Raw genomic sequence first — 113,903 nt, 5'->3', positions numbered from 1 at the left:
AACGCCTCCACCGACCGCCCCGACAACACCCACGGCACCACACCCACGACGGACCCCGCCGCCGCGTCACCCGACACCACACCCGACACCGACTCCCCATCCGGCGGCGCCTGCTCGACGATCACATGCGCGTTCGTCCCGGAAATCCCGAACGACGACACCCCCGCCCGCCGCGGCAAACCACCCACCGTCGACCACGACCGAGCCTCCGCCAACAACCGCACCCCACCCGACGACCAATCCACCTCGGGGGTCGGCTCGTCCACATACAACGTCCGAGGCAACACACCGGCCCGCATCGCCAGGACCATCTTGATCACGCTTGCCATGCCGGCGGCGGCCTGGGCGTGGCCGATATTGGATTTCACCGACCCCAGCCACAATGGCCGATCGGCCGGCCGCCCCTGCCCGTAGGTCGCCAACAGCGCCTCGGCCTCGATCGGATCGCCCAGCGCCGTCCCGGTCCCGTGCGCCTCCACCACGTCCACATCCGACGGGGCAAGCCGCGCGTTCGCCAACGCCGCTCGGATCACCCGCTGTTGCGACGGACCGTGCGGTGCCGTCAACCCGTTCGACGCGCCGTCCTGATTCAGCGCCGAACCCCGCACCACGGCCAGCACCTCGTGGCCGTTTCGCCGAGCGTCCGACAACCGCTCCAGCACCAACACACCGACGCCCTCGCCGAAACCCATGCCGTCGGCCGAGGCCGAGAACGCCTTGGATCGCCCGTCCGGCGCCACGCCCCGCTGCCGGGAGAAGGCGACCGGCAGTTGCGGCGTCGACATCACCGTGACGGCGCCGGCCAGGGCCAGTTCGCACTCCCCCGCCCGCAACGCCCGCGCGGCCAGATGAATCGCCACCAACGACGACGAACACGCGGTGTTGACGCTGATCGCGGGCCCTTCCAGGCCCAGTGCGTAGGACACCCGGCCGGACAACACGCTGCCGGAGGCACCGGTGGCGAGGTAACTCTGCGACCGTTCGTCGGCTCGCAGCAGCAGGGTGTTGTAGTCCTGCCAGTTGGTGCCCGCGAACACGCCGGTCCGGCTGCCCTGCAACGACCGGGGGTCGATCCGGGCCCGCTCGATCGCCTCCCACGAACACTCCAGCAACAACCGCTGCTGCGGATCCATCGCCAACGCCTCACGCGGCGAGATCCCGAAGAAGCCCGCGTCGAACTCCCCCGCGTCGTAGAGGAATCCGCCCTCGCGGACATACGACTTGCCGGGGGCGTCCGGGTCCGCGTCGAACAGGTTCGGCAGGTCCCAGCCTCGATCGGTGGGAAATTCCGACACCGCGTCCACGCCCGCGTCGAGCAGTTCCCAGAACTCCTCCGGCGAGCGCACGCCGCCGGGCAGCCGGCAGCCCATGCCCACGATCGCGATCGGCTCGCGATCGCCGTCCTCCAATTCACGCACCCGCTGCCGTGTCTCGTCCAACTCGGCACTGACACGTTTGAGGAAGTATCGAAGCTTGTCTTCGTGTGCCATGGGAAACCCACCTTCGGTGTCTGCATGACCGGGGAAAGCTCAGGAAATGCCGAAGCGTTCGCCGATGAGGGCGAACATCTCCTCATCGCCCGCCGATGCGAAACGGTCGGCGACCGTGTCCCCGGCATCGCCGCGATTCGCCCGCCTCAGCCGCTCCAGCAGGGCTTCCACACGTTGCTCGATCTGCTTCGTGGCAGCACCGGCGGCCAGCAGCGGCGCCAATGCCGCATCGGCCTGCTCGATGGCGGCGAGTACTCCGACGTCCGGGCCGGCATCGGATCCGAACAGCACGCCGTACAGATGACGGGCCAGCGCGGCCGGCGTGGGGTGGTCGAAGGCGACCGCGGCGGGCAGGTACCGGCCCGTGACCTCGTTGAGCCGATTGCGCAACCGAACGGCCGCCAACGAACCGAGGCCGACATCCTTGAACGCCACCTCGGCCTGGATCGCGTCCGCCGAGCCTTGTTCGAGCGCCTCGGCGGCCGTGCCGCACACCAGGTCCACCAGGGCGTCCATCCGCTCGGTGGCCGAGCGCGTCGCGATCTCGTCCGCCCAGGATCGTTCGGCGTCGTCGGTGAAGTCCACGAATTTCGGGAGATCGACGTGCTGGGCGCGCGTTCCGGCGAAGGCCGGCGACCAGTCGACGTCGACGCCTCGGACAAACGCCTCGGCCACCGATGTCAGCACCCGGCGGGTACCGCCCTGCTCCCGTCGCAGCGTGCCCAGTACGGCCACGTCCCGGATGCCCAGCTCGGCCGCGGTGTCCTCGATGGACATCGCGAGCAGCGGATGCGGGCTCACCTCGACGAACGCCCGGTGCCCGGCTTCGAGCAGGGAACGAATGGCTTGATGGAACCGCACCGGGCTGCGGGTGTTGAGGTACCAGTAGTCGGTGTCCAGTGTCGCGGTGTCCCGCTGTTCGCCGTCCACGGTGGAGTGGAACGGGATGGCGGAGGTCACCGGCGAGACCGGACGCAGCGCCTGGAGCAGGTCTTCGCGCAGCACGTCGACCTGGGAACAGTGGCCGACGGTGTCCACACCGGGAATGCGCTTGGCGTACACGTCCTGGGCGGTGAGCTCGGCGACCAGTTCGTCCAACACGTCCTGCGGACCGGACAACGCCACCGAACGCGGCCCGTTGACCGCGGCCAGTTCCACCGTGTCCGGCCACGACGCCAGTCGGCGCCCGATCTCCTCGGCGGAGGTGCCGACCGAGATCACCGTGCCCTTGCCGACCAGGCGTAGCCAGGCCCGGCTGCGGCGGGCCAACAACCGCGCGGCGTCGCGCAGGCTCAGCCCGCCGGCGACCTGAGCGGCGGCGATCTCGCCGTAGCAGTGCCCCACCACGGCGGCCGGCTGCACACCGTAGGAGCGCCAGACCTCAGCGAGCGAGACCATCGTCGCCCACAGCGTGGGTTGCAGCACGTCGACGCGGCGCAGCGGTGGTGCGCCGGGCGCCTCGCGCAGCACGTCGAGCAGCGACCAGTCGACGAACTCGGCGAGCGCGTCCGCGCAGGCGTCGACGCTGTCGCGGAACACCGGTGAGGTGTCCAGCAGTTCGGCGGCCATTCCGCTCCACTGGGAGCCCTGTCCGGGGAAGACGAACACCGGGCGCCGGGCCGTCGTGGCCGTGCCCCGCACCAGGTTGGGCGCGCTGCCACCGGCGGCGAGGGCCGCCAGTCCGCGCTGCAACTCGGCCCGGTCGCCGCCCAGGACGACTGCGCGCCGACCGGCGGACGGTGTGCCGAGCAGGGTGTGGCCGACGTCGGCGGGTGAGCCGGCGCCGGTGTCCGGGTAGGCGGCCAGAGCGATCGCCTTCGCCCGTAGGGCCTGCGAGCTCTGGGCGGTCACCACCCAGGGCAGTTCGGCCCGGGTACTCGCGCCCGTCGGGTCTTCCAGCACGACGTGCACGGTGGTCCCGTCGGCGCCGGACTCGGTCACGCCTGTGGCCTGCGCCGGCCCGGTCCGCTCGGCGAGCACCGCGGCGAGCACGCCGGCGATACCCGTCGTCGGCTGGGCGGCGACGTCGTCGGACGTCCGGCCCGCGGTCGCCCGCGCCGCGCCGATCACCTGCTCCCGGTGGTCGGGCGAACCGCCGTGGCCGACGGCCGAGCCGCGCACGATGGCGAGCACCGGGCCGCTGCCGGGCGGTACCGCGCTCTCCCGTGCGATCAGCAACGCGCTTACATCGTCGTCGAGTTGGGCGCCGACCAGGGCGAATGTGCAGTCCCCCGCCCGCAGTGCCTGGGCGGCGAGGTGCAGCGCGAGCAGCGCGGGTGAACCGGCGCTCAGCGATATCGATGGTCCGGTCAGACCGAGATGGTTCGCGACCTGTCCGGCGGCCCCTGCTCCGTCGGCCATGCCCGTGACCACACCGGTCCGGCTTTCCCGCAGCGCCGCCGGGTCGATTCCCGCCTGTTCGACGGCTGCCCGGGCGGCTTCCCGGAGGTGCCCCGTCGCATCTTCCGCATCTTTCGCGGGAGCGCGGGCACCGTCGGTAGATCGGCTTCCGATGCCCAGAATGACAATCGGTTCGGAATTGTTCCACGCGCGGAATATCGGTAACTCACTATTTCCAGAGAAGGCTAACGAGCCTTCCGAGGCTAAATCGTCCGCGACCCGCGTCTCGAACCCGGCCGCCGTCAACTCGACCCACAAATACGACAGTGAAGGCACATCCCCCGTGATCCCCTTCTTCAGATCGAGCCGGGATTAAAAGTTGACATCCCCATGCACGACCGAGCAAGTTTCCGACCGATTCAGGCTTGACCCGCAGCGGCCTCGGTCAAACAGGGCCGGCAGTGTGACGTGGGTCATATGCTCACCGCCGGAGCGATCAATGCCCTTACCAGCAAGGGAAGTCCGGCATCGTGTCCGGAGCGTGAAGAACACGGAAACCTAAAATTAACGTAAGCATTGACAGCGACAAGATCTTGTGGGAGTCGCGCGTACGAGCCGTCGTCAAACTCCACCATTGGCTTCCCCGGGCCCCGGTGATACGGTCGCCGGGAGGTGCCACCGGATATCGATATCGGGTCGGGAAAACCGTTCGCGGATGTTCCCTCGACCGTCGAGCAGAATCCGGTGATTCGATATCCCGCGAAGGTTGATTCGGCGCCCGTGATCATGACCCGGGCACGCGTTGCAGGGGGGACCTTGAGTGAATGGCGCGGGGCCGCTGGCCGGCATCACCGTGGTTACGGCGGGCCATGCCGGCGCGGCCGCACTGCTGGGCAGGCTGCTCGCCGATCTCGGGGCCCGAACCATGCCGGTCGGCGAACTCCCGGCGCCGGTGGGCGGGTTCGAGCGGTGGCTGCGTGTCGGTGCCGGGCCCGCCGCGGGCTGGGTCGATACGGGCCGGCTGCTGGATCGGGCCGACATCCTGGTCTGCGACCGACCCGGTGGTGAACAACTCACCGCACTCGGCCTGGGCCCGCACGAGCTGCTCGCGGCCTATCCGGAGCTGATCACGGTACGGCTCAGCGAGTTCGGGCTCACCGGGCCGTTGCGCGACACCCCGGCCACCGAACTGACCCTGCAGGCGCTGGCCGGTGTGACCGCGGCGACCGGTTCGAGCCAGGACCCGCCGATCACCACCACCGTGGGACTCGCCGCCCGCACCGCCGCGTTGTCCGGGCTGATCGCCGTCACGGCGGGCCTGATCGGTCGGGCCCGCGGCGCCGGGGGCGACTACCTGGACATCGCCGAGTTCGACAGCCTGCTCACCCACGTCGGCACCCTCCTGCCGAGCGTCGCGCTCACCGGCCGACCGCCGCAGCGCGCCGGCAACCGACACGGGATGGTCGCCCCGTGGAATTGCTACCCGTGCCGCGACGCGCCCATCGTCATCTGCACCATGACCGAGGCGATGTGGCGACGGCTCGCGACGGCGATCGACCGCACGGAACTGATCGCCGACCCACGCTTCGCCGACACCACCGCCCGGGTCCGGCACGCCGACGAACTCGACCGCGTCATCGCCGCCTGGACCGGTCGGCACGATGCGGACGACGTGGTGGCCCGGCTGCGTTCCCAGGGCATTCCGGCCGCCCCGGTGGCCACACCCGAGGACGTCCGCAACGGCCCGGCCGCTCGGCGCCGAGGCTTGGTGACCGGACCGGATCGCGCACCGCAGAGCCCGCTGCGCTCACTGGTGCCCACCGCGCGCACCACCGGCTCGTTACCCCGGCAGGGCCGCCTGTGGGAACCGATTCCGCGCGGCAGCCCTCCCCTGCACGGGATCCGGTTATTGGAGTGCGGCTCGTACACGGCCGGGCCGCACGCGACCAGGCTGCTGGCGCAACTGGGCGCCGACGTACTGAAAGTCGAACCGCCGCACGGTGAGGGCTCCCGGCGCCTGGCCCGGCGCGTCGGCTCGGTCGGCTACCTGTACTTCGTCAACAACGCGGGGAAGCGCTCCTGTCGGCTCGACCTGAACGACCCCGCGGACCGGACGAGATTCGACGAACTGCTCGGCACCGCCGACATCGTGCTCACCAACCTGGCGGCCGACACCCTCGCCGCCGCCGGCATCGCCCCCGAACAGGTGCTGGACCGGTACAACATCGTGCACTGCGCGGTGACCGGCCACGGCCTGGCCGCCGCCGATCGCAGCATGGACACGGTGATCCAGGCCGAGTCCGGGACCATGCACCTGGTCGGCGGCGGCACCGGCACCCCGCTGCGTACACCGGTGTCCAGTGCCGACGTGCTGGGGGCGTTCCTGGCCGCCGCGGCCGCCACGGTGTCGACCTACGTCCGGCTGCGCACCGGCGCCGGCGTCGGCGCCGACGTGGCGTTGTTCGACGCGGCGGTGTGGGCGACCCAGGACAGTTGGTTCGTCGACGGCCCCGTACCCACCCCACGACTGGTCGAGGCCCGGGACGGGTCGGTGCTCGTCGATACCGCGCAACCGCTGCCCGAGGTCGGGGGCCCGGTGGCCGCGATCCTGGCAGCCGCGACCGCTGCGGGCCTGCCCGCCGCCCCGCTGCACGACCTGACGCAGGTGGTGCGGCATCCCCAGGTCCTGGCCCGGCGGATGATCCTCGCGCAGTCGTACGCGGACACCCCGGTGCTGATCACCGGCAACCACCTGCGCTCGCTGTCGCGGGGCGCACCGGCACCGGACCTCGCGCCGGTGGACCGGAACGACCCCGCCTGGCTCACACCCACCACGACGAAAGGGCAACGATGAAGGTCTACCAGGCGCTGGCGGACGCGCTGGCCCGGCACGGCGTGGACACCGTCTTCGGTCTCATGGGCAACGCGAACCTGCTCTACCTGCCCGCGTTCGCCGACGCGGGAGGGCGGTTCGTGGCGGTGACCCACGAGGCGGGTGCGGTCGCCATGGCCGACGGCCACGCGCGGATGTCCGGCGGCATCGGCGTGGCCTCGGTGACGCACGGTCCGGCGTTCACCAACACGCTCACCTCGCTGGTCGAGGCCGCCCGCAGCCGCAGTCGGGTCCTGTTGATCACCGGCGATCCGCCGCCGGTGCCCAGCCACTTCCACCACTTCGACATCGCGACGGTCACCGCCGCGGCGGGCGCGGGCTACGAGCGGGTCTACGAACCGGCGTCGCTGGTCCGGGATCTCAACCGCGCACTCCAGCGGATCGTCGCCGAGCGGCGGCCGGTCGTACTGAACATCCCGATCGCCTTCATGCAGGCCGAGGCGGGTGAACAGGCGCCGGTGGTGCCCCCGGTGGCCCCGCCGACCGCGGCCGCACCGCAGCCGGACACGCTCGATCGGGCGCTGGGGCTGCTCACCTCGGCGAAACGGCCACTGGTGCTCGCCGGGCATGGCGCGGCCACCTCCGGAGCCCGCGAGAGCCTGATCGCCCTCGCCGACCGCATCGGTGCGGCGCTGGCCACCACCGTGCTGGCCAAGGAGATGTTCGCCGGCCATCCGCGCGACATCGGCATCTTCGGCAGCCTGTCGCACGGCGTCGCGAGCGAGGTCATCGCCGACTGCGACTGCGTGATCGCCTTCGGCGCCGGCCTGAACATGTGGACCGCGCTCAACGGCGACCTGCTGCGCGGCAAGCGCATCGTGCACGTGGACATCGACCCGGCCAGGTTCGGCTCGTACACACCCGTCGACGAGGCGGTGGCCGGGGACGCCCGCCTGACCGCGGCGGCGATGGACTCGCTGCTCCGGGAGGCGGATCACGCCGGAAATCGGCGCTGGGCCGAGAAGATCGAGCAGGCGATGGCCCGCCACATCCCGCAGGCCGACTTCGTGGACCGTTCCGGGACGGACACCGTGGACATCCGGTCGGCGATGATCCGGCTGGACCGGATCCTTCCCGCGCGGCGCACGGTGGTCAGTGACATCGGCCGGTTCAATGTGGGCGTCTGGCCCTATCTGCGCGTCGCCGACCCGCTGCACTTCACCACCATGGGCGGGTTCGGCTCGATCGGACTCGGCCTGGCCGGCGCGATCGGCGCGGCACTCGCGGGCAACGACCGGCCGGTGATCGCCACCGTCGGCGACGGCGGCTTCATGATGCACCTGTCCGAATTCACCACCGCGGTGCGCGAGAAGTTGCCGATCGTCGTGCTGGTGCTCAACGACGGGGCCTACGGCGCCGAGCACTACAAGCTGAGGAACCACGGCTACGACCCCGCCCACTCGGCCTACGCCTGGCCGGACCTGGCCGCCCTGGCCACGACCATGGGCGCGCGGGCGCTGACCGTCCGCAAGATCGAGGAACTCGACGCGGTCGGCGAGTTCGTGCCGACCCTCGACGGCCCGCTCCTGGTGGACGTCCGGCTCGACCCGGACGTCAACATCGTCCGGTACTGAGGAGGGGACATGGCCGGCACCGGCACCCTGATCGCCGACGACGGACTCGCGCTCGCGTTGCACCGGTGGACGACGCCCGACTCCGTCGCGGCGCTGTTCTACATCCACGGCATCCAGAGCCACGCGGGGTGGTTGTACGAGACCGGACCCGAGTTGACCGCACGCGGCATCGACGTCTACGCGCTCGATCGCCGAGGTTCCGGTCGCAGCCCGGGAGAACGCGGGCATCTCCCCTCGGCCGAACAGGTCTTGGACGACTACACGCGGGCCGTCGACGCGGTGGCCGACGAGGTGGGTGATCGGCCGCTGGTCGCCCTGGGTCAGAGCCTGGGCGGCAGCGTGCTGGCGGCGCTGTGGTGCAGCCGGGCGTTGCCGGTGCGCAAGCTGGTCCTGTGCGCGCCCGCGCTGGGACAACAGCGCTCACGCCACGATCCGGCGGCGCTGGCGGAGCGCCGCGACCGGTCCGGATCCGCGCCGCAGGAGGTCGGGCTGGCCGACCACGCCTACACGGACCTGCCCGAGTACCTGGCCTTCCTGGCCGCCGATCCGCTGATGTTGCGGCGGATCACCGCCGCCACGCAGGCGACGCTCGTGCACCTGGAGGATCGCTACGTCCACGGATCCCCCCACGGCGAGATACCGGTCGAGGTGGCGATGCCCGCCGAGGATCCGATCATCGATCTGAGCGCCGCGCGGGCGCAGTTGCGGCGGCTGGCGCCCGCGGCCGAGGAGCGGGTCTTCGATACCGGTGTGCACTACCTGGAGTTCAGCCGGGCCAGGACCGCGTATTGGGACTGGCTGGCCGACCGAATCCGGGAGGGTCGGTGATCAGCCGGGTACGCCTGCATGTCGCCACCGTGCCGATGGCCACCACGTTCGACCACGCGGGTGCCTCGCGCCGCCGATCGGAGTCCGTGCTGGTCGAGTTGCACCTGGGCGACGTGTGCGGCTGGGGGGAGGGAGCCCCGCGCGACTATGTCACCGGCGAGACGACGGCCGGCGCGATCGAGGCCGTGCAGCGTTGTGACCCGGCGGCGCTCGCCGAACGCATCGACTGGCATTCGTTCGACGCCACCATCGCCTCGATCGCCGCCCTCGACCTGCCGAGCCTCGTCGCGGGTCCGTCGGCCGCCGCCGCGGTGGAGATCGCGCTGCTCGACGCGGCGTGCAGACACTTCGAACGGCCGCTGGCCGAGGTGTTGGACATCGCGGCCGCCTGGGACGGGGCGAACCTGCCCGCCGGGCTGCGCCGCAGCGGTCCGGCGGCGGTCAGCCTGGTCATCCCGCTCTCTCGTGACGTCGCCTCGACGTTGGACGACCTGACGCCGCAGGCCAGGGCGTCGCTGCGGCATGTCAAGATCAAGGTGGCGGACCCGGGCGCCGCCGTGCAGCGCCTGTCCCGGGCCCGCGACCGGCTGGGCGCGGACACCGGGATCTCGTTGGACGTCAACGGCGGTTGGTCACCGGAGCAGGCCGAGCGGATCGCGCCGGAACTCACCGACGTGGCCTGGGTCGAAGAACCCCTGCGGGCCCGGTCGTGGCCGAAGTTGGCCCGGCTTCGACGGCGCACCGGCCTGCCGATCATGCTCGACGAGTCGTGCACCGACCTGGCGGACCTGCGCACCGCCGCCGAAGCCGACGCGGCCACCCACATCAACGTGCGGCTGTCCAAGTGCGGCGGGTTGTTCGCCTCGGCCCGCCTGGCGTTGCGGGCCCGACAGCTCGGCTTGGGCTGCCAGTTGGGCGTGCATGTCGCGGAGGTCGGCCCGTTGTGGGCGGCGAGCCGGGTGCTGGCCACCGGTTGGGGGCTGTGGCAGACGGTGGAGGCGGGTCGAGGCGACGAGTGGTTCCCCGAGCCGCTGACCGAACCCGCGTTCACGGTCGACCGGACCGCGCATCGCGTGGCGGCGTTGGCCGGGCCCGGCACCGGCATCGAGCCCACCGAGAACCTGCTGCGGCACACCCGGTGTCCGGCGACGTGGCAACCCGACAGCGGCTGGCGGAGGACATGATGGTGGCGGCACAACGGCGAGTGGCGCTGGTCGCGGGAGCAGGCAACGGCATCTGCGCCGAGGTCGCGCGTGGCCTGGCCGCCCGGGACATGCGACTGGTGCTGTTGGACCGGGACGCGGAGGCCGTGCACCGCGTCGCGGCGGAGCTCGGTGGGCGATTGGCCTGCGATCCGCTGGTGGTCGACGTGACCGACGCGCGGGCGCTGGAATCCGCGGTGGCCGCGCTCCCGAAGGATTGCCGGCCCGGTGTCCTGGTCAACGGCGTCGGCGGTGACACCCGACCGCGACCGCTCACCGAGTTGACCGAAGCCGATCTCGAATACGCCGTCGCGCACAACCTGACCGGCGTGTTCACCCTGACCAGGCTGTGCGCCCCGGCGATGATCGCCGCCGGTTGGGGGCGCATCGTCAACCTCGCGTCGGTGGCGGGCCGCACCTACACGCGGTTCAGCAACGCCGCGTACGTCGCGGCCAAGGCGGGCGTCATCGGGTTCACCAAGCAGTGCGCCTTCGAGCTGGCCCCGCACGGCATCACGGTGAACGCCGTCGCGCACGGGGTCATCGGCACCGATCGTATTCGCCGGGCCTGGCAGGACAAGCCCGCGCAGTGGACCGCCGACCGGGTCAGCCATATCCCGGCCGGTCGATTCGGCACCGTGGCCGAGGCCGCGAGCATGGTCTGCCATCTGTGCGGTGAACACTCCGGCTACACCACCGGCACGGTCATCGACGTCAACGGCGGACTGCACATCTGATGATCATCGAACGGAGTGGCCAACCGATGAGCCTGGAACTGAACGACCGCGTAGTGCTGATCACCGGGGCGGGCAGCGGGATCGGCCGGGCGGCGGCCCGGCTGTTCGCCCGGCTCGGCGCGCGGGTCGTACTGGTCGGACGCAATGCGGACGCGCTGCACGAGACCGCCGACGGCCTGCCCGCCGCCGATCACCTGGTGGCCGAGTGTGACGTCGCCAACGAGAGCGGCATGGATGCGTGTGTGGCCGAGACGATCGCCCGATTCGGCCGACTGGACGGGGCGTTCAACAACGCGGGCACCTTCGGCGCGTTCGGCCCGCTGCACCTGGACACCGTCGACAACTTCGACAGCGTGGTGGCGACCAACCTGCGCGGGGTGTGGGCCTGCATGCGCAGCCAGATCGGGGCCATGCTGCCCAACGGTGGCGGCGCGATCGTCAACTGCGCGTCGGTGGCCGCGCACATCGGCCATGGACAGAGTCCGATCTACTCGGCGACCAAGCACGCGGTGATCGGGCTGAGCAAGTCCGCGGCGCTGCAGTACGCGGGGGACGGGATCCGGATCAACGTGGTCAGCCCCGGCTCCACCGACACGCCGTTGTTGCGCGACCTCTACCCCGAGGCCGACGCCCTCGCCCAGCGTGCCCGCCGAGCCCCGCTGGGCCGGCTCGGCTCCTGCGACGACGCGGCCAACGCCGCGGCCTGGCTGCTCAGTCCGTTGTCCGGCTACGTCACCGGGCAGACCGTCGTGGTCGACGGCGGTGTCACCGCGGGCGCGGCCGTGGTCCGTGACGAACACGCGAATCGCGGATGACCGCGCCCGAAGGGCCGGGTTCCGACATGGCCGACTACGTGATCGTGATCACCACCGTGGACGAGGAGGCGACCGCCGCCCGGTTGTCGCGGTCCGCCGTCGAGGCCGGTCTGGCCGCTTCCGGCCAGGTGACCGGCCCCGTGGCCACCACGTACCGCCACCTCGGGGCGGTCTGCGACGGGGTCGAGTGGCAGGTGATGTTCCGTACCACCGCGCGGAGAGCGACCGAATTGGCCGCCCACCTCATCGAGGAACACCCGTACGCCGGGCCCGAAGTGATCGCGTTGCCCATCGAGTTCGGGCCGCGACCGTACCTGGACTGGATCACCCGGGCGACCCGGCCCGCCGGTTAGCGGCGTCTCACGCCCGGGCGGTCGGCCGGAGTGCGGAGGCGAAGTCGCGCAGTTGCCGGCTCGACGCGGGCAATCCGACGCCGTCCAGGAAGCGGGCCTGTTCCCGCGCGGCGAAGTCATAGATGTCGACCAGGTGTTCGTCGATCAGCGCCCGCGCCCGGTCCGCCGACTCGATGCCTTGTTCGCGCCAATCGACGCACGCTGCGACCAGTTCGGCTCCGGGGTGTCGGGCCGCCGTGTAGTACCGGGCGGCGGCCCGGTTTCCGGAGAGCACTCCCCGCTCCAGTGTGTACAGGATCCGGACCGGGAACATCACCGCCTTGGTGACCGCGCGTCGACCCGAGTCGACCAGTCGTTCCCCGTCGAGCAGCGTCTCGATGTAGGCGCGCCGGTGGAACTTGGCGACGAAGAACGTGGCTCCGCAGGCGACCAGATCGAGCGTGGACGGCGGTGTGCACACCGATCGACGGTCCGTGCCGAAGAGCAGTCGACCCGATTCGATCAGGTCGGCCCGGTCGATCGCCGGGAACCGGCCCGATTCCTGATTCCGCTCCAGACACTCCCAGGTGTCCCAGAACAGCGAGAGTCGGTCGGCCAGGGCTTCGAGTTCGGTTCCCGAGCACCGGTCCCGGACGTCCTCCTTGACCTGCGCCATGACCGAGGTCGCATCGTGCGCGTCGTCCCGCAGGACGAAGGCGACGTCCACGTCGCTGACCGCCGCCACGAATCCCCCGTGCGCCAGGCTGCCGATCGCGAAGCCCGACTCCACCGCGGAGACCAGGCGTTGCCGGGCGGCGTTCACGGCCAGTATCGCGACTCTTTCGCCGAGGTCGGCTTCGGCACGTTCAAGCATCCTGGCTCTCCCTGGTCTGTGCACCCGACGGGACGACTCCACAACCACCGGCGGCCGATAGCGCGCTGCCCGGCACCATGATCAGCACAAGATCGTTCCGGCCGCGGCGGCAGGTGGGCGGTATTGACCGCCCCCGACGGCCGGGCTAGCTTGTTTGGGATCAAATGATGAGCCGCGGCGCGTGTCGCCTCCGCCCCGCCGTCTTCATCGGCCCGTCACCGCCCCGGCACCGCCCCGGCACCACTCCGGCACGAAACAGAAGGAGAGGATCATGGATCTGCGCCACTGGCTCGAGGCCGCCGTGACATCGAACGAGCACTGGTCCGAAGGATTCGGCCCCTACCCGGGCCATCCCGCATTGGCCGTGGACGACGCGCGGTTCGCCGCCGCCTTCGCGACGTTCACCGAACGCCTGGCGGACAACTACCCCTTCTTTCACCCGCGTTACGCCGGACAGATGCTCAAGCCACCCCATCCGGCCGCGATCGTGGGCTACCTGACCGCGATGCTGATCAACCCCAACAACCACGCCCTGGACGGGGGGCCCGCCACCGCCGAGATGGAACGTGAGGTCGTCGCGCAGCTCGCCGGCATGTTCGGCTACGACACCCACCTCGGGCACCTCACCACCAGCGGCACCATCGCCAACCTCGAAGCCCTCTTCGTGGCCCGCGAACTGCACCCCGGAAAGGGCATCGCCTACAGCACCGAGGCCCACTACACGCACGGACGCATGTGTGGCGTCCTGGGCGTGGACGGCCACCCCGTCGCGGTCGACGATCGCGGGCGCATGGACGTCGACGCGCTGGAGCGGTTGTTGCGGACGGGGCGGGTCGGCACCGTGGTCCTCACCGCGGGCACCACCGCGCTCGGCGCCGTCGAACCGATCGACCGGGTGCAGGCGTTGCGCGAGCGATACGACGTGCGGATCCACGTCGACGCCGCCTATGGCGGGTTCTTCACCCTGCTGGCGGGCGCCGACGGCCCCGAGGGGCTGCCCGCGGCCCCGTGGCACGCCATCGCCCGGTGCGACTCGATCGTGATAGATCCGCACAAGCACGGCCTACAGCCCTACGGGTGCGGCGCCGTCATGTTTCGCGACCCCTCGGTCGGCCGTTTCTACCTGCACGACTCGCCCTACACCTACTTCACCTCCGAGGAACTGCACCTGGGCGAGATCAGCCTGGAGTGTTCGCGCGCCGGCGCCGCGGCCGCCGGCCTGTGGCTCACCTTCCAGGTATTGCCGCCCACCCGCGAAGGACTCGGGCAGGCCCTGGCGGCCGGCCGCCGCGCGGCACTGCGGTGGGCCGACCTGATCGAGCAGTCGGACTGCCTGGAGCTCTACCAGCCCCCGGAGTTGGACATCGTCGGCTACTTCCCGGTCACCTCCCCCAACACCCTCACCCGGATCGACACGGCCGCCGCCCGCATCCTGCACGAGGGCATGACCGACACCGAGGACCCGGTCTTCCTGAGCACCCTGCGCATCGACGCCGAGCGGCTGATCGCCCGCCACCCCAAGATCACCGCCGACGCCGACGGTGCCCGCATCCTGCGCAGCGTGCTGATGAAGCCCGAATCCGAGGACTACGTGCACCACCTCCACCACCGCCTGGAACGCCTCGCCCGTTCGTGAGCGCCCCCACCCACCCGAACCGGCTCCCGGTATCGACGTGCCCGGCATCCCACTCGGCATCCCACTCGACATCGAAGTAGTTATGCGCATAACGTTATCCGCATAACCTTTCCATCGAGGAGAGCCCGTGGACTTCGAGTACGCCGACACCCTCAACCAGGCCATCCGCCTGCTCAGCCTGCGCCATCGAGCCAGGGCCTCGGCCCTGCTGGCCCCCCTGGGCCTGCACCCCGGCCAGGAGGCGCTCCTGCTCGAACTCGCCCGCACCGGCCCGATGATCCAGGCCCAGCTCGGCGAGGCGCTCGGTTGCGAACCACCCAGCATCACGCTCATGGCTCGCAAGCTGGAGGCGGCCGGCTACATCCGGCGCACGCCCGACCCCGCCGACAAGCGCGCCGGCATCGTCGAACTCACGGACGCCGGCCGGGCCTTGGCCGAAGAGGTCAAGCAACTGTGGTGCACACTCGCGGCGGAGTCCGTGGCCGGCCTGCCCGCTCGGACCGTGGCGGAACTGCCCGACATCCTCGCGGCGGTGACCGCCAACGTGGACACCAGGCGCCCCCGTCACCCGCACGGCCGCCACGCCGGCGCGACCGCGGAATCGGGGCCGGCCGGCCGGGTCGCGCAGAGCGTGGCGTCGGCCGGTGACTACGAGCCGAGCGGGTCGGCGTGGGTCCGCGAGCACGTCGAGCAGATCGTCCGCACCGGCACCACCGACGGGGTCACCATCAAGGGCCTGCCCACCGTGCTGCTCACCTATCGCGGCGCCAAGACCGGCAAGGTCCGCAAGACGCCCGTGATGCGCGTCGAGCACGACGGGCACTACGCGGCCGTCGCGTCCAAGGGCGGCGAGCCGACCAACCCCCAGTGGTACGCCGGCCTGGTCGCCGAACCGGCCGTCGAACTCCAGGACGGCACGACGATCCGTGCGTACCGGGCGCGCGAGGTGTTCGAGGCCGAAAAGGACCTGTGGTGGCGCCGGGCGGTGCAGGCGTACCCGGACTTCGACACCTACCAGCGCGGCACCGACCGCCGCATCCCGGTCTTCGTCCTCGAACCGACGGACGCGGACGTACCGGCCGACGACGGCATCGAAGCCTAGCCGCGCCGCCACCGCCGAAACGCAATTCGCCGGAAAATCCGCCGACTCATCGGTTGTTGACTTGTTCCGGGTCGGGCGAAACGATGCGGGGTCGACTCGGACGACGAAAGGTGAGTGCACATGCGATCCCACGTGTATCGCGTGATCGGCAGTGTCGGACTTGCGCTGGGTTTAATCCTCGGCGCCACCGGGCCCGTATCGGCGGATCCGCTCGCGGCGCCGGACGGCTTCATGCAGATTGCCGCCCATCCCGATGACGACCTGTTCTTCATGAACCCCGAGCTGGTGGAGGGCATCCGGGCGGGCGCGCCGTCCACGACGATCTACCTCACCGACGGCTACCAGCAGGACAGCCCGCATGTCCGGCAGCGGGGCGCCATGGCCGCCTATGCGGCGATGGCCGAGAAATGGGGCTCGACGTGGACCGGTTCCTCGATCGCCGTGGCGGATGCGCTGGCCGAGGTGTACACCCTGGACGAGCGCGACGATATTCGGCTGATTTTCCTCAACCTACGTGATGGCGAATGTCTCCTCCCACTGCAAAACGGTGATGTCTCGGATTGTGTCACCAGCAATCCGGCATCACCCGAAACCGGCGTCGACGACCGTTTCACCTATCACCGTGACGATATCGCCACCGCTGTCTACCAGTTGATCCGCGAATACCGGCCGGCATCCCTGCGGACGATGGACGCCTTGCCGGACAATCGTTATCGGACCGGCGACGCCCTGCACGATCATCCCGACCACGTCGCCTCCGCACGCTATGCGAACGAAGCGGTGGCCCGTTACAGCGCGTCCGAGAGCGCCCGGCTGTTCGTCACGTCCTATCGGGGCTACAACGTCGAGGCGGGTCCGAACAACCTCGCCGCCGACGACCTGTACAACAAGCGGGCGGCCATCACCGCCTACACGGACATCGCGACCGGGGCACGAGGCAACGATGACTGGCGCGATCCCGCCCACGAACGATGGTCCAGGGGCTCGGATTGGGTCGGTCGCAACGCGGACGGCACGCTTCAGGCATTCGCCGTGATCGGCGAGAAGGTCGTCACCTGGCGACAGTCCACCAACGGCTCGTGGGGCTCCGCACAGGAGTTGCCGTGGCCCGGTGGTCCGCTCGCCCCGGGCCTTTCGGTCGCCCCCAATTACGACGGGCGGCTGCAACTACTCGGCCGGCGGCTCAACGATCACCACATCGTGACGATCCATCAGACCTCGGTCAACGGGAACTTCGCGGCGTCGTGGAGCGACTTCGGCAACCCGAACGACTACCTGGGCGTGGTCAATCGGCCTCAGGTCGGCACCCCGATCATGGTCCGCAACGCGGACGGCCTACTGCAAATCTTCGTCAAGAACGGCGGGGGTGGCGTCAGCACCGTCTACCAGACCGACCCGACGAACGGGTGGTGGGATCTCGATTGGAAGGACATCGGCGGGACCGGGGTGCAGGACGGGCTCAGCGCGGTCCTGAACGACGTCGGCCACATCGAACTCTTCGCCGCCACCCTCGGCGCCGGGAGCAGCCGGGAAGGGCGGCTGGCCACGTGGTACCAGACCGACTCCAAGGGCACGTTCGCCCACAACCCGTACCTGGTGGCCGACAACGTGGCAAGCGCTCCCAGCGCGATCGTCGGCGGCAGCGGCCAGATCCGGGTCTTCTACCGGGCGGCCGACACCGGTGACGTCGGGGTGGTGACCCAGCTCAATGTCGCCGGCGCCTGGCAGCAGACGACGGGCAACCTGGGCAACACCGGCGGAACCCGCAAGCCACTCGTCGCGTCGGGCTCGGACCGCCGGATCCTGCTGTACACGCGCAACGACGAGTCGGGCATCACCGTGAACTGGCAGACCGGTTCCGCGTCCGGATCCGGTTTCGGCGGTTGGCAGCGGATCCCCGCCACGGTCATCGACTCGCCCGCAGTGGTGGCCCGCGCCGACGGACGTCCGGCCATGTTCCACATCGGCACCGACGGCATGTTGTACTTCGCCCACCAGGACGCCGGATCCCCCGACGCGCCCTTCTCCGCGTGGAGCCTGATCGGCTGAACGAGCGCCGCGACCGACGAGGGAACTCGGCGCGGCCGGCCGAAACTTCGCGCACCGCCGTCGAGAAATGCCAAGCTGGGCACACACGGTCCGAACCCGGTGACCGATGGTGCGGCAAGGGGAGTGCGATGAGCGCGGATACGGACGACTGGCTCGATCTGGCGGACGCCATCGAGCTGTTGCGGGTCCAGGTCGCCGAGGCCCAGCGCCGCAGCGCCGGGGCCGACGTGCGATTTCGTCTCGGCGAGATCACCGTCGAGTTCGGGATGGAGTTGACCCGGACCAAGGGTGCCGGGGGCGGCCTGCGGTTCGGGGTGGCGAGCCTGGAGGGGCGCGGCGAACGGGCGGCGAAGGCGACACATCACGTGACGGTTCGGCTGGATCCGCGACGCGCGGACGGCTCGCCGGTGGACACCGGCGCCGGCGAGTCGGCGGGGTATCCGGACTCCGCCGATTTCTGACCGCCGGTGATCGCGGATCCGGGCATCGGTTCGTTCCGAGGGTGGAGGCCGAGTGTTCGGCGATGACGACGAACGGCTGATCGCGGCTCGGCTCGACGATGCGATCGTCGGCGAACTGGTGCGCATCCGTATCCGGGACACCTATCTCGGGACCGGGTTCCTGATCGCCGGGGACACCGTGCTCACGTGTGCGCACGTGGTGCACGGGCACTCGACGGGGCTGTCCGTCGCGCTCGCGGGCACCTGGATCGAGGTCGACGTGGTGCGCTCGATCCCGCCCGAAACCCCGGGCGGGATCCACCCGTTCCCCGACCTCGCCGAGCTGCGGCTGCGTACCCCCGTCGAGAGCATCGGGGTGTGGCTCGGTGAGCGGCCACCGTTGCGCGGCGACGAGGTGGCCGCCTACGGGTACAGCCGGGAGAGCCTGGAGGGTTTGAGCCTGCCGGAGACCCTCGATCTGGAGGTCGCGGGTCCCAGCGGCCGCTTCACCCGGGTCAAGAGCGATCAGGTGCTGCGCGGGTTGAGCGGCTCCCCGGTGCTCGATCCGCGCACCGGCCGGGTCTGCGGCGTGCTCAAGTCGTCCCGGGACGTCGACGACGAGCGCGGCGGCTGGTTGATCCCGATCGGCGCCGTGGCCGCGCACCTGCCCGAGTCGGTCCGCCGCAACGCGGACGCGCACCGGCCGGGCACCCGGTGGCGCGACATCGCGGTGCTGCTCGACGCCCGGCAACAACGACTGTTCCGGCGCCCCCGGGAACGACGTAGGACGGGCGAACGGCCCGCGACCCCGGCCCGGTTGCTGGCCGGCGACGTGATGCCCTTCGTGCCTCGGCCGGAGGTCGACGCGCTGTACGCGTGGTGCACGGGCGAACCGGAGCTGGCTCTGCGGTTGTTGCACGCGCCCGGCGGCGCCGGCAAGACCAGACTCGCGGCGCAGCTCGGTCTCCGGCTTCGGAACGAGGGCTGGAACGCCGGGTTCGTGGCGCCGGGTGCGCCCGCCGATCCGGCCTGGCAGGCCGAACTCGTCGCCGCGTTGGCGGTGCGGATTCCGGTGCTGGTCGTGCTCGACTACGCCGAGGGCCAGGTGCCCGACATCGCCGCGTTCCTGGCCTACCTGGACGACCACCTCCCGGAGGGTTCGCGGCTGCGGATCCTGTTGCTGGCCCGATCCGTCGAACCGCTGTGGCAGGCACTGAGCACGTCGACCGGGATGCCCGCCGACGCGGACGAGAAGGCGCTCACCGGCCGACTCGACCCGGGCGGGTCCACCTCGCTGGCGACGTTGGCCTTCGACACGTTCGCCGCGCACCTGGATTGCCCGTGGTTGCGGGCACCGCGCACCCTGGACGCCCGGGCCGCCGCGGCGGATTCGCCGTTGAGCGTGCTGGCGCTCGCGCTGGACGCGGTGTTGACCATGCGGCAGGGCGACACCTGGATCGAGACCGACGATCCGCTGACCCGCATCTGCACGCACGAGTTGCACGCGTGGTCGAGTGTGCTCAAGGGCCAACTCCCCGTGGGCTCGGTGCTCACCGGGACGCTCGGCACGCTGGTCTCGGAGGGGCTGTTGCTGGTGCCCACCCTGGCTCCGGGGCGGGACCCGGACGCCTTGACCGAGTTGTTGCTCCGGGTGTGCCGGGCGGCGTTCGCGCGCACCCCGGAGCCGGACGTCGCCGCGGTGTACACGTGTCTGCGGACGCTCTATCCCGGCGAGGACGAGGGTGTCGCCCCGATGGAGCCGGATCGCATCGGCGAGATCCTGATGCGTCGGGTGTTCACCTCGACGGTCAGTTCCGGCAATGTCGTCGGGTATCTGGCCGCGATCCTGGAGACCCCCGATGCGGCGCCGATCGGCGCTCGGGTGGCCACCGCCGCGCGCACGATCGAGGTGTTCGCGCGGGCCCGGGGTTGTACCGGGACCGGGCGGATCGAGGCGCACGACGCCTACCGTCGAATGGACGCCGCCCTCGGCGCCGCCGCGGCCGACAACCCGGCCGTGGTGTTGCCCGCGCTCGTGGTCGCCGGCGAGGCGTTGCCGCACGTGGAGCCGCTGGTCGCGCTGATGACCCCGCTGCTGGAAACCTGCGACCCGGCGGTCCTGGGCGCGGTCGAGGAGCGGCTGCCGGAGTATCCGTCGGGCCTGTCCGCCGCCGCCGCGGTGACGTTTCGCCGCCTGCTGGGTCCCGGGAGCGCGACGCTCACCGTGCCCGCCCAGGCGGAACGGCTGCGGCTGCTCTCGCGATTCGCCCTTCGGCTGGGCGATCTGGACACCCCGGGCAGCGGCGAGGACGCGTTGGACGCGGCCCGTGAGGCCGCGGCGCTGGCCGACGACCTGTATCGGCGCACCGGGCGATACGCCGGCGAATACGCGGCGGTGCTCAACAACCTGGCGCTGCTGCTGCATCGCGGCGGCGACCTCGGCACCGCCTTGGCGCACGCCGCGGACGCGGTCGAACGGTATCGAGGACTGCTCGCCGAAGCGGAGGCGACCGGCGACGACGTGCTGTGCTCCCGGCGCCGACTGGACGAGGCCGCGGCGTTGAGCACCCTCGTGTCGTTGCGGCTCGCGGACGGTCAGGTCGCCGCCGCGGTCGAGGAGGCGTCGCGTGCGGTGACACTGTGCATGCGGGCGCGGCCCGGGGCCCGGCACGACGACACGTTCGTGACGTGTCTGGAGGTGCTGATCGAGGCCAGATTCGCGACCGGGGAGGGCGCGGTCACCGCGGCGACCCGGCTCGTCGAGGTCCTGCGGATCCTGGCCGAACGGCAGCCCGGTCGGTATGCGGCCCGGCTGCCCGAGGGGTTGCACACCCTGGCCCGCGCCCTGGTCCGGGCGGACCGGGAGCGCGATGCCTACCCGGTCATGCGGGAGGCCGTCGCGTTGCGTACCGCGTTGCCGACGGAGGCGTCGCAGCGGGTGATGACCCAGCGCGCCGACCGACAGTACGCGCTGCTGCGAGCGTTGGCCCAATTGGCGGGTCGCCACCGGGAGTTCGAATCCGAGCAACGGATCTGGTTGGCACGGCTGCCCGCGGAGCACGATCATGACGCGTGATACGTGATGCGTGGCTCGTGAACCGAGTACCCGCGGACCTCGGATGGGAAGGGTGAGGGCGACATGCCGATCGACCAGGAGACTCCGGGGTCCCCGGCCCCGATCCGAAGGCAACGGGCGGTCGAGGTGTTCGGCAACCGCTACGGTCGGCTCTACAACGACGACGTGTTGTCGCCGGGCGGCCGGGCGGGCAAGTACCTGCGCTGGCAGTGGTCGCATACCGGCGTGGTGGTGGTCGCGCGGGGCCCGGCCGGTATCGCGCTCGTTCCCACTTACCGATATCCGCTCGGCGCGGCCTCGTTGGAGTTCCCGCGGGGCGGTTGCGAGGCGGGTGAAAGCCCTGCGGACGCCGGCGCGCGCGAACTGCGCGAGGAGGCCGGGCTGATCGCGGCGACGACCCGCGACATCGGCCTCCTGCACGCGGAGACGGGGCTGATCGAGAGTGCCGTGCATGTCGTGTCGGCGACCGTGCTCGGCGGGCCGGCCGAGGTGGCCCGGCCCGAGACGATGGAGTCGGTGGCCGAACCGGTGTGGGTGTCCCACGAGGGCATGTTGGACCTGTTGGGGCAGGGCAGAGTCACGTGCGGGGTCACGCTCGCGGCGTTCGCGCTCGTGTTGGCCGCCGACCGGTCGCCGAGCGATCCGTCATGACTCCGCCCCCTCCTCCCGTTACACCTGTTGCGCCTCGTCCGCCCTGATTCAGACCATCACGCGTTCTCGCGGGTCGAGCTGCGACACCGGCAGCCGAGCCGGCTGTTCGGGCTGTTCCTCGTCGGTGCCGGTGACCACGGTCATCGACAGGTTCGGGGAGCCTTCCGCCGCCGGCATCGGCTCCGGTGTGCTCCGGACGGACAACTCCGCGCCGAAGCGGGCGCTTTCCCGGTCCTCGTGCAGGTGCAGTTCCATCTCCCGGCGTTCGGCGCGCAGCCGGGCACCGGCGAGGTCGTCGGAATGGGCGAACAACCGGGTGAATGCCGACGACATCCAGGCCGCGAACTCGCCGGCGGCATCACCCAGCAGCGCGGTGTCGGGCGCGAGGCCACGACGCAGCGCGCCCAACTCGCCGACCAGGGCGGTGCGCGCGGGCTGGTCGAGAGCTTCCAGGAGCACGTCCACCGGGAGCCGGGCGAGCAGGGTCTCGTCCAACATGGCCGAGGGCAGGCCGCTCAGCCGCAACACGCGGTGGCTGCGCGACTGCGGCAGCAGGTCCGGCAGATCGCGCGGACTGGCCAGGCCGGCGTCGAGCACTTCGGGCAGGGCGTGTCGATAGGACTCCCCCGCCCACTTGTCGACCTGGGTCAGTGCCGACACCACGTCCGCGCTCGCCTCGGGGAACCCCGCGCGGACCGTGGCCAGTCGGTCCCTGAGCGCCTTGTAGTCCAGGGGCCGCTGCTCCTGGGCCCACGCCCGCAGGTCGCCCAGGACCGCCCGTGCGTCCCCCGTCCGCGCCTCCGCGCCGGCCTCGACCCGCAGCAGCACCCCGGCCTTGAACGCGGCCGAGACCATGACGCCGTCGTAGTCGACGGCGTGCTCCCGGGTGAGATCGTCGAGGAAGGCGGCATAGCCCGGTTCGGCCGCGTTCTCGACCCCCTTCGCGGCCAGTACGTCGCGTAGTTCGCGCAACGTGCTGCCCAGCCGCCGGGCGACCCGGATGTGCCCCCGGTCGAGCAGCGGGGTCAGGTCGGACAGCGGCGCGGACGCGGCCGGCGGGAGCGGGTCGGCCAGCGGGGCCACGTCCCGGAACGGGCGTTCCCCTCGGACCCGTTCGGCCTCCTCGGCCGAGAGCAGGGAGCGAAAGTACTTGTTGTTCAGGCTCTGCGAGTCGCCGATCAGGAGCGTGTCGGCGAACAGGACGTGCAGGACCACTCGTGCGCGCAGATCATCGATCTTCTCGACGGGTGAGGACGCGTGCGGATCGACATCGGACAGGTAGATCCGGTCGTCGAGCGTGGAATCGTCCGGCATGGTTGCCACCTCCGCGTGATACGGGATGTGCAGAGAGCAAACGTAGCAACGATTTTCGGCCGCCACAGTGAATTCCCGTGCGATGACACACCGTTGCCGAGGGCTGCGGCGGCACCCGCCGGAAGGGCGGGACGATCGGCCCGGACGTGCCGGCGGCCGGGGTGCGGGACGGTACCACGTCCTGCACCCCGGCCGCGGCACGTGCTGCGACGGATCAGCGTTTCATGCCGCGCTCGATGGCTTCGATGATCCTCGGGCGCAGTTCGGCGGCGCCGATGATGGCATCCACCGAACCGACCTCGACCGCGCGGCGGATGTCGTGGGCGCCGTCGAACTCGGCGGCCACCTCGCCGAGCTTCTCGGTGCGGACCGCGGACTGTACCTCGGCGAGGCGGGCGCTCAACGCGGCGCGCTCGGCGCCCACGGTGGTGGAGATCTGCGTCTGCAGGTCGGTCACCCTGGGGTCGGTGGCGGTGCGGTTGTTGACCTCGCCGGAGAAGACGACGGCCGCCGCCGGGGCGCCGCCCAGGACCGAGGCGAAGGAGCCTTCCAGGGCCAGCACGGTCATGTTCGGGTTGAGCGCCTTGGAGAAGACCACGAACGCGCCGCCGTGGTAGCGGGAGATGACGCAGAAGACGATCGGGCCGTCGAAGTTGACGACGGCTCGGCCGATTTCGGCGCCGTACTCCAGTTGCAGCTTGCGCATCGACTCGGGCGAGCCGTCGAACCCGGACAGGTTGGCCAGCACCACCAGCGGCCGGTTGCCCGAGGCCGCGTTGATCGCCCGCGCGGTCTTCTTCGACGACTGCGGGAACAGGGTGCCGGCGGTGTAGGTGTCCGGGCCGTCGGTGGGCGGGAAGCCGCGCCGCGGTACCGCGCGGGATTCGATGCCGATCAGGCAGACCGGCCAACCGCCGATGTGCACGTCCTGGACCGCGGAGGTGTCCGCGTCGGCCATCCCCGCCCAGCGCTCCAGCACCGGGTGGTCCTGGTCGGACAGCGCGCGCATCACGGTGCGGATGTCGAACGGCTTCTTGCGATCCGGGTTGTGCTCCGCCGAGAAGATCCGACCCACGGTGGTGAAGTCGCTGTCGACGGCCGCGTGCGGGAAGTCGCAGACGTCACGGTCGATCGGGTCGCTCGTGTCCGCCTTGCGCGGCGCGTCCTCGCCGGGTGCGACGTAGGTGTGGTCGTAGTGCGCCATCAACACGTCGCGCGCGGCCGGGAGGTCGGGCGCCCAGTACTGGGCCTGGCCGTTGGGCCCCATCACCCGGTCGTAGCCGCCGATGCCGAAGTTGTCCTCGGCCGAGACACCCCCGGAGAAGTCCAGGGCCTGCTTGCCGGTGAGCACCATCGCCGAGTCCGGCGTCATCACCAGGATGCCCTTGGTGTGCATCAGCATGGTCGCCTCGGCGTTCCAGTACGGCTGGGCGCCCACGGTGATCCCGGCGACCACGATGTTGATCTCGCCGCCGTCCTGGGTGAACGTGACGATGCGCTTGAGCGCCGCCGCCACCCAGTCCATGTTCTCGGTGCCCGAGGTCATCGAGATCCGCGCGCCGGAGGACAGCGCGAACCACTCCACCGGCACCCGCAGGCGCTCGGCCAGGTCGAGCGCGGCGATCACCCGGCGGCACTCCGGCTCGGACAACGCGCCGAGCGACTTGGTCGGGTCGCCGAGCAGCAGGACGCGGGTGACGCCCTCGGGGTGGCGCTCGGTGGGGGTGGCGACGACACCGGTCACGATCGCCGCGGTGTTGCGCCCCTTGGCCCGGTCCACCGGTACCAGCGCGCCGGCCTCGTCGAGGTCGTGCTCGACGAAGGTGCCGTGCCCGCCGGTGAGCATGCCGGTCAGTTCGTACGGGTAGACGTTGCCGCGGCGGGCCGCGCGCAGCACCTTCTGCCGGTAGCCGTCCAGCGGGCGTACCAATTCGGTCGACGGTTCGCCGACGTGCAGGCTCGCGCCGTGGCCCGGGTCCAGGGTGATGGTCGCGGCGATCTCGGTCAGTTCGCCGCTGCCGGTGCGCCGGCGGGCCACGAACTGGACCTCTTCGAGTCCGGCGCCGGCGGTGGTCGGCAGGATGCGCTGGACCAGCGCGTTGAGTTCGTCGGCGGTCAGTTCGGTCGACGGCCAGACGTACATCATGATGCGGTTGGTGTCGAAGCGCTTGTTCTGCGGCCGTTGCGCCTGGATGTTGCGAATCGCGTCCAGGCCCGCGGTGATCGCGTCCTCGACCGCCGGCAGCGCGACCAGTCGGCCGTCGGTCTCGCGCAGCGGCGTCAGGTCGCGGACCTGCCCCATCGCGATCAGCCGCTCGTCCGCCGGGTTGCTCTTGGCAACGGCCTTGAACAGGTAGATCTCCTCGTCGGCCGAGGGCAGCCGGGTGAGGTCGAACTCGCGCAGCCGCTGGAGTTGCAGCCGCCGGGCGATCTGCGGGTGCAGCCCGCGGATCAGCCGGTCCTCGGCGAGGCCGGACCCGTCCGGGCGGAAGGTGAAGTGGTGGTGCATCACCGCGCCGCTGGTGCCGGCCACGGTGGTGGTGATCCGGCGCACGCCCGCCGGCAGCGGTTGCTCGGCCAGCAGTCGGCCCAGCCGCACCGCCATCTCCTCGGCGTCCGGCTGGTCCTCCCAGGTGAGGTAGAGGTCGGCCACCAGGGCGTGTTCGGCCACGTCGGCGGCGAACGCGTTGACCGCGCCGATCGCGTCGGGCAGGGCGGCGATGTCGACGGCGGTGGTGACCACCAGGGTCGGGCCGGCCGCGCCGCTGTGCTGGGCGGTGACGAACCGGCAACCCGCCTGCTCGCGCACGGTGACCTCGGCGAGCCCGCGATTGCCGTAGTAGCGGCGGGTCAACACCTCCAGGAGCGGCGCGTGGTCGCGGCCGGGCCGGCCGATCCGCTGGCCGATCAGCCGGACCAGTGGCTCGGAACCGGCCACCATGGTCTGGATGCGCTCCGCCCGGTCCGGCGCGTCCGGGTGCTGGTCCAGGTGCCGCAGTTCGTTGCGGACGCCGGCGTAGACCTTGGCCCGGTTGCGGCGCAGCAGCGGCTGGGCGAACCAGCGGAAGACCACGCCGCGGGCCAGGTCCGACACCGCGGGGAAGCGCACCTGGGTGGCCTCGATCAGGTGTTCCAGGGTGAGTCCGGCGCGTTCGCTGAGCGATTCCACCGGGGGTGCGCCGGCCAGCCACTGGCGCAGCAGTTCGGACACCAGCGCGACGTCGGTCGACATCCGCTGCTGGGCCAGGAAGATCCGGAAGATCGCGGCTTCCAGCTCGGGCGTGCGGTCCAGGTCGGTGATCCCGTAGTGGCCCAGCGCCCGCTCCAGCTTGATCCGGAACGCCTCGGTGAGACCGGCGCGTTCGGGGTCCAGGCAGCGCAGGTAGCTGTGGAAGTACTCGCGGGGGCTGTGCACCGGGCTGTCCGGTTCGACGTCGAGTTCGCCGCCCGGCTTGTTGCGGCTCAGCTCCGACAGGTCGGCGAAGACCTTGAGCAGGTCCACCTCGCCCGGCAGCGGCCGGCCGCCGAGGTCGGCCCGGGCGGCCAGGTACTCGGACAACACCCGCTTGTGGTCCTGCGGGTCGACGTCGAAGCCCAGGAGCAGGCTGCGCAGGTCCTGCAGGCCGCGGTCGACCCGCTCGGCGGCGGAGGCGGGGATCGCCTCGGTGGGCAGGTCGACCTCGATGCTCTCGCCGGCGCCCGGGCCTTCCTCGGCGGCGCCCTCGCTGCCTTCCTCGGCGAGCGGCTCAAGCCGCATCAGCGGTGCGCCGGTCTCGACCTGGCTGCCCACCGACACCGGGCATTCGCGGACCCGGGCGCGGAACGGCGCGCGCAGCACCGTCTCCATCTTCATGCTCTCCAGCACCAGGATCGGCGCGCCCGAGGCGACCTCGTCGCCGACCGAGATCGGCGTCGCGACCACCAGCGCGGGTGCGGGAGAGCGGACGACGCCGCCCTCGTCGCGGCTGATCCGGTGGGTGACCCCGTCGACCTCGACCAGGTGGGTCGGGCCGTGCGTGGCCGAGACCAGCCGGAAGCGGTGTCCGTTGACCACGATCCGGCCGCTGTGCGTGTCGAACCGCTCGACCTCGACGTCGGCCGGGTGCGCGGCACCGCCGCCGCCGAAGATCGCGACGCGGAATCGCCGGTCGCCCACCCGGGCCACGCTCACCCGGTAGCCGACCCCGCGGAGCTTGAGATCCAGCGGCCGGCCGCTCTCGTGCTGCACCTGCGGGCGGCCGCCGTGCGCGGTGGAGATCAACCGCTGCCGGCTGATCTCCTCCTCGTCCTGGTATGCCTCGATCGCGGCCGCGGCCAGCGCGATCGCGGAGTGCCGGTGGGTGACCAGCCGGCCCTCGGCGCGGACCCGGTCGATCCAGCCGGTGTCGGCGCTCGCGTCGATCACCTCGGGCTGGTCGAGCAGGTCGAGCACGAAGCTCTTGTTGGTCGCGCCGCCCTCGATGATCACGGTGGTCTCGGCCATCGCCCGGCGCAGCCGGGCCAGGGCCTGGTCGCGGTCGCGGCCGTAGGCGATGATCTTGGCGATCATCGAGTCGAAGTCGGCCGGGATCCGGTCGCCCTCGCTGACCCCGGTGTCCACCCGGATGCCGGGGCCGGCGGGCAGCGCCAGGCGCGTGATGCGGCCGGGCGAGGGGGCGAAGTCGCGGTCCGGGTCCTCGGCGTTGAGCCGGGCCTCGACGGCGTGGCCGAGTTCGGCCGGCTGCGGGCCGGTCAGCCTGCCGCCGCCGGCCACGTGCAGTTGCAGGCGGACCAGGTCGGTGCCGGTGGTGATCTCGGTGATCGGGTGCTCGACCTGGAGTCGGGTGTTGACCTCCAGGAAGGCGAACAACTTCTCGCCGGGGTGGTAGAGGAACTCGACGGTGGCCGCGCCGCGGTAGTCGACGGCGACGGCGAGCCGCTCGGCGGACGCCTTGAGCTGTGCGGTCTGTTCCGGGTCCAGGACCGGCGAGGCGGACTCCTCGATGATCTTCTGGTTGCGCCGCTGTACCGAGCAGTCGCGGACGCCCAGTGCCCACGCGGTGCCCTGGCCGTCGGCGATCACCTGGACCTCGACGTGTCGGGCGCCGGTGACCAGGCGCTCCAGGAAGAGCACGCCGGAGCCGAACGCGCGTAGCGCCTCCTGGCTGGTGCGCAGGTAGGCGTCGGTCAGGTCCGCGGCCGAGGCGACCATCCGGATTCCGCGCCCGCCGCCGCCCGCGGTGGCCTTGAGCATCAGCGGGTAGCCGATCTCGTCGCCGGCGCGCAGCGCGTCCTCCAGGGTGGCGACCGCACCGCGGCTCCACGGCGCGACCGGGACGCCGACCTCCTCGGCGAGCAGCTTGGCGCCGATCTTGTCGCCGAGCCTGCGCATCGCCTCGGCGCTGGGCCCGACGAAGGTGACGCCGATGCGCTCGCACAGTTCGGCGAACGCCGGGTCCTCGGCGACGAAGCCCCAACCGACCCAGGCGGCGTCGGCGCCGGTCTCCAGGAGCGCGCGCTCCAGGACGGCGTGGTCGAGGTAGGGGCGGGCCGAGGCGGGGCCGAGCGGGTAGGCGAGGTCGGCCTCCCGGACGAAGGTCGCGTCGCGGTCGGAGTCGGTGAAGAGGGCGACCGTCTCCACTCTCGTCCCGGTTTCCGCCGAAAGATCCCGGACGGCGTGGATGAGCCGCATTGCGGCCTCTCCACGGTTGACGATCGCGACACGACTGAACACCGGCTGAGCCTCCCAAGTACCCACGTGCAGAAGGCGACGCCCGGGAACCGGAGCGTCGCCTGCACCTATCTATACCCTGCTTGGTTACCGACGAGTACACCCATGTCCTGGATCGAGCACGCCGGCGCCGATGCGTTGTAGGTTTCCCACAAAAAGCGACCCGAGCCACACCGCACAGCCGCCCTTTCGGGCATGGTCTGCGACAACCGGACTCGGCACCCTTGCTGTTCACCCCGGTGAGGCCCGGAAACTCACCGGGCGGCGGACGCCTGGTCGATCACCACCACCCTGGCCCACTCGGGGGGCGTGTCCGGCACATAGTCGGGATCGTTCTCGATCCACGACCGGGGCACCTGCCGGGGAAACAGGCCGACCACCGTGCGGCACGACGGTCGCGAGCTCGGCCAGCTGGTCTGGCCGTCGGTCAGCACCACGACCACGTCCGGTCGGGGCTGCGCGCGCAGCGCCTTGGCGAAGCCGGTGCGCAGATCCGTGCCCCCGCCGCCCACCAGCGGGATGCCCTCGTCGCGGCACAGCGTATGCGCGATCGTGGCGGCCGCATCGCAGGGCACCACCGTGATCAGGTCGCGACGCCCGCCCACGGCCCGGCAGATCGCGGCGACCTCCAGGAGCGCGCTGCCCAGTTCGGCGTCGCTGACCGACCCGGAGGTGTCGATGATCACGGTGACCCGAGGCGGTTTGCGCCGCAGGCTGGGCAGCACGACGCCGGGCAGGCCGACCGAGCGTCGGGACGGCCGTCCGTAGGTGTAGTCGTCGCCCGCACCGGCCCCGGAGGTCGCCGAGCGCACCGCCCCGCCCAACAACTCCCGCCACGGCTGCGGCGGATGGAACGCCTCCTCCGCCCAGCGCCGCCACCCCATGGGCACGCTCCCCGGACGGGCGGTGATGCCCTCGGCCACCCGGAACCGCACGGCGTCGCGCTCCTGGACACTGAGGCCGTGCGCGCCGTCCGGCCCCCATTCCCATTCGCGTTCCAGCCCGTCGGCACCACTGCCGCAGTCCAGCCAGGCCAGGTCCTGGGTACACGGCCCGAGCCGAAATTGGCGCAGATAGTCCTCCATCGGTTCGCCGTCGCGCAGACTCAGCATCTCCGGCACGACGGCGCCCTCGGGTCGGACCAGCCCGTCGCCGAAGGCGTCGTCGTTGATCTCGCAGTCCGCGGCGATGTTCATCCGCAACCGCTCCCCCGGGCCGGCCGCGTCGTGCTCACGGGCGAACCGGTCGCTGCGCCCGTGGTGGTCGCGCAGCAGATGCGACACCTCGTGCACCCAGACCGCGGCCAGTTCCTCCTCCGGCGTGCGGTCCACGAACCCCGGCGACACATAGCACCGCCAGTGCCGGTCGACCGCCATCGTCGGTACGCTCCGCGACTCGACGGTGTGCAGCGCGAACAGGGCGGTCGCCAGGTAGGGGCGGGCCCGGGCCGCGTACAGCCGGGCGGCGAAGAGCTTGTCGAGGTCCAGCGGTCGGCGCGGGCGTACCACCGGTGCGTTCGCGGTGTTCGCCGTCGCCGGTGCGTCTGCGGTCATCGGGCCGCCTTCGCCTCGTGCGCCCCCGTCCGGGCGGCCGTGCGGTCCGCTCGCCGGGAAAGGGACACCACGCCGGCGAGCCGCTCGATCGAGGCCGGGACCTCCCAGTCCTGGTGACGCAGCGACGCGAGCGTGGTCGCCGGGACGACCACCAGGTCCGGGGCGCCGGTCTCCATCGCCCGGACCAGGAGCGACCAGGCCGCGTCCCACCGGGCCTTCTCCGGCCGGTTGCGAACCGCGTCCACCACCCCGTCGAGCACCGCTTGGCGCAGATCTCCGCGCTCGGGAAGCACGGCGCCGGCCGGGTCGGCGAGCAGGTCCTCGGGATCCGGAAGGTCCATCCGGTCCAGGCCGGCCAGCAACTCCAGCCCGGGACCATCCCCCACCGTGCCCCGGACCAGCATGGAGAGCACCTCGCGGGAGGAGCCGGCCGCGGTCGCGAAGGCGATCAGGCACAACGCCATCTCCCAACTGCGCGGCGACGGCCAGGCCCCGCCCCGGCGGGACTCGCCGGTCGGCAGCCGGTGCACGAGCGTGGGACGCGCGGCGAGCAGCCCGCACACGGCCCGGCGGGCGAAGGCCACCGCCGCCGGCAGGTCGGTCGGGTCCAGGTGCGGCAGGGTCGCCAGCGGCCAGGTGCCGCCGAGCCCGCGGACCACGACGTCGTGATCGTGCGTCCACTGCAGGTGTACGAATCGATTGGCCAGCGGTGGGCTCAGTTCCCAACCGTCGGCCGCCGAGGAGCGCGGATTGGCGGCCGCCACGATCCGCACCCCGGGCGGCAACTGCAGGGCGCCGATCCGCCGTTCCAGGACCAGGCGGAGCAGGGCGGCCTGTACGGCGGGTGTCGCGGTGGACAGTTCGTCCAGGAACAGCAGCCCTCGACCGGCCCGTACCAGGCGCACCGCCCAGTCCGGCGGGGCCATCGGCACACCCTGCTCGGCGGGGTCGTCGCCGACGATGGGCAACCCCGAGAAGTCGGACGGCTCGTGCACGCTCGCGATCACCGTGGTCAGCGGCAGGTCCAGGGACGCGGCGAGTTGGGTCAGCGCCGCGGTCTTGCCGATGCCCGGCTCGCCCCACAGGAGCACGGGCAGGTCGGCGGCCACGGCCAGGGTCAGGGCCTCCAGTTGGGTGTCCGGACGCGGTTCGGTGTCGGCCTCGCGCAGGAGGGCCGACAGGCGGGCGGCGACGTCGAGTTGGGGGGCGATGGGGGGCGGGCCGGGCGTGGGACGGGGTGTACCGGCTTCGGTGGGGCGGGTGTTCGGGGCGGGCGGGCGGTACGGGGTGTATGTGGACATGCGTGGGATCACCTTCGGGTTCGGGTGCGGGCAGCCGGGATCGCGACAGCGCACGCGCGGCCGCGGACCGACGTCCCGGGGTGGGCGGCGGTCGTCCTGCGAGGTATGTGGGGAGTACGGGTGTGCGCGTCGAGGTCTCGGGTCAACGCGGCTTCGAATGGCACGGACAGGTGCGGTGGCCGCGCGAGTGGCGATGGTTCACCGGGACCCGGCGGGCTCCGGCGTCCATCAGGCCGGCCCTGAAGAGTCCGTAGGTGACCCGGCGCAGCGCGGCCGATTCGAGTTCGTCGCGCAGCGGGCCGCTGCGCAGCACCGCGTCGCGACCCAGCAGGCCCTCGACGATGGCCAGGGCCCCGGCGGTGTCGCCGTGGTCCAGGCGTTCGCGGACGCCGGCGAGGGCGTGTGGACGGCGATGCGCCTCGTCGATGACCTGTAGGCACGGCAGCGGCGTGCCGGTCAGCGCGGCGAGCAGTTCCTCGCGGCGGATCTCGGCCGGGTCGTGGTCCAGCGGCGCCAGTACTCCGTCGACCAGACCGATCCGATGCCGGGCGCCCCGGCAGTCCACCACGTGCGGTCGGGCCGCCCGGTCCGCGACGCGCGCCGGGCCGGCCGCCGCCCGTTCCGGTGCCAGTGCCGCGGCGACCAGTGGGTGCAGCCGATCGACGTCGATCGAACCGGCGCGCAGCAGCGCCAGATCCGGCGCCACCCAGGTCGCCGCGTCCGGCAGGATCGGCATCCCGGGGGCGTCGCCGGCCGTCGTCGAACCGAGCCACAGCGGGCGCGGCCCGAGGTCGTCGCCGTCGGCGGCCGGATCCAGCAACAGCCGATGTCGGCCGTCGAGCCGTATCCGGACGCTGCCGGCGGACCGCCCCTCGGCCCGGAGCACGATCCGCGCCTCGGCCGCCCAGCGGTCCACGGCGCAGCGGTGCGCGTAGGGCAGCGTGGCGAGCGGGTCCGAATCCGGATCCGGGTCACGGCCCGGGGCGCAACGGCCTTCGGTGGGCGGGCAGTCGGCTCCGGAGCGGACCCGCAGTTCGGCGCTCCTGCGGGCATCCCACAGGTGGCGGTGCAGGTCGAGCCGGAACCGCCGGTTGGGATGCGGGTGGGGGTAGGAGCGAGGCAGGGCCTCGGCCCGGTCGGGCGATCCGTCCCACAGTGCGAGGCTGATCCGCTGACCGGCGTCCGCCCACGCGGGCGGGGTCCTGACCACCAGGTACACCGGACTTCGGCCGGCCCGGCCCTCGTCCTCGACGTCGTACCGGGCCAGGGCGATGGTCAGCCCCGGTCGCAGCAGTCCGTCGGGGGCGACCCTGGGCATGTGCCAACGCAGCAGATCCGGGGCCAAGTGCCGCAGGTCGTCGCGCAGTCGGGCCGCGAGGTCCCGGCCGTGCGTGCGTGCCACCGAACGTGGCTGTACGTCGATATCGATGCCTGCGGCGGCGCATGCCCCGGCCCAGTCGCCGGCATCTCGGCGAGCGGTCGCAGTCTCGATCATGGAGGGCGGCACGGCGAACTCGCGCACGCGCAGCCAGAAGGAAGGTTTGGAATCCCTGTTCGCGATCCGAGTGAGCATCAGCACTCACCTTGCGCGGACGGGACCCCCATTTCGAAACGAGGAAGAGTGATCATCGCCGGAAAGCCTATCGCCCGCGCCTGCGTTGCGCCAGGCACCCCCGGTGCGTCCGGGGTTCACCTCGCCCACCGCAGGGCGGTGTCGTAGTCGGCCGCGGCCAGGACGCGGTGGCGCAGGCGTTCGTGGAGGGTGTTGCGCAGGGTGAGGATGCGGGGGGCCGTGGAGCCGGGCAGGAGCGGGCCCCGATAACGGTCGAGGAGGGTGTCGATGGGGGTGCCGGGGCTGGACAGCGCCCGGTCCAGGTCGAGGAAGTCGGCTTCGACGGGGCCGATCAGGCGATAGGGGTCGGAGGCCAGGCGGTGGCCCAGGATCGAGCGCAGTCGGGCGAGTTCGGCGCGGCTGGTGGCCGGGCGGCCGGTGGGGCCGTATACCGCGTCGGCGATGGCCCGGGCCGTCATCCCGCCCGGTTCGCTGAGCAGGGTGATGACGATCTCGGCGTGGCGCGGGGTGAGTTCGTGCGTGGTGCCGGCGATCTCCAGGCGGGCCCGACGCAGGCCCAGCGCGTGGAACCGCAGCGGGGCGGTGGTCAGGGCGCCGGCGCCGGCGTCCTCGGCGATCAGCAGGAACAGGCCGCCCGCGGCGAGGCGTTCGACCAGCACGGGCTGCCCGTCGGGGAGCAACATGCGACCCTCGGTCGGCGGTCCGGGCAGGTGCTGCGGGAGCCAACCGGGGGGATCCGAGCGCACGATGCGGCCCCGGGGGTCGGCGATCGCGCTGCGGGTGCCGAGTCGGCGGGCGATCCGCTCGGTGTAGCGGCTGCCGACCCGCACTTCCTCGCGCAGCCGGATGGACTCCAGTTCGGCCTGGGCCAGTCGGCGGGCGGTGTCCAGGAGGGGTATCGCCAGTGGTTGCCAGTGCTGTTCGGGGCAGGTGAAGTCGAGGGTGCCGAGGAGTTCGCCACTGGCCGGGTCGTGGATGGGCGTGGCGGTGCAGGTGTAAGCGGTGGCCGCGGACAGGAAGTGCTCCGCGCCGAACACCTGGAACGGCCGGCCGGTCGCGAGCGTGGTGCCGACTCCACTCGTGCCCGCCGCGTCCTCGCTCCACAGCGCCCCGGGCAGAAGGTGTACGCGCTCGGCCGAGCGCAGGGTGGCGCTGTCGCCCTGGACCCACAGCAGGTGCCCTCGCGCGTCGCTGAGGAACAGCAGTCGGCCGGGGTCGGCGGTGAGGCCGCCCAGCGAGCGGCGCAGCAGCGGCCAGATCGGGCGCAGCGGGTGTTCCTGGCGATACCGGGCCAGTTCGTCGTCGTCGAGGGTGACCGGCGGGAGATAGGCGTCCGGCGGCAGGCCGTGTCGGCGCGCGCGCGACCAGGAGGCCCGGATCGGGTCTCGTACGCCCCGCGCCGATCCACCGCCCAGGGCTCGATCGCGCACCTTCGGTCGTAACGCCATGTGGCCATCATGCCGGCGCCGGGTGAGGTTGCCCGGGCCGGCCGGGTAAGCGGAATCTGCAACGTTGCTGCAACCCCCCTCGGCGCTCTGGTGGAAGTGGTGCGCGCTCGCCCAGACTGCGGTGGCGCGGGTCGGCGACTCGGCGGCCGAGAGTGAAGGAGAGACGGTGCCCTATCTGGAGTTGTCCGACGCCGTTCCGCTGTACTACGAGGAGTACGGCGCGGGCCGGCCGGTGGTGTTGCTGCACGGCTGGACCATGAACGGCACCTTCTGGGCGGGCAATATCGCCGCCCTGGCGGCGGAGCACCGGGTGATCGCCGTCGACTTTCGCGGGCACGGGCGGTCGGGGAAGACGCCCGAGGGGCACTCGTTGGCGCAATATGCCCGTGATGTGCGGGAGTTGATGCGGGCGTTGGATCTGTCCGAGTCGACGCTGGTGGGCTGGTCCATGGGCACCTCGGTGATCCTGTCCTATATCCGGCAGTTCGGCTGCGACGGACTGCGCGGCGTGGTGTTCGTCGATCAGTCGCCGCGCTTCATGGACGCTCCGGGCTGGGAGTTCGCGTTGCAGGGTGGCTATTCGGCCGCGGATCTGGCGGTGTTCGCGCAGACGGTCCGATACGCCCGGCCGCTGGCGATCAAGCCGTTCATCCAGGCGTGCTTCGCCGAATCGCCGGCGGCGGAGGCGGTGGACGCGGCGTATGCGGAGACCACCCAGACGCACACCTCCTCCGCGTTGGAGGTGTGGATGGACATGGCGCATTCCGATTGGCGGTCCGTGCTGCCCGAGGTGAAGGTGCCGACCCTGCTCGTCTACGGTGAGCGCAGTCGGATCTTCCCCGGAGACCTGGCGGGATGGCTGGCCGGGGTTTTGCCCGACGCACGGGTGGCGAGGTTCTCTGCGAGCGGGCATGTGCCCTTCGTTGAGGAACGCGAGCAATTCGACGCCGTCGTCACGGATTTCCTCCGCCACTGACCTCCCGGGGCAGTGCGGAGGAAGCTGCGGGACCGCCCGGCGGGTATCCCCGCCTCGCCCGATTCGGGCGGCCCGCGACCCGCGATTTCGCGCGTCGACAGTCGGGAAGGCCGATGATTGTGATGCCTGACCAGACACCGGGTGGCAGTCCTCACGGCGGCTGCCCGGCGGACGCGCGAGCGGCGGTCGTACGGACATCGGAGACGCGGACGTCAGGCACACGGGGGCCGGACGTACGGGGACCGAGCGTGCGACCGCCGGCGTGGGTGCCTGCGGCCAGGGCGCCGGTGCCGACGGAGGCGACTCCGCCGGCGCCGGCGCCCCGGTCCCGGTTTTCCGCGTTGCGGACCGATCTGCCGCATCCCGCGCGGATGTACGACCACTACCTCAACGGCAAGAACAATCTCCCGATCGACCGCGCCGCCGCGGCGGACGTGCTCGCCCTGGCGCCGGAGGTCCGGCAGATGGCGTTCGCAAATCGGGCGTTCCTGCGCCGCGCGGTGTCGTTCGCGGCCGGGTGTGGGATCCGTCAGTTCCTCGACATCGGGGTGGGGCTGCCGGCCGCCGGCGACACCTACGAGTGCGCGGTGCTCGCGACCGAGGAGGCGCGGGCGGTGTACGTCGACAACGATCCGCTGGTGCTCGCGCACGCCCGCGCGTTATCCACGCGGCCCGGGCGGGTGCGCGTGGTGGAGGCCGATCTTCGTGATCCCGGCGCGCTGTTGCAGCGGGCGGGCGGTCGGTCCGGGTTGGACTTTCGCCGGCCGGTGGCGGTGGTGCTGGCCGCGGTCCTGCACTATCTGTCGGACGCGGACGATCCGCGGTCCGTGGTGGGCGAGTTGATGGCGGCCATGGTGCCCGGGAGCGCGCTGCTGCTCTCGCACCTGGCCGCCGATCTGCGTCCGGAGGCGGCCCGGGCCACCGCCGAGACGTATCGGCATTCGGCCGCCCCGCTGTTCCCGCGCCCCCTCCCGGAGGTATGCGCGCTGTTCACGGGGTTGAGCCTGGTGAACCCCGGGGTGGTCCCGGTCGCCTCCTGGCGGGCCGACCGCCTGCCGCGTCCGCACGCGGACCGCCAGTGGATGTACGCGGGGGTCGGCCGCAAGTAGCCGGACGACCCGGCGGTGGCGGACGCGAACTCCCCCTTGGCGGTGGCGGGTGTTCAGGGGTGGCGGTGCGGGCGTTCGTGCTGCGCCCGCCAGGCGGGCGTGGCCACTCCGGACATGACGATCATCACGATGTCCTCGGCGAGGCTGTCGGTGATCGGGAGGTGGCCGAAGAGCGCTCGATAGTAGGTGGTCGAGGCCAGGAGGTCGAGGAGCAGGTCGAGGTCGGTGTCGGCGCGGATGTCGCCGCGGTCGATGCCGCGGCGCAGCGCGGCGGCGGTGGCGGCGCGGCGGGGCTCGAACAGGCGGGTGAAGAAGGTCTCGGCCAGGGCCGGGTCGGCGGCGATGTCGGCGACCAGGGCGGGCCACACCCGACGGGTGCCGGGGCCCGCGAACGCGGTGGTGAGCGTGGCGATGCCGGCGATGAGGTCGCAGTGGGTGCAGCCGGTGTCCGGGGTGGGGGCTTCGCCCATGGCGGCCACGAGGGCGTCGACGACGAGGTGGCGACGTGACGCCCAGCGGCGGCGGATGGCCGGTTTGGTGGTGCCGGCGCGTGCGGCGACGGCCTCCATCGTGAAGTCGGCGTAGCCGCCTTCCTCGAGCAGTCGCATGGTCGCGGCCAGCACCGCCTCGTCGATGCGGTGGTCGCGGGGACGGCCCCGACCGGTGGGGATCAGTCGCGTATCGGAGCCGGTCATGGTCACGAGTATAGATCGGGTCTAATATCGTTCCGTTCCGGAACGGAACATAAAACGACGAAGACCTGGGAGCCGACCTTGCCAGCCGAACGGCAGCGCGAACTCGAACCGACCGTCGACGCGACGAAGGCCGACGGCACGCCTCGGCCGGATCCGATGGGCGCTCCGCCCGCCCCGTCGGGAACCGATACCGCCGCGCCGGCATCCGCCGATGCCGTCGGGCCGGTGGACGGCGCCGATGCGACCGACCGTGCGGGGGTGTGGGACCACGGGCATCGGGCGCTCTCGGCGGGACTGTTGATCTCGGTGGGGCTCGTGGCGTTCGAGGCCATGGGCGTCGTCGCGATCATGCCGCGCATCGCACGGCGGCTCGGCGGGCTGGAATCGTACGGCTGGGGTCTGTCCGCGCTGATGCTCGCGAGCATCCTGGGCGCGGTCGCGGCCGGTACGGCCGGTGACCGGATCGGGCCGCGTCGACCACTCGCGGTGGCCCTGGGGTTGTTGGCGGCGGGGTGTGTGCTCGCCGGCGTGGCGCCCACGTGGTGGGTGTTCGTGGCCGGGCGGTTCGTCCAGGGGCTGGGCGTCGGGGCGATCATGGGGTTGGCGTATCTGGTGATCGGTCGGGCCTATCCGGCACATCTGCAAGCCCGCATGGTCGCGCTCACCTCGTCGGCGTGGACGCTGCCGGCGCTGATCGGGCCGGTCGTGGCGGGCACCCTCGCCGATCGACTGTCGTGGCGTTGGTTGTTCCTGCTGTTGCCGATTCCGATCGTGCTCGCGGGTCTGCTGACGCTGCCCGCGCTCCGTACACTCGCCGGTTCGGGCGCTTCGGGTGCTTCGGGCGGCTCCGGTGCTTCGCGCCGCTCCCGTGCTTCGGGTGCGAGGGGCCTGCGGCGGCTTCCGGATCCGGTGTCGAGTCTCGTGCTCGCGCTGGGGACCGGGTTGATGATCGTGGCGTTCGAGTTCGGGTCGGCGGTGTCGATGGTGCTGCTCGCGTCGGTCGGCGCGGTCGTCGCCGTGCTCGCCTATGCGGCCCTGACCCCCGCCGGCACCACCCGTGCCCGACGCGGGCTGCCGGCCGGGGTCGCGATGCGCTGGCTGCTCGCGGGGGCCTACTTCGGCGCGGACACCTTCCTGCCGCTGGGGCTGACCGAGCTGCGCGGGTTGAGCACCGTCGAGGCGGGACTGGGACTCTCGGCGGGCGCGCTGACCTGGGTGGCGGGCTCCGCGCTCCAGGCACGCTGGGACGATCGCCACGGCGCGCGGCTTCGCCCGACGCACGGTGCGCTCGGCAGCGCCGTGTTGTTCCTCGGCATCGCGATCCTGGCCGGCGCCGTACTGATCGACGCCGTGCCCCCGTCGGTGGCGGTGGCGGGCTGGGCGATCGGCGGACTCGGGATGGGCATCGCGTACAACGCCGCCTCCGCGGCGGTCCTCGCCCAGGCGCCGCCCGAGGAACAGGGCCGTACCGGCGCGGCGCTCCAGTTGTCCCAGACCTTCGCCGTCGCCGTGCTCAGCGGCCTCGGTGGTGGCGCGCTCGCCCTGACGCACGACCGCGGCGCGGGGATGGGAACCGCGCTGGGCGTGACCTTCGGGCTGACCGCGTTGCTTGCCTTGGTGGCCGCGCTGGTGTCGAGCCGGATCAAGGCGCCGGCCGGCGGATGAGGGGAGGCGGATCGGGGCTGCCGCCGCGCCGAACCGGGTTGCCGTTCGGGCGACTTCGTCATCGACCGGCCGACCCGGTCCGACGCGGCGGCGGGGCTCAGCGGGCCGGGAGGTCGAAGCTCCAGCCCTTGGCGTGGTACTCGGTGATCAGGCGGTCCACCGCGTCCACCGTCTGTTGGCGGTCGCCGCCCGCGTCGTGCAGGGTGACCACGCCGGTCGGGGTGATGCCGTCGCGGAGGCGTTGCAGGAGCACGTCCACGCCGGGCAGTTCCCAGTCGCCGGGCATCAGCGTCCAACTCAGCGGGCGCAGGCCCAGGTTCGCGGCGACGGCGGGCGACTGGCCCCAATTGCCGTACGGCGCACGGAAGTAGGGGATCTCGACGCCCGGAACGGCGGTCCGGATCCGGGCGTTGGTCTGCTGGATGTCCGCGTCGATGTCCGCCGGGGAAACGGTGGTCAGGTCGCGATGACGGTAGGTGTGGTTGCACAGGGTGTGGCCGTCGGCGACGATCGCGCGGACCGTCGCCTCCTGCCATTCGACCTGCTCGCCGACGACGCAGAACACCGCCTTGACCTGGTGCTTCTTGAGCACCTGCAGCAATTGAGGGGTGAATTGCGGACTCGGCCCGTCGTCGAAGGTGAGCGCGACCCGGTTGCCGGGCCGGGCGGTGGTGGTGATCAGGGCCGGGCTCACCGGGCCGGCGACGGGAGCGGTGGCCGCCGCGGCCAACCCGGTGGTCGGCGTCGGCGCGGCCGTGGCGGCGGGCGACGCGCTCCAGGCCGTGGCGACGCAGACCAGGGCGGCGACCAGGGCCGCCGGACGGCGGCGGCGCGGGCGGGACCGAAGGCGGGTGGTGCGAGTGGGTGTCATCGGGGTGGTTCCTTTCGGCGGAGCGTTGGTCGTGGTGCCGTGGAACAACCGGGGGTCGTGGCGCGGCGGACTCCGGGGCCGGGAAGGGCTTCGCCGTCGGCGTTCGGTCATACCGGGGAGGCATTCGATATCGGCCGTACATCTTTTGGACTTTCGGCCGACACGTATTGCACCATCACCCGAGGCAGGTCGAATGGTTTATCGCCTGCAGGTACTGCCGCCTCGCCCACGATTGCGCGCGGAACATCGACTCGGCGCTGCGGACCTCGATCCGAGAATGAACCGTTCGTAAACGGAACCTCGCCGGAATGCGCACACAGCGGAGCCTTTCGGTTCTGTCGCCACCGGTCTAGACCTATGCTAGCCATCCGTGATTCGAGGATGACCGTGTGGAATCACACCTGCTCACACGCTTGACCGGATGATCCGATCTCGATCATAATCGTGCACGACCACAACCAATCGATCAGCGAAGCGGTGACGCAGGAACGTTTCCTCGCCTGTCCGACGCAAGCCTCGGCGCCTGGGGAATCGGTGGACCCTCGCAGATCCCACGGAAATCAAGCCATGCCTTGAATATCGAGCCAAGGCATCATCGACCACGGCACACCCGACAAGTCCGCGGCGGGGAATCGGCCCGGGAAAAGGCCCCGCCTCCCGACCACGAAGTGGCGGTGAGGCGAGGCCGCGGGAATACGTATTACCGGGCGCGGGCAAACCGCGCCGGCTCCCCCGTCCTGCCGTGGGTCAGATGCCGAAGGGGGCCGCGTAGTGCACGGTGCCGCCGGGCAGCGGGTGGTCGGCGTCGAAGGCGAGGGCCATCAGGGACTCGTCCGGGACCTCGATGGTGAGGCCGATGCCGTGGGCCGAGGCGCGGGTGAAACCGAACCTCGGGTAGTACGCCGGGTGCCCCAGGACGACGACGTGGTGCTCGCCCAGGTCCTCGGCCGCCCGCAGGGCGGCCCGAACGGCGGCCGAGCCGACGCCGGTGCCCTGGTACTCGGGCAGCACCGCGACGGGTGCCAGGGCCAGGGCAGGCACATCCTCGATGTGACAACGCGTCAGCAACGCGTGCCCGATGGGCCGGTCGTTCGCGTCGGTGGCGACGATGGACAGGCCCGGGATCCAGGACGGGTCCGCGCGCAACGCGTCGACGAGATCGGCCTCGGCGGGCGTCTCGAAGGCGCGGGCGTGGATGGTGTGCACGGTCGGAATGTCGGCGTCGGTCTCGACGCGCGTGAACCGGGTGTCGCTCATGATGGATGGTCGTCCGTTTCGATGGGTTCGGATCGGCGGCCGCCCTGCGAGCTCACGCGCAGGCGAGGGCGGGAATCACAACGAGGTCAGGCCACGGCCCGGGACGTGAGGGTGATTCGGGCACTGCACACGGCAGTGGCCTTGCGCGCGGTCATCAACCCCACCTCCTCGTATGTCTCGATCCGAACCGAACACGAACAGGGACGAGTCTAGCGGGCCTCGTCCGCCGCCGGGCGCGATCGCATCGCGTGTGCGACGCCATCGCGCCCGGCGTCCGGATGGCTCACCTGGTGAAGATCTTGTTGCTGGTGCCGTTGTCGATGATGTCGGGCTTGCTGCCGTCGGCCTTGACGCCGTACATCAGCAGGTGGTTCGAGCCGGTCACGGTGATCTTGTCGGCCCACGCCACCTCGACGGTGTGGTCGGCACCCGAGATCGTCATCTCGCGGCAGAAGCCGGTCAGGGTGACGTTGATCTCGTTGCCCTCGATCCGCACGTCCTTGCCGGTGCAGTCGGCGGTCGGCTGGGCGCCGGTCCCGGAGATGACCAGCGCGTCGCGGTGCGTGTTCGGCGCCGCCGGCGTGGTCTGCGGCGTCGTGGCCTTGCCCGTCTTGGGCGCGCCGGTGGCCGAGGTCGACGGCGGCCCGCTCGCGGCGGCCGGCACCGGTGCGTCCGTCCCACTCCCGGGGGCGGTCGGGGCGGCCGAAGGCGCCGAGGAGCTGCTCTTCTTCTCGACGCCGGCCTCGCAGGCGGTGGTGCCGATCGCGACGGTCGCGGTGATCAGGATCGCGGGCAGTACGGTACGGATACGCATTTCGAGTCTCTCCCCCAGTTTCGCCAGGCCGCTTCGGCCTGTGCCCTCCACGCTAGGGACCGCGTGTCGCGCCGGTGTGGCAGGCATCTACCAGCTCTGCGACATCACCGACACGGTCACGAGGTGGGCAGCCGCAACCGCACGACGGTGCCCGACTCGGGCATGCTGCGCAGTTCGGTACGACCGCCGTGGCGATGCACGACCGCCTGCACCAGGGCCAGGCCCAGCCCGCTGCCCGGCGTCCCACGTGCGTCGCTTCCGCGCACCAACTCCTCCCAGACCGTGGGGAGTTCGTCGGCCCGGATGCCGCGTCCGGTGTCCGCGACCTCGACCAGCACATAGCCGTCCTCGGCGAACGCGCGCAGTTCGATCGCGCAGCCCGGGTCGCTGTACTTGACCGCGTTGCCGACCAGGTTCTCCAGGGCCAGCTCCAGCAGGTCCGGGTCGCCGGCGAGGGTGGGCAGCGGCCAGGGCACGCGGGGTACCGAGACGCTGATCCGCCGGTCCGCGCCGCCCGGCAGATCCCGACCGGTCTCGCCGGCGGCGTCCAGCAGCACCGCGACGTCCACCGCGACGCGTTCCAGCGGGCGTGATTCGATGTCGGCGAGCTTGCGCAGGTCGCCGGTGATCCGGGCCAGCCGGGCCACCTGTTCCCCCACGCCGGCCAGCGGGCCGTCCGGGTCCGAATCGGCGCCGCCGGCGGCCAGGTTGGCCAGGCCCAGGCGCATCGCGGTCAACGGGTTCTTCAGTTCGTGGTCGAGTCGGCGCAGGAAACGGTGGTGCTCGGCCGCCGCCTCGGCCCGGGCCCGCTCTGCGGCTCGGGTGATGCGTTCGCGTACGTCGATCACCACCACGACCGCGCCGGCCGCGAGCAGACCGAGCACGAGCACGCCCAGGACCGGGGCGAAGCGCACGTAGACCCGCCGGTCGTCGCCGAACACGGCGGCGGCCACCAGCGCGGCGACGAAGGCCGCGACCACCGCCGCCGTCAGGCCGATCCGGCGCCGGCGGCTCATTCGGCGGCCTCGACGCGCGGCACGAAGCGGTAGCCCTCGCCGGTGACCGTCTCGATCCAGCGGGGCGCGCCGGAGTCGTCGCCGAGCACCCGGCGCAGCTCCGCGACACGGTTGTCCACCGCCCGGGTGGTGCTCGCCGACTCCCAGCCCCACAGCACCTCCATCAACCGCTCCCGGGAGAGCAGTTCGTCGGGGTGGGTGACCAGGTAGTCGAGCAGCGCGCCGGCCTTCGGGGTGAGTGTCAACTCGCGATCGCCCAGCCACGCGCGGCGCGCGGTACGGTCCACCCGAAGCGTCCCGGCCCGCACCACCCGGGCGCCGGCCAGCGGTGGCAGGCCGCGGCCCGAGCGGCGCAACAACGCGCGCATCCGGGCCACGAGTTCGTACGGGTCGAAAGGCTTGTTGAGGTAGTCGTCCGCGCCTTCCTCCAGGGCCATCGCCCGCTCCGTCGACTCGCCGACCTGGGTGAGCAGGATGACCGGGATCCAGGCTCCCAAGCGCCGGATCCGGCGCAGCACCTCGCGCCCGTCCAGCAACGGCATGAGCACGTCGAGCACGATCAGATCCGGTATCGGCTCGGCGCTGCCGGCGGCGAGCGCCGCCGCGCCGTCGTGCACGATCCGTACGTCGAACCCGGAACGCTCCAGCAGCGGCCCCAGTTGTGCGGTGATGGCGACGTCGTCGTCCGCCAGCAGCACCGCGGGCCGCCTCGCCTCGTCCATGGACACCCGTACCCCACCCCCGTCGGTCCGGGACGAGGATAGGGGAGGCGGAGGCGTCCCCGGGCGGGAAACGTCCGGCCCCGGGACCGGACGCGCCTCAGCCGTTCGCCGCGCGTGCCTCGATGGCCTCGATCAGGCTCTTCGGGCGCATGTCCGTCCACGATTGTTCGATGTAGTCGAGGCATTCCCCGCGGCTCGCCTCGCCGAAGGCGACCGTCCACCCGACCGGCGGCACGGCGAAGACCGGCCACAGCGAGTGTTGTCCCTCCTCGTTGACCAGCACCAGGAACCTCGCCTCGGTGTCGTCGAAGGGATTCGTCATCGTGTCGTCCGTTCTCTCGGGAATCGGCGACGGCTCGGGGATCGGCCGCGCCTGCCGGCTCGATGGTGCTGCGGACCACTGTGGCCGACCCGTCCGGGCGGCATCAAGGGCGCGCGCCCGTCGACCTTTCGGATGCCGCCGCCGCGACCGGGCAGCGCCGCGCCGCTCCGGACGGCGTGCCAAATCGCCGCGTGGCAGCGGGCGTTGCGCGGATACCATGGTCGATCGCGGCGAGCCGGCCGGTTCGACGCCCGCCACGGTCGGGACACGTACGCTCGGGCCGGCGCGGCCCGGGAGCGGGATCCCGTTCCCGATGTCGAACGGAACTCAGCGACCATGCCCTACCTGTACGCCAATGGCATCCGTCTTTCCTACGAGCGCTCCGGCAGCGGGGAAAGTGTTCTTCTGATCATGGGTTCGGGGGCCGCGGGTCGGGTCTGGACCATGCATCAGACACCCGCGTTGCATCGTGCCGGCTTCGAGACGATCGTCTTCGACAATCGGGGCATCGCGCCCTCGGACGTGCCACCGGGGAAATATTCGCTCGCCCAGATGGTGGCCGACACCAAGGGCCTGATCGACGCGTTGGATCTGGCTCCGTGCCGTCTCGTCGGGCTCTCCCTGGGCGCCCTGATCGCCCAGGAACTCGCGGTGCGCCACCCGGAGTCGGTGCACAGCGCGGTGCTCGTCGCCACCCGGTCCCGGGCCGACGCCCTGCGGCGCGCGCAGACCCTCGCGGACCGGGCCCAGACCCGGGCCGATGCGCCCGTGCCGGCCTCCTATCGCGCGTTGAACACCGCGCTGCTGATGTTGTCACCGACCACGCTGAACGACGACGACTCGGCCGCGACCTGGCTGGAGGTCTTCGAGTTGGCCGGCGACCCGGACGGCTCGGGTGGCCAGGCGTGGGTGGACCTGGACATGGATCGGCGGGAGGAACTGCGCCGGATCACCGTGCCGTGTCGAGTGGTGGCGTTCGCCGACGACCTGGTGGCTCCCGTGCATCTGGCCGCCGAGGTGGCCGACGCGATCCCGAACTGCGACCTGGTCACGATCGCGAACGCCGGCCATCTGGGCCACCTGGAACGGCCCGAGGAGGTCAACGCGGCGATCGTCGAGTTCCTGCAGAAGTACTGAGCGGGATCGAGGCGTTCACCCGGTCGTCGGTGGGTCGCGCGGCGGCGGCCGGTGCGAGGGTCGGCGGCGACCGGAGACCGTGAACAACACGCCGAGCAACATGCCGCCGACGACGCAGACCACGACGCCGGCTCGGGTGTTCAGGAGGAAGGCCAGGACGATCGCGGTGGCGTAGAGCATGGGGGCGGTGACACGCACGGTGCGGTTCATGGCTGCCTCAGTGGAGCGTGCGGGCCGAAAGCGGCCGGTCGGCGGATCGGGCGGTGGTCGTGCAGTCGTGCACCGGCCGGCCGCTGCCGTGCCAGACGGACAGGGCGTAGGCGCTGAACGGGTAGTGCACCCGCGCCTGCGGCACGGTGACCCGGCCCCGGATCGAGTCGGCGGGATCGGGGTCGGCGCCGGCCGACTCGTCGTCGGCCGGCGGCACGTCGCCGTGTTCGCGCAGGATGGCCCACAACGCGCCGGGCACGGCGAACTCGTGGTCCTCGGCGACCTTGTGGATGCCGGCCCGGAACACCGCGGCGGCGGCCAGGTCCAGGCCGGTCACCCGGTCCAGGTCGGCGCGCTCGGGCAGCCGGGCCGCCGCGACCGGGTCGGCGCCCAGGTGTTCGTAGAGGAAGTCCACGGCCGCGTGGGCGTGTTGCCGGGCGCGCTCGGGGTCGCGCACCATGCGGTGCAGGATCGCCTGGTAGTGCATCTCCTCGTGGATCGTCTCGGTGCCCAGTTCGGCGTACAGCGCCTCGCGCGGGAAGGTCTCGGGCGTGCGCCACGAGCGGGTGTAGTCGGCGAACCAGTAGGCGGCGATCGGGTCGGGGTCGCCCGCGCGCAGGTGTTCGCCGAGCGCGGCGACCAGGTCGACCGTGCGGGTGCCGGTGGTGTGGGCCAGCACGCGCAGGGTGCAGCGCAGCAGGCACTTGTGGAACAGCGTGAGCGGGATGCGCAGTTCCATGCCGCGCAGCCAGTCCTCGAAGTCCATCCGGGCATGCCCGGTGACCACGTCCGCGATCAGGTCGGTGTTGCCGGGGTCGCACGGCAGTCGGCGGGTGGTCAGCGCGTGCTCGTCGCGGAAGCGCGCGTGGGTGTAGTCGGTGTTGTTGAGCAGCAACAACGGGTAGACCACCGGAGATCCGCCGGCGGCGACCGCCTCCTCGACCCCGTCCAGGTGGGTGGCCAGCGACTCGCCGGGCAGGCCCCAGATCAGGTCGGTGTAGGTGGGGATGCCCCGATCGCGGAACTGCCGTTGCATGCGCCGGTAGTTGTCGACGCGGATGTTGGTCCGGTTGGCCAGTTGCAGCACCTCGGCGTCGAACGACTGCGCGGACAGCGTGATCGCGCCGGTCAGCCCGGCCCCGTGCAGGATCGAGGCGATCTCCACGACGCGCCCGTTGGTGTTCTTGGCCCAGTTGGTCATCACCAGCAGCCGTTTGCCGTGTCGCGCGCACAGCTCGACCAGATGCCGGGCGATCTCGGTGTCGCGGGGCAGGATGCCGAAGTTGGCGTCGGCGATGAACAGTTGGGTGCCCTGGCCGACGTTGGCGACGATCCGGTCGAGTTCGGCGCGGATGCGATCCAGCGAATACCGGCGGACCTTGGAGTTGGTCGCGCCGCCCCAGTAGCAGAACGCGCACGAGTAGGGGCAGCCCCGGTTGGTCTCGTAGACGATCATCCGGGACGCGGCCAGGTCCCGGTCCGACCACACCCGCGGGTCGAGCAGGGCGGAGGGGAGCGCGTCCAGGTCGGTGACCCGGGGCGCGTCGGCGGTGTCGATCGGGCGCCCGTTCGGTCCGGGTCGGCTGATCCCGGGGATCCGAACCAACGCGGCGGCCGGTTCCGGGTCCGTGAGCGGGGCGTCGGGGTGCGCGAGGAAGGCCCGCAACAGGTCCCGGAAGCGCAACTCGCCCTCGCCGTGCACGAGTACGTCCACCCAGGGCGCCTGGGCGAACAGCTCGCGCTGCTGGTGGGTGACGTCGTTGCCGCCGACCACGATCCGGCAGCGCGGCCAGCGCTCCTTGACTTGCCGGGCCAACTCCAGGGTGCGTACCCGGTTCCAGAAGTAGACCGTGAAGGCGACCACGAGCGGATCGTCGAGGCCCTCCGGCACCGCGAGCGCCCCCGCTCGGGAGCCGCCCTGGAGGTGCACGTGCTTGTGGAAGGTCACCGCGGCGGCCACTTCGGGGTCGGCTTGGGCCGCCGCCTGGAGCTGCCCGAGCACGGCGCTGTAGCGCACGCCGGGCATCACGGTCAGCTCGACCAGATGAACCTGCCGGCGGCGGGCCGATGCGACGGGCGACGACGACATTCGGGGTCTCCTGACGCGAGGGGGCGGCGGGCATGGTGCGGTGCGGTGCGGGTCAGGTGACCGAGAGCGCGTAGTCGCCGTAGGCGATGAGCTGTACGCCGGTGCCGGGCGCGGCGGCGGGCGGGATGTGGCTGAGCGAGACCACCAGTCGATCGATCACGAACTGCGGCGCCTTGGCTCCCTCCGGGCTGCCCGCGAGCGCGGCCTCCCGACTGCCCGCGTCCAGCGGCACGCCGTCCTTGCCGCCGGCCGTGGTCATCGTGTCCCGTACCTGCACGGCGGTGAAGGCGAGCACGCCGCCGTCGCGGGTGCGCAGCAGGAACGTCGGGTAGCGGGGCCCGTCGGCGGGGATGCCGCGCTCGATCAGGCATCCCTTGGCGCGCAGCGCCTGCACGCCGGCGGTCCAGCCGCCGGTGACCTGCCCGGTCAGCGTCTTGGTCGGCGACAGTGGCACCTTGGGGTCGCGTTTGCCCTGGGCATAGTCCTGGTAGGCGCGACCGAGCGTGGCCGGGTCGGCGAGCAGCGCGGCGGTGTCGGTGACCGCGGGGGCGCCGCCGGCGGCGTCCTGTTCCAGTTCGGGGATCTCCGAGCGGTCGGTGACGAACGGGTAGTAGGCCACCTTCCACGGCGCGCTCTCCCGGTCCTGGACGAACAGCAGGTACTTGGGCGACGGGGAGACCGTGTCGGACTGGAGCAGTTGGGTGATGGCGACGAAGAACTTCGGGTAGCCGGTCACTCGGGGAAAGACGAATCTGGGGTGCACGTAGCCGGTCGTGGGGACCACGATCGCCTGGGACTTGGCCACCTGGAGTCCGGCCTTGCTGCCGGTGGCGGCGGGCGGCAGCTCGATCGTGTCCACCGCGGCCGGATCCAGGCTCGCGTTGATCCGGGTGTTCGCCGCGGCGTATTCCTGGAGCAGTCGGCCCGCCTGTTCGACGCTCACCGGGGGCGGGGCGCCCTGTGGCTTGGCCGGCTTGGGGTCGGCGGGCGTCTCGCCGCAGCCGGCCAGTGCGGCACCGGCGAACAGCAGGACGGCGGCGAGCACGGCCGAACGGCGGCGGACGCCCGAAGTCGCCCGGCGGGCGGGGCCGGGCGTCGAGGTCACGCGCGCCGACGACGGGCGCGGTGCGCGCACATCCGGCGCGGCTGGTCCGGGCATGTGTCTCCGCCTCGGGTCGGTGGAACGGGGCGGTTCCGACGCCGCGGGAGGACGACTCCCGAGGCGGCGGAACCGGGTGTGCGGGTGAATCAGGTGTGCGCACCCACGTTCGGTCAGGTGCTGGTGCAGCACGGCGAGCACGAACAGCTGTACGCGTCGCCGCCGGCGACCGAGTCCAGGTCGGCCTCGGACAGTTCGCGCGTCTCCAGCAACGGCGAGTCCAGCACCCACAGTTCGTACCGACCGGTCTTCGCGCCCTCGGTCCAGGCGCGCACCTGGGCCTCCAGGTCGGGCTCGCCGCCGGCCTCACGAATGATGTCGATCGTGGCGCCGGCGGGCAGTTCGAAGCCCATCTCCGCGAGGGCGGCTCGCGGGTCCGCTTCCAATCGTGCCGCGTAGTCGTCGTCCGACCACGCCGAGGTCAGCACCTTGGCGTAGAAGCCGACGAACGCGGCTCTTTCCCTGGGCTCCACGCGAGCCCTCCTCTCCGCGACGCCGGTGGGGCCGACTGCCGGCTCAGGTGCAGCAGCAGCACGGGGAACAGCAGCAGCAGTACACGGTGCCGTCCGGGTTGTCCGGCGTTTCCAGGCCACCGCCGGCGACCGACTCGAGGTCGGCCTCGGAGAGCTCGCGCAGCTCGATCTGCGGCGAGTTGGGCACCCGCAGCTCGTACGAGCCGGTCTCGGCGCCGCCCTCCCACAGCTCGACCTGGGCCTCCAGGTCCGGCTCGCCGCCGAGGTTGCGCACGATGCGCACCGTGGCGCCGGCGGGCAGTTCCAGGCCGTGCTCGGCCAGCGCGCTGCGCGGGTCGTTCTCGAGTCGGGCCGCGTACTCGTCGTCCGACCAGGCCGCGGTCAACACCTTCGTGTAGGACCTGACGAACGCGGCCCTGTCCCTGGGGTCCATCCGAATCTCCCTCACTGGAATCCGACTTCGGGTCGCGCAGCAAATTCCGCGCCGATTCGCATCGGTCCGGAATAACGGTGTCCCACCTGTTCGGCGCCCTGTGCACGCCGGTTTCGGATCGACGTCGGCTGCGATACCGGAAGCATGCTGAGACCGCTGCGGCGCGTCAATGCCCGAATTCCTAATTGCCGGATCCCCTGCTTAGGACCCCCCTCCCCCACCCCCGGACCCCTGCCTCCCGCAGGTCAACGCGACCGTCCGGCAGGCTAGTCGAGGCACCCCCCAACGTTAGGAAACACCCTCCGATAGACATCCGCGGGGCACCCCCATACCCGAGTGCGCAACCACCGCAGAAACAGCGGGGAATCGCCGAAACGACCTTGTCCGGGCGCCTTGGCGGCGACTAAGAATTACCGGCAGCAGCCGTCGACAGCCGCTTGTTCGATTTCGACTACGCCGGGAGAGAATTCGTGGACCTGCCTCGTCTCAAGGCACATCTCGTCGCTCGCGCATTCGGTTCCGACCGGGTCTTCCTCGTCTGCGAGGACGGCCACTACCTGGTCCAGGGCAAGGCGGTCACCGCCGTGCTGCCGTACCTGGACGGGACGCACACCATCGCGGAGATCGCCGAGAAGCTGGCCGAGCGCTTCACGATGGGTGAAGTGGTCTTCGCCGTCTCCAAGTTCCAGCGCTTCGGCCACCTGGTGGACGGCGCGGTGGGCGAGGACCGGGCCGTCGCCGCGGCCTGGGAGGGCCTGGGACTGGACACCGCGACGGCGCTGCGCCGGCTCGGCGCGGCGCGGATCGAGGTGGCCGCGTTGGGTGCGGTGGACGCCGCCGCCGTGGTCGCCGCGCTGCGCGAGATCGGCGCGACGGTGACCCCGGTGACCCCGGCCGAGGTGGGCGCCGACGTGGCCGAGGGGCGGCACGGGCCGGACCTGACGGTGGTGCTCACCGACGACTACCTCGACCCCCGGCTGAACGCGATGGACGCCAGGTTGCGCGCCGCGGGGTTGCCGTGGCTGCTCGTCAAACCGACCGGGGCCGAGGTGTGGACCGGCCCCTACCTGGTGCCCGGGCGGACCGGCTGTTGGCACTGCCTGGCCCATCGGCTGGCCGGCAACCAGCAGGTGGAAACCTTCCTGCGGCGCCGCGACGACGGCACCGTCGCCGACGACCCGATCCGCACGTCGCTGGCCGCCACCGCGTGGTCGGTGGGGCTGTCCGCACACCTGGTCGCGGCGACCGCCGCCGAACTGCTGGCCGGCGGCCGCTCCGAGTACGAGGGCGTCCTGGTCTCGCTGCACGTGGCCGGCCGCCGGCTGGAGCAGCACCGGCTGATCCGGCAGCCCCAGTGCCCGGGCTGCGGCGACCCCGCGCTGCTGCTCGACCGCGATCCCAGGATCGAACTCGCCGACCAGCCGGTGGTGTTCGACGACGAGGGCGGGCACCGCACGATGCGCCCGGACGACACCTTCAACCGCCTGGAGAAGCACATCGGCCGGTTGCTGGGTGCGGTCAGCTCGCTGCGCCTGCTCAACAACGTCGACAACGGCGTCACCTTCAGCTACGCGGCGAGCCACAACTTCGCGGTGCCCGGGCGCAACATCGCGATGTTGCGGCGCAACCTGCGCGGACAAAGCGGCGGCAAGGGGCGCAGCGACGTACAGGCACGCGTCAGCGGGGTGTGCGAGGCGATCGAGCGCTACTCGGGTGTCTGGCGCGACGACCGGTCCACCGAACCGGGCTCGTTCGCCGAACTGGGCCCGGACCTGGCGGTGCACCCCTACGACCTGCTGCTGTACTCGGACACCCAGTACGAGACGCGCGAGACGTGGAACCGGGAATCGGCCGGCCGGCTGCATCTGGTGCCCGAGCGTTTCGACGAGGCCCGGCGCCTGCACTGGTCGCGCGCGTGGTCGCTGACCGAGGACCGGCCCCGGCTGGTACCGGCCGGGTACTCCTGGTTCGGCCACCCGGACCTGCACGAGCACTTCTTCTGCTTCAGCGACGGCAACGGCAACGCGTCCGGCAACACCCTCGAAGAGGCGATCATGCAGGGCCTGTTCGAGAGTTGCGAGCGGGACGCGGTCGGCCTGTGGTGGTACAACCGGGCGCTGCGCCCGGGCTTCGACCTGGACTCGCTGCGCGAGCCGTACGTGGACACGCTGCGCGAGTTCTACGCCGGGATGCAGCGCACCCTGGAGGTCGTCGACATCACCACCGACCTGGGGGTGCCCACCTTCGCCGCGGTCTCGCGGCGCGTCGATCACCCGGTGGAGGACATCCTGCTGGGCTTCGGCGCACACCTGGACGTGCGGATCGCGGTGTTGCGCGCGCTCACCGAGGTCAACCAGTTCCTCCCCGCGGTGATCAACCGCAATCCGGACGGCACCACCAGGTACTGGGAGGACGACCCGCACACGCTGGCCTGGCTGCACACCGCCACCGCCGAGCGGGAGCCGTGGGCGTTGCCCGCGCCGCACCTGCCGGCCACCACCCTGGCCGGCTACGGCACGCTGCACAGCGGCGACATCGCGCGCGACATCCGCGACACGGTGGACCGGCTGCGCGCGGTCGACCTGGAGGTGATCGTGCTCGACCAGTCGTTGCCCGACCTGGAGTTGCACGTGGCCAAGGTGATGGTGCCGGGGTTGCGGCACTTCTGGCGCCGACTGGGTCCGGGCCGGATGTACGACACACCGGTGCGGCTGGGCTGGCTCGACGCGCCCACGCCCGAGGCCGAGCTCAATCCGTACAGCGTCTTCTTCTGAGTGCACCGGGTGGCCCGCGGGCGCGGCCTCGTCCCGCGCCCCGGGCCCGCTCCGGTCCGGCCTCGCGCCGCCGGACCGGCCGCGTCCGCTCGCCTCGGCGCGCCCCCGTTCCGGCCCGATCCGTCCCGGAGGTTCCATGACCAGCCTCGGTATCCCGCCCGCGGCGGCGGTCGCCGCACCCGCCGAGTCCACGCCGGTGGAACGCATCGCCCTGCACCCCGGTGTGCGGGTGCGCACCGCGGCGGACGGCGCGACGTTGTTGTTCCTCGGCCCGCGCGGGCTGGGGCTGGGCGTGCTCGCGCCGGGCGTCGCGGCGGCCCTGGCGCTGCTCGCCGCACACCCGTGCGACGAGGACGACCTGCACCGGGCGGTGCTCGGGTGCGACGGCGAGGCGGCGTTGCTCAAACTGCCCGTGCTGCTGCGCCGGTTGCGCACGGGCGGGTGGCTGAGCATCCACCTGGAGGTGGCCGGCCGGCCGCTGCTGACGTTGCGGCCGCTCGCGCCGTCCTCGCCCCCGGCCGCGCGCGGCGCCGCGGTCGAACGAAAGCGGCTGCGGCTGTCCCGTTTCGCGGTGCTGCGGCGCGACGGCGAACACGCGGTGCTGGAGTCGCCGTTGGCCCCGGTCGCCGCCGAACTGCCGGATCCGGCGCTGGCCGCGCTGCTGGCCGGCCTGCCGCACCGGCTCGACGGGGCGACGCCGGGCATCGAGCGGGCGCTGGACCTGCTGGCCCGGCACGGCCTGTTGGTGGATCCCGAGGCCGAGGACGCCGACCCGGACCGGGCCCAGTGGTCGCCGCACGAGTTGTGGTTCCACGGCCGCACCCGGGCGGGGCGGCACGACCTGCCGTACGGCGGCACCTACTGGCGGGCCGGGTCGACCGAGCCGCTGCCCGCGGTGCGCCCGCCGTTCGCCGGGCCCGCGATCGAGCTGCCGCGCCCGGACCTGGACGCGCTGCGCGGCACCGACCCCACCCTCACCGAGGTGTTGGAGGGCCGCCGCTCGATCCGCGCGCACGACGACGCGGCGCCGCTGACCCTGGAGCGGCTCGGCGAGTTCCTGTACCGCTCGGCCCGCAATCGGGCGATCCTGCACGAGGAGCGGCAGGAGATCGGCGACCGGCCCTATCCCTCGGGCGGACGCTGCCACGAGTTGGAGCTGTACCCGCTGATCAACAACGTCGAGGGCGTCGCGCCCGGGCTCTACCACTACGACCCGCAGGGGCATCGCCTGGAGCGCGTCGCCGAGCCCGGCCCGGCGGTGCACCGGTTGTCCGAGGTGGCCCGCGCGACGTCGTTGATGGCCACGCCGCCGCAGGTGGTGCTGGTGGTGAGCGCGCGCTTCGGCCGGGTGATGTGGAAGTACCAGACGATGGGCTACGCGCTCGTGCTCAAGCACGTGGGCGTGCTCTACCAGACCATGTACCTGGTCGCCGCCGCGATGGGGCTGGCCGCGTGCGGACTCGGCGGTGGCGACTCCGACATGTTCGCTCTGGCCACCGGCAATCGCTGGGAACACGAGGGCAGCGTCGGCGAGTTCCTGCTCGGCACGATCGGCCCCGAGCCGGCCCGCGGCGAACCGGAACACCCCGAGCGGGCCGGCCCGGCGGGAGGCCGCGATGCACTTTCGTCGTGAGGCGCTGGAGGCGCTGAAGGCCCCCGAGGAACTGGACGCGCCGATCCGGCTGGCCCGCCCCCGAGCGTGGGCCCTGCTGCTGGCACTGGCGCTGCTGGTCGGCTGCGCCACCGTGTGGTCGGCGACCGGCACGCTGCCGCGCAAGGTGCGGGTGCCCGGCATCCTGACCCACCCGCTGGGCGTATCGCGGGTGCAGAGCCCGCAGACCGGCCTGGTGTCCAACCTGTTCGTGGACTCGGCGACGTTGGTGCCCAAGGGCACCCCGGTGTTGTCCGTGGTCGACCAGCAGGGCGCGACCCAGATCGTCCGGGCGCCGTTCGCCGGCCGGGTGATCGGCGTCCTGGTCTCCAGCGGCCAGTACATCGCGGTGGGCACCACGTTCATGACCGTCGAGCGCACCGACGCCAACGACGACCGGCTGCTGGCCACACTGTTCGTCTCGCCGCGCAGCGCCGGGATGTTGCGGCCGGGCACCCACGTGGACGTGTCCGTGCAGTCCGCGCCGTCCCAGGCGTTCGGGCTGCTGCGCGGCCGCATCACCGCGATCGACCAGTTTCCCTATACCGCCCAGCAGGTGGCCGACTTCCTCGGCGGCGACCAACAGGCCGCGGCCCGGTTGTTGTCCGCCGGGGGCGCGGTCCGGATCACCGTCGACCTGGAGACCGATCCGCGCACGCTGAGCGGCTATCGGTGGACCAACAAGTCCGGTCCGCCGTTCCGGATCGACTCGCAGACCCCCATCACCGGCTTCGCCCGCCTGCCGGGCGAACGCCCGCTCGATTGGCTGCTTCCTGGATGACCACCACCTCGTCCCCGCCGGCCGGGGCACCCGCCGAGCCGCCCGCCCCGGCCGAGCGCGGACGCCGCGAGTCCGGCGACCGTCCGACGTCGGTCCGCACGCCCACGGTCATCCAGTTGGAGGCCGTCGAGTGTGGTGCCGCCGCGTTGGCCATGGTGCTCGCCCACTTCGGCCGCCATGTGCCGCTGGAGGAGTTGCGGCACGCGTGCGGCGTCTCCCGGGACGGCGCCAAGGCGGCGAACCTGCTGCGCGCCGCGCGCGCGTACGGACTGATCGCGCGCGGCATGCAGATGGAGACCGCGGCGCTGCTGCGCGGCCGGCCGCCGGCCATCCTGTTCTGGCGGTTCAACCACTTCGTGGTCTACGAGGGCCCGGCCCGCCGGCTGGGCCGTCCGGTGATCCGCCTCAACGACCCGGCGCAGGGCCGACGGGTGGTCACTCCCGAGGAGTTCGACGCCGCGTTCACCGGCATCGTGCTCACCTTCGAGCCCGGCCCGGACTTCCGCCGCGGTGGGCATTCGCCGCGGCTGCTCACCGATCTGCGGGCGCGCTATCGCAGCAGCGGCGGCGCGCTGCTGTTGGCGTTGCTGGCCAGTCTGTTGCTGATCCTGCCCGGGCTGGCCACGCCCGCGTTCACCCGGGTGTTCATCGATCGGGTGCTCACCGGCGGCGACCACTCGTTCCTGCCCGCGCTGCTCACCTCGATGGGGTTGGCGGCGGCGGTCACGATCGGGCTGACCATGCTGCAGCAGACCCATCTGTTGCGGGTGGAGTCCGCGTCCTCGATCCGCAGTTCGGTACGGGTGGTGCGGCATCTGCTGCGGCTGCCCGTGGTGTTCTTCACCCAGCGCAGCCCCGCCGAGATCGGCAAACGGGTCTCCTCCAACGCCACGATCGCCCAGATCCTGTCCCGCGACGTGGCCACCACCGCGGTCGGCACCCTCCTGGTACTGGTCTACGCCGGCCTGCTGTTGACCTACGACGTCCAGCTCGCCGTGATCGGGGTGGGCGTGGCGATGCTCAACATCGTGGTGCTCAAGCTGGTCTCCCGGATGCGCACCGACACCGTGGCCCGGCTGCGCGCGGATCGCTCCGGGCTGGTCGCCGCCTCGTACAACGGCCTGCAACTGATCGAGACGCTCAAGGCCACCGGCGCCGAGGGCGACTACTTCAAGCGCTGGGCCGGGTTCCAGGCCCGGGTGGTGTCCGGGCAACAACGTCTGGGCGCGCCCACCGCGATGCTGGCCGTGGTCCCCCCGATGCTGGCCGCGGTCGACAGCGGTCTGCTGTTGTGGATCGGCGGACTGCGGGCGATCGACGGGCACATGTCGATCGGCCTGCTGGTCGCCTTCCAGACGCTGGTCACCTCGTTCAGCCGACCGGTGGCCCAACTGGCCAATCTCGGGCCGCGTCTGCAGGACGTCACCGCCGACGTGAATCGGCTCAAGGACATCGAGAAGTTTCCGCCGGCGCCCGAGTTCCTGGAGGACGAAACGGCTCGCCGGGCCCGGTTCGGCAACGGTCACGAGCACACCCCGGTGCTCGCCGGCCGGATCGAACTCGCCCACGTCACCTTCGGCTACAGCCCGTTGGGCAAACCGCTCCTGGACGACTTCTCGCTGCGGGTGGGCCCCGGCGAGCGGGTCGCCCTGGTCGGCGGTTCGGGCAGCGGCAAGTCCACGGTGAGCCGGTTGATCGCCGGCCTGTACGAGCCGTGGAGCGGGGAGTTGCTCTTCGACGGCCGTCCCCGCCGGGACTATCCGCGCGACGTGATGGGCACCGCGGTCGCGTTCGTGGACCAGGACATCTTCCTGTTCGAGGGCACCGTGCGCGACAACGTGACGCTGTGGGACGACTCGATCCCGGACGAAGCGGTGGTGGCCGCGCTGCGCGACGCCGCCGTGTACGACGTGGTCGCGGCGCGCGCCGGAACCATCCACAGCGCGGTGTCCGAGGGCGGCCGCAACTTCTCCGGCGGGCAGCGTCAACGCCTGGAGATCGCCCGCGCGCTGGTCCGCAATCCCAGCGTGCTGGTCCTGGACGAGGCCACCAGCGCGCTGGACGCGCAGACCGAGGCGACCATCGACGACAACCTGCGCCGACGCGGCTGTGCGTGCGTGATCATCGCGCATCGCCTGTCCACGGTGCGCGACAGCGACGAGATCGTCGTACTCGAACAGGGCCGGGTCGCGCAGCGCGGCGACCACCACACGCTCGCCGCCGTCGCCGGGCCGTACGCCGAACTGATCCGCGACCAGTAACCGGTTCCGACCCACCGACTCGCCCACGCCCGGGGCGGACGGCTTTCACCGGTCCTACACCGGGTCGGCCCGACGCCATGCCGACACCGGGCCGACCCGACGCCGTGCCGGCCCGACGGCCGGCTTCGGAGAGCGACACGCCTTGTTCGCCACCCGCGCACCGCCCGATGGAGGAAGCACGATGACCGAGCCCCCGCAGGGCTTCGACCCCGCCGAGCCGCCCGACGAGACGCCGTTGGACCTGCGCGTGCTCGGCGACCGCCTGGGGCCCGAGCCGGCCGGTGCCTTCGCGCTCGTCGGCGCGCACGAGGTGTGGTTCGTCACCGCCGGCATGGTGGACGTGTTCGCCACCACCGAGGAGGAGGGCGGCCGCTGGCAGTTCCTGTGCCGGGTGGGTGCCGGCACGGTGTTGTGCGGGGTGCCCCCGGGCGGAACCGCGATGCTGGGCAAGCCGCTGCCCGGCGGCGTGGTGCGCACCGCCGCGCTGGCCGACGTGCTCACCGCCGCCGCCGGGGACGACGCGTTCGCCGGGTGCTTCGCGCTCGGTCTGGATCGCGGCCTGGGCGCGCTGGCGGACGCGGTGCGCCTGGGCCTGCCGCCGCGTACCTTCACCGCCCTGGAGGCCGGGGACGGCGCGGAGTTGCCCGCCGGCGGCTCGGCCCGCTCGGTCGAGGGCACGCTGTGGGTGCGGGTGCTCTCCGGCTCGGTGTGCATCGGCGGCCCGAACGAGGACACCGCCGAGTCCGACGAGCGCGGGCCGGGCACGGCGGCCCGACCCGGCGCGGCGGCCGGCCCGGACGCCGAGGCGGTGCCCGCGGTCGGGTTCGGCGGCCGGCTGGCGATCGGCGCGGCCGACTGGCTGTACTCCGCCGACGGCGCGTTCGTGCACGTGGTACGCACCCGCGACGTGCTCGCGGAGACCGTGTTCGCCACCGACCTGGCCCGCCACCAGCACACCCTGATGCAGCGCGTGGACGAGCGGCTGCGCGGCCGACGCGGCAACGCGGGTCGCGAGCTGGACGCCCGGCGGCTGGTCGACGCGGAGGCGCTGCGCCGCTCCTCGCGCGCGCTGGGCGCGGTGCTCGACCCCTATCGGCCGGTCCGCCGACCCGGCCTGGACGTGGCGGACCAGGACGACTACCTCGCGGTGGCCCGGGTGGTCGGGCAGGCGGGCGGGGTGCAGGTCACCCGCTCGGGCACCTCGGAGGCCGCCGACGCCCGGCTGGACCCGCTGGAGCGGATCGCGGTGTCCTCCGGCTTCCGGGTGCGCGACGTGCAGTTGGTGGACCGCTGGTGGCGCACCGACTCGGGGCCGCTGGTCGGCCATGTGCGCGCGGTGGACCCGGATACGGACCCGCGCCGCCCGGTCGCGTTGGTGTGGCGGCGGCGGCGCTATCACGTGCTCGACCCGGCCGGCACCGACTGGAAGCCGGTGACCCGGGCGCTGGCCGGCACCCTGGAGCGGCGCGCGACGATGTTCTATCCGGCGTTGCCGGAGCAGCCCGGGGGCCCGCGCGCGTTGTTGCGCTTCGGCGTCCGGGGCAGCCTGCGCGATCTGCTGGTGTTGCTCGGCTGCGGATCGGCGGCGGCGTTGCTCGGCCTGCTGGTGCCGGTGCTGACCGGCAAGGTGCTCGGCGTGTTCGTGCCGCAGGGCGATCGGGCCCTGGTCAGCCGGATGTGCGTGGTGCTGATCGTGTCCGCACTGTTGGCCGCCGCCCTGTCGGCGGTGCAGAACCTGTCCCTGCTCCGGGTCGAGGGCCGGTTCGAGGCGTCCGCGCAGGCGGCCGTGTGGGATCGGCTGTTGCGCCTGCCCACCGGGTTCTTCGGGTCGGTCTCCTCCGGGTCGCTGAGCAGCGCCGCGATGGGCATCAGCGGGTTGCGCGAGATCCTCAGCGGGGTCACCGCGTTGTTCGTGCCCGCGTTCCTGGTCTTCGTGGTCGATCTGGGGCTGCTGTTCTTCTACAGCGTGCCGCTGGCGCTGCTGTCCACCGGGCTCGCGCTGCTCGGCGGCGCGGTGTGCGCGATCGCCGGGTTGCGGCAGATGCACTGGCAGCGCGAACTGGTCGACGAGGACCACCGGTTGTCCGGCCGCATGTTCCAACTGTTGTCCGGGCTGCCCAAGTTGCGGGTGGCGGCGGCCGAGGACCGGGCGTTCGCGTTCTGGGCGATGGGTTTCGCCCGGGGTCGGATGCTGACCGTGCGCACCCGCCGGTTGCAGAACCTGGTCACCGTGTTCAACTCGGGTTACCTGCTGGTCTGCACCCTGGTGCTGTTCGCGATGGCCGCGGGGCCGGCGGCCGGGCAGTTGGACGTCGGCGACTTCCTGTCCTTCAACGTCGCCTTCACCGTGATGCTCGGCTCGATGCTCCAGATGACCGCGAGCGTGACCATGGTGGCCGCGGCGGTGCCGTTGTACGAGGGCGTGCAGCCGGTGTTGCGGGCGCTGCCCGAGGTGTTGGAGTCCAAGCAGCCGCCGGGCGATCTGTACGGCGGTATCGAGGTCAGCCGGTTGACGTTCGGCTATCACCGGGACGGGCCGCCGGTGCTGGAGGAGGTGAACCTGCGGGCCCGGCCGGGCGAGTTCGTGGCCGTCGTGGGGCCGACCGGCTGCGGCAAGTCGACCCTGCTGCGCCTGTTGATCGGCTTCGAGGAGCCGACCGCCGGATCGGTGCTCTACGACGGCCAGGACCTGGCGTCGTTGGATGTGGCGGCCGTGCGACGACAGTTCGGCGTGGTGTTGCAAAACGGCCAACTGTTCGCGGGCAGCGTGCTGCACAACATCTGCGGGCTGCGCAACTACACCCTCGACGAGGCGTGGGAGGCCGCCGAGATGGCCGGTCTGGACGAGGATCTGGGGCGCATGCCGATGGGCATGCACACCGTCCTCAACGACGGCGCGGTGACCCTGTCCGCCGGGCAGCGGCAGCGCCTGATGATCGCCCGGGCGTTGATCGGGCGCCCGCGCATCCTGTTCTTCGACGAGGCGACCAGTGCGCTGGACAACCGCACGCAGGAGGTGGTCACCCAGAGCACCCGCCGGCTCAACGCCACCCGGATCATCATCGCGCACCGGTTGTCCACGGTGATGCAGGCCGATCGCATCGTCGTGCTCGACGCCGGGCGAGTGGTCCAGCAGGGGCCGCCTGATCAGTTGCTGGCCGACGAGGACGGCCTGTTCCACCGCTTGGTGCAACGTCAGATGGCCTGACCCGCACGCGAGTTCCCGCCCACGCCGGTTCACCCCGCCCTGGAGGTCCGCCATGTCCGAATCCCCCGTACGCCGGCGTCCGCCCGGTCCCGCCGACGAACTCGACCTGGCCGGCATCCGCGACGATCCGTTGGCCTTCCTCACCGAACTCGCCACCGAGTACGGAGATCTGTGCAGTCATCGCACCCGGGGCGAGGTGGTGTGGTTCGTCAATCGGCCGGATCTGGTCCGGCACATCCTCAAGGACAACTACACCGCGTGGACCAAGGCGGGCACCCCCGACGACTTCATGCTCACTCCGCTGCTCGGCACCGGGCTGCTGACCAGCGACGGGCCGGTCTGGGAGCGGCAACGCCGTTTGTGCGCGCCCGCGTTCCGCAGCCGTCAGGTGGCGGCGTTCGACACGCTGATGACCGACGCCGCGGCGGATCTGGCCGACACGTGGAGCCGGGCCGCGCGGGAGGGTCGGTCCGTCCGGGTCGACCACGACTTCACCGCGCTCACCCTGCGGATCGTCGCGGACGCGCTGCTGGGCGCGGATCTGGCCGCGGCCGGACCCGGGTTCGGTCGCGCCGTCGACGACATCAACCGCTTCATCGGCCACTTCGACGGCGAGCCGACCGCGCCGGTCGTGGCCGACGCCGCGTTTCGCCGGCTGCGCGGGTCGTATCTGGCCGCGCAGACCTTCCTGGAGCGGGTGGTGGGCATGCTCGTGGCCGCGCGGCGCTACACCGGGCCGCCGCCGGATCGCCCGGCCGATCTGCTGGACGCGATGCTCGCGGCCCGGGACGAGCACGGGGACACGTTCAGCGATCGGGAGTTGCACGATCAGGTGCTGACCATGGTGATGGCCGGGCACGAGACCACCGCCAAGGCGCTGAGTTGGACGGTGCATCTGCTGGATCGGCATCCCGAACACGCGGCGGCGGTCCGGGCCGAACTGGCCCGGGTGTTGGGCGGCCGGCCGCCGCGGGCCGAGGATCTGCCCCGCCTGGAGCTGACCCGGCGCTGCCTGGAGGAGGCGATCCGGTTGTATCCGCCGGTGTGGTTGATCTCCCGGCGGGCCGGCGCGGAGGACGTGCTCGACGGGTTGACGGTGCCCGAGGGCACGCTCGTGTGCATCAGTCCGTGGACGCTGCACCGGCACCCGCGGGTGTGGGAGGCACCGGAGGAGTTCCGGCCCGAGCGGTTCGCCGCGAGTGCCCGGCAGGCCCGGCCCGCGCACGCCTACGTGCCGTTCGGCGGTGGTCCCCGGGTGTGCATCGGCCAGTCGTTCGCGACCACGGAGGCGGTGCTGGTGCTGGGCACCATCCTGCAACGGCTGGAACTGCGCGGTGTCGTCGGCCATCCGGTGGTGCCGGAGGCGCTGGTGACGCTGCGGCCTCGGGACGGGTTGCTGATGACACCGCACCTGCTCGCGGACGGCGGCACCCGGTGAGCGGCGCGATCCACCCCGGCGGCAGCTACCGGCCGCAGACCGAATGGGGCGGGTTGCCGGGCGAGGTGCGCCGGCTGGAGACCCAGGCGGAGCTGAGTTGGGCGCACGAGTGGCGGGTGCTCGCCGATTGGGCGCCGGCCGAGGGCGGGGCGGTGCTGGACGCCGGATGCGGTACCGGGGCGGTAACCCGGCGGTTGCGGGCGCGACTGGCCGACCCCGGCACCCGGGTGGTGGGGTTGGACGCGGACGAGCGCCTGTTGGCGGTGGCCCGGGCGACCCGACCCGTCGAGGGGATTCGCTACGTGGCGGGCGATCTGGCCCGACCGCCGCTGCCGGCCGCGGGGTTCGACCTGGTGCTGGCTCGGTACGTCTTTCAGCATCTGGCCGACCCGGTCGGCGTCGCGCGCTCGCTGGCGGGCCTGCTGCGGCCGGGCGGCCGGCTGGCCGTCGTCGACGTGGACGCCGGCCTGTGGGGCTGCGCCGAGCCGGATCTGTCGGTGTTCTCCGCCGATGCCTACCGTGCGCTGGGTTCGGCCCAGGCGGCGGACGGCGGGGATCGGTTGGTGGCCCGCCGGCTGCCGCGGATCCTGCGCGCGGCGGGCCTGACGGAGGTCGGTGTACGGCCGTTCGCCTACACCAGCGACGAGGTCGGCGGGGTCGCCGCGCTCGCGCCGCAGTTGTCGCCTGAGCGGTTGCTGCCGCTGGTCGAGCGGGGTGTCCTGGGGGTGGCCGCGTACGCTCGGGCGATGGCCGCGTGGGAACGGTTCGTGGCGCTGGACGGGTTCACCCTGCTGCTGGGCTTCGCCGTCGGCGGGCGGGTGCGCTGAGCCGCGGCGCGCCGGGCCGTCTCCGGTCCGGCGCGCGTCGGCCGAGGGCCGGGGTGCCGGACCCGGGCCCGGTCCGGCGGATCCTGGTGGATCGGGCCGCGTCGTCCGGTGCGGTGCCGGGCGGCGCGGCCCCACCGCCGGACCGGGCCTAGTTCGGCGCCAGGCGGGTGGACAGGGCGGAGCGGCCGGTGATGCCCAGCTTGCGGTAGACGTGGGTCAGGTGCACCTCGACCGTGCCGCGGGTGACGCACAGGAACTCGGCGATGGCACGGTTGGTGTGCCCGGCCGCGGCGAGTTCGGCGATCTGGCGTTCCGAGGGAGTCAGTGAGCCGGGACCGGACAGGCTGGTGCGGCGCAGTCGGCCGCCGCAGGCCAGCAGGTCCTTGTGCGCCCGCTCCACCAGCAGGTCCCAGCCGCACTCCTGGGCCAGGCCCATCCCGCGCCGCAACGACTGTCGGGCCGCGGCGGCCTGCCCGGCCAGCGCGTGGACCCGACCCGACTCGACGAGGGACTCGGCCAGTTGCAGTCGGGCTCCGGAGTTCTCCAGGACGGCGACCGACTCCTCCAGCAAGCGGGCCGCGACGCGCGGGGGTTCGATCCGGGCCCGGTTGCGCAGCGCCTCGCCGATGGTGGCCGCCGCACCCCAGCGCCGGGCCGTCTCCAGGCCCTCGTCCAGCAGTGACACCGCCTCGTCGCGTCGGTCCAGTTCGGTCAGCGCCAGGCCCGCGCCGCCGCGCCAGTCGCTCGACGCCGGGTTGACGATGCCCAGTTCGGCCAGTCGGCGGCCGCATTCCAGATAGTCGGCCAGTGCTCCGCGCAGGTCTCCCGTCGCATGGCGACATCGCCCGCGCACGCCCAACGCGGTGGCCCGCGCGCGCGGGACGCCCAGTGCCCCGCGCAACATCACGGCGGCGGTGTCGTATTGGCCCAGGACGACCCGGATCCGGGCCAGTTGCACCCGGGTGAGCTGGGCCAGTGCGGACAGTTCGGGGCCGCGCGCGAGTCGGCTGGCGGTGCGCGCCTCGGTCAGCGCCTCGGACAGGTTCCCGGCCCGCAGCGCGATGTCCGCGCACAGGCAGTGGGCGACCACGGCGGGCAGGCCGATCCGCGAGTGCGCGGGCCCGATCGCCGCGCCCGCGGTCAGACCGGCGGCCCAGGTGCGTGCCTCGTCCAGCCGGCCGGCCCAGGCCAGCACCACCACGCTGCGCAGCAGCAGCAGCCCCGAGGCGCTGCCTCGGGCCGGCTCGCCGGCGAGCGCGCGTTCGATCAGGTCCAGCGCCACCGTGCTCGGTTCGGCCCGGCACGCGCTGTCCGAGGCCAACGCGGCGAGCAGTTCGCGTTCGCCCGCGGTGACCCCGGTGACCTCGGCCGGGAGTTGGGCGCCGTACCGGATTTCCCGGGTCGAGGGGGCGCCACCGGGTGCCGCCTGGTGCATCACCGCGCGTAGCCGCAACCGCAGGTCCGGGTCGGGGCAGTCCTGTGCGGCCAGTTCGCCCAGCCGGGACGCGGCGCCGTGGGTCGGGCGCATCACCGATTCGACGCAGTCGCCCTCGCGCAACACCTGCGCATGGCACAGTTCGAGGATCGCCTCGGCGCGCTCGACCGGATCGGTGAGCAGCCGCAGTGCCTCCTCCAGATGGCGACCGGCGGCCTCGGGTGCGGTCGGCACCTCGGCCCGGCCGAGCAACACGAGCAGCCGCGCGCGGTGTTCCGGGGCCGGGTCGTCGCGCAGCGCGCGCCGGGCGTACTCGGCGCAGCGCAGCGTGGCCCCCGTCTCCAGCGCGATGCGCCCCGCCTCGTAGAGCACCGCGCCCGCCCAGGCGTGGTCGTCCGCGTCCAGCGTGTCGATCCGCAACAGGTGGTCGGCGACGCGCGTAACCGGCGCGCCGTAGTCGCCCAGCCGGCGGGCGGCCCGCAGGTGCCGATCGCGCAGCAGTGCCTCCGGGATGGTGTCGTGCACGGCGTCGCGCAACTCGGGGGTGCGGAACATCAACCGGCTGCCCGCCGGCGCCCGGCGCAGCGCGCCGATCCGGACCAGTTCGGCCAGCGGGCCGTCCAGCCGGTCCGGGCCGGTGCCCAGCAGGTCGGCCACGATGTCCAGGTCGGCGCCGTCGCCGAAGAGCGCGGTGGTCCGGGCCAGCGCCCGGACCCGTTCCGGTTGGCGGGCCAGTCGGGTGGTCACCGCCGCGGCCTCGATCCGGGCGGCGATCCGGCGGATGTGGTCGGCCCGGGTCAGCCGGGGCCTGCCGTCGACGTGGCCGGCGACACGGGTGATGCCCAGTTCGGGCGGCAGCCCGGCCTGGAGTTGGGCCTCGATCAGCCGGGTCAGGTATTCGGGCACGCCGCCGGTGACGTGGTGGCACAACCGGACGAAGGGGTCGTCGGGCACGCGCCCGGCGTAGGCCCGTTGGACGAGTTCGCGGGCGCTGTGCACGGAAAGCGGACGCAGCGTGGTCTCGTGGCAGGCGGCCTGGGCGCCGATGTCGTCGAGGACGTCCCGGGCCGGGAGGTCGTCGTCGGTGCGCACGCCCAGGACCACCAGCAACGGCAGCCGGGACAGGCGCCGGACCAGGTAGGCGAACCAGCGCAGCGAGGCGTCGTCCATCCACTGCGCGTGGTCGGCGACGATCACCCGGGGGCAGCGGCGCACGGCGGGCAGCAGTGCCTCGTAGAGTTCGTCGAAGAGTTGCCGATCGTTGTCGGGGACGGTGTGCGGCAGGGCTCGGCGCAGTTCGTCGAAGCGGCCGTCTCCGGGACTGTCCGTCGCGTCGTCGAAGCCGGTGAGCAACTGGCGCAGCGCGGCGAAGGGTTCGTGCGCGTCGCGGTGCTGGCAGGAGACCAGGATCGGCGCGGCGCCGGCCCGGCGTTGCCGGTCGGTGAACTCGACGAGCAGTGCGCGGCACCACATCCCGGACGGGGTGCGGATGATCACGGCGCGACCACCGGCGCCGGTTCGCGAGGCGCGTGCGTGCGCCAGCAGATCGGAAAGTTCGGATACCCGCTCCGGTTCCACTGAAGCGTTCCCCTTCCCCCGGGCGCGGCCCGCACCGCGGCGCTGTGCGGGGAGATGACAGCGTTGCTCGTCGGGAACGCCGCCGACGGCTCCCCGCGGGGCCGGTGCGGTGTGTCGCGATCGGGGACGTGGGGTGCCGCCGTCCCGTCCTGGTCCGGTCGTGCGTTGGTCGATCCGGTTCGTACGACGCCGCCCCCCGTGGTCGGGTTCCCGCGGTCGCGGAACCGCGGTGTGGGGCACGCCGATCAGCTCTGTCACACCGTCAGCGGGTTCCTTGTTACGCCATCGTGGCGGCCTGCCACAAGCCCCGATTGCCAACTGTGCGCAAGGATCTTGTGACCATCCGTCGAACGCCGGGCAACTTCGCTCGGGGCTTCGGCAAACCCCTGGATTTCGGCTGAATCCGGCCGCCGGCGACCGGATTCGAGGGGTCGCGTCGGCGAGTGGGCGCCGGGGGCACGGGCACTCTTTCGAGGGACTTCGCTCCGGGATTCCCGTGACTAGGCTTCTCGTCGGTTCCATGATGCAAATGCAGGTGGCTTTGCACGACGGCGGTCGCGTCCGTGATCGCGCCGTGGCGGCCACGAGCGGGCGGGATCGGGAGGGAATGATGAGCATGCGTGCCGGCAACGGGGATCCGGCGGACTCGTTCGGGTCCGTGACGTGGGTGAAGAGCAGTGCGAGCACGGCCGAGGGCAACTGCGTGGAACTGGCCGCGCTGCCCGGCGGGGAGGTCGCGGTCCGCAATTCACGGTTCGCGCGGGGACCCGCGCTGGTCTACACGCGAGCCGAGTTGGCCGCGTTCGTGGCGGGTGCCAAGAGCGGCGAGTTCGACTCCTTGATCGACTGATCCCGGCGGTTCGGCCGGACCGCGGCCGACCGGATCGACGGACAGGCGGGTTCCGAACTCGGGATAATGGGGCGTCGACATCCCATTCCTGGAGCCCGCATGTCCGCCGACCGCCCGGCCCGCGCACCGTCGATCGCACCCGTGGTGTCACTGACCCAGCAGAGCAGTCCGGCCGCCGCGGTGAAGGTACTGGGCGCCACACTGCGCAAGTTGCGCCTGGACAACGGCAAGGGACTCAAGGACGCGGCCGAGGCGATCCGGGCGTCGATGTCCAAGATCAGTCGGTTGGAGCGGGGCGAGAGTCCGCCGCGGGCCCGGGACGTCTTCGACCTGGTCCGCTTCTACGGCGTGCACGACGAGCAGTCCCTCTCCGAAATAGAGGAGTTGCTGAAGAAGGCGCTGGAGCGTGCCTGGTGGAGCCACTACAGCGACGTGTTGCCTGGCTGGTTGGCCCGGTTGATCGGCATGGAGGACGCGGCGGCCAAGATCGACACCTACGAGGTGCATGTGGTCCCGGGCCTGTTGCAGGTGCCCGCCTACACCCGCGCGATCGTCCGGACGGGGCTGCCCCGGGCGGATCGCGAGGAGGTCGAGCGCCGGATCGAACTGCGGCGACAGCGACAGGCGTTGCTCGCCGACGAGCGCCGGCCGGACCTGACCGCGCTGCTGGACGAGGGCATCCTGCGGCGGCCGGTCGGCGGTCCGGAGGTGATGGCCGAGCAGATGCGGCACCTGCTGGCGGAGTCGGCCCGGGACCGGATCAACATCCGGGTCGTGCGCTTCGACCGGGCGGCCAGCATCACCCCGCCGTCGCCGATGACGTATCTGCGCTTCGCCTCGGGCGGCCCGAGCGAGATGATCTACCTGGAACAGGCCAACAGTGCCACGTACTTGAGCAGGCGCACGGACATCGACGCCTATCGGGAGATCCTGCTGCGGCTCTGGGCCGTGGCCGAGGACCGCCAGTCCAGCCAACGCATGTTGCGCGACGCCGAGCAGCGCTTCACCGCGGCCGGCCGGGACCCGGACGATGCCCGGGCCCTGCCTTAGGCCGCACACCCGTCCCGCCGCGCCGGTTCAGGAAATTCGGCCCAGGCCGCCGTACTCGATCCACTCCTCGGTCTTCTGGCGCACGGTGACATGCGAGTCGGGCCGCCAGGTGGACACCTCGACCAGGCCCGGCTCCAGGATGGTCAGTCCGTCGAAGTAGCCGTCCACCTGTGCGGGTTCGCGCACGCGACCCCAGTTGTTCCCGGTCGCCTCGGCCATGAAGTCGCTGACCCCGTCCCGAATCGCCGGGTCGTCGCTGACCAGTTGGCAGATCACCATGAAGCTGCCCGCCGGCAGCCGCTCGGCGACCCGGCGGATCATCGCGGCGGGCTCGGCCGACTCGGGCAGGCAGTGCAGGACCGACACGAACAGCGCGGCGACCGGCTCGTCGAGGCGGATCAACCGGCGGACCTCGGGGTGCTCGAAAATGCCTTCGGTGTCGGTCATGTCCGCCTGGATCACCGCGGTGTTGTCGTTCTCCTCCAGCAACATCCGGCCGTGCGCCAACACGATGGGGTCGTTGTCGACGTAGACCACCCGGGCCGCCGGGTCGACACCCTGGGCCACCTGGTGCACGTTCTCCCGGGTCGGCAGACCCGATCCGTGGTCCAGGAACTGCCGGATCCCGTATTCGGCGGCCAGCACCCGGACCACCCGCTGCAGGAACGCCCGGTTGTTGAGCGCGAGTTCGCAGGTGCTCGGGACGATCTTGAGCAGTTCCTCGCAGGCCGCCCGATCGGCGGGGTAGTTGTCCGTGCCGCCGAGGTACCAGTCGTACATCCGGGCCGCGCTGGGTGTGTCCACGTCGATCTCGGAAACGTGTTTCTCCCCGTGCCCCATGCCGCCCCCTCGATGTCGCGCCCGCGGGTGCGCCGCCACCGTCCCGACGCCCACCGGCCATGCTAGGCGCGCGGGTGCCGCGGGGGCAGGTACTCGTCCCGGAAGCACCCACACGTTCGCGGCGCGAAACGGGGTGCGCGGGGACACGGCGGAGGGAGAAACGGGTCGCGCGCGAGGGAACGCGCGACCCGCGCCCTCTCATCGCTCGTACTGCCCGGGCCCGATCTCGCCGGCGGGGCCGCGGCCGAGGGCTTTGACCACGTCGGTGGGCAGGCTGCGTTCGGCCGACACCAGGTGCGCCGCCACCTCGGGCGGCTCGGCGCCCATCAGGTCGGCGGTCGCGGTGAGCGTCAGGCCCAGGCGATAGTGCAGCAGCACCGCGTCCGCCTGCGGCCACGGCAGCGCGTCGTGCAGGGGGTTGGACACGGGCCCGGGCGAACCGGTGACCGCGCGGCCCAGAATGCGCCAGGCCCCGGCGGTCGGCTTCGGCCCCCGCAGGATGTCCGGCCAGTTCGTGGCCAGTTCGGCGACCGCCGACTGCACGGCCCGTTCGCCGCGGATCGGATCGCCCACCCGCAGCCGGGCGTACTGCGCCCAACGCGGGCGGTACAGCAGGCAGAACGCGGCGAAGTCGAGCGGAGCACGGGACCGCCCGACCACCACGACGCCGGCGACGCCGGATCGCCCCGAGGCCGGATCACGGGACATCGGCACCACCGGACCGGGCCGGCGCGTCCCGATCCACGTCACCGGGCCGTGCGGCCGCCCCCGGGTCCACCTCGCCGGCCCGGCTGTGCCCTCCCGGACCGGGCCCGCCGAGCGCGCCGAACGCCAGTCCGCCGGCCGGGAATCCGGCATCGCCGAGGCGGATCAACACGCCGTAGTGCACCTGGGTCCACAGTCTGCGCACCACGTCCGGATGCGCCCCCAGGCGTTCGGCCAGGACCTCGGCGCCGGCCCGATCCGGGATCAGTGCGCCGGCCAGGATGCGCGCCGGCGCATCGGCGGTCAGCGGCGGCGCGCCGAGCAGCTCCGGTGCGGGTCGCCCGGCGGCCAACCACAACCCGCGCAACATCGCCGCCAGCAGCTCGACCAGGTCGCGCAGTTCGCGCCGGATGCCGTGATCGATGCCCCGCGAGCACTCCCACAACGCCCGCAACTCGTGGGCGTCGCCGCCCAGTTTCCCGACCAGCGTCTCCACCACCGGCCACGACGCCCACACCTCGCCGGCCAGGATGCGATCCAGGAACCCCTCGCTGATGCCGGCCTGCCAGGCCAGGTCGGCGACGGTGATCCCCTCGACCCGGCGCAGTTCGCGCAACGCGGCGGCCAACCGCTCCCCCGCGTATTGCGCGCTGGACAGGTCCTCGTCGTGACCGGCGTCCGCGCCGGGATGCGCCCGGGCACCCAACCGCGCGGCCAATTGCGCGGACCACTGCGGGCGCGGCGGGATCCGCGCGGCCGGATGCGCCTCGCCCACCACCGCCCGATAGCGCCGGGTCTCCCCGCTCAGCCGATCCGCGTACGCCAGGCGCACCCGCAGCGGCTCGCGGGTGCGCTCGGCCTCCTCCAGGGCGCAGGCCACCCGGCGCAGGATCGCCACGATGCCCGCCTCCAGGCCCTGCGGGTCGGCCGGGTCGCTCGGATCGCTCGGCTCGATCGGGCCGAGCGGGTCGTCCGGACCGACCGGCGCCGGCGCCCCACGTTCGCGTTCGCGCGCCCGCTGCGCCCGCCGTCGACACGTCGGATCGCAGTACAGCCGCTTGCGGCCGGTCGCCATGCGCTGGGCGAAGCGCCGCCCGCACGCCGCGCACCTGGTGATGCCCCTTTGGGCGTTCATTCCCTGTTTCTCCTTCCGGTTCCGGGCGAGGCGATCACGGAATCCGCCGTAGGGCGGTGCACACGCACCGCGCCACCGGCGCCTCGGCGCTCGGCCGGAGCTGGACATCCGCAATCTCCGCACTCTCCGTCGTTTCCTCGGAGGGAAACCACGGCATGGTGCATTCGGGAATCGTCGAGGGGTGCTGGGACAACTCTCCGGCGGATAATTCGATCAACATCCGTGATTCCTTGATCGTTGTTCCCGACGACCCCGGAGCGATGCTCGCCATCCGGGGTCGTTCGATGTTCCGGAAGCTACTCCCAGACTTTCCCGGACATCAACGAATCCACGGAAATGCAAATGCGCGGCGCCCGCCTCCGCGCTCCCGAACCGGTCGAGGACGTCCTCTCCGACCGACCACATCGACCGGTCGACGCACCGGGAACCGCAGGTCCCGAGGCACAAACGCACATACGCCAACGAGACTCGATCGGAAAACGTCAAAGCCTCGGAACGGCCCCATTTCCACGCCCATCATGGAGAGGACGGGCCCGGTCGTCGAATCCACCCTCCCGAGTGACACCCATGCAATTGCATATGCAAAAGGCCGACCTCCGCCCGGATTCGAAAATGCCGACAATACCGACACCCTTCTCGCCCGCGACGCTCCCGCGTCCGCGCCGGCGCATCCGCACACTCGGAACCGACCGCCCGCGCACAACCCCCGGAAAACGCGCGGACCCGACGGCGCGGACCGGCGGCCCCGGCAACCGATCGCGGCCCGACACGCCCATACACCGCAGCCGGCCGATCCACACGGGCCTGGCACAATGGTTCGGGAATCGGTTCGATCGCGCCGATCGACGCAACCTTTCGTTCGGAGCGTGCCGACCGAACGGCGTCCAGGGATAAGGAACCACCCCCGTGAGCGAGAGTCGACCCGCCGAGGGCCCGCCGACATCGAGCCAGGACTTGGCGCACAACGCCCGAGTCTGGAACCACTGGTTGGGCGGCAAGGACAACTACCCGATCGACCGCAAGGTCGGCGACCACGTCACCGACATGTTCCCCTCGATCGGCGAAGTCGCCCGGGCGGACCGCGTCTTCCTGGGCCGCGCGGTGCGGTTCCTGGCCGGCGAGGTGGGCGTGGACCAGTTCCTGGACATCGGCACCGGGCTGCCCACCGCCGACAACACGCACGAGGTCGCCCAACGGGTGAACCCCGCCGCGCGGATCGTCTACGTGGACAACGACCCGCTGGTGCTCGCGCACGCCCGCGCCCTGCTCACCAGCACCCCCGAAGGCGCCACGGACTACATCGACGCCGACGCCCACCACCCGGACACCATCCTCCGGGCCGCCGCGGCGACGCTGGACTTCGAGCGGCCGGTCGCGGTGATGTTGCTGGGCAGCCTCAACTTCATCCTGGACACCGACGAGGCGGTGGACATCGTCCGCAAACTGATGGCCGCGGTGCCCTCGGGCAGCCACCTCGTGGTGACCCACCCGACCACCGAACTGGGCGGCGAGGGCAACGTCGAGGCGATGCGTTTTTGGAACGAGAACGCCAAGCCGCCGATCACCGCGCGCAGCCGCGCCGAGTTCGAGCGGTTCTTCGAGGGCCTGGAGCTGCTCGAACCGGGCATCGTCTCCTGCGCACGCTGGCGCGCCGCCTCCCCCACCGACGAACTTCCGCCGGTCGTACCGCAGTTCGGCGCGGTCGCCCGCAAACCCTGAGCACCCACCACGGCACCGCCCCGAACCCGCCACCGAGTGGCCGCTCCCACGGCCGCCCGGTGGCGGGTTCGCTCGCGAGAGATGCCCGCGCCCCCTACTCCGTGCGCAGCCCGTCCGGGCGCATCAGCCGCCACAGCGGCGGCAGGCTCAGCGCCGTGACCAGCAGCACCACCCCCGCGCCGATCCCGATCATCGACGCCATGCCGGTCCAGTCCACGGTGAACGGCCGACCCACCATCCCCAGCAGCGCGGCACCCAGCCCCACGCCCGTGCCCGCCGCGAGCACCAGGCCCAGGGCGACCGGAACCGCCGTCTGGTACAGCACCGACCAGCTCAGCGTGCTGCGCCTGGTGCCGAACGCGACCAGCACCGACAACAACTTCCGCCGCTCGCGCAGTTGCTCCAGCATGGTCACCAGCAGACTCGCGCCGATCAGCAGCAGCACCACGGCCGTGCCGATGAACAGCGCCGTGCGCACGTTCGCGAACCGCCGCGACTCCTGGGTCCGGGACAGGTCGTAGACCGTGGACAGCGGATCGACCCGGGCGGCGGCGTTGCGGACCAGGTCCCGAGCGTCCGGGACGGTCGGGTCGATCTGCACGTCCATCGAGTAGGTCAGTTTCCTGGTCGCCGCCGCGGGCACCGCGCCCGGCGTCGCCAACACCCCGTCGTAGCGCGTCCCGTGCGCGTCGGCTCGACCCGGCACGGTCGGCGCGGCCGCGGGAATCCGCCACGGCGTGCGCGACGGGGCCGCCCCCACGATCATCCCGTAGGCCGGATCGATGACCACCTGCCGACCGGGGGTCGGCCGCATCTCGCCGACGACCCGGTCCGAGGACCCGCTCGCCTCGATGATGAACGCGTCACCGTCGGCGCAGCGCTCGATCCGGGCCAGTTCGCGCAGTGCGTCGCACGTCCCGATGGTCAGCGTCGTCCCCTCGGCCGGGTTGTCGCCCCGATCGCCGATCCGGGTGCCCGAGTGCCCGAAGGCACTGCGCACCCCCTTGGTCCGGCGGATCCCGTCGGTGATCTCGGTGACCCGGTCGCTGCCGATCAACCCGCTGGACGACACCGACATCTGCGCCCGGGCGGTGTCCTGGCCGGTGTCCCTGACGTAGTCCTTCTCGATGCCCATGAAGAGCATCTGCAGAGCGATCGCACCGGCCACCGCGACCGCGATCCCGTTGACCGAACGGGACGCCGCACCGCTGCCCAGTTGCAGCCGACGCACCGCGAGTTGCCACGACACCCGGCCCGCGCCGAGTCGGGCCACCATCGCCTCGACCAGCCACGGCAACAACGCGGTGACCCCGAACAGCAGGAGCACCGTGCCGCCGATCACCTGGAACCGGTTGAACTCCCCGGCGTCGGCGCCCCGACGGATCAACGGGAAGAGCAGGGCCACGCCCACGACCGGCAGCAGCAACCGCCACCACACCCGGCGCCGGGCCGGGGTACCGGTACGCACCACCCCGAGCGGCTCGATCACCACCGAACGCAGCGCGAACAGCGTCACCGCGACGGCGGCGGCAGGCACCGCGAGCACCACCAGGACGACCAGCGGCACACTCGGATCCAGGTCGCCGGGAAAGATGCTCAGGTCGAACGCCGCCGCCGCGCCGGTCAGTTGCCGACCGATCAGGAAGAAGCCGAGCCCGAGGACCAGCCCGAACAACGATCCCGCGAGCGCCTCGCCGGCCGCGATCCATCGGGTGGTCCGGGCATCCGCACCGACCAGCCGCAGCGCCGCGAGCCGCCGGTCGCGCCGGTCGCCGCCGAACCGCACGGCCGTGGCGATCAGCACCGCAACCGGCATCAGCAGCACCACGAACATCACCACGACGAGCAGGAGCAGCCGGGGATCCAGCTTTTCCGCGGGGAAATCATTGCCGAACGCGGTGATCCGGACCGCCGTGTTCGAGTCCCCGGTGAGGGCGTCGCTGCCGAGGTAGAAGGTCAGGTCGTCCGGACCGATCAGGCCCCGGTCGGCGATTTTTCCGGCCGTACGGTAGGGCAGGCGCTCCTTGAGCAGCGCGCCCCGCTTCGAGGCCAGCAGGTCGGCCAGGGCGGGCGAGACCATCATCTCGCCCGGGGCGGGCAACCGGCTGAGCCCCGGCGGGACCGGCGCCCGGGGCCCCTCCGCGCGAAGCGCCCGGCCGCGGATGTCGTCGCCCTTGTAGGTGGTGTCGATCGTGGCGACCAGCAGGGTGTTCTCGGCGGCCTGCTGCGCCCGCCCCGACAACTCGTCCCGACCACGCCCGCGGTCGTCCCGCGCGCCCAGCGCCCCGGGGATCGCGGTGGTCAGCAGCAGCAGCGCCACGCCGAGGCCGACCCCGATCGCGGTCAGCAGCGTTCGGGTCCAACCCTCCCGGCCGCCGGTGACCGCGAAGCCGGCGCCCATCCTCAGATCGCGGAACACGTTCACGCGGCACGCGCCATGTCCCGTGACCGGCCGTCGCGGACGACGATCTCCCGGTCGGAGTAGGCGGCGATCCGGGCCTCGTGGGTGACCAGCACGACCGCGGCCTTGGTGGTGCGGGCGGCCTCGATCAGCAGCTTCATCACCCGTTCCCCGTTCAGCGAGTCCAGCGCACCGGTGGGCTCGTCGGCGAAGACCACGCGGGGGCGGATCACCAGGGCTCGGGCCACCGCGATGCGCTGGCCCTGGCCGCCGGAGATCTCCCCGGGTCGTTGGCCCGCGAGGTCGGCGACCTCCAGGCGCTCCATCCACTCCCGCGCCTTCGACTCGGCCTCCCGGCGCTTGACCGCGTTCAGCCGCAGCGGCAGCGCGACGTTCTCCAGGCAGGTCAACTCGGGTACCAACTGGCCGAACTGGAAGACGAAGCCGAAGTCGCTCCGGCGCAGTGCGCTGCGCCGGGCGTCCGACATGGCGGTCAGGTCGCCGCCGTCGTAGCGGATGGTGCCGGAGTCGGGGCGGACGATGCCGGCCAGACAGTGCAGCAGGGTGGACTTGCCCGATCCGGACGGACCCATGATGGCGACGATCTCGCCCGCGCCGATGGTGAACTCGGCACCGGCCAGTGCGGGCGTCGCGCCATACGTCTTGTGCAGCTCGTGGCCGCTGAGCAGGGCGTCGGTCACTTGCGGAGCTCCTGGGTGAGTTCGCCGAGGCGGGCGGTGGTCAGTTCCAGCCAGCGCAGGTCGGCTTCGAGGTGGAACAGCGCGTGGTCGCAGATCAATCGGTCGCTGAGATCGCCGTCGAGCTTGCGCCGGGTGAGGTCGCGCATCATCCGCAGATGTTCGGCGCGTTGGGTGTCGAGGATCTCGTTGGCGTCCCGGCCGGTGAGCAGCGCGAGCACGACCTTGGTGTAGAGCGTCGACTGGAGGTAGGGCTCGGGCTTCTCGGGTTGGCCGAGCCACTGCTCGACGTCGGTGACGCCGGCGTCGGTGATCGAGTAGCGCTTGCGCTCGGGCCCGCCGCTGGTTTCGAGGCCGTCTATCTCCACGAGCCCGTTCTTCAGCAGCCGCGACATGGTCGAGTAGACCTGGCCGTAGGCGAGCGAACGATCCCGGCCGAAGCGTTCGTCGAAGCTGCGTTTGAGGTCGTAGCCGTGGCAGGGCCCGGACTCCAGGAGTCCGAGCAGGGTGTGTCCGATTGACATGCGGAGGACTATACACACCAGGTATACCTGGTGTGTATAGCGGGCTCGACGAGGTCGGGACGCTCCGATCGACGGGGGCGGGAGGCCCCAACGAAGAGGGCGCGCCGCCCTGTCGGCGACGCGCCCTCGACCTGATCGATGCACTTGTTCGGGCACGCGAGCCGGGTCCGGCGGGCTACGAATCGGCCGGCCCGCCACCGCTCACGCGCCGCCCCGCCGCCGCGGACGGCTCAGAGGCCGAGGCCCTTGGTCACCGCACTCGCCCGGGTGAACACCGACTCGGGCTGCTCGCCCGTGCAGTACTTGTTGCCGGTGGACACGATCCCGATCAGCTTGCCCTTCTCCACCAGCGGCCCGCCCGAGTCGCCGCGGCAGATGCTGCTGCCGGGGTTGTTCGCCGGCGCCTGGCCGCACACCCGGGTGGCCGGGCTGTCCGTGGGGAACGTGTAGGGCGCGCACTCGGCAAGCGGTGCGAGCACCAGGGTGGTCTGCTTGAGCCGCGTGGTCGACACGCCGCCGTCCGTCTTGCCCCACCCGTAGACCTTCGCCTGGTTGCCGACCCGGTAGAGCGCGTCGTCCTTGGCGCCGGCGATCGGCAACGGCTGCTGCTTCAGCGGTCGGTCCAGGTCCAGCACGGCGGCGTCGTAGGTGAGCGTGCCCTGCTCGAACTTCGGGTGCACCCTGCTCTTGGTGACCGCGCGGGTCTGTCCGCCCGTACCCGCCAGGTCCAGCCGCCCGGCGACCACGGTGATCGCGGTCGGGTCGTCCAGGCCGCTCACGCAGTGCGCCGCGGTGAGCACCTTCTTCGGGGCCACCAGCGTTCCGCCGCAAAGCTGTTGGCCGTCCGCGGTGAACAGGGCCACGGCGTACGGCGCGGCGCCGGCGGGCGCGTCGGTGCCGAAACGCACGGCCGAGGCGGGTGCCGCGCAGACACCGATGGTGGCGAGCGCGACGGTCGCCGCCGCGAACATCTTCACCGACGTGCGTCCGCAGGTGTCCTGCGTCTGCCGAGTACGAATCATCTCGCGATCCCTTTCGATCGGACGGCCGTGCGACGTGGGCTCCCGGCGGAGCCGACGGCTCTACTCCCTGCACGCGCGCGGTCGCCCTGCGGATGCATTCCCGTTCGCTCCGGCACCATCCGCCGCCGACGCGGACCCGCACCGAACGGCCCCGACGGACCGCGGCCGGTCCGCCCGCCCGTCAGTCCTCGTCGACGAAGCGGGCCGGACGGGTGTTCGCGAGCTTGATGATGTGGAAGCCGTACTGGGACGCGACGAGGTCGCTGAACTGGCCCGGGCGCAGCTTGACCAACGCCTCGGCGAACGCCTCCGCGTAGTCGTCCTCCTGCCCCCAGCCGAGATCGCCGCCGTGCGCCGCGGACAGCGGGTCCTTGGACCGTTTCCGGGCGATCTCGCCGAACCGGCCCGGATCCCGGGCGAGTTCGTCGAGGATCGCGCGGCCCTCGCTCTCGGTCTCCACTGCGATGTGCAGGGCGTGGTACTCCAGCGCGTCGGACAAGGTCGCTCCCGGGGTCGTCGCCACCCGGCGCGCCCGGGCCGAGCGCGGTCACCGAGTCGTCGATCATGTGGATGATACGGCCGCCACCCGACCGAACCGGCCCGCCCCGGACGCGGCGCGTCGGCCGCGCGAGAACGGCCGGCGGGGCGGCGACCCGCCCGAGTCGGTGCGGGCCGCGTCGGCGCGTTCGGGCGCTACTGCGCCACCGGCTCCGCGAACGCCGCGAGCGAATCCTGGCTCCAGCTCAGCCGACCCTCGGCCAGGTCGACCAACACCGCCTGCACCCAGGCCAGTTCCGCCCCGGTGACCGCACGCAGGTATTCGTCCTCCAGGGTCAGCACCCGCGGCAGGGCGAACCCGGCCGCGTTCGTCGCGTCCGCGTCGAGCGCCGCCAGATCGGCGACGAGCCGGTCCCGACGCCGGGTGAGCAGTGCGCGCGTGGTCTCCGGGGTGAGCAGGGCCAGGAAGGACAGCGCGGCGGGGAACTCGGGGAACTCGTTGCGCGGGGTGTCGAGCATCTCGGCCATCCAGGTGTGGCACGCGATCCGACCCGCCTCGGTGATCTCGTAGACGGTGCGCTCCGGGTACTGCTGATCGCGTTCGGTCTCGCGCACCGCGACCAGGTCGGCCTCGCGCAGCCGATTGATCGTCTTGTACAGCGACGCGCGCTGGCCCACGTTGACGACCTTGTCCTTGCCCCACTGCTTGATCCGCTGCTGGATCGCGTACGGGTGCATCGGCTCGCGGTAGAGCAGCCCCAGCAGCGCCAGGGCCAGCGGTGATCTGCGGAAGGTCGTCGTCATGTGCCTCAGCGTACTGGATGCCCGGAAACTAACTCCAGTGATACTAGTTGCCGAAACACTAGTCGCCATGCCACTATTCATGTATCGGCAGCGAGCGGGGAAATCCGGCCCCGCCGTCGGCCGAGGCGTCACCGTCCGAGAGGAACCGCCATGACCACCACCCCGATTCGCATCCACGCCGACCACACCACCACCAAGCACCTGGGCGACTGGACGACCGGAACCTCGTTCGAGGTCCGCGAGCGCCGCGCCGCCACCGTGCTGGACCTGCGCTCGCCGCGGATCGACGCGGGCGACATCGAGATTCGGGTCGACCTGGACCACGCGATGCTCAAGCTGCTGGTCGCCGACGACGCGGTCGTCGAGCAGGACGGGCTGCGCTGGACCGGCCGCGGCCGGGTCAAGGACGCCGGCCGGCCCACCGCCGCCAAGGGTCGGACGATCCGCCTGGTCGGTCACATCGATCACGGCGAGGTCCGGATCCACCGGGGCGGCGTCGCGGTGTTGTCCGCGATGTTCAGCCGCGCCTGGATCGAGGACGTCCGGCGCGCCCACCGCGACGGCGGCCGGCCCACCGTCGCCGACCCGGCCGCGGCCCGCTGACCCGGCCCCGATGCCGCGCCGATCCGGCGACCGAGGTCGCGACGGGCCCGTCACGACCGATCACGCTCCACCGACTCCCGCCGATCACCCCGTATTTGCGGTGCGGTCGGCGGGTTTCGCCGTTTTCGGCCGGGTCTCCGACACCGACCCCTCGGCGACTTGAACGTGTTCAAAAACAGGTCTACAGTCACGCTCGTCGGCCGGTTTGAACACGTTCAAAAAGGAGCCGGGTCATGGATATGACCGTCGTCACGTACGCCATCTATCTGCTCGTCAGCATCGGGCTCACCATCTGGGTGGCCCGCACCCTCAGCCGCAGCGGGCAGATCTTCCTCCGGGACGTCCTGCACGGCCGGGAGGAACTCGCCGCCGCCGTCAACCACCTCCTGGTGGTCGGCTTCTACCTCGTCAACCTCGGCTTCGTCGCGCTCTACCTCAAGGTCGGCGACGCCGTCGAGAACGCCCGCGAATCGGTCGAGGCACTGTCCGTCAAGCTGGGCACCGTACTGCTGGTCCTGGGCGTGTTGCACCTGCTGAACGTCTACGTGCTGAACCGGATCCGGCAGCGCGGTCTCGACGACGAGGCGTACCGCAGCGGCACCGGCGGGGCGCCCCGCGCGCACAAGATCTCCGGCCGCGACCTGATGCCGCCGGTGGTCCCGCAGAGCACGACCCGCCCGGCGCCCGGGGTCTGATCCCGATGATCGCCGAACCCGTGAACACCGTGCCGGGCCGATCGGAGGGGACGGCCCGGCACGGCGTGTCCGACCCCGAGCCGCCCGCCCCGATCCGCCGACTCACCGTCCTCTACGACGCCGGCTGCCCGCTGTGCACCGCGCTCAGCGACTGGATCGCCCGGCAACAGACCCTGGTCGCCGTCGATCTGCTCCCGGCCGACTCGCCCCGGGCACACAACCGTTTCCCCGAACTCGACCACCCCGCGACCGTGCGCGAACTGACCGTCGTGGGCGGTGGCGGCGAGGTGTGGTCGGGCGCCGCCGCGTGGATCACCGTGTTGTGGGCACTGCGCGCCTATCGCGGCCTGTCCCGCCGGCTCGCCACCCCCGTGGGCATGCCGATGGCCCGCGCCGCTGTACTGGCCGCGGCCCGGATCCGGGCGGTCAGCCGCCGCGAACCCCTGCCGCCCTATCCCTACGCCGACCCCTACCGGGAACCCTGGACGGTGGTCGCGTGTGACGACCGGTGCGAGATCGCGCACTAACCTTGCCTGTCGTGGAGCACGTGGAAGACACCGACGCATCGAACCCGGCCGGCAAGGGCGACCCGCCGGACCGGGGTGGTCGCCCCGGCAAGAGCGAGCAGACGCGGTCTCTGATCCTGGAGACCGCGCTGCGGCTGTTCCGCGAGCGCGGCTACGACAAGACCACCATGCGGGCCATCGCCCAGGAGTCCGGCGTCTCGGTCGGCAACGCCTACTACTACTTCGGCTCCAAAGAACACCTCATCCACGGTTTCTACGATCAGGTCACCCGCGAGCACGTCGACCGGTGCCGGCAGGACCTGCGCGGTGTCCGCGACTTCGGCGAGCGGCTCCAGGTGGTGCTCTCCGCGTGGTTGGACGTCGCCGAGCCCTATCACGCGTTCGCGGTGCAGTTCTTCCGCAACGCCGCGGACCCGGAGAGCCCGCTCAGCCCGTTCTCCGCCGAGTCCTATCCGGTCCGCGCCCAGGTCACCACGTTGTTCGCCGAGGTGCTGCGCGGCTCCTCGCTCCGGATCGACGACGAACTCGCCGAGTTGTTGCCCGAGTTGTTGTGGCTGCACCTGATGGGCATCGTGCTCTTCTGGGTCTACGACCGCTCGCCCGACTGCGCCAAGTCGCGCGCGTTCGTCGCCCGCACCACGCCGATGGTGGAGCGGGTGATCACGCTGTCGCGATACAAGGTCTTCCGTCCGCTGGTACGCGACGCCGAACGCCTGATCCGCGACTACATCGTGCCCGAGGGCGCGGCGGCGGCCGATGCCGACGGCCCGACCGCGGCGCCCGCGGATCGCCGATAGGCCGACGGCGAGCACGCGTACAACTCGGCGAAGGCCGACCGCAGCGTCTCGGTCGTGCCGAAACCGCACCGGCGCGCGATCGCGCTCAGCGGCAGTCGGGTGGACACCAGCAGCCGGGCCGCGGCCTCGGTCCGGGTCACCCGCACATGGCGCGCCGGCGAGGTGCCCGGTTCGAGCCGGAAGAGCCGGGACAGGTGCCGGGCCCCGACGCCCACCTCGCGGGCCAGTGCGGCAGTGCTCAGGTCGGCCTCCAAGTTGCCCGTCACGTAGGCCATCGCCCGCCGCACCAGCGGATGTTCGGGGGCCGGCGCGGCCACGAACATGGACACCTGGGCCTGATTGCCCGGCCGTTGCAGATAGGTGACCAGGCCGCGCGCGGTGTGCCGGGCCAGTTCCGGGCCGTGATCCTCCTCGACGAAGGACAACGTCAGGTCGAGCGCCGCGGTCACCCCGGCCGACGTGGAGATCCGGCCGTCCCGAATGAACAGCGGGGCCGCGTCCACCGTGACGGCGGGCCGGTCGGCGGCCAGTTGCCGGGCGTACGCCCAGTGCGTGGTGGCCCGTCGGCCGTCCAGCAGCCCGGTCGCGGCCAGTACCGAGGCACCCGTGCACACCGATGCCACCCGGCGCGCCGGCCCGGCCGCGCGCCGCACATGGCCGACGAAGCGCTCGTCCCGGGCGGCCCGCTCATGGCCCTGTCCACCACAGATCAGCAGCGTGTCCACCGGGCCCACCACATGCTCCAGCGGAAGGTGCGGGGTCAGCTCGAAGCCGCCGGAGCACGGCAGCGGCCGGCCGCCGAGACCGGCCAGCCGGATGTCGTACGGCGGGTCGGCGCCGAGCGTGTTGGCGGTGGCCAACGTCTCGGTGACACACGCGATGTCCAGCAGCGCGGAGTCCGGGTAGCCGACCACGATCATCCGGCGCGCGTCCGGGCGGAGGTCCATGACCCGAAAACCTAGTGTCCGAAGGACCGGGATCACAAGGATCCGGACATCGTCCTCGTGCCCCCGGCGCGCACGCGCGAGGGTCGGCCCATGACCTCATTCGCCGAGCACGACACCGCCGCTCCCGCGCCCAAGACCATCGCCTTCCTGCTGTATCCGGGCCTGACCCTGCTGGACCTGGTCGGTCCGCTGGAGGTGTTCACCAGCCTGAGCCGGTTCGGCAGCGACTACGAGGTGAGCGTGGTCGGCGCGCACACCGACCCGATGCCCACCGATGCCCCGTTGCGGGTGGCCGCCGACCGCACCTTCGCCGAGGTGCCCGCGCCCTACCTGCTGTGCGTGCCCGGCGGCGAGCAGGCGACCCTGCGCGCGCTCGCCGACACCGCGCTGCTCGACTACGTGCGGACCGCGTCCGCCGCCGCGACCTGGACCACCTCGGTGTGCACGGGTTCGCTGATCCTCGGCGAGGCGGGACTGCTGGCCGGCCGCCGGGCCACCAGCCACTGGTTGTTCCGGGACCGGCTGACCGCCTTCGGTGCCGAACCGGTCGCCGAGCGCTGGGTCGAGGACGGCGACGTGATCACCGCCGCCGGGGTGTCCGCCGGCATCGACATGGCGCTGCACGTGGTCGAGCGGATCGCGGGCGCCGACGTGGCCCGCTCGATCCAATTGGGCATCGAGTACGACCCGGAGCCGCCGCAGGGCCCGATCGACTGGGCCGGCACCGACATCGCCGCGTTCGCGCCGATGGCGACCGCGATCGTCGAGGGCGCGTTGGCCGACCTCCCCGCCCTGCTGACCAAGTTGCGTTAGCTCCGCGGGCTCGGGTGTCGGCTCGACCCCACCGGGGCCGGGTCGGCCCAAGCGCATTGCATATCGTGGAGGTGTCCGCGATCTTCGCCGCGCCGCGCGCCGGCGGCGGTCGACTGCCGGCCGCCGCCCGGGCGGGTGGGGGTGCGACGATCCGGACGCCGCCCGATCGTTCGACCGAGGAGTCGCCTTGTCCGGTGTCCCGCTGTTCCCGCCCACCGACGCGCACCTGGCCGCGCAGATCGGCTTCGTCCTGGAGATCGACCGGCTCAAGGGCGTGGTCCGGCGCAACCTGATCGCGGACGCGTCGCGACGCGAGAACACCGCGGAGCACTCGTGGCACCTGGCCATGCTCGCGGGCACCCTGGCCGAGCACGCCGCGACCGAGGTGGACGTCGCGCGGGTGACCCGGATGTTGCTCATCCACGACCTGGTCGAGATCGACGCGGGCGACACCTTCTACTACGACACGGTCGCCGAGGCGGACCAGGCCGAGCGCGAGCAGCGGGGCGCGGCCCGGATCTTCGGCCTGCTGCCCGCCGAGCAGGGCAAGCAACTCCAGGCGCTGTGGGAGGAATTCGAGGCCCGTGAAACCCCGGACGCCCGCTTCGCCAAGGCGGTCGACCGGTTCCAACCGTGCCTGCTCAACTTCCACACCGAGGGCGGCACCTGGCGCGAGTACGACCTCACCCGCACGGAGGTGCTGGCCAAGCAGGGCAGCACGATCGCGGACGGCTCGCCGTCGTTGTGGACCTACACGCTGAAACTGATCGACGAGGCGGTCGCCCGCGGCTACCTGCGTCCCTGACCGACGCGGCCCCCGGGCCCGATCGGCGGCGGCCGGCCCCCGTGGGGCTGCGCCGATCCGGTCCGGGGGCGAGATAGCCTGCGATCATGACCAGTGACGCATCCTTCACCACCCACGTCACGGAACGACTGGCCGCGCTGCCCGGCGTCGCGGCCGTCGCACTCGGCGGATCGCGCGCCCAGGGCACCCATCGCCCGGACAGCGACTGGGACTTCTCGGTCTACTACCGGGACGGGTTCACCCCGGACGCGGTCCGCGGCCTGGGCTGGCCGGGCGAGGTCTCCGAGTTCGGCGCGTGGGGCGGCGGGGTCTTCAACGGCGGCGCCTGGTTGACCGTCCAGGACCGGGCGGTCGACCTGCACTACCGCGAACTCGCGGACGTGCAGCGGCGGTTGGCCGATGCGCGGGAGGGCCGGTTCGAGGTCGAACGGCTGCTGTTCCACCTGGCCGGCGTGCCCACCTACCTGGTGGTGGCCGAACTCGCGGTCAACCGGGTGCTGTTCGGCGAACTGCCGCGCCCCTCCTACCCGCAGGCGCTGCGCCGGGCCGGGCACACCCGGTGGAGCGACGACGCGCGGCTGACCCTGGACTACGCGGACCGGGCGCATGCCGACCGGGGCCGTCTCACCGACGTGGCGGGCGCGATCGGCCGCGCGACCTGCGAGGCGGCACACGCGGTGTCGGCCGGCCGCGGCGAGTGGGTGACCAACGAGAAGACGCTGGTGGATCGGGCGGGCCTGCGCGGCGTCGACGAGATCGTCTCCCGGCTGACCCCCTCGACACTGTCCACCGCCATCGCCGAGACCGGCGCCCTGCTCGACGCGGCATTCACCGCGAGCCGACCCGGCTGATGCGGTGGGACGCCACGTACCGGCCGACTCGTCGGCCCTCCCACGCACCCTCGGCACGTGCCCCCGCTCGCGCTTGCCTCCCGGACCGCGACGGCGGTTTTCCGCCAGCGATGAGTTTTCCGCGAAGCAATGATTGAGCCATGAACTTGAACCTGAAGAACAAGGTCGTCGTGGTCACCGGTGGCAGCAAGGGCATCGGCCTGGCGATCGTGCGCGGCTTCGCCGAGGAGGGCGCCCGAGTGGTCGCCGGCAGCCGCACCGTCACCCCCGAACTGGCGGCGCTGCGTGAGGAGTTCGACGTACTCCCGGTGGCCGTGGACCTGACTCGCCCGGACGGTCCGGCCGAGTTGGTCCAGGTCGCCGTCGACGCGCACGGCGGGCTGGACGTACTGGTCAACAACGTCGGCACCGGCGCGCCGACCCCCTCGATCATCGAGGTCGAAGACGCCGAGTGGCGGCGGATCTTCGACATCAACCTGTTCAGCGCGGTGCGCGCGACCACGGCCGCGATGCCGGCCATCCTGGCCCGGGGCGGCGGCGCGGTGGTCACCATCAGCTCGCTGAACAGTCACCTGCCGTCCGCGTCGCTGGTGCACTACTCGGCCTCCAAGGCCGCGCTCAGCTCGTACTCGAAGTCGCTGGCCGAGCAGTTCGGCCCGCAGGGCGTGCGGGTCAACACCGTCTCGCCCGGTCCGGTGCGCACCCCGCTGTGGACCGACCCGGGGCAGTTCGCGGACCTGATGGCCGCGTCCGCCGGGACCACCGCGCAGGTGTTCATGGACGAGGTGTTGCCGCAGGCGATGGGGGTGCTCACCGGCCGCGTCTCCGAACCGCAGGAGGTCGCCGACGTGGTGCTGTTCCTGGCCTCGGAGCGGGCCGCGAACATCATGGGTGTCGACTACATCGTCGACGGTGGCATGCACAGGTCGATCTGACGCGGGGTCGATCCGACTCGGGTCGATCCGACCGTCCGTCGGGCCACCGAGGCGATGTCGGCGGCGAGGAGCGTTCCGGGCCCGAACGCTCCGAGTCCGCCGCCGTCGTCTCGGCGGCCCGCACTACGCTCGGTGGATGAGCACCGAGGATGTGGACTGGGACGACGCACACTGGCTCAACCCGCCCGCCGCGGCCCGACGGGTCGGCGCCGCGCTCGTGGTGACGCCGCACGCCGGCGCCGACTTCTGGCGACAGACCTCGTACGGCTTCACCCGGGACACCGGCAGCGCGCTGCTGACCGAGTTGGCCCCGGACACCTCGGTGGAGGTGACCTTCGACGGCGACTTCGACACGCTCTACGACCAGGCCGGCCTGTTCGTCCGCGTGGACGAGCGGACCTGGGTCAAGGCCGGCGTCGAGGTCACCGACGGCGCGTTGCACGTGGGCGCCGTGGTCACCCGGGAGATGTCCGACTGGTCGATCGCGCCGGTGCCCGAGTGGGCGGGCCGGTCGGTCACCGTCCGGGTCAGCCGAGCCGGCGACGCGCTCACCATTCGGGCGCGTGCCGAGGACGACCCGTGGCGCACCATCCGACTGGCGCCGTTGGCCCGGGACGCGGATGCGTTCGCCGGGCCGTTCTGTTGCTCGCCGGAGCGCGCGGGTCTGCGCGTACGTTTCACCCGCTTCGTCGTCGGGCCGGCCGACGCGGGGTTGCACGAGAACCCCTGAGCCGACCCGGCGCGCGGGTCAGGCGCCGTCCGCCGGTGGTGGGACCGTCACGCCGTATTCACGGGCGGCGTGCAGCGCGTCCTCCAGTTCGTCCAGCGCGGGCGACAGTGCGTTCGTATCGTGCGCGGCACTGGCCTCGGACAACACCGCACGAGCCTTGATCACCCGCTCGCGCACCACCCGGACGACCTCCGCCTGGTCGGTCGCCGACTTCTCGTCGTATCCAGCCGTCATCACTTCCTCATTTCCCGCAGCCCCCGCGCGAGCACCCATACACCCCTTGGTGTTCCGACCTGGGAAGCGTTTCAACCGGCTTTGGGGCGCACCGGCGCAAGAAGTGCGTCAGGAAGTGTTTCGGGGAGCGTCCACCTCGACAAAAGTGCGCCCCGTCTCCCGGGCGCTCGCCCGGCCGCCGGTCAGGTCGGTCAGTCGGGCGGTGAAACGCTCCCGGTCCGGCTCCGGCACACACACGTCGATCGCCACCTCGGCGCCGTAGCGGATGTCGCGCACCTGGTGGCCGAGCCCGCGCAGGTCGTTCTCCAGCCGGCCGGCGTGGGTGTGGTCGACGTCGACGGTCAGCACCAGCATCGGCCGCAGTTCGACCACTCCCACGGTGTCCACCGCCTCGGTGACCGCCGAGCCGTACGCCCTGATCAGGCCGCCGGCGCCGAGCATGATGCCACCGAAGTAGCGGGTCACCACCGCGACCGTCTCGGTGAGTTCGCGGCGCCGGAGCACCTGGAGCATCGGCGCACCGGCCGTGCCGGACGGTTCGCCGTCGTCGTAGCCCTTTTCCTGACCGCCCGCGATCCAGGCCGAGCAGTTGTGCCGCGCGGACGGATGCAGCGCCCGGCGGCGGGCCAGGAACGCCTGCGCCGCGGCGTCGTCGCCCACGCGCGCGACGGCGCACAGGAAGCGTGAGCGACGGACCTCGATCTCGACCTCACCTTCAGACTTGATCGTGAGCAGCGGCATGACCAGGTCCTTCGGTCCGAGACGGGTTGACGACCTCACGGTATGCCCCCGGGGCGGCACTGCGGCCCAGGGGCGGGGCCGACCCGACTCGACCCCGTCGACGACGTCGTTTTGTCGATGGATCGTCATGTTCCGGCGCCGCCGAGTCGACCCGGTCGCGACCGGTTCAGGCGGCCCGCGTCGACAGTCGGGTCGACGCGGCGACGAAGGAGCGCAGCAGATTCGTCTCCTGCCCGGCGCGCCAGGCGAGCGTGACGGCCGACTCGGGCAGGCCGGTGACCGGTACGAACGCCACGTCGGGTCGCCCGTTGTAACCGGCGAACTGCGCGCAGAACAGCAGTACCCCCAGGTCGGCGGCGATCAACGACAACGCCTCCTGAAGGGTGCCGGCACCCGGTCCGTGGGTGATCTCCCGGCCACCCGGCGTGGCCGTCGGCGACTGGAGCTCGCGCCAACGCGCGGGCGCGGGGCCGGCGATGTCCACGAACAGGCACTCGGCCAACTCCTCGGCGTCCACCAGGTCCCGCGCCGCGAGCGGGTGTCGGGTGGAGACCCCCAGCACGAGCGGGTCGACGGCGATCACCGGGCCGGTGCGCAGCGCCGGGTCGACCACCGGCAGGGTCACGAACGCCGCGTCGATCTCGCCGCGCAACAGCGGGCCGAACGGATCCGACAGCGGGGTCTCGACCAGGTCGGCGCGCGCCTGGGGATGACCGGCCCGGAAGTCGCCGACCAGGTCCAGCAGGGTGCCGTAGGGCGTGCCGACGAAGCCGATCCGCAACACTCCCTCGATGCCGCGGGCGCGGCCCCGGGCCCGGTCGACCGCGTCGACCATCGCGCCGTACGCGGGCCGCACCTCGGCCAGGAACAGCTCGCCCTGCGAAGTGAGCCGGACCCGGCGGCTGTTGCGCTCGAACAGCCGGGTGCCGATCCGCTCCTCCAGTTGCCGCAACAGTTGACTGACCCGGGCCTGCGACGTGTAGAGCCGCGCGGCGGTACGGGTGAAATGCAGTTCCTCGCTCAGTACGACGAAGCACTCCAACTCGCGGAACTCCACGCTCATCCGCACTCTCCTCCCCCTCGGGCACCCCCGAACCCGCCCACACGGGGTGCGTGCTCGGCCGGGCACCGGACTTCGACCTGCGAGCATAAGCGAGACTTGTGCTCGCATGCGATCTTGGCCGTTGTCGGGGGTCCGGTGCGCCGGCCAGGCTGAGCGGCATGCCCAACCCAGTCGTCGACACCGACTCCACCGCTGCGTCCGCCCCCGACCCCGGACCCCACGACGAGCCCGCTCCCGAGACCGCCGGCGCCCGGTCCTGGCTCGCCGTCACGACCATCGCCGCAGGCACCTTCACCGTGGTCGGCACCGAGATGCTCCCGGTCGGCCTGCTCACCCCGATCTCGCAGGGCCTGCACGTATCCGAGGGCACCACCGGCCTGGCCATGACGCCGGCCGCGGTGGTGGCCGGCCTCGCCGCGCCGCTCGTACTGGTCGCCGCCGGTCGGGTGGACCGGCGGATCGTCCTGGCGGCGATGATGCTCGTGCTGCTCGCCGCCAACACGATCAGTGCGTTGGCGCCGAACTTCGCCACCCTGCTGGTGGCCCGCCTGCTCGTGGGCGCCGCCATCGGCGGCTTCTGGGCGATCGGCGCGAGCCTGCCGGTGCGCCTGGTGCCCGCCCGATCGGTCGGCCGGGCCGCCGCGGTGATCTTCGGCGGGGTCTCGATGGCCTCGGTGATCGCGGTGCCGATCGGCACGATGATCGGCGAATGGGCCGGGTGGCGCGTCGCGTTCGCGGTGATGGCGGGGCTCGCCGCCCTCGTCCTGATCGTCCTGCTCGTGTTGTTGCCACCGCTGCCCGCCGAGCGGGCCGTGCGACCACGCGAGCTGGGCGCGCTGTTGGGTCGACGCACCGTACTCATCGGCACCGCCGGACTGGTCCTGGTGGTCGCCGGCCACTTCGGCGCCTACACCTACATCCGGCCGATCCTGGAGCAGGTCGGCGACCTGGGGCCGGGACCGATCGGCGGGCTGCTGTTCGGCTACGGCGTGGCGGGTGTGCTGGGCAACTTCGTGGCCGGCGCGTACATCGGACGCGCCGCGTACGGCACACTCGCGGTCGCGGCCGGGCTGCTCGCCTGCTCGATGGTGCTGCTCGCGCTGTCCGGGCCCCGGACGCCGGGCACCGTGACGGCGATGCTCGTCTGGGGCCTCGCCTACGGCGCGGTACCGGTGGGCCTGCAGGCGTGGATGTCGCGGTCGGCCCCGGACGCGCCCGAGGCGGCGTCCGCGGTGTTCGTCACCGGGTTCCAGGTCGCGATCGCGCTCGGCTCGTTGCTCGGCGGCATCACGGTGGACGCCGTGGCCACCTCGGCGGTGTTGTGGTTCGGCGGTGCCCTGGCCGCGGCGACCACGTTGCTCGCCCTGACGGCGGCCCGCCGAGAACGCGGCTGAGCGACGCCGGGCACCCGTCCGGCGCGTGCGGCCGGCCCGACACGCCGGCGGACACGTCCGATTCGTTCAAGAACGCGACCACGGGGCCGGCTAGCGTGCGGGTATGACTTCTCGTGCGTTTCGTTTCCACTTCATCGGGCTCGTGGTCGCCGACATGGCCGCGTCGCTCGCGTTCTACCGGGCGCTCGGCCTGGACATCCCCGCCGAGCACGACGCTCTCCCGCATGTCGAGGTGTCGTTGCCCGACGGGCCGCTGTTGGTGCTGGACACGGTCGAGACGGTCCGCTCGTTCGCCCCCGGGTGGACCGCGCCGACCGGCGACCACCGGGCCTCGCTGGCCTTCGCGTTCACCGATCCGGCCGACGTGGACCGGGTCTACGGCGAGCTGGTCGCGGCCGGGCACACCGGATATCTGGCGCCGTGGGACGCGTTCTGGGAGCAGCGGTACGCGGTCCTGCACGACCCGGACGGGAACGCCGTGGACCTGCTCGCGCCGCTGCCGAAGCAGGCTCCGTAGCGCGTCAGCCCGACAGCAGGGTGCGCAGCGGGACGCCGGCCAGGGCCTTGACGTCGCGGGCGAAGTGGGCCTGGTCCGCGTAGCCGGCGTCCGCGGCGACCCGGGCGGCCGGCAGCCCGCCGCGGGCCAGGTCCAGCGCGCGGTTCAGGCGCAGCACCCGGCCCAGCGTCTTGGGCCCGTAGCCGAACGCGGTGAGCGAGCGCCGGTGGAGTTGGCGCTCGCTCAGATTGACCTCGGCGGCGATCGCGGCGATGTCGGCGCCGGCCCGCAGTTCGCCGACCACCGCGTCGGCGAAGCGGGCCGCGTCGGCGTCGTGGTCGCGCAGCCGCTCGGCGGCCAGCCGTTCGAGGAAGGCGGCCGGATCGGCGGCGCCGGCGATGCGTTCGGTCAGCACCCGCACCGCGCGCTCGCCCCACACATCGGCCAGCGGGACCCGTCGATCGCGCAGCGTGTCGGCCGGCAGCCCGAACAGCGCGGGCCCGATCCCGGGCACGCAGCGCACCGCCGCGTAGCGGGCCCCCGACGTGTTCTCGACCGCGTGCGCGAGGGTGTCGGGGCCGGCCACGATCAGTTGCTCGCCGGACCAGATCAGGTCCATGCAGCCGTCCGGCAGCACCCGTTCGGATCCGGCGACCTCGACCGTGCGGGTCCAGACGGTCAGCGGTGCCAGGCGGGAACGACGTTCGGCGTACACGGTCCCAGTATCCCCGCGGCGAAGAGCGCTACCGTTGGGGCGTCAAGGTGCACGGCTCGGACAGGGCAGGGGCTCATGGACATCGAAGAACAGCGTGAGCGGCAGCAGCCGAAGGAATCCGCCGGCGAGGGCGTCGAGCAGGCCGATCGGGCCGCCCGTTGGGGCAAGCTGCCCGAGCGGGTCGCGGCGGCCGACCAGGTCGAGGAACTCCCGGCCGATCCGCCCAACGATCCCGAGTTCGGTCGCAACGCGGACAACGACTGGATGTTGCGCTACACGCCCTGAGGCGGCGACGCCGGCCCGTCGGGAGCCGGATGCCGAGGGTGCAGCAGCAGCGCGGTGTCCGGCGACTCGGCGTGGGCGACGCGGCGCCAACCCTGCCGGGCGTAGAAACGCAGCGCCGGTTCGGCCCGGGTCGAGGTGAGCAGCCGGCACCGGCCGTCGGGCACATCCGCCGTCACCGCGTTCGGCAGCGCGGCGGCGGCGCCGGTGCCGCGGGCCAGGCCGCCGACCGCGAGTTCGTCCACCTCTCGCGCACCGCACAACCACGCCGCGGTCCGCGCCGGGCCCAGGGCCCGGGCCACGTCGCCGTACGAGCGGCTCGTGGGCATCGGTGTCGCGGTGGTCCAACCGGTCGCGAACCCGAGCACGGCGCCGGTGTGTTCGGCCACCGCGATCGCGCCCACGAAGCCCGGTCGACCGCTGTCCGCGGCGAGCCGTCGCGCGTATTCGACGGCCTGTTCCGGGCCCTCGTGCCACGGCGGTTCGGCGAACGCCTCGGCGTAGACGGCTCGGATGCCGGCCGTGTACCGGCTGAGGTCGGCGACGGTGAAGCGGCGGATGTTCGGGTTCATCCGGCCGCCCGGGTGGGTGTCGCCACGGGGTGCAGGCACGCGTACTCCAGGGGCGCGGACGGGTCGATGGACACGTCGAGCGGAGCAGGCGCCGTGCCGGCCCGGATCAGCAGGTCGCCGACGGCGGCGATCATCGCGCCGTTGTCGGTGCACAGCCGGGGCGGCGGCACCCGCAGCGTGATGCCCGCGGCGGCGCAGCGTTCGGCCGCGAGCGAGCGCACCCGGGAGTTGGCCGCGACCCCGCCGACCACGACCAGGGTGCGCACGTCGTGCGCGGTGCACGCGGCGACGGCCTTGCTGGTCAGTACGTCGGCCACCGCCTCTTGGAGCGCGGCGGCGCCGTCGGCGACCGGCAACGTGCCGCCGCCGGCCCGCGAGCGCTCGGCCCAGCGGGCGGCGGCGGACTTGAGGCCGGAGAAGGAGAACGCGTACGGGTCGTCGCGCGGGCCGGTGAGTCCGCGCGGGAAGGCGACGGCGTTCGGGTCGCCCTCGCGCGCGGCCCGGTCGATCGCCGGTCCGCCCGGGTAGGGCAGGCCGAACACCCGGGCCACCTTGTCGAAACACTCGCCCGCCGCGTCGTCGAGGGTGTCGCCGAGGTGGACGATCGGATCGCGGGCGAAGTCGCGCACGAGCAGCAGCGAGGTGTGGCCGCCGGAGACGATCAGCACCACGCACGGGTCGGGCAGCGGGCCGTGTTCGAGGGTGTCGGCCGCGACGTGTCCGGCCAGGTGGTGCACGCCGTACAGGGGCACGTCCAGCGCGAGCGCGAAGCCCTTGGCGGCGGCCACGCCGACCTGGAGAGCGGTGGCCAGGCCGGGTCCGGTGGTCACCGCGACCGCGCCGATGTCGCGCCGACGCAGCCCGGCCGAGTCCAGTGCGGCCCGCACGGTGGGGGTGAGCGCGTGCACGTGGGCGCGGGCCGCGATCTCCGGCACCACGCCGCCGAATCGGGCGTGCTCGGCCATGCTCGTGGCCACCGCGTGGCCGAGCAGCCAGCCGTCCCGGACCAGGCCGACGCCGGTCTCGTCGCAGGACGATTCGATGCCGAGGACGATGGGTGAAGCGGTCATGGCACGAGCTTAGTTGCCGGCACCCGGCAGTTGCGCACTACTGGCAACAGCCGCGAGGATCCGGGCCCGCGCCGCCCGGGCCCGCTCGACCAACCGCTCGTCGCGGATGACCTCGTCGTCGTCCTCGTCCGGCCCGGGCGCCCGTTCGCGACGGTCGATGATCGGGTCCAGGGCGGGCAGGATCGGCGCCGCCGCCGCGCCCATTTCCCCGAGCAGGCGGTAGACGAACGATCCGTAGACGTCGGCCTCCAACAACTGCGGCAGCGCCGCGAGCAGGACCGGCAGGGCGGCCTCCCCGGCGTGCCGCCACAGCGGAACCAGGACCGGCCCGTAGGTCCGGGTCGGGTCCGCCGCCAGCGACCACAGTTCGGCGGAGTGGCGTGCGTTCAGGCCGCCGTGGTCCACGAGCCAGTCGAGCAGGACCACGGCCTGACGTGGACGTCGGACCGCGGGTCCGAGCGCGTCCAGGCGAGCCTCCGCGAGCGCGCGGTCGCCGGTGATCCGGATCAGCGCCAGGGCCACGTGCCGCTCGGGGGCGTCGGCGGCCAGGCGTTCGAGCAGCGGTACGGCATCGCTCGCCGCCGGGCCGAATTCGCCCAGCAGTTGCGCGAGCCGGCCGCGCGGCCAGGTGTGCGCCTCGACGCTCGTCACGTCGGCCAACGCCGCGATCAGCGCGGGCACCGCCGCGGCCGCGCCCGGGAGGCCGGGGTTCAGTGCGGCCAGCGCCGCGGGCAGCAGGCAGCCGCGCTCGCGGAGCGAACGTACGCAGGCGGCGGCGTCGTGCCCGGCCAACCGGCCGAGTGCGGCGTCGCGCAGGGGAGCCGACGGGTCGTCGGCGAAGCCGGCCGCGGCCCGCGCCAGTCCGGGGTGCGTCGTGTCCGTGGCCGTCGTGGCCAGCACCGCGCGCACCGTCGGCAGGGCCCGGCGATCGCCCTCCCGGGCCAGGGCGGCGGCGGCCGGCAGGCCCACGATCGCATCCGCGGTCAGTCGCGCGAGCGTGGTCGCGGCGCTGCGGGTGGCGTGGGTGGAACGGCCGATCGTGTGCACCGCGGCCGCTCGTACGTCCGGGTCCGGGTGGTCGAGCGCGTGCCCGAGGGCTGGCCACAATCGGGCCGGTCCGGCCCGCCAGGTGCGGATCGCCTGGTACCCGAACCCGATGCCCACCCGCGCCGTCGCCGGGTCCGGGGAACGAATCAGCAGGTCGGCCCACAGGTACCAGTCGGCCTCGGCACGCCCGCCGCGCACCAGCGCGGAGGCCAACAGCTCGGCCACGGTCCACCGGACCCGCGAACCCGGGCCGGCCAGCCGGTCGGCCGGGGCCAGGGCACCCCGGATCACCCGCTCCCAGGTGTCGTGCCGCTCGGGTGCGCACAGCGCGAGCGCCGCCAGCCCCGCGCGCAGCCGCACGGCGGGGTCCGGGTGCTCGCGCAGGTGCTCCGCCAGATCCAGTCGGGCGGCGTCCGCGTCCCGAGCCCAGCGGCCGAGCGCGGCCTCCACGAGCGCCAGGCCGGCCACCGGGTCGGCGGGCGGCTCGTACGCCGCGCGCAGCACCCGGTCGAGATCGACGTGTGCGAGCAGCCAGGCGGCGGCGCGGCGGACCCGTTCGTCGGGGTCGGTCGACAGGTGCGCGGCCACGTCGGCGGCGGCCGGCCACCGCTCGCCGTCGTGGCCGACGTCGGTCAACAACGTCAGGGCGCGCAGCCGGACTGCCGCGTCCGGGTCCGCGGTGCGCGCGAACATCTCGCGAGCCGTCGGGCCGTCGCGGTCGGCCTCGATCGCTCGGTGCGCCGCGTCCCCGTAGCCGAAGCGGGGTGCGTCGTGCCCGGACCGGCTCGACGGCACGGTGCTCGGGCGAGGTTGCGGGTCGGTCGGCTCGGCGGCCGGCGTCGGGGCGGTCACGCGCCCGGGCGGTCGCCGCCCTTTCGGTTCGTGGTGTGCGTGGTCTTCGCCAGGTTCGTCATGGCGGCGATGGTGCTCGATCGGGTCCGCGCGGCGCAACCGCTTTCCCGGCCGTCGCGCGGTCGGCGACGACGGTTCGCGACCGCTGGGGGCAGTGCGCAATCGTTCCGAAATCCTTGACAACACCTGTCAGGGACACCTTCGTACGTTGGCCACATGGACTACGACCACATCGTGATCACCGGCGCCCGGGAACACAATCTCAAGGGCGTGTCGCTGCGCATCCCGAAGAACCGGATCGTCGTCTTCACCGGCGTGTCCGGTTCGGGCAAGTCGTCGATCGTCTTCGACACCATCGCGGTCGAGTCGCAGCGGCAACTCGCCGAGACGTTCACCACGTTCATCCGCAACCGGCTGCCCAAGCACGAGCGGCCCACGGCGGACACGATCGAGAACCTGTCGACCGCGATCGTGGTCGACCAGCGCCCGGTCGGCGGCAACTCGCGGTCCACGGTGGGCACGATGACCGACATCCACCCGCTGCTGCGGGTGCTGTTCTCCCGGCACGGCACACCCGGGGCCGGGCCCGCCAACCACTACTCGTTCAACGACCCGAACGGCATGTGCCCGACCTGCGAGGGGCTGGGGCGCACCGTCCGACTGGACCTGGACGCGCTGCTCGACCCGTCCCTGGCGATCCGCGACGGCGCGATCCGACACCCGGGGTTCGCGGTGGGCGGCTGGCAGTGGCAGTTGTACGCGAACCACGACCTCTACCCCACCGACGTCCCGATCCGCGAGTTCACCGACGAGCAGTGGCGACTGTTCCTGTACGGCACCGGCGCCAAGGTGGAGATCGTCAACAGCAACGGCCGGCACCACATCGACTACGAGGGGCTGGTGGACCGGTTCAACCGGCTCTACCTCAACCGCGACACCTCCGCGCTGGCCGAGCGGAGCCGCGAGACGATCGCCCGGTTCGTCGCCGAGGGGGCGTGCCCGGACTGCGCGGGTGCCCGACTGAACGAGGCGGCGCGCGCGTCGCTGATCGACGGGCACTCGTTGTCGGACTACGCGGCGATGGAGATCGGCGACCTGGTCGGGGTGCTCACCGGGTTGGCCGACCCGGTCGCCCGCCGGGTGGCTCGACCCGCGGCGCTCGCGCTGGAGCGGATCGTCGCGATCGGGCTCGGCTATCTGCACCTGGATCGGCCCACCTCGACGGTGTCCGGCGGTGAGGGGCAGCGGCTGAAGATGGTGCGCTACCTGGGGTCGAGCCTGACCGGGATGACGTACATCTTCGACGAGCCGAGCGTGGGGCTGCATCCGCGCGACGTGGTGCGGCTGGGTGATCTGCTCACCCGGCTGCGGGACAAGGGCAACACCGTGCTGGTGGTCGAGCACGATCCGGACGTGATCGCGATCGCCGACCATGTCGTGGACGTCGGGCCCGGGGCGGGTATCCACGGCGGCACCGTCACGTTCGAGGGCAGCTTCGCCGAGTTGCGCGTGTCGGATTCGCCGACCGGGCGGGCGCTGCGCCGGGCCGGCCCGCTCAAGCCGGACTTTCGCCGGCCCACCGGCGTGCTGGAGATTCGCGGCGCGAACCTGCACAACCTGCGCGACGTGGACGTGGACATCCCCACCGGCGTGCTCACCGTGGTCACCGGGGTGGCCGGTTCCGGCAAGAGCACGCTGATCTCGGACGTCCTGGTCGCGGCACACCCGACGGCGGTGGTGGTCGACCAGTCGGGCGTGGGGATCTCCTCCCGCTCGACGCCGGCGAGCTATGTCGGGGTGGCGGACCCGCTGCGCAGGTTGTTCGCGAAGGCCAACGGCGTGGATCCGGGGCTGTTCTCGTTCAACTCGCTGGGCGGCTGCCCGCAATGCCAGGGGCGTGGCGTGGTGCGTACCGACATGGCCTTCATGGATCCGGTGACCACCCGTTGTACGGCGTGCGCGGGGCGGCGGTTTCGCGACGAGGTCCTGGCGTACTCGCTGCGCGGCAGGTCGATCGTGGACGTGCTGGCGTTGACCGCCGAGGAGGCGATCGACTACTTCGTCGAGGAGGCGCTGCGCACTCGGGTGCGGTCGCTGGCCTCGGTCGGCCTGGGCTATCTGACCCTGGGACAACCGCTGAGTTCGCTCTCCGGCGGCGAGTTGCAGCGGCTCAAGCTGGCGAGCGAGCTGCACAGGACGGGCAGCGTGTACATCCTCGACGAGCCGACCACGGGCCTGCACATGTCCGACGTGGACACCCTGATCCGGCTGCTGGACCGGCTCGTGGACGCGGGCAACACGGTGGTGGTGGTCGAACACAACCTGGACGTGGTCAAGCGCGCCGACCACGTGGTCGACCTGGGCCCCGGTGGCGGCAAGCACGGTGGCACGGTCGTCTTCGCGGGCACGCCGGCCGAGTTGGTCAAGGCGGAGGACTCGGCGACCGCCGAGTTCCTGCGGGCGGCGTTGGCCTGCGCCGAACGGGCCCGGACGGCCTGACCGACTCCGGCCCGCGCCGCGCGATCCGCCGCCCGCACGGTCCGCCGCTCGCGAACCGGCGAGCGGCGGACCCTCGGCAGGCGCCCGGGTCAGCGGCCGAGTCCGCGATACCGTCGCACCGACAGCGGCGCGAAGACGGCAATCAGCACGAGCGGCCAGCCGAAGGCCATCAGGATCGTGTGATCGGCGACCCAGCCGCCGCCGGACCAGCCGGGATTGCCGAACAGTTCGCGGCCGGCGCCCGCGCTCGCGGAGAGCGGGTTCCACTCGGCGACCGTGCCCAGCCAACCCGGCATCGTGTCGGGCGAGACGAACACGTTGGACAGGAAGCCCAGCGGCCAGACCAGGATCTGCAGGACCGCGACCGACTCGGGCCCCTTGGCGCGCAGCGCCAGGTAGATGCCCAGCCACAACACCGCGAGCCGCAACATCAGCAACATCGCGACGGCGAGCGCCGCTCGCGCGGGCCCCTCGTGCCACCGCCAACCCACCGCGAGCCCGCAGCAGATCAGCACCGCCAGCCCGACGGCGGCGTGCACCATGTCGGCGAGCACCCGCCCGCCGACCACGGCCGAGTGCGACATCGGCATCGACCGGAATCGGTCGGTGACCCCGCGCGCCGCGTCGCCGGCGACCGCGGTGAAGGTGGATTCGATTCCGAAGACCATCGTCATCGCGAACATGCCCGGCAACAGGAACTCGCGGTAGTCACCACCGCCCGGCACGTCCATCCCGCCGCCGAACAGGTAGCCGAACATCAGCACCATCAGCACCGGGAACAGCAGCCCGACCAGCACCGGCGCGGGCTGCCTGGCCCAGTGCGCGAAGGTACGGCGGGTCAGCGTCCAGGTGTCCGGGAGGGCCCGGCGCAGCGCGGCGCTCATGCCGCCGCCTCCTTCGCGTCGCCCGTGTCGGGTCTGCCCGCCCGGCGCGACCCGTGCGCGTGCTCGACCGGTCGTTCGTCCCGGCGCACGCCGGTGATGGTCAGGAAGACCTCGTCCAGGGTGGGTCGGCGCAGCGCGATGTCCTCGGCCTCGATGCCGGCGTCGTGCAGTGCCCGCACGGTGGCGGTGAGCGCACTCACCCGGTCGGTGATCGCGATGCCCACTCGGCGCTCGTCGGCCCGGACCTCCGGGTTGCCGTTGCCGACGCCGGCCAGGATCGTCGCCGCGGCGCTCAGGTCGAGCGGTTCGCGGACCACCACGTCGATCCGGTCGCCGCCGAGTCGGGACTTGAGCTCGGTGGGCGTGCCGCGGGCGATCACCCGGCCGTGGTCGACCACCGAGATGGTGTCCGCGAGCCGATCCGCCTCCTCCAGGTATTGCGTGGTCAGCAGCACGGTCGTGCCGCCCGCGACCAGTTCGCGCACCGCCTCCCACACCTCGGTGCGGCCCCGCGGGTCGAGCCCGGTGGTCGGCTCGTCCAGGAAGAGCACCTCGGGTGCCTGGATCAGCGACGCGGCCAGGTCCAGCCGGCGACGCATGCCGCCCGAGTAGGTGGTCACCGCGCGTTCGGCGACGTCGGTCAGCGCGAACCGCGCCAACAACTCGTCCGCCCGGGCCCGGGCCGCGCGGGCGCCCAGGCGGTACAGCCGGCCGAACATCTCCAGGTTCTGCCGTCCGCCGAGCACCTCGTCCAATGCGGCGTACTGCCCGAGCAGCCCGATCCGGGTGCGCACCCGCGCCGCGTCTCGCAGCACGTCGAATCCGGCCACCTCGGCCCGTCCGCCGTCCGGACCCAGCAGCGTGGTCAGGATCCGCACCGCCGTGGTCTTGCCCGCGCCGTTGGGGCCGAGCAGTCCGTGCACCGTGCCGGTCGGCACCTCCAGATCGAATCCGTCCAGCGCCCGGGTGGCGCCGCGCGTCTTGGTCACACCTTCGGCGGAGATCGCCAGTGGCATGTGGGCCCCTTCGTGTGTCGCCCGTCGCGTTCGATCGAACCGCACGGGAAGGCGTTCGCGAGCCGACTCCGTACAAGATACGAAGTTGTCTCGTACGCCGTACCGTACGTCATACGGAGTTGGCGCGCAAGAGCTTCCGAGGGCTTGCGGCGCCGTTCGATCAGCCGGTCGATCAGCCGGTCGATCAAGCTTGTCGATCAACTCCGGATGACGTACCGTACGCTCTACGGAGTTTTCGGGAGAAGGTACGTACGTGGCACGAGAGAAGAGTGGGCGCGCCGATCCGGCCCGCACCCTCGCATTGTTGTGGCGCACCGGCGAGGGACCCACCCGCGGCCCCAAGCAGGGGCTCACCGTGGATCGCATCGTGCGGGCGGCCGTGGAGATCGCCGACGCCGACGGGATCGGCGCGCTGTCCATGCGCGCGGTCGCCGAGCGACTCGGCGTGGGCACCATGTCGCTGTACACCTACGTGCCGGGCAAGGCCGAACTGCTGCACGTCATGTTCGACACCGTGCTCGGCGAGTCCGCACTGCCCGACGCGGCCGGGCTCGACTGGCGCACCGCGCTGGAACGGCACGCGCGCGCCGACCACGCGCTCGCCCAGCGGCATCCGTGGGTGGTGCAACTGTGGGGCCCCGGCCTGCTGTTGATGGGCCCGCAGGTCACCGCCCGGGCCGATTCGGCGCTGCGCACCGTCGCCGATCTCGGCCTCACCGAGGCCGAGATGACCCACGTCGTCGGGCTCGTCGACGCGTACGTCCGCGGCATCACCCAGGTCGCCGTCGACGTCAATCGGGACGCGGTCACCAGCGGCGTGGGCTACGAGGACTGGTGGGCGGAGAGCACGCCGTATCTGGAACGGCTCATCCAACCCGCCCGCTTCCCCACCCTCACCCGGGTCTGGGCCGCCGGCAGCTACGAGGAGGCCCCCGACGCGGGCTTCGAGTTCGGCCTGGGTCTGGTCCTGGACGGCATCGAGACCCTGATCCGCTCGCGCCGGCCCGCACCGGCCGTCGCCCCGGAATCCCCCGCACCGCAGGAGTAGCGAACATCGACACCCGCAGCACGCACGCCCCGACCGACCTGATCCGGCACGCCGCCACCTTCGCGCCGGCCGACCCGCCCCGCGCCGGGACCGTCGCGTTCTGGCCGCACGCCGACGGCACCGACACCGTCACCGTGCTCGACGCCGACGGCACCGAGCAGGTCCACCCCGCCGTCCTGGTGCCGGTCGCCGACGCGGTCCGGCTGCTCTCCCGGGCCCGCCGGACCGCCGACGCCCACCCGGCCGCCGCGTTCTGGGGGGCGGCCACCGTGCTCGCCCTGCAACTGGTGGCCCGCGGCCGGATGTTGCCCGGCCTCTCTCCCGGCGACCACGACGCGTGGCGGGCCGGGCCGCTGGACGCCGCCGACGTGGAGCGGGTGCGGGCGCTCGCCGACGCGATGCCGGGTGAGGCCCGGGCGATGCCGACGGGGGGCGGCGCGTTGTTGCCGGAGGCGGCGCCGTTGATCCGGGCCTTCCTGGACGCGGTCGCCGACACGATGCCGCGCACCGCCGCCGCGCCGCGGGGCGGGCTCGCCGGCGCGTTCGCCGCCACCGACCCGCACCGGCTGCCCGAGTTGCGCTCCTGGTCGGATCGAATCGCCGCCGACGTCGACACCGGCGTACGGATCTCGTTGCGGCTGGAGACGCACGACATCGAACACGCGCCGTTCCGGGCGATCGTCCAGGTGCACTCGCTCGCCGATCCGAGCGCGGTGATCGACGCGGACACCCTGTGGACCGGCACCGACCCGCGCTTCGGCGAACGGGCCCGGCTGGACGTGCTGCTCGCGCTGCGTCGGGCCGCCCGGGTGTGGCCCGCGCTGGAGCCGCTGTTGAACGCCGGCGTGCCGGACCGGGTGGTGGTCGGCGACGACGACCTCGGCGCGCTGCTCGGCGCCGCCACCGCGCGCCTGGCCGCGGCGGGGGTCGAGGTGCACTGGCCGCGCGACCTGGTGCGCGATCTCACCGCCCGGGCCGTGGTCGGCGCGCACGACGGGCCGCCCGGCGACCTGCGCGCCTTCCTCGGCGGCGACACCCCACTCGGCTTCGACTGGCAACTCGCCCTGGGCGAGCAGGTGTTGACCGCCGCCGAGATGCACGCGCTGGCCGAGTCGCACCGACCCGTGGTGCGCCTGCGCGACCGGTGGGTGCTGGTCGACCCGGCCCTGATCGCCAAGGCCCGCAACCGCTCGATCAAGCCGCTCACCCCGATCGAGGCGCTCACCGCGGCGCTGACCGGCGGCATCGAGGTGGCCGGCAAGCGCATCGAGGTGGGCACCTCGGCGTGGCTGGACGAATTGCGCGAGCGGCTCGCCGATCCGGACGGCGGTGCCGAGCCGATCGCCGCGCCCAAGGCGCTCGCCGCCACCCTGCGCGACTACCAACTGCGCGGCCTGCGCTGGCTGGACCGGATGACCTCGCTGGGTCTGGGCGGTTGCCTGGCCGACGACATGGGCCTGGGCAAGACCGTCACGCTGATCGCGCTGCACCTGCACCGGCGGGCCGCGGCGCTCGACGGCGCCGACCCGGCCGGCCCGGCGCCGACCCTGGTGGTCTGCCCGGCATCGCTGCTGGGCAACTGGCAGCGGGAGATCGAGCGCTTCGCGCCGGGCACGCCGGTGCGCCGCTTCCACGGCACCGGCCGCACCCTGGACGACCTCGTCGACGGCTTCGTGCTCACCACCTACGGCACGATGCGCCTGGACCGGGCGCGGCTGGCCGACGTGCCGTGGGGCCTGGTGGTCGCGGACGAGGCGCAACACGTCAAGAACCACACCTCGGGCACCGCCAAGGCGCTGCGCACGATCCCCGCGCAGGCGCGGATCGCGCTCACCGGCACCCCGGTGGAGAACCGGCTGTCCGAGTTGTGGGCGATCCTGGACTGGACCACCCCCGGCCTGCTCGGCGGCCTGGCCGCGTTCCGCCGTCGCTGGGTCAAGCCGGTCGAGGCCGATCGGGACGGTCCCACGGCCGAGCGACTGGGCCGACTGATCGCGCCGTTCCTGCTCCGCCGGCGCAAGAGCGATCCGGGCATCGCGCCGGAACTGCCCGCCAAGACCGAAACCGACCAGCCGGTGTCGCTCACCCGCGAGCAGGCCGGCCTGTACGAGGCGGCGGTGCGCGAGGCGATGGCCGGACTGCGGGAGAGCACCGGCATGGCCCGGCGTGGGCACATCATCGGCCTGCTCACCGGGCTCAAGCAGATCTGCAACCACCCCGCGCAATACCTCAAGGAACCCGAGCCCCGCCTCGACGGTCGCTCCGGCAAGCTCGAACTGCTCGACGAGTTGCTCGACACGATCCTCGCCGAGGACGGCTCGGTCCTGGTCTTCACCCAGTACGTCACGATGGCCCGGCTGCTGGCCAAGCACCTGGACGGGCGCGGCATCGGCAACCAACTCCTGCACGGCGGCACCGCGCCGACCCGCCGCGACGCCCTGGTCGCCCGTTTCCAGGACGGCGCGGTACCGGTGTTCCTGCTCTCGCTCAAGGCCGCCGGCACCGGGCTCAACCTCACCCGGGCCGACCATGTCGTGCACTACGACCGCTGGTGGAATCCGGCCGTCGAGGAACAGGCCACCGACCGCGCGTACCGGATCGGCCAGACCCGGCCGGTCCAGGTGCACCGCTTCATCGCCGAAGGCACCATCGAGGACCGGATCGCCGCGATGTTGCGCGACAAGCGGGCGCTGGCCGACTCGGTGCTCACCGGCGGCGAGGCCGCACTCACCGAACTCTCCGACACCGAACTCGCGAACCTGGTCGAGCTCAGGAGCAGCCGATGATCACCGAACCGGCCCGCGTCTTCCCCGCGTTCGCCCCACGCCGCAGCCGCGGTGCCAGGGGCACCACCTGGTGGGGCCACGCCTGGACCGACGCCCTGGAGGAGGCCGCGCTCTCCGGCGAGCCGCTGCGCAAGGGGCGCGCGTACGCCGGCTCCGGTCGGGTCGGCCCGATCACCGTCGGCCCGGGCCGGATCGCCGCGTCCGTGCACGACGCGGACGGGTCGCAGTACGAGACGGCCGTGCACATCGAGCGGCTCACCGACGCGCGGTGGGATCGTTTCCTCGACCAGGTGGCCGCCAAGTCCGGGCATCTGGCCGCGCTCCTGGACCGGGACATGCCGCAGGAGCTGGTCGCGGCGGCCGAGGACGCGGACGTACCGCTGCTCCCGGGCATCGGCGATCTGGATCCGGATTGCGACTGCCCGGACTGGGAGTTGCCCTGCCGACATGCCGCCGCGCTGTGCTACCAGGCGGCCTGGCTGCTGGACGCCGACCCGTTCGTGTTGTTGCTGCTCCGCGGGCGGGGCGAACGGGCGTTCCTGGACGGCCTGCGCGCGCGGGACCCGGGCACCCGGGCACCCGGCTCGCCGGCCGCCGCGCCGGGGGTCGCCGCCCGGGAGGCGTACCGCCCGGTCGACCCGTTGCCCGCCGACCCGCCGCCGGTGCCGGACACCGTGCCGTCGGTGCGGATCACGCCGCCGCCCGGGATCCCGGCGGGCGCCCTGGAGTCGCTCGTCGCCCGAGCCGCCCACCGGGCCCGCGAGTTGCTCGACGAGCGCGGTTCGGGCCCGGTAGGGGGTCCGCGCCGGGCATGAGGGGATTGCCCGGCCCAAAGATGGGGTCGGGTTCCGATATCGCGCCGATTAGCTTGAGGACAGTCCTGTGGTGATCGTCCGCCGGCACCGTCGGCGAAACGGGAGTCCTCCATGCATCGTTTTCCGACTGTTTCCGCACGGGTGACCGAATCGCGCCCCCGGGGTGTGGTGCCGGAACGGGGGACGATGCGCGGGCCGGCCGAACACCCGCCGGCCCGAGCAGCCGCCCCGTCCCGTCGCCGCGACGAGCGGGGTTCGGCGTGACCGCCTCCCCCGATCGGCTCGTCGAGGCACTCCGGGCGTCGTTGACCCGGAACGAGGAACTGCAGGCCCGGAACGAGCAGCTCAGCGCGCGCAACGCGGAACTGGCCGACGGCGCCGGTGAACCGATCGCGATCGTGGGCATGAGCTGCCGCTTCCCCGGCTCGGTGGCCGACCCGCAGGATCTGTGGCGACTGGTCGTCGAGGGCACCGACGCCATCGGGGACCTGCCCGACGATCGCGGCTGGAAGCAGCAGGTGCTCGACCTGGCCGCGACCGGCATCGGCATCGGCGCGCTCCCGCAGGGCGGTTTCATCGATCACGCCGACCGCTTCGACGCCGCCGTGTTCGGCATCGCGCCGCGCGAGGCGCTGGCGATGGACCCCCAGCAGCGGCTCCTGCTGGAGACCTCGTGGGAGGTCTTCGAAAGCGTCGGCATCGTGCCGTCCTCGTTGAAGCGCAGCCGGACCGGCGTCTTCATCGGCGCCACGGCCACCGGTTACGGCACCGGCGTCACGGAACTGCCCGAGGGGGTGGCCGGCCATCTGGTCAGCGGCACCGCCGGCAGCGTCATGTCGGGCCGACTCTCCTACGTCTACGGACTGGAGGGCCCCGCGGTCACCGTGGACACCGCCTGCTCCTCCTCGCTGGTCGCGCTGCACCTGGCCGCCCAGGCGCTGCGCACCGGCGAGTGCTCGTTGGCCCTGGCCGGCGGCGTGACCGTGATGTCCACCGCGAGCATCTTCTTCGGGTTCGGCAGCCAGGGCATGATGGCCCCGAACAGCCGCTGCAAGCCCTTCGCCGCCGCGGCCGACGGAACCTCCTGGGCCGAGGGCGCCGGCCTGCTGTTGCTCGAACGACTCTCCGACGCGCGCCGCAACGGCCGCCGGGTGCTGGCCGTACTGCGGGGTTCGGCGGTCAACCAGGACGGCGCGTCGAACGGGCTGACCGCCCCCAACGGCCCCTCCCAGCAGCGCGTCATCCGGGCCGCCCTGGCCGATGCCGGACTCACCCCCGACCAGATCGACGTGGTCGAGGCGCACGGCACCGGCACCACGTTGGGCGACCCGATCGAGGCCCAGGCCCTGCTGGCCACCTACGGCCGCGACCGGGACCCGCAACGGCCGCTGTGGCTGGGGTCGATCAAGTCCAACATCGGTCACTCCCAGGCCGCTTCGGGCATCGCGGGGGTGATCAAGACCGTCCTGGCGGTGCGCCACGCACACGTGCCGCGCACGCTGCACGTCGACGCCCCCTCCCCGCACATCGACTGGTCCGCCGGGGAGGTCCGGCTCGCCGACGAAGCCCGCGACTGGCCGCCGGTGGACCGGCCGCGGCGCGCCGCGGTCTCCTCGTTCGGACTCAGCGGCACCAACGCGCACGTCATCCTGGAGCAGGCCGATCCGCAGGACGACCCACCGCCGGCCGAGCCCCCGGAGCAGCGTCCGGCCGGGCCGCTCGGCCGCGGACCGGTGCCGTGGTTGTTGTCGGCGGCCACCCCGCAGGCGTTGCGGGCCCGGGCCGGACAACTGGCCCGCTGGTGCGCCGGCGAGGCGCGGCCGGACCCCGCGCGGGTGGGCGCCGCCCTGGCCCGCACCCGGACCGCCTTCGAGCACCGGGCGGTCGTCCTGGTCGAGGACTCGGACCGAGCCCACGAGCCGCTGCACGCACTGGAGTCCGGCACGGCGTCCGCACTGCTGGTCGAGGGGCCCGCCGTGGTCCGCGGCAAGGTGGTCTTCGTCTTCCCCGGCCAGGGCTCGCAGTGGACCGGGATGGCCGGCCGACTGCGCCGCGAGAGCCCGGAGTTCGCCGCCCACCTCGCCGAGTGCGAGCAGGCCCTCGCGCCCTGGATCGACCGACGGTTGACCGAGCTGCTGGACGACGAGGCCGCCCTGGCCCGGGTCGACCTCGTGCAACCCGCCCTGTGGGCGGTACTGGTCTCGCTGGCCCGGCTGTGGCAGGACCACGGCGTGCGGCCGGCCGCCGTCCTGGGTCACTCCCAGGGCGAGATCGCCGCGGCCTGCGTGGCCGGCGCCCTGTCGCTGGAGGACGGCGCCAAGGTCGTCGCGCTGCGCAGCCGGGCCATCGCCGCCTCCTTGGCCGGACACGGCGGGATGGCATCGGTGGCGCTGCCGGTCGCCGAGGTGCAGGCTCGTTGCGAGCGCGCCGGCCTGCGGTTGTCGATCGCCGCCCACAACGGCCCCCGCTCCACCGTCGTCTCCGGGCTGCCGGGGCAACTCGACGCTTTCGTCCGGTCCTGCGAGGCCGACGAGGTGCGGGTGCGCCGGATCCCCGTCGACTACGCCTCGCATTCCGCGCAGGTGGAGTCGCTGCGCGACCGGCTGATCGCGGACCTGGCGGACATCACGCCCCGCACCTGCGCGGTGCCGTTCCGGTCCACCGTCACCGGCGACTGGATCGACACGGCGCTGCTGGACGCCGACTACTGGTATCGCAATCTGCGCCGGACCGTGCTGCTGGAGGAGGGCGTGCGCGCGCTGCTCGCGAGCGGGCACGGTGTCTTCGTCGAAGTCGGCCCGCACCCGGTGCTCACGGCGGCCATCGAGGAGTGCGCCGAGCACGCCGAGGCGGACGCCGCCGTCGTCGCGACGCTGCGCCGAGACGACGACTCGCTGCTGCGCTTTCGCACCTCGCTGGGCGAGGCGGCGGTCCGCGGCGCCCGGATCGACCTCGGCCCGCTGTTCGCCGGGATCGACACCGCGGATGTCGCCCTGCCCACCTATCCGTTCCAGGGCGCCCGCTACTGGCTCTCGCCCGGCCCGAACACGGCCGAACCCGCCGCGCTGGGCCTGGACCCGGCCGACCATCCGATTCTGGGCGCCGCGGTGGAGTTGGCCGACCACGACACGGTCGTGCTCACCGGCACCGTCGACGCCCTCGACCCGCTCGGGCGCGCCGGCGCCGGCGCGGTGCCCACGCTCGGCGCCGGCACCCTGGCGGAGTTGGCGGTGCGCGCGGCCGACGAGGTCGACGCCGGCGTGGCGGACCTGACTCTGGACCGGCCGTCGGTGCCGGCCGCGGACGGTGCCACCCGCATCCAGGTGACCGCGGCCCGGGCCGGCCGCACCCTGACCGTGCATGCCCGCCATCCCGCCGTCGCGGACGGCCGCTGGGTCCGCCATGCGAGCGCCACCCTCACCGCCGCGTCGCCTCCCCCGGCCGCCGCCGCGGACCACGATTGGCCGCCCCGGGACGCCGACCCGCTGCCGCTGCCGGAGCGCGACGGCGGGTCCGACCCGGCGGTGATCCGCGGGTTGTGGCAGCGCGGCGACGAGGTTTTCGCCGACGTGCTGCTCGACACCGACTCCGGTGCGGTGCGCGGCTACCGCATCCACCCCGCGTTGTTGGACGCCGCGCTCCGGGCCTGGCACCTGGCCCGCCCGGCGCCGGCGGACGACACCGGGCACACCCTGTTGCCCACCTCGCTCGGTCGCGTCGCGGTACACGCCACCGGCGCCGACAGCGCCCGGGTGCACCTGCGTCCCGGCGCCGACGGCACGGTCACCGTGACGCTCGCCGACGCGGCCGGGCAACCACTGGCCGACCTCGGCCCGGTGGTGTTCGAGCAGGTGGCCGCCCCGGGGCCGACGGCCGGCGCGGGCCTGCCGCGCGACACGCTGTTCACCGTCGAGTGGGCCCCGGTGACGGTGGCGCCGGAGCCGGTACCCGGGACCTGGGCGGTGCTCGCCGAGGGCCCGGACCGGGCCGGGCTGTCCGCCGCGCTGCGCGATCCGGACGCCGAGGTGTACGTGCACCGCGATCTGGCCGCGCTGACCGCGGCGGTCGCCGCGGGTGCCCGCGTCCCGGACACCGTCGTCGTCCCGGTCGTCGTCGAGGACTGCGGACCCGAGGCCGTCGCGGGCGCGACGCTGGAACTCCTGCGGGCGTACCTGGCCGACGAACCGCTCGCGGCCGGCCGCCTGGTGCTGCTCACCCGGTCCGCGGTCGCCGCGGTCCCCGACGAGGCTCCGGACCTGGCCGGCTCGCCGCTGTGGGGACTGGTCGGCTCGGCCGACGCCGAACACCCCGGTCGGGTCGTGCTGCTCGACACCGACGCTCCCGTCTCGGCCGACCTGCTGCGCGCGGCCCTGGCGGCCGGGGAACCCCGGCTGGCCGTACGCGCCGGCCGGCTGCTCGCGCCCCGGCTCGGCCGGGCCGCCGGCACCCCCGCCGCGGAGCCCACGCCGCTCGACCCGAACGGCACCGTGCTGATCACCGGCGGCACCGGCACCCTCGGCGCGCTGGTGGCCCGCCACCTGGTGCACCGGCACGGCATCCGGCACCTGGTGTTGCTCAGCCGGCGCGGCGCGGATGCCCCCGGGGCCCGCGAACTCGTCGCCGAACTGGGCGAGTCGGGAGGCCAAGTCACCGTCGCCGAATGCGACGCGGCCGATCGGGACGCGCTCGCCGCGGTGTTGGCCGCCGTGCCCGCGGCCCACCCGCTCACCGCGGTCGTGCACGCCGCCGCCGTCCTCGACGACGCCGTCCTGGACGCGCTGACCCCACAACGCGTCGCCGCGGTCTTCCGGCCCAAGGTGGACGCCGCGCTGCACCTGGACGAACTCACCCGCGCCGCGCCCCTGGCCGCGTTCGTGCTGTTCTCCTCGGCCGCCGGGGTGCTCGGCACCGCCGGCCAGGCCAACTACGCCGCCGCCAACACCTTCCTGGACGCCCTGGCCGCCCGCCGCCGGGCCGAGGGCCTGCCCGGCACGTCACTGGCCTGGGGCATGTGGGCGGAACTGAGCGAGCTGACCCGGCGCATAGAGCCCACGGGCCGGGACCGGATGGTCGACGCCGGCTTCGGCACCCTCTCCAGTGCGGACGGCCTGGCCATCCTGGACGCCGCGATCCGCACCGACACCGCGCTGTTCGTACCGCTGCCGACCGACCTCGGCGCGCTCTCCCGGCAACTCGCCGGCAATCCGCCGCCGCCGCTGTATCGCGGCCTGCTCCGTACCCCGGTGCGGCGCGCCGTCGGCGCCACCCGGGGCGAGGACCCGCAACTCGCCGCCCGGCTGGCCGGCGAACCCCCCGCCGAGCGCACCCGCATCCTGCTCGACATCGTGCGCGGGCAGGCCGCGGCCGTGCTCGGTCATCCCACCGGCGACGCGGTCGCGCCCGGTCGGCCCTTCCGCGAGTTGGGCTTCGACTCGCTCAGTTCGGTCGACCTGCGCAACCGGATCGCCGCCGCCACCGGTCTGCGCCTGCCGGTCGGCCTGATCTACGACCACCCCACCCCCACCGCCCTCGCCCAGCACCTGCGCACCCGGCTCACCGGGGACCCGGCCGAGCCCGTCGGCTCGACCGCCCCGATCGCCGACCGCCGCGCGGAACCCGACGGCGAGGACGACCCGGTGGTCGTGGTCGGGATGAGTTGCCGGCTGCCGGGCGGCATCGAATCCCCGGACCGGTTGTGGGACCTGCTGGTGTCGGGCGGCGACGCGATCGGGCCCGCCCCGGACGATCGCGGCTGGAACCTGGACCGATTCGCCGCCTGGAACAGTGCGATGCCCGGCGTCGGCCTGCTGTCCCAGGGCGGCTTCATCACCGGCGCCTCGGGATTCGACCCGGCGTTCTTCGACATCGGCCCGGACGAGGCGCTGGTGATCGACCCCCAGCAACGGGTGTTGCTGGAACTGGCCTGGGAGGCGTGGGAGCGTGCCGGCGAGGATCCGCGTCGGTTGCGCGGCTCGCGCACCGGGGTCTACCTCGGCACCTTCTTCCAGAACTACGTCTCCGACCTGCGGCAGGTGCCGAAGGCGAGTCTGCCCTACGTGTCCTCCGGCGCCGGTTCGCCGTTCGCCTGCGCCCGGGTCGCCTACACCTTCGGGCTCGAAGGGCCCACCCTCGCCGTCGACACCGGCTGCTCGTCCTCCGGGGTCGCGCTGCACCTGGCCTGCCAGGCGCTGCGCCGCGGCGAGTGCGCCTCCGCGCTGGTCGGTGGCGTCACCGTGCTGGCGTTCCCGGCCGCGTACGAGAACCTCGGCGGCATCGCCTCCGACGGCCGCTGCAAGTCCTTCTCGGCGGACGCCGACGGCACCGGATGGGGCGAGGGCGCCGGCATGCTGGTCGTCGAACGCCTCTCCGAGGCGCGTCGCCGCGGCCACCCGGTGCTCGCGGTGATCCGCGGCTCGGCGCTGAACCACAACGGCGCCAGCAACGGACTGACCGCACCGCACGGCCCCTCGCAGAGCCAGGTCATGCAACTCGCCCTCGCCGAGGCCGGTCTCGGTCCGGCCGACATCGACGTGGTCGAGGCACACGGCACCGGCACCCCCCTGGGCGACGCGGTCGAGGCCGAGGCGGTCATCGACGCGTACGGCCGGCACCGTCCCGCCGACCGTCCGCTGTGGTTGGGCAGCGTCAAGGCCAACATCGGCCACCCGCATGCCGCCTCCGGCGTCGTCGGCGTCATCAAGACGATCCTGGCCATCCGGCACGGCGTCGTGCCCGAGGCGTTGCACGCCGCCGAACCACTGCCCGACGTCGACTGGCAAGGCAGCGGCATCGCCCTGGCCCATCGGGCGGTGGCCTGGCCGGAGACCGGGCGCCCGCGCCGCGCCGGGGTCTCCTCGTTCGGCGGCAACGGCACCAAGGTGCACCTCATCCTGGAACAGGCCCCCGACGAACCCCTCGCGGCACCGCCCGCGACGAACGGCTCCGCCGGCGGATCGGCCCCGCCGCCCTGCCTGCTGTCCGCCCGCAGCGCCCCGGCCCTGGCCGCACTGGCCCGCCGGCTGCACGAGCGGCTGGCCGGCGACGACACCCTCACTCCGGCCGACGTCGCCTGGTCGTTGGCCACCACCCGCACCGCGTTCGAGCAGCGCGCCGCGATCCCGGCCCGGGACCGGGCGGAACTCCTGGACGCCCTGGCCGCGTTGGCCGCCGGCGCCGCCCATCCCGCGCTGCTCACCGGCCGCTCGGCCGACGAGGGCGCCCGCCTGGTGGTCCTGCTGCCCGGTGCCGGGGAGCGGTCGGCCGACGCCGAGGCCGCGCTGTATGCCGCGTTTCCGGCCTACGCGCACGCCTGGGACGAGGCCGCGGCCGCCCTCGCGCCGTACCTGGACGAGCCGCTGCCCCGGCCCGGCACGGACGACGAACCGCCCGTCGCCGCGGCCACGTTCGCGGCGCACCTCGCCGGCCACCGGCTGCTGGAGAGTCTGGGCCTGCGCCCGGACGCGCTGGTCGGTCGCGGCATCGGCCGGATCGCCGCCGCCCACCTCGGGGGCTCGCTGACCCTGCGTCAGGCGGCGGCCGTGACCCTCGGTCGCGCCGACGAGTCGCCCGATCGCACGGTCGCGCCCGCGCGCCTTCCGGTGCTGACGGACGACGGCGCGAACCTCGACGCCGAGGCGCTGCTCACCGGCTCCGCGCCCGCGGCCGGCGAACCGATCGAGGCGACCGGCACTTTCGCGGCGCGCGACACCGACCTGGTCGTGCATCTCGGCGCCCCGGACCGGGATCGGCCCGACACCGGCGCGGCGCTCACCCTGCACCTGTACGCGGACGCGGCGCTCGCACCCGGGGCGTTCGCGTCGGCGCCGGCGCGGCTGTACGTGGCCGGGGTCGACCCGGACCACACCGACCTGTTCCGCGGAGTGTCCGCACGGCGCATCGACCTGCCGACCTATCCGTTCCAACGCGAGCCGTACTGGCTGGGCGCGTTCCGATCGAGTGCCACCGACGGAGGGAGCACCATGACCGACGAGCCGACCCGCAAGAAGATCATCACCGAGTACTACCGCCGGCTCAACGCCGGGGACGTCGACGGGGTGGTCGCCATGTTCGCCGGCGACGGATACATCGAGGACCCGCTGGGTGCCCCGGTCACCCGCGGCCACCAGGCGCTGCGGCACTTCTACGACGTCACCATCAACGGGGCCGACATCAAGGACACGGTCAACTCGATCGTCGGCGCGCACGACGATCGGCACGTCGCCGCGGCGGTCACCGCCGACCTGATCAACGTCGAGGACCCCGAGCGCAAGCGGGTCACCGTCGACGCCGTGATGACGTTCCGCATCGACGACGACGGACTGATCGAGGAGGCCCGGACCTTCTGGGGCGCCACCGACGTGACCATGTGACCCGGACCCGGTGCCCTCGGTGCAACCGCCGGCCGGCCGGCCGGCGGTGGGACCCCTGACTTCGTCGGGCACACCCCTGAACCGCCGTTGTGCGCGAACTCCGGACGGGCCCGCGTGGCACAGTCCGATCATGCCTGTCTCCACTACGTCCCGTGCCGAAGCGCGGGCAGCGGGAGGTCGTCGTGCCCGATGAGAATCTGCGCAAACACCTGGTGGTGGAGCACTGTCGCCGGGTGAACGCCGCCGATCTGGAAGGGCTGCTCGCCCTCTACTCGCCACACGTGCGCTTCGAGGACCCGGTGGGTACCGGGTTGCAGACCGGGATCGAGGCACTGCGCGCGCACGCGGGCGCGGCCATCGAATGCCGGGCCTTCGAGGACTTCGGTGTCCCGGTGGCGGCGCAGGACGGCACCACCGCCGCGGTACCGGTCGTCACGACCATGAACTACCTGCCCTGGGGCCCGAATCTGGTGCGCCTGGGGTTCGTGCCCGCGCCGCCCGAGGACAGCGGGCCGGGGACACGCATCCGGTTCGACTACGTCATGGCCGTAACGGTCGGGGCCGACGGCCTGATCACCGGGATGCAGGGCTACTGGGGCCGGTCCGACGTGGTGTTCCTGGGCCCCGAATGACGCGGGCCCGCACTGCCGCGAACGACGACTGGAAGGGTGTGGCGTACCGATGACCGACTCGAAGCGCGCCGTGGTGCTGGGTGCCGGGCTCGCGGGCATGCTGACCGCACACGTGCTGGCCGACCACGTGGACTCCGTGACCGTGGTGGACCGCGACACGATGCCCGACGGGCCCTACCCGCGCAAGGGCCTGCCACAGGCGCGGCACGCGCATCTGCTGATGTCGGGTGGCGCCCGGGCGATCGATCGCCTGCTCCCCGGCATGACCGAGCGCCTGCTCGCCGCCGGCGCACACCGCGTCGCGCTCCCCGCGGATGTGGTGTCGCTGACCGCGTACGGCTGGCAACAGCGATTTCCCGGCGACCAGTTCATGATCACCTGTAGTCGGGAGCTGCTCGACTGGACGGTACGGGACACCGTGCTGCGCAATGCACGGATCACCGTGCTCGACGGGATGGACGTGCTCGCCCCGCTGACCGAGGCCGGGCGGGTGACCGGGATCGGCCTCCAGCCGCGCGACGGCTCGGCGGGACCGAGCGAGTTGGCGGCGGACTTCGTGGTCGACGCCACGGGCCGCGGGTCGCCGGCCAAGAAGTGGCTGGCCGATCTGGGACTTCCTCCCGTGCGGGAGGAGACCGTGGACGTCGGGCTGCGCTACTCCAGCCGGATCTTCCGGGCCCCCGCCGGGGCGGAGAAGGGCTTCCCCGTGGTCAGCGTGTATCCGGACCACCGCTCGGGCGGCCCGGGGCAGAGCGCGGTGCTCGTCCCGATCGAGGACGGCCGGTGGATCGTCACGATCTCCGGGACCCGGGGCGCGGAACCGCCGAACGGCGAGGAGGGCTTCGTCGAATTCGCCGCGGCGGCACGGCACTCGATCGTCGGCGACCTGATCGCCGCCGCCGAGCCGGTCACCGAGGTCCAGGGCTCGCGCAGCACGACGAACCGACGCCTGCACTACGAACAGGTCACCCCTTGGCCCGAGGGCTTCGCCGTACTCGGGGATGCGCTCGCCGCCTTCAACCCCGTGTACGGACACGGGATGAGCTGCGCCGCGCAGAGCGCGCTGGCCCTGGACGGCGAGCTGCGCCGACTCGGCGGCCTCGCACCCCAGCTCGCCCGGCGTGTCCAGCGGGCGGTGAGCGCGGCGATCGACGACGCGTGGATCCTGGCGACCACCCTGGACCTGGACTATCCCGGCTGCCGCTCGGACGTCACCGACGCCCGGCTGGCCAACCCCTCGCCGGCCGGCCGGCGGTTCGCCGAACTGGTCTCGACCGCGGCGCTCTACGATCCTGCGGTGGCGACCGCGACGATGGAGGTCACCACGCTGTCCGCGCCGCTGACCCGACTCCAGGCACCGGATGTGTTCGCCGCCGCCCAGCGGTTCGCCGCCCGGCCCGCCGGCGGGCCCATCTCGGACGAACCGCCCCTGAAGCCGGACGAGTCGGCGCTGCTGGGCCGCTGACCGGGGGTAGCCCGAACGGACAGGAAAAGGGGAGGGGCGGGGGTGTTGCGTCGGCGCCGCCCCCAGCGGTGTCAGGTGCGGCCCCCGCCTCCGTGTGTGGGCCCGCGCGGGTGGCCGGGGGGGGGGGCGCTTGTG

The 113,903-nt window shown here is 72.5% G+C and carries 87 protein-coding genes; 46 read left to right on the top strand and 41 right to left on the bottom strand.

Annotation, left to right across the window (positions count from 1 at the left end; translation table 11 throughout):
• Positions 1-1,490: type I polyketide synthase (locus ACH4U8_RS42645; RefSeq protein ID WP_395783759.1), on the bottom strand; the 1,490-nt coding region annotated here is incomplete at its 3' end.
• 39 nt (positions 1,491-1,529) lie between these two features.
• Positions 1,530-3,851: an acyltransferase domain-containing protein gene (locus tag ACH4U8_RS42640; RefSeq protein ID WP_395783757.1), complete on the bottom strand. Its 2,322-nt coding sequence runs from the start codon at positions 3,849-3,851 to the stop codon at positions 1,530-1,532.
• 799 nt (positions 3,852-4,650) lie between these two features.
• Here ACH4U8_RS42640 and ACH4U8_RS42635 point away from each other — a divergent pair.
• Genes ACH4U8_RS42635 through cutA form a run of 7 tightly spaced genes read left to right on the top strand, consistent with a single transcriptional unit; the run spans position 4,651 to position 12,232 of the window.
• The gene (locus tag ACH4U8_RS42635; RefSeq protein WP_395783755.1) at positions 4,651-6,684 is read left to right on the top strand and encodes a CoA transferase; all 2,034 of its coding nucleotides are present in this window, start codon (positions 4,651-4,653) and stop codon (positions 6,682-6,684) included.
• Positions 6,681-8,297 (top strand): thiamine pyrophosphate-binding protein, encoded by a 1,617-nt coding sequence (locus ACH4U8_RS42630; RefSeq protein WP_395783753.1) that lies wholly within the window; start codon positions 6,681-6,683, stop codon positions 8,295-8,297. The genes ACH4U8_RS42635 and ACH4U8_RS42630 overlap by 4 nt, the downstream gene beginning before the upstream one ends.
• Before the next feature lie 9 nt (positions 8,298-8,306).
• Positions 8,307-9,125, top strand: a complete 819-nt coding sequence (locus ACH4U8_RS42625) for an alpha/beta fold hydrolase (protein ID WP_395783751.1) — start codon at positions 8,307-8,309, stop codon at positions 9,123-9,125.
• Entirely contained in the window at positions 9,122-10,309 is a 1,188-nt protein-coding gene (locus ACH4U8_RS42620) for an enolase C-terminal domain-like protein (RefSeq protein ID WP_395783749.1), read from the top strand. Before ACH4U8_RS42625 ends, ACH4U8_RS42620 begins: the two co-directional genes overlap by 4 nt.
• Complete coding sequence (locus ACH4U8_RS42615) at positions 10,276-11,064, top strand: SDR family NAD(P)-dependent oxidoreductase (RefSeq protein ID WP_360315270.1); 789 nt, start codon at positions 10,276-10,278, stop codon at positions 11,062-11,064. The genes ACH4U8_RS42620 and ACH4U8_RS42615 overlap by 34 nt, the downstream gene beginning before the upstream one ends.
• Before the next feature lie 26 nt (positions 11,065-11,090).
• The gene (locus ACH4U8_RS42610; protein ID WP_395783747.1) at positions 11,091-11,879 is read left to right on the top strand and encodes an SDR family NAD(P)-dependent oxidoreductase; all 789 of its coding nucleotides are present in this window, start codon (positions 11,091-11,093) and stop codon (positions 11,877-11,879) included.
• The gene (gene cutA, locus ACH4U8_RS42605) at positions 11,876-12,232 is read left to right on the top strand and encodes a divalent-cation tolerance protein CutA (protein WP_395783745.1); all 357 of its coding nucleotides are present in this window, start codon (positions 11,876-11,878) and stop codon (positions 12,230-12,232) included. Before ACH4U8_RS42610 ends, cutA begins: the two co-directional genes overlap by 4 nt.
• A 7-nt stretch (positions 12,233-12,239) precedes the next feature.
• Here the strand turns inward: cutA and ACH4U8_RS42600 are convergent, their stop codons facing one another.
• Entirely contained in the window at positions 12,240-13,085 is an 846-nt protein-coding gene (locus ACH4U8_RS42600; RefSeq protein ID WP_395783743.1) for a hypothetical protein, read from the bottom strand.
• A gap of 271 nt (positions 13,086-13,356) precedes the next feature.
• On the opposite strand from ACH4U8_RS42600, the gene ACH4U8_RS42595 reads away from it, so the two are divergent.
• From ACH4U8_RS42595 to ACH4U8_RS42570, 6 genes are all read left to right on the top strand, one after another.
• Positions 13,357-14,721, top strand: coding sequence for a pyridoxal phosphate-dependent decarboxylase family protein (locus ACH4U8_RS42595; protein ID WP_395783741.1), 1,365 nt, complete (start codon positions 13,357-13,359; stop codon positions 14,719-14,721).
• Positions 14,722-14,848: 127 nt separating this feature from the next.
• Positions 14,849-15,823, top strand: a complete 975-nt coding sequence (locus ACH4U8_RS42590; RefSeq protein ID WP_395783739.1) for a nitroreductase/quinone reductase family protein — start codon at positions 14,849-14,851, stop codon at positions 15,821-15,823.
• Between the two features lie 120 nt (positions 15,824-15,943).
• Entirely contained in the window at positions 15,944-17,872 is a 1,929-nt protein-coding gene (locus tag ACH4U8_RS42585) for a PIG-L family deacetylase (RefSeq protein ID WP_395783737.1), read from the top strand.
• 128 nt (positions 17,873-18,000) lie between these two features.
• The gene (locus tag ACH4U8_RS42580; protein ID WP_360315256.1) at positions 18,001-18,333 is read left to right on the top strand and encodes a trypco2 family protein; all 333 of its coding nucleotides are present in this window, start codon (positions 18,001-18,003) and stop codon (positions 18,331-18,333) included.
• A gap of 52 nt (positions 18,334-18,385) precedes the next feature.
• The gene (locus ACH4U8_RS42575; RefSeq protein ID WP_395783735.1) at positions 18,386-21,388 is read left to right on the top strand and encodes a trypsin-like peptidase domain-containing protein; all 3,003 of its coding nucleotides are present in this window, start codon (positions 18,386-18,388) and stop codon (positions 21,386-21,388) included.
• Positions 21,389-21,451: 63 nt separating this feature from the next.
• Complete coding sequence (locus tag ACH4U8_RS42570) at positions 21,452-22,039, top strand: NUDIX hydrolase (protein WP_360315252.1); 588 nt, start codon at positions 21,452-21,454, stop codon at positions 22,037-22,039.
• 48 nt (positions 22,040-22,087) lie between these two features.
• Here ACH4U8_RS42570 and ACH4U8_RS42565 read toward each other — a convergent pair whose 3' ends face one another.
• The 6 genes from ACH4U8_RS42565 to ACH4U8_RS42540 form a co-directional block, all read right to left on the bottom strand.
• Positions 22,088-23,353, bottom strand: coding sequence for a hypothetical protein (locus ACH4U8_RS42565; protein WP_360315250.1), 1,266 nt, complete (start codon positions 23,351-23,353; stop codon positions 22,088-22,090).
• Between the two features lie 214 nt (positions 23,354-23,567).
• A complete protein-coding gene (locus ACH4U8_RS42560; RefSeq protein ID WP_395783733.1) occupies positions 23,568-29,024 on the bottom strand; it encodes a carboxyl transferase domain-containing protein in 5,457 nt (1,818 codons plus the stop codon).
• A 293-nt stretch (positions 29,025-29,317) separates the two neighbouring features.
• Positions 29,318-30,616 (bottom strand): VWA-like domain-containing protein, encoded by a 1,299-nt coding sequence (locus ACH4U8_RS42555; RefSeq protein ID WP_395783731.1) that lies wholly within the window; start codon positions 30,614-30,616, stop codon positions 29,318-29,320.
• A complete protein-coding gene (locus ACH4U8_RS42550) occupies positions 30,613-31,917 on the bottom strand; it encodes an AAA family ATPase (protein ID WP_395783729.1) in 1,305 nt (434 codons plus the stop codon). Before ACH4U8_RS42550 ends, ACH4U8_RS42555 begins: the two co-directional genes overlap by 4 nt.
• A gap of 142 nt (positions 31,918-32,059) precedes the next feature.
• Entirely contained in the window at positions 32,060-33,490 is a 1,431-nt protein-coding gene (locus ACH4U8_RS42545; protein WP_395783727.1) for a hypothetical protein, read from the bottom strand.
• 116 nt (positions 33,491-33,606) lie between these two features.
• On the bottom strand, positions 33,607-34,938 hold the full coding sequence (locus ACH4U8_RS42540) for a GAF domain-containing protein (protein ID WP_395783725.1): 1,332 nt from the start codon (positions 34,936-34,938) through the stop codon (positions 33,607-33,609).
• 64 nt (positions 34,939-35,002) lie between these two features.
• Between ACH4U8_RS42540 and ACH4U8_RS42535 the strand changes: the two genes are divergently transcribed.
• Both ACH4U8_RS42535 and ACH4U8_RS42530 read left to right on the top strand, forming a co-directional pair.
• A complete protein-coding gene (locus ACH4U8_RS42535; RefSeq protein ID WP_395783723.1) occupies positions 35,003-35,914 on the top strand; it encodes an alpha/beta fold hydrolase in 912 nt (303 codons plus the stop codon).
• 341 nt (positions 35,915-36,255) lie between these two features.
• A complete protein-coding gene (locus tag ACH4U8_RS42530; RefSeq protein ID WP_360315236.1) occupies positions 36,256-37,023 on the top strand; it encodes an SAM-dependent methyltransferase in 768 nt (255 codons plus the stop codon).
• A 53-nt stretch (positions 37,024-37,076) separates the two neighbouring features.
• Here ACH4U8_RS42530 and ACH4U8_RS42525 read toward each other — a convergent pair whose 3' ends face one another.
• On the bottom strand, positions 37,077-37,718 hold the full coding sequence (locus ACH4U8_RS42525; protein ID WP_395783721.1) for a TetR/AcrR family transcriptional regulator: 642 nt from the start codon (positions 37,716-37,718) through the stop codon (positions 37,077-37,079).
• Between the two features lie 78 nt (positions 37,719-37,796).
• Between ACH4U8_RS42525 and ACH4U8_RS42520 the strand changes: the two genes are divergently transcribed.
• Positions 37,797-39,383 (top strand): MFS transporter, encoded by a 1,587-nt coding sequence (locus tag ACH4U8_RS42520; RefSeq protein WP_395783719.1) that lies wholly within the window; start codon positions 37,797-37,799, stop codon positions 39,381-39,383.
• Positions 39,384-39,480: 97 nt separating this feature from the next.
• Here ACH4U8_RS42520 and ACH4U8_RS42515 read toward each other — a convergent pair whose 3' ends face one another.
• The 6 genes from ACH4U8_RS42515 to ACH4U8_RS42490 form a co-directional block, all read right to left on the bottom strand.
• Complete coding sequence (locus ACH4U8_RS42515) at positions 39,481-40,254, bottom strand: polysaccharide deacetylase family protein (RefSeq protein ID WP_395783717.1); 774 nt, start codon at positions 40,252-40,254, stop codon at positions 39,481-39,483.
• 747 nt (positions 40,255-41,001) lie between these two features.
• Positions 41,002-41,511 carry a GNAT family N-acetyltransferase gene (locus tag ACH4U8_RS42510; RefSeq protein ID WP_395783715.1) on the bottom strand — a complete coding sequence of 170 codons (510 nt, stop codon included), beginning with the start codon at positions 41,509-41,511 and terminating at the stop codon, positions 41,002-41,004.
• A gap of 283 nt (positions 41,512-41,794) precedes the next feature.
• Positions 41,795-42,325, bottom strand: coding sequence for a DUF3060 domain-containing protein (locus ACH4U8_RS42505; protein WP_395783713.1), 531 nt, complete (start codon positions 42,323-42,325; stop codon positions 41,795-41,797).
• A 116-nt stretch (positions 42,326-42,441) separates the two neighbouring features.
• Positions 42,442-43,341, bottom strand: coding sequence for a sensor histidine kinase (locus ACH4U8_RS42500; RefSeq protein ID WP_395783711.1), 900 nt, complete (start codon positions 43,339-43,341; stop codon positions 42,442-42,444).
• Positions 43,338-44,063: a response regulator transcription factor gene (locus tag ACH4U8_RS42495; protein ID WP_395783709.1), complete on the bottom strand. Its 726-nt coding sequence runs from the start codon at positions 44,061-44,063 to the stop codon at positions 43,338-43,340. Before ACH4U8_RS42495 ends, ACH4U8_RS42500 begins: the two co-directional genes overlap by 4 nt.
• Positions 44,064-44,160: 97 nt before the next feature.
• Positions 44,161-44,385 (bottom strand): MbtH family protein, encoded by a 225-nt coding sequence (locus ACH4U8_RS42490; protein ID WP_395783707.1) that lies wholly within the window; start codon positions 44,383-44,385, stop codon positions 44,161-44,163.
• 336 nt (positions 44,386-44,721) lie between these two features.
• Here ACH4U8_RS42490 and ACH4U8_RS42485 point away from each other — a divergent pair, with 336 nt between their 5' ends.
• Entirely contained in the window at positions 44,722-45,522 is an 801-nt protein-coding gene (locus ACH4U8_RS42485) for an alpha/beta hydrolase (RefSeq protein ID WP_360315218.1), read from the top strand.
• A 15-nt stretch (positions 45,523-45,537) separates the two neighbouring features.
• On the opposite strand, the gene ACH4U8_RS42480 is transcribed toward ACH4U8_RS42485, so the two are convergent.
• The 5 genes from ACH4U8_RS42480 to ACH4U8_RS42460 form a co-directional block, all read right to left on the bottom strand.
• The gene (locus ACH4U8_RS42480; RefSeq protein WP_360315216.1) at positions 45,538-45,732 is read right to left on the bottom strand and encodes a hypothetical protein; all 195 of its coding nucleotides are present in this window, start codon (positions 45,730-45,732) and stop codon (positions 45,538-45,540) included.
• Between the two features lie 7 nt (positions 45,733-45,739).
• On the bottom strand, positions 45,740-47,821 hold the full coding sequence (locus ACH4U8_RS42475; protein WP_395783705.1) for a radical SAM protein: 2,082 nt from the start codon (positions 47,819-47,821) through the stop codon (positions 45,740-45,742).
• A gap of 52 nt (positions 47,822-47,873) precedes the next feature.
• Positions 47,874-48,980 carry a hypothetical protein gene (locus tag ACH4U8_RS42470; RefSeq protein WP_395783703.1) on the bottom strand — a complete coding sequence of 369 codons (1,107 nt, stop codon included), beginning with the start codon at positions 48,978-48,980 and terminating at the stop codon, positions 47,874-47,876.
• A 113-nt stretch (positions 48,981-49,093) separates the two neighbouring features.
• A complete protein-coding gene (locus ACH4U8_RS42465; RefSeq protein ID WP_020548415.1) occupies positions 49,094-49,453 on the bottom strand; it encodes a hypothetical protein in 360 nt (119 codons plus the stop codon).
• A gap of 43 nt (positions 49,454-49,496) precedes the next feature.
• A complete protein-coding gene (locus tag ACH4U8_RS42460; protein ID WP_395783701.1) occupies positions 49,497-49,886 on the bottom strand; it encodes a hypothetical protein in 390 nt (129 codons plus the stop codon).
• 470 nt (positions 49,887-50,356) lie between these two features.
• On the opposite strand from ACH4U8_RS42460, the gene ACH4U8_RS42455 reads away from it, so the two are divergent.
• The 7 genes from ACH4U8_RS42455 to ACH4U8_RS42425 all read left to right on the top strand — a co-directional run bounded on the left by ACH4U8_RS42455 (position 50,357) and on the right by ACH4U8_RS42425 (position 62,826).
• Positions 50,357-52,660: a TOMM precursor leader peptide-binding protein gene (locus ACH4U8_RS42455; protein WP_379990340.1), complete on the top strand. Its 2,304-nt coding sequence runs from the start codon at positions 50,357-50,359 to the stop codon at positions 52,658-52,660.
• A gap of 136 nt (positions 52,661-52,796) precedes the next feature.
• The gene (locus ACH4U8_RS42450; protein WP_360315206.1) at positions 52,797-54,293 is read left to right on the top strand and encodes a SagB family peptide dehydrogenase; all 1,497 of its coding nucleotides are present in this window, start codon (positions 52,797-52,799) and stop codon (positions 54,291-54,293) included.
• A complete protein-coding gene (locus ACH4U8_RS42445; protein WP_360315204.1) occupies positions 54,277-55,092 on the top strand; it encodes an HlyD family efflux transporter periplasmic adaptor subunit in 816 nt (271 codons plus the stop codon). The genes ACH4U8_RS42450 and ACH4U8_RS42445 overlap by 17 nt, the downstream gene beginning before the upstream one ends.
• Entirely contained in the window at positions 55,089-57,353 is a 2,265-nt protein-coding gene (locus ACH4U8_RS42440; RefSeq protein WP_360315202.1) for an NHLP family bacteriocin export ABC transporter peptidase/permease/ATPase subunit, read from the top strand. Before ACH4U8_RS42445 ends, ACH4U8_RS42440 begins: the two co-directional genes overlap by 4 nt.
• 181 nt (positions 57,354-57,534) lie before the next feature.
• Entirely contained in the window at positions 57,535-60,561 is a 3,027-nt protein-coding gene (locus ACH4U8_RS42435; protein WP_395783699.1) for an NHLP bacteriocin export ABC transporter permease/ATPase subunit, read from the top strand.
• Between the two features lie 52 nt (positions 60,562-60,613).
• The gene (locus ACH4U8_RS42430) at positions 60,614-61,999 is read left to right on the top strand and encodes a cytochrome P450 (protein ID WP_395783697.1); all 1,386 of its coding nucleotides are present in this window, start codon (positions 60,614-60,616) and stop codon (positions 61,997-61,999) included.
• Positions 61,996-62,826 (top strand): class I SAM-dependent methyltransferase, encoded by an 831-nt coding sequence (locus ACH4U8_RS42425; RefSeq protein ID WP_395783695.1) that lies wholly within the window; start codon positions 61,996-61,998, stop codon positions 62,824-62,826. The genes ACH4U8_RS42430 and ACH4U8_RS42425 overlap by 4 nt, the downstream gene beginning before the upstream one ends.
• A gap of 148 nt (positions 62,827-62,974) precedes the next feature.
• Here the strand turns inward: ACH4U8_RS42425 and ACH4U8_RS42420 are convergent, their stop codons facing one another.
• Complete coding sequence (locus ACH4U8_RS42420; protein WP_395783693.1) at positions 62,975-66,361, bottom strand: LuxR C-terminal-related transcriptional regulator; 3,387 nt, start codon at positions 66,359-66,361, stop codon at positions 62,975-62,977.
• Positions 66,362-66,449: 88 nt separating this feature from the next.
• Between ACH4U8_RS42420 and ACH4U8_RS42415 the strand changes: the two genes are divergently transcribed.
• Positions 66,450-66,689 (top strand): DUF397 domain-containing protein, encoded by a 240-nt coding sequence (locus ACH4U8_RS42415; RefSeq protein WP_360315194.1) that lies wholly within the window; start codon positions 66,450-66,452, stop codon positions 66,687-66,689.
• A 99-nt stretch (positions 66,690-66,788) separates the two neighbouring features.
• Positions 66,789-67,739: a helix-turn-helix domain-containing protein gene (locus tag ACH4U8_RS42410; RefSeq protein WP_395783691.1), complete on the top strand. Its 951-nt coding sequence runs from the start codon at positions 66,789-66,791 to the stop codon at positions 67,737-67,739.
• Positions 67,740-67,766: 27 nt separating this feature from the next.
• Here ACH4U8_RS42410 and ACH4U8_RS42405 read toward each other — a convergent pair whose 3' ends face one another.
• The 3 genes from ACH4U8_RS42405 to ACH4U8_RS42395 all read right to left on the bottom strand — a co-directional run bounded on the left by ACH4U8_RS42405 (position 67,767) and on the right by ACH4U8_RS42395 (position 70,419).
• Positions 67,767-68,579 carry an SAM-dependent methyltransferase gene (locus tag ACH4U8_RS42405; protein ID WP_379992062.1) on the bottom strand — a complete coding sequence of 271 codons (813 nt, stop codon included), beginning with the start codon at positions 68,577-68,579 and terminating at the stop codon, positions 67,767-67,769.
• Positions 68,580-68,777: 198 nt separating this feature from the next.
• Positions 68,778-69,287, bottom strand: a complete 510-nt coding sequence (locus ACH4U8_RS42400; RefSeq protein ID WP_360315188.1) for a hypothetical protein — start codon at positions 69,285-69,287, stop codon at positions 68,778-68,780.
• The gene (locus ACH4U8_RS42395; RefSeq protein ID WP_395783689.1) at positions 69,277-70,419 is read right to left on the bottom strand and encodes a helix-turn-helix domain-containing protein; all 1,143 of its coding nucleotides are present in this window, start codon (positions 70,417-70,419) and stop codon (positions 69,277-69,279) included. The genes ACH4U8_RS42400 and ACH4U8_RS42395 overlap by 11 nt, the downstream gene beginning before the upstream one ends.
• A 906-nt stretch (positions 70,420-71,325) precedes the next feature.
• On the opposite strand from ACH4U8_RS42395, the gene ACH4U8_RS42390 reads away from it, so the two are divergent.
• Positions 71,326-72,138, top strand: a complete 813-nt coding sequence (locus ACH4U8_RS42390; protein ID WP_395783687.1) for an SAM-dependent methyltransferase — start codon at positions 71,326-71,328, stop codon at positions 72,136-72,138.
• Between the two features lie 94 nt (positions 72,139-72,232).
• Here ACH4U8_RS42390 and ACH4U8_RS42385 read toward each other — a convergent pair whose 3' ends face one another.
• The 6 genes from ACH4U8_RS42385 to ACH4U8_RS42360 form a co-directional block, all read right to left on the bottom strand.
• Positions 72,233-74,539 (bottom strand): FtsX-like permease family protein, encoded by a 2,307-nt coding sequence (locus tag ACH4U8_RS42385; RefSeq protein ID WP_395783763.1) that lies wholly within the window; start codon positions 74,537-74,539, stop codon positions 72,233-72,235.
• A 20-nt stretch (positions 74,540-74,559) separates the two neighbouring features.
• Positions 74,560-75,240: an ABC transporter ATP-binding protein gene (locus tag ACH4U8_RS42380; RefSeq protein ID WP_360315180.1), complete on the bottom strand. Its 681-nt coding sequence runs from the start codon at positions 75,238-75,240 to the stop codon at positions 74,560-74,562.
• The gene (locus tag ACH4U8_RS42375; RefSeq protein WP_360315178.1) at positions 75,237-75,761 is read right to left on the bottom strand and encodes a PadR family transcriptional regulator; all 525 of its coding nucleotides are present in this window, start codon (positions 75,759-75,761) and stop codon (positions 75,237-75,239) included. Before ACH4U8_RS42375 ends, ACH4U8_RS42380 begins: the two co-directional genes overlap by 4 nt.
• A gap of 230 nt (positions 75,762-75,991) precedes the next feature.
• Positions 75,992-76,783 (bottom strand): S1 family peptidase, encoded by a 792-nt coding sequence (locus ACH4U8_RS42370; RefSeq protein WP_395783685.1) that lies wholly within the window; start codon positions 76,781-76,783, stop codon positions 75,992-75,994.
• 181 nt (positions 76,784-76,964) lie between these two features.
• A complete protein-coding gene (locus ACH4U8_RS42365) occupies positions 76,965-77,282 on the bottom strand; it encodes a peptidylprolyl isomerase (protein WP_360315174.1) in 318 nt (105 codons plus the stop codon).
• Positions 77,283-77,476: 194 nt separating this feature from the next.
• Positions 77,477-78,085: a PadR family transcriptional regulator gene (locus ACH4U8_RS42360; protein ID WP_360315172.1), complete on the bottom strand. Its 609-nt coding sequence runs from the start codon at positions 78,083-78,085 to the stop codon at positions 77,477-77,479.
• 150 nt (positions 78,086-78,235) lie between these two features.
• Here ACH4U8_RS42360 and ACH4U8_RS42355 point away from each other — a divergent pair, with 150 nt between their 5' ends.
• From ACH4U8_RS42355 to ACH4U8_RS42340, 4 genes are all read left to right on the top strand, one after another.
• The gene (locus ACH4U8_RS42355) at positions 78,236-78,688 is read left to right on the top strand and encodes a hypothetical protein (protein WP_395783683.1); all 453 of its coding nucleotides are present in this window, start codon (positions 78,236-78,238) and stop codon (positions 78,686-78,688) included.
• Positions 78,689-78,921: 233 nt separating this feature from the next.
• The gene (locus ACH4U8_RS42350; RefSeq protein ID WP_360315168.1) at positions 78,922-79,383 is read left to right on the top strand and encodes a hypothetical protein; all 462 of its coding nucleotides are present in this window, start codon (positions 78,922-78,924) and stop codon (positions 79,381-79,383) included.
• 5 nt (positions 79,384-79,388) lie between these two features.
• Positions 79,389-79,910 carry a DCC1-like thiol-disulfide oxidoreductase family protein gene (locus ACH4U8_RS42345; protein WP_360315166.1) on the top strand — a complete coding sequence of 174 codons (522 nt, stop codon included), beginning with the start codon at positions 79,389-79,391 and terminating at the stop codon, positions 79,908-79,910.
• A gap of 11 nt (positions 79,911-79,921) precedes the next feature.
• Positions 79,922-80,707: a TetR family transcriptional regulator gene (locus tag ACH4U8_RS42340; protein WP_395783681.1), complete on the top strand. Its 786-nt coding sequence runs from the start codon at positions 79,922-79,924 to the stop codon at positions 80,705-80,707.
• On the opposite strand, the gene ACH4U8_RS42335 is transcribed toward ACH4U8_RS42340, so the two are convergent.
• A complete protein-coding gene (locus tag ACH4U8_RS42335; RefSeq protein ID WP_395783679.1) occupies positions 80,635-81,654 on the bottom strand; it encodes a GlxA family transcriptional regulator in 1,020 nt (339 codons plus the stop codon). The genes ACH4U8_RS42340 and ACH4U8_RS42335 overlap by 73 nt on opposite strands.
• Before the next feature lie 90 nt (positions 81,655-81,744).
• Here ACH4U8_RS42335 and ACH4U8_RS42330 point away from each other — a divergent pair, with 90 nt between their 5' ends.
• From ACH4U8_RS42330 to ACH4U8_RS42310, 5 genes are all read left to right on the top strand, one after another.
• The gene (locus tag ACH4U8_RS42330; RefSeq protein ID WP_395783677.1) at positions 81,745-82,467 is read left to right on the top strand and encodes a DJ-1/PfpI family protein; all 723 of its coding nucleotides are present in this window, start codon (positions 81,745-81,747) and stop codon (positions 82,465-82,467) included.
• Positions 82,468-82,654: 187 nt separating this feature from the next.
• A complete protein-coding gene (locus tag ACH4U8_RS42325; RefSeq protein WP_395783675.1) occupies positions 82,655-83,272 on the top strand; it encodes an HD family hydrolase in 618 nt (205 codons plus the stop codon).
• A gap of 86 nt (positions 83,273-83,358) precedes the next feature.
• Positions 83,359-84,123, top strand: coding sequence for a nucleotidyltransferase domain-containing protein (locus tag ACH4U8_RS42320; protein ID WP_360315156.1), 765 nt, complete (start codon positions 83,359-83,361; stop codon positions 84,121-84,123).
• 140 nt (positions 84,124-84,263) lie between these two features.
• Complete coding sequence (locus ACH4U8_RS42315; RefSeq protein ID WP_360315154.1) at positions 84,264-85,058, top strand: oxidoreductase; 795 nt, start codon at positions 84,264-84,266, stop codon at positions 85,056-85,058.
• Positions 85,059-85,194: 136 nt separating this feature from the next.
• Positions 85,195-85,788, top strand: coding sequence for a DUF1349 domain-containing protein (locus tag ACH4U8_RS42310; protein WP_360315152.1), 594 nt, complete (start codon positions 85,195-85,197; stop codon positions 85,786-85,788).
• Positions 85,789-85,806: 18 nt separating this feature from the next.
• Here ACH4U8_RS42310 and ACH4U8_RS42305 read toward each other — a convergent pair whose 3' ends face one another.
• The 3 genes from ACH4U8_RS42305 to ACH4U8_RS42295 all read right to left on the bottom strand — a co-directional run bounded on the left by ACH4U8_RS42305 (position 85,807) and on the right by ACH4U8_RS42295 (position 87,826).
• Positions 85,807-86,022, bottom strand: coding sequence for a hypothetical protein (locus ACH4U8_RS42305; protein WP_360315150.1), 216 nt, complete (start codon positions 86,020-86,022; stop codon positions 85,807-85,809).
• Positions 86,023-86,130: 108 nt separating this feature from the next.
• The gene (locus ACH4U8_RS42300; RefSeq protein ID WP_360315148.1) at positions 86,131-86,763 is read right to left on the bottom strand and encodes a YigZ family protein; all 633 of its coding nucleotides are present in this window, start codon (positions 86,761-86,763) and stop codon (positions 86,131-86,133) included.
• Between the two features lie 166 nt (positions 86,764-86,929).
• Entirely contained in the window at positions 86,930-87,826 is an 897-nt protein-coding gene (locus ACH4U8_RS42295; RefSeq protein WP_395783673.1) for a LysR substrate-binding domain-containing protein, read from the bottom strand.
• Between the two features lie 158 nt (positions 87,827-87,984).
• Here ACH4U8_RS42295 and ACH4U8_RS42290 point away from each other — a divergent pair, with 158 nt between their 5' ends.
• Positions 87,985-89,220, top strand: a complete 1,236-nt coding sequence (locus tag ACH4U8_RS42290; RefSeq protein WP_395783671.1) for an MFS transporter — start codon at positions 87,985-87,987, stop codon at positions 89,218-89,220.
• A gap of 103 nt (positions 89,221-89,323) precedes the next feature.
• Positions 89,324-89,737: a VOC family protein gene (locus tag ACH4U8_RS42285; protein WP_360315142.1), complete on the top strand. Its 414-nt coding sequence runs from the start codon at positions 89,324-89,326 to the stop codon at positions 89,735-89,737.
• Between the two features lie 4 nt (positions 89,738-89,741).
• On the opposite strand, the gene ACH4U8_RS42280 is transcribed toward ACH4U8_RS42285, so the two are convergent.
• Positions 89,742-90,431, bottom strand: coding sequence for a helix-turn-helix domain-containing protein (locus ACH4U8_RS42280; RefSeq protein WP_395783669.1), 690 nt, complete (start codon positions 90,429-90,431; stop codon positions 89,742-89,744).
• 75 nt (positions 90,432-90,506) lie between these two features.
• Here ACH4U8_RS42280 and ACH4U8_RS42275 point away from each other — a divergent pair, with 75 nt between their 5' ends.
• A complete protein-coding gene (locus ACH4U8_RS42275; protein ID WP_379992769.1) occupies positions 90,507-90,716 on the top strand; it encodes a hypothetical protein in 210 nt (69 codons plus the stop codon).
• Here ACH4U8_RS42275 and ACH4U8_RS42270 read toward each other — a convergent pair.
• The 3 genes from ACH4U8_RS42270 to ACH4U8_RS42260 are packed head-to-tail and all read right to left on the bottom strand — an operon-like array spanning position 90,704 to position 94,254.
• Positions 90,704-91,324: a GNAT family N-acetyltransferase gene (locus ACH4U8_RS42270; protein WP_395783667.1), complete on the bottom strand. Its 621-nt coding sequence runs from the start codon at positions 91,322-91,324 to the stop codon at positions 90,704-90,706. The two genes, ACH4U8_RS42275 and ACH4U8_RS42270, sit on opposite strands and share 13 nt — an antisense overlap.
• Entirely contained in the window at positions 91,282-92,355 is a 1,074-nt protein-coding gene (gene tsaD / locus ACH4U8_RS42265) for a tRNA (adenosine(37)-N6)-threonylcarbamoyltransferase complex transferase subunit TsaD (RefSeq protein ID WP_395783665.1), read from the bottom strand. Before tsaD ends, ACH4U8_RS42270 begins: the two co-directional genes overlap by 43 nt.
• Positions 92,356-92,364: 9 nt before the next feature.
• Complete coding sequence (locus ACH4U8_RS42260; protein WP_395783663.1) at positions 92,365-94,254, bottom strand: hypothetical protein; 1,890 nt, start codon at positions 94,252-94,254, stop codon at positions 92,365-92,367.
• 216 nt (positions 94,255-94,470) lie between these two features.
• Between ACH4U8_RS42260 and ACH4U8_RS42255 the strand changes: the two genes are divergently transcribed.
• Positions 94,471-96,753 (top strand): excinuclease ABC subunit UvrA, encoded by a 2,283-nt coding sequence (locus tag ACH4U8_RS42255; RefSeq protein WP_395783661.1) that lies wholly within the window; start codon positions 94,471-94,473, stop codon positions 96,751-96,753.
• Between the two features lie 89 nt (positions 96,754-96,842).
• Here ACH4U8_RS42255 and ACH4U8_RS42250 read toward each other — a convergent pair whose 3' ends face one another.
• Both ACH4U8_RS42250 and ACH4U8_RS42245 read right to left on the bottom strand, forming a co-directional pair.
• A complete protein-coding gene (locus ACH4U8_RS42250; protein ID WP_360315130.1) occupies positions 96,843-97,637 on the bottom strand; it encodes an ABC transporter permease in 795 nt (264 codons plus the stop codon).
• Positions 97,634-98,653: an ATP-binding cassette domain-containing protein gene (locus ACH4U8_RS42245; protein ID WP_395783659.1), complete on the bottom strand. Its 1,020-nt coding sequence runs from the start codon at positions 98,651-98,653 to the stop codon at positions 97,634-97,636. Before ACH4U8_RS42245 ends, ACH4U8_RS42250 begins: the two co-directional genes overlap by 4 nt.
• Before the next feature lie 253 nt (positions 98,654-98,906).
• Between ACH4U8_RS42245 and ACH4U8_RS42240 the strand changes: the two genes are divergently transcribed.
• The 6 genes from ACH4U8_RS42240 to ACH4U8_RS42215 all read left to right on the top strand — a co-directional run bounded on the left by ACH4U8_RS42240 (position 98,907) and on the right by ACH4U8_RS42215 (position 113,768).
• Positions 98,907-99,701 carry a TetR/AcrR family transcriptional regulator gene (locus ACH4U8_RS42240; RefSeq protein WP_395783657.1) on the top strand — a complete coding sequence of 265 codons (795 nt, stop codon included), beginning with the start codon at positions 98,907-98,909 and terminating at the stop codon, positions 99,699-99,701.
• Between the two features lie 134 nt (positions 99,702-99,835).
• A complete protein-coding gene (locus ACH4U8_RS42235) occupies positions 99,836-102,487 on the top strand; it encodes a DEAD/DEAH box helicase (protein ID WP_395783655.1) in 2,652 nt (883 codons plus the stop codon).
• Positions 102,484-103,302 (top strand): SWIM zinc finger family protein, encoded by an 819-nt coding sequence (locus ACH4U8_RS42230; RefSeq protein ID WP_395783653.1) that lies wholly within the window; start codon positions 102,484-102,486, stop codon positions 103,300-103,302. Before ACH4U8_RS42235 ends, ACH4U8_RS42230 begins: the two co-directional genes overlap by 4 nt.
• A 260-nt stretch (positions 103,303-103,562) precedes the next feature.
• Positions 103,563-111,671, top strand: a complete 8,109-nt coding sequence (locus tag ACH4U8_RS42225) for an SDR family NAD(P)-dependent oxidoreductase (protein WP_395783651.1) — start codon at positions 103,563-103,565, stop codon at positions 111,669-111,671.
• Positions 111,672-111,853: 182 nt separating this feature from the next.
• Positions 111,854-112,303, top strand: a complete 450-nt coding sequence (locus ACH4U8_RS42220) for a nuclear transport factor 2 family protein (protein WP_360315121.1) — start codon at positions 111,854-111,856, stop codon at positions 112,301-112,303.
• Positions 112,304-112,352: 49 nt separating this feature from the next.
• On the top strand, positions 112,353-113,768 hold the full coding sequence (locus ACH4U8_RS42215) for an NAD(P)/FAD-dependent oxidoreductase (RefSeq protein ID WP_395783649.1): 1,416 nt from the start codon (positions 112,353-112,355) through the stop codon (positions 113,766-113,768).
• Positions 113,769-113,903: the final 135 nt, after the last annotated feature.

This window comes from Embleya sp. NPDC020886 (assembly GCF_044333915.1).
Taxonomy (GTDB): Bacteria; Actinomycetota; Actinomycetes; order Streptomycetales; family Streptomycetaceae; genus Embleya.
The sequence above is the reverse complement of the archived record's forward strand: the minus strand, read 5'-3'. Positions and strand labels throughout refer to the sequence as shown.

What these genes read in the sequence shown, in the direction of transcription:
- ACH4U8_RS42640 (WP_395783757.1), bottom strand. Translation starts at nt 3,851, where the DNA reads ATGGCCGACGGAGCAGGGGCCGCCGGACAGGTCGCGAACCATCTCGGT.
- ACH4U8_RS42630 (WP_395783753.1), top strand. Translation starts at nt 6,681, where the DNA reads ATGAAGGTCTACCAGGCGCTGGCGGACGCGCTGGCCCGGCACGGCGTG.
- ACH4U8_RS42625 (WP_395783751.1), top strand. Translation starts at nt 8,307, where the DNA reads ATGGCCGGCACCGGCACCCTGATCGCCGACGACGGACTCGCGCTCGCG.
- ACH4U8_RS42610 (WP_395783747.1), top strand. Translation starts at nt 11,091, where the DNA reads ATGAGCCTGGAACTGAACGACCGCGTAGTGCTGATCACCGGGGCGGGC.
- cutA (WP_395783745.1), top strand. Translation starts at nt 11,876, where the DNA reads ATGACCGCGCCCGAAGGGCCGGGTTCCGACATGGCCGACTACGTGATC.
- ACH4U8_RS42600 (WP_395783743.1), bottom strand. Translation starts at nt 13,085, where the DNA reads ATGCTTGAACGTGCCGAAGCCGACCTCGGCGAAAGAGTCGCGATACTG.
- ACH4U8_RS42595 (WP_395783741.1), top strand. Translation starts at nt 13,357, where the DNA reads ATGGATCTGCGCCACTGGCTCGAGGCCGCCGTGACATCGAACGAGCAC.
- ACH4U8_RS42585 (WP_395783737.1), top strand. Translation starts at nt 15,944, where the DNA reads ATGCGATCCCACGTGTATCGCGTGATCGGCAGTGTCGGACTTGCGCTG.
- ACH4U8_RS42580 (WP_360315256.1), top strand. Translation starts at nt 18,001, where the DNA reads ATGAGCGCGGATACGGACGACTGGCTCGATCTGGCGGACGCCATCGAG.
- ACH4U8_RS42570 (WP_360315252.1), top strand. Translation starts at nt 21,452, where the DNA reads ATGCCGATCGACCAGGAGACTCCGGGGTCCCCGGCCCCGATCCGAAGG.
- ACH4U8_RS42565 (WP_360315250.1), bottom strand. Translation starts at nt 23,353, where the DNA reads ATGCCGGACGATTCCACGCTCGACGACCGGATCTACCTGTCCGATGTC.
- ACH4U8_RS42560 (WP_395783733.1), bottom strand. Translation starts at nt 29,024, where the DNA reads ATGCGGCTCATCCACGCCGTCCGGGATCTTTCGGCGGAAACCGGGACG.
- ACH4U8_RS42555 (WP_395783731.1), bottom strand. Translation starts at nt 30,616, where the DNA reads ATGACCGCAGACGCACCGGCGACGGCGAACACCGCGAACGCACCGGTG.
- ACH4U8_RS42550 (WP_395783729.1), bottom strand. Translation starts at nt 31,917, where the DNA reads ATGTCCACATACACCCCGTACCGCCCGCCCGCCCCGAACACCCGCCCC.
- ACH4U8_RS42545 (WP_395783727.1), bottom strand. Translation starts at nt 33,490, where the DNA reads ATGCTCACTCGGATCGCGAACAGGGATTCCAAACCTTCCTTCTGGCTG.
- ACH4U8_RS42540 (WP_395783725.1), bottom strand. Translation starts at nt 34,938, where the DNA reads ATGGCGTTACGACCGAAGGTGCGCGATCGAGCCCTGGGCGGTGGATCG.
- ACH4U8_RS42525 (WP_395783721.1), bottom strand. Translation starts at nt 37,718, where the DNA reads ATGACCGGCTCCGATACGCGACTGATCCCCACCGGTCGGGGCCGTCCC.
- ACH4U8_RS42515 (WP_395783717.1), bottom strand. Translation starts at nt 40,254, where the DNA reads ATGACACCCACTCGCACCACCCGCCTTCGGTCCCGCCCGCGCCGCCGC.
- ACH4U8_RS42510 (WP_395783715.1), bottom strand. Translation starts at nt 41,511, where the DNA reads ATGAGCGACACCCGGTTCACGCGCGTCGAGACCGACGCCGACATTCCG.
- ACH4U8_RS42505 (WP_395783713.1), bottom strand. Translation starts at nt 42,325, where the DNA reads ATGCGTATCCGTACCGTACTGCCCGCGATCCTGATCACCGCGACCGTC.
- ACH4U8_RS42500 (WP_395783711.1), bottom strand. Translation starts at nt 43,341, where the DNA reads ATGAGCCGCCGGCGCCGGATCGGCCTGACGGCGGCGGTGGTCGCGGCC.
- ACH4U8_RS42495 (WP_395783709.1), bottom strand. Translation starts at nt 44,063, where the DNA reads ATGGACGAGGCGAGGCGGCCCGCGGTGCTGCTGGCGGACGACGACGTC.
- ACH4U8_RS42490 (WP_395783707.1), bottom strand. Translation starts at nt 44,385, where the DNA reads ATGACGAATCCCTTCGACGACACCGAGGCGAGGTTCCTGGTGCTGGTC.
- ACH4U8_RS42485 (WP_360315218.1), top strand. Translation starts at nt 44,722, where the DNA reads ATGCCCTACCTGTACGCCAATGGCATCCGTCTTTCCTACGAGCGCTCC.
- ACH4U8_RS42480 (WP_360315216.1), bottom strand. Translation starts at nt 45,732, where the DNA reads ATGAACCGCACCGTGCGTGTCACCGCCCCCATGCTCTACGCCACCGCG.
- ACH4U8_RS42475 (WP_395783705.1), bottom strand. Translation starts at nt 47,821, where the DNA reads ATGTCGTCGTCGCCCGTCGCATCGGCCCGCCGCCGGCAGGTTCATCTG.
- ACH4U8_RS42470 (WP_395783703.1), bottom strand. Translation starts at nt 48,980, where the DNA reads ATGCCCGGACCAGCCGCGCCGGATGTGCGCGCACCGCGCCCGTCGTCG.
- ACH4U8_RS42460 (WP_395783701.1), bottom strand. Translation starts at nt 49,886, where the DNA reads ATGGACCCCAGGGACAGGGCCGCGTTCGTCAGGTCCTACACGAAGGTG.
- ACH4U8_RS42450 (WP_360315206.1), top strand. Translation starts at nt 52,797, where the DNA reads ATGACCAGCCTCGGTATCCCGCCCGCGGCGGCGGTCGCCGCACCCGCC.
- ACH4U8_RS42445 (WP_360315204.1), top strand. Translation starts at nt 54,277, where the DNA reads ATGCACTTTCGTCGTGAGGCGCTGGAGGCGCTGAAGGCCCCCGAGGAA.
- ACH4U8_RS42440 (WP_360315202.1), top strand. Translation starts at nt 55,089, where the DNA reads ATGACCACCACCTCGTCCCCGCCGGCCGGGGCACCCGCCGAGCCGCCC.
- ACH4U8_RS42435 (WP_395783699.1), top strand. Translation starts at nt 57,535, where the DNA reads ATGACCGAGCCCCCGCAGGGCTTCGACCCCGCCGAGCCGCCCGACGAG.
- ACH4U8_RS42430 (WP_395783697.1), top strand. Translation starts at nt 60,614, where the DNA reads ATGTCCGAATCCCCCGTACGCCGGCGTCCGCCCGGTCCCGCCGACGAA.
- ACH4U8_RS42420 (WP_395783693.1), bottom strand. Translation starts at nt 66,361, where the DNA reads ATGGAACCGACGAGAAGCCTAGTCACGGGAATCCCGGAGCGAAGTCCC.
- ACH4U8_RS42415 (WP_360315194.1), top strand. Translation starts at nt 66,450, where the DNA reads ATGAGCATGCGTGCCGGCAACGGGGATCCGGCGGACTCGTTCGGGTCC.
- ACH4U8_RS42410 (WP_395783691.1), top strand. Translation starts at nt 66,789, where the DNA reads ATGTCCGCCGACCGCCCGGCCCGCGCACCGTCGATCGCACCCGTGGTG.
- ACH4U8_RS42405 (WP_379992062.1), bottom strand. Translation starts at nt 68,579, where the DNA reads ATGGGGCACGGGGAGAAACACGTTTCCGAGATCGACGTGGACACACCC.
- ACH4U8_RS42400 (WP_360315188.1), bottom strand. Translation starts at nt 69,287, where the DNA reads ATGTCCCGTGATCCGGCCTCGGGGCGATCCGGCGTCGCCGGCGTCGTG.
- ACH4U8_RS42395 (WP_395783689.1), bottom strand. Translation starts at nt 70,419, where the DNA reads ATGAACGCCCAAAGGGGCATCACCAGGTGCGCGGCGTGCGGGCGGCGC.
- ACH4U8_RS42385 (WP_395783763.1), bottom strand. Translation starts at nt 74,539, where the DNA reads ATGGGCGCCGGCTTCGCGGTCACCGGCGGCCGGGAGGGTTGGACCCGA.
- ACH4U8_RS42375 (WP_360315178.1), bottom strand. Translation starts at nt 75,761, where the DNA reads ATGTCAATCGGACACACCCTGCTCGGACTCCTGGAGTCCGGGCCCTGC.
- ACH4U8_RS42370 (WP_395783685.1), bottom strand. Translation starts at nt 76,783, where the DNA reads ATGATTCGTACTCGGCAGACGCAGGACACCTGCGGACGCACGTCGGTG.
- ACH4U8_RS42360 (WP_360315172.1), bottom strand. Translation starts at nt 78,085, where the DNA reads ATGACGACGACCTTCCGCAGATCACCGCTGGCCCTGGCGCTGCTGGGG.
- ACH4U8_RS42355 (WP_395783683.1), top strand. Translation starts at nt 78,236, where the DNA reads ATGACCACCACCCCGATTCGCATCCACGCCGACCACACCACCACCAAG.
- ACH4U8_RS42350 (WP_360315168.1), top strand. Translation starts at nt 78,922, where the DNA reads ATGGATATGACCGTCGTCACGTACGCCATCTATCTGCTCGTCAGCATC.
- ACH4U8_RS42345 (WP_360315166.1), top strand. Translation starts at nt 79,389, where the DNA reads ATGATCGCCGAACCCGTGAACACCGTGCCGGGCCGATCGGAGGGGACG.
- ACH4U8_RS42335 (WP_395783679.1), bottom strand. Translation starts at nt 81,654, where the DNA reads ATGGACCTCCGCCCGGACGCGCGCCGGATGATCGTGGTCGGCTACCCG.
- ACH4U8_RS42330 (WP_395783677.1), top strand. Translation starts at nt 81,745, where the DNA reads ATGACCTCATTCGCCGAGCACGACACCGCCGCTCCCGCGCCCAAGACC.
- ACH4U8_RS42320 (WP_360315156.1), top strand. Translation starts at nt 83,359, where the DNA reads ATGACCAGTGACGCATCCTTCACCACCCACGTCACGGAACGACTGGCC.
- ACH4U8_RS42315 (WP_360315154.1), top strand. Translation starts at nt 84,264, where the DNA reads ATGAACTTGAACCTGAAGAACAAGGTCGTCGTGGTCACCGGTGGCAGC.
- ACH4U8_RS42310 (WP_360315152.1), top strand. Translation starts at nt 85,195, where the DNA reads ATGAGCACCGAGGATGTGGACTGGGACGACGCACACTGGCTCAACCCG.
- ACH4U8_RS42305 (WP_360315150.1), bottom strand. Translation starts at nt 86,022, where the DNA reads ATGACGGCTGGATACGACGAGAAGTCGGCGACCGACCAGGCGGAGGTC.
- ACH4U8_RS42300 (WP_360315148.1), bottom strand. Translation starts at nt 86,763, where the DNA reads ATGCCGCTGCTCACGATCAAGTCTGAAGGTGAGGTCGAGATCGAGGTC.
- ACH4U8_RS42295 (WP_395783673.1), bottom strand. Translation starts at nt 87,826, where the DNA reads ATGAGCGTGGAGTTCCGCGAGTTGGAGTGCTTCGTCGTACTGAGCGAG.
- ACH4U8_RS42290 (WP_395783671.1), top strand. Translation starts at nt 87,985, where the DNA reads ATGCCCAACCCAGTCGTCGACACCGACTCCACCGCTGCGTCCGCCCCC.
- ACH4U8_RS42285 (WP_360315142.1), top strand. Translation starts at nt 89,324, where the DNA reads ATGACTTCTCGTGCGTTTCGTTTCCACTTCATCGGGCTCGTGGTCGCC.
- ACH4U8_RS42275 (WP_379992769.1), top strand. Translation starts at nt 90,507, where the DNA reads ATGGACATCGAAGAACAGCGTGAGCGGCAGCAGCCGAAGGAATCCGCC.
- tsaD (WP_395783665.1), bottom strand. Translation starts at nt 92,355, where the DNA reads ATGACCGCTTCACCCATCGTCCTCGGCATCGAATCGTCCTGCGACGAG.
- ACH4U8_RS42255 (WP_395783661.1), top strand. Translation starts at nt 94,471, where the DNA reads ATGGACTACGACCACATCGTGATCACCGGCGCCCGGGAACACAATCTC.
- ACH4U8_RS42250 (WP_360315130.1), bottom strand. Translation starts at nt 97,637, where the DNA reads ATGAGCGCCGCGCTGCGCCGGGCCCTCCCGGACACCTGGACGCTGACC.
- ACH4U8_RS42245 (WP_395783659.1), bottom strand. Translation starts at nt 98,653, where the DNA reads ATGCCACTGGCGATCTCCGCCGAAGGTGTGACCAAGACGCGCGGCGCC.
- ACH4U8_RS42230 (WP_395783653.1), top strand. Translation starts at nt 102,484, where the DNA reads ATGATCACCGAACCGGCCCGCGTCTTCCCCGCGTTCGCCCCACGCCGC.
- ACH4U8_RS42215 (WP_395783649.1), top strand. Translation starts at nt 112,353, where the DNA reads ATGACCGACTCGAAGCGCGCCGTGGTGCTGGGTGCCGGGCTCGCGGGC.